Genomic DNA, 115,343 nt, shown 5'->3' with positions numbered 1-115,343 from the left:
TTTCTCGTCCTCGACCAGCCGCACCAGGCGCGGCGCCACCATCCGCTCCAGTCCGGTGACGATGGCACCGGCCACCGTGCCGGTCCAGGCATCAAGAATGGTGCGAAGGGAACTGAGCGAGCTCATCTCACAGAGGCTTTCCGGCGGAGCCGTCGAAGGCGTTGTGCCACGACAATACACGATAGGGCTCATCGCCGCTTTCGAGAAGCAGGATGACGATCTCAGCCGAGCTCTGCCGGTGCGACGGTGCTTCGACGGCGACCGTAAGCCGGTAGGCCTTCGAGCCCTCGATTGTTGCACCGGCGCTGCCGGCAAGCCCGACCAGGGATTGCGGATTGACGTTGGGATCGGCGCGATCGCGCAGCACCTGTTGCAGCGTCTCCGGCGTCATGCCGGGCAGCGCGGCCACCACCTGCGGCGCGGCGTCCACCAGGTTCACCGTCCGCATGTTGCTGAACACGGTGACGAAGGGCAGCACGCGCTCGACCACGGCAGGCGGAATGCCGCGCACGAGCCAGAGCTCGTCGCTGTGTGGAAACGGCGCATGGCGCGGCAGATAGGGCGCGCCGAGCGTGCGGTAGTAGGAATCCTCCGGATTGTCCTGGCCGGGCTCCGTCGACGATCGCCACGCCATGATCCGGTCGGCATAGACCGGCGCATCCATTGCGGAGACGCCGAGCGTCGTCATCAGGCCTGCGAGCATGGCCTTCGGCGCCATGTTGAGATCGATGCGCGCGGCCTCCGAGCGGAACGTCACGGCCACCCGGCCCGCGCCGACGCGGGCGTTGAAGGTGCCGCTGGTCGGGCGCGTTGCCTCGTCCTGCGCGGTGAGCCGGTAGGCCGCGAGCTCGAGGCCGGCATTCATCAGTGCGTCGGCCTGCAACCGGTCGGTGTTGACGGCGACCGTGACCGCGGTGTTGGTGACATAGCTCAGGTAGATCAGCGCGAGCGCAGCGAGCGCAGCCAGCATCCAGAGCACGACGACGACGATGAAGCCGCGGCCATCGCCAAGTTTTCCCTGGCCAAGTATTTCCCCAAGTGTTCGCTGGCGAAGCGCCGCATGGTCGTGCCGCCCGCGGCTCAAAGCTGCTGCTCCTCTTTCTGCGCCTGTTGCGGCCTAGTACCCGCCGTCACGCAGGTCGTCGGATTCTTGGCCCGCGCGCATTCGGCCGGCGCGGTGATATGAGGGATCGCCGCCGCCGACACCGCCAGCACCTGGCCCGTGCCGGCGTCACGCACCGTGATGCGAATGCGGTCCGGCAGTTGCGCCTGGCCGCGCCAGGTCGGCTGCCACTGCCTGTCCGGCCCGGCATAGGCGAAGCTTACGCGGAACGGCGCGCGGATCAGCACCACCTGATCGACGAAGCGGATCTGCCCGTCCGTCGGCATCGGCTGGAACGGCGCGCGCTCGCGCACCAGCGCCAGCCCTTGCGCGTCGGCCTTCTCGATCAAGCGGATGAATTCGAGCCCCGGGCGGGCGCTCGGACCGAGCGCCGAGCGCAGGAAGGTCACCGACAATTCGGCGCCGTCGAACAGCGGTGCCTTGGCGTCGCCGTTCAACGTCGTCTGCTCGGCGACCGACAGGTCGGCGACGATGCGGTCAAGACCGGTGGCGAGACGTTCGGCCCGCTGCACACGGGCGATGCCGCGATTCCAGTTCGGCAGCCACTGCGCCGTCACGGTCGCGAGCGCGGCCAGGATCACCGTCATCAACAGCGTGGCCAGCAACACTTCGAGCAGGGTGAAGCCCGCCTCTGAGGCGAGCGCACGGTGCAGGCGTTTCATTGCGCGGGTCATTGCGCGGGCCTTGATGCGAGGCTTGGCACCAGCTTCACCGTCGTGACCTGGATCGCGCTGCCGTCGGCACGCTGCAGGCGCAGATTGACCGCCAGCGGCACGAAGCGATCGGTGGCGGGATTGCCGCCGGCCACATTCATCGGCGCGACGTCGACGCGCCAGCGGCTGCCGGCCAGCTCGCCGCTCTGCCGACCAGGCTTCAGCACCGCCCGCGCCGGCAGGTCCGCAAGCAGCGTCTCGGCCGTGCCGGCCAGCGCCAGACGCTGGTCGATCGAACGCGTGCCCTTCGCGGTGGTGGCGATGACCGAGCCGATGGTTCCGAGCACGATGGCAATGATCGCAAGCGCGACCAGCGTCTCGATCAGGGTGAAGCCGGCGGCGCCGTTAGAGCAGCTTCTGCGGGACAATCTCGACGCCTCCGGTCAACCAGTTGACGCGCACCTCGTAGCCCATGCCGGGCCGCGCCAGCGCGATCACCCCGCCGCACGACATGCCCGACGGAAAGAAATCGATCGACCGTCCCGTGGCACGGTCGGCGCAGCGCGAGGCCAGCGTCGCCTGCACGACGACGTCGTTCGGCAGGCGGATGGTACGCCCGGTGACGCCGGAACGGATCGCGCGCGCCTCCGCATCCACCTGGGTTGCCACCCAAACCTGCCGGCGCAGCGCCGAATTGCGATCGGCTTTCAGCAGCGCGGCAGTCTCGACCGCGTAACTCTCCAGCTTCGCGCGCGTCGTCGTGCGCGGGATCGCCGGCAGGATGATCGCTGCGAGCAGGCCGATGATCGCGAGCACGCACAGGATCTCGATCAGCGCGAAGCCCTGCGCATCCAAGCCTCGCGCATCCAAGTCGTGCGCATCACAGCTTGCCTCAGCGCGTGCCGCTGGCAATGTCGGCTGCTGTTCCACTGCCGCCTTCCTGACCATCCGATCCGAGCGAGATGATCTCGTAGGGTGCACTCGCGCCCGGCGCGCGATAGACATAGACGTGGCCCCAGGGATCGTTGGGTACCAAGCCACCGCGCAGATAAGGTCCGTTCCAGCCGGCCTGATTGTTGCTGCGCGTCAGCCCGGTGAGGCCTTCATTCGACGTCGGATAGCGGCCGAGATCGAGATAATAGAGATCGAGCGCGCTGGAAAAGCTCTCGATCTGGATTTTTGCCGCCTTGGCCTTGGACTCGCTGAGATAGTTTAGCACCCGCGGGCCGACCAGCGCCATGATCATCCCGATGATGGTGATGACGACGAGCATCTCGACCAGGGTAAAGCCGGCCTCTCCTCGATCTGCGCGCCGCCGGCTGCGCCTTGACGATGGATGTTTGGTCACCTCAAGCCCCTCCAATTACCCTCGCCTAACCGACAATCTGGCTCACCGACATCAGCGCCGTCATCACCGACGTGATCAGGCCGCCGACCACCAGGGAGATTGCGATGATCGCCGCAGGCCCCGCAATGCCGACCGCGCGGTCGAGCGTGCGTTGCAGCTTGACCTCGTAAAACTCGGCGACCCGGCCGGACAGCATCGGCAACTGCCCGGTCTCGTCGCCCAGCCTTAGCATGCGCACCGCCATCGCCGGCAACGCCTCTGTTTCGGCGAGCGCGTCGGAGAGTTTCGAACCATGGCGGACGCGGTCTGCGGCATCGCTCCAGACCGCGGACGGCCCTGTCGTTGCCATCATGTCGATCAGGATGCGCAGCGTGGTGGTGAGATTGACGCCGCTGCCGAGCAGCAGGCCAAGATTGCGGCAGAACAGCGCGGTGCGGTACGAGCGCATCACGTTGCGGATGGCAGGCAGACGCGTGATCGCATTGGTGATGCCGCGGCGGACGCGCTCCTGGCGCAACAGCAACCAGGCGGCGGCGATGGCGGCGGCAAGCCCGGCCAGTACCGCATCGGAATTGCCGCGCAAAAAGGTCGAGATGTTCAGGAACACGCCGACGATCGGATCGACCTTGGCGCCGAAATCCTGCAACACGCTGGCAAACTGCGGCAGCACGAAAGTGAGGAAGAACAGCAGCACGCAGCCGGCTGCTCCGAGGACGAAAACGGGATAGCGGATCGCATCCGTCAGCCGGCGTTTCAGTGCCTCGCTGCGCGAGCGTTCACCGGCCAGCACCTCCAGCACCTGGTCCAGCGACCCCGACGCCTCACCGACCCGCACCAGCGCGATATACATCGCCGGAAACAGCCCCTCATGCCGTGTCAGCGCCTCGGCAAAGCTCTCGCCGGAGACGACGCGCGCGCGAATATCGGCGACGACCGGCCGCAGCTTCCCGAAATCGGGATCAACCGCGAGCAGCTCCAGTCCGTCATTGATGCGGGCGCCGGCACGCAACAGCAGCGCGAGGTCGCGAGTGAAGATGGTGACGTCTTCGGCCTTCGGCCTGTTGAAGAGGCTAAGCGCGCTACGCGCTGCGCCGCCCTCCTCCGGCGTGACGTTGTCGACCAGCACTAGGCCAAGCCGCTCGATCCGCTGCGCCACATCGCCCGGCGCCGGCGCGGCGATGGCCCCGGAGACCAGTTCGCCGTTGGCATTGAGCGCGCGGTAGCGATAGTTCGGCATGATTTCAGCGCACCGTCGTGACGCGGAAGACTTCAGGCACTGTCGTCAACCCGGACCGGCATTTTGCGACCGCATCCTCCAGCATCGTCGTCATGCCGCCCCGCATCGCGGCGGCATCGACAGTGTGGGAATCGGTCTGCGGCCCGATCAGCGTGCGCACCTCGTCGGACATTTCGAGGATCTCGAACACGCCGTTACGGCCGCGATAGCCGGTGCCGCCGCAGCGCTCGCAGCCGCCCGCCTCGTGGACGACCTCACCGGCCTTGAAGCCGATCACGGCAAAGCGCGGGTCCTTGGCAAGATCGGCCTCGGTCAGCGCGTGCGGCACCTTGCAACGGTCGCAAAGCATGCGCACCAGGCGCTGCGCCACAACCGCGCGCAGCGTCGACTTGAGCAGAAAGCCCTCGATGCCGAGATCGATCAGGCGCGGCACGGCCGCCGCCGCGGTTTCGGTGTGCAGAGTCGTCAGCACGAGATGGCCGGTGAGTGCGGCATGGATCGCGATATGCGCGGTCTCGGCGTCGCGGACTTCGCCGACCATGATCACGTCGGGGTCCTGGCGCACGAAGGAACGCATCGCGGAGGCGAAGGTCAGGCCGATCGACGGTTTGACCTGGGACTGGTTGATGCCGGGAATCTCGTATTCGACGGGATCCTCGATGGTGAGGATCTTGCGCGTCGGCTCGTTGAGGATCGACAGCATGGTCGCGAGCGTCGTGGTCTTGCCGCTGCCGGTCGGCCCCGTGATCACGATCATGCCGTGCGGCATCGCCAGCAGCCGCGTCATCACGCTCTCGTCGCGTGTCCGGAGGCCGAGCTTGCTCATCTCGAGCAGGCCGCGGTCGCGCGGCAACAGGCGGATGACGGCGCTCTCGCCGTGTTGCGTCGGCATGGTCGCGACGCGGACGTCGAGCTCGCTGCGCCCGACGCGGACGCGCGCCGCGCCGTCCTGCGGCAGGCGGCGCTCGGCGATGTTGAGACTGGCGAGAATCTTGATGCGCGAGATCAGCGCCTGCGGCGGAATGCCGTGCGGTGACGGCAGCGCACGCAGCAGGCCATCGACGCGCATGCGCACTACGAGCCCGGCACGGAACGGCTCGACGTGAATGTCGCTGGCGCGCAGATCGACCGCGCGCTCCAGCAGATCGTTGAGCGCACGCACCACCGGCGCACCGCTGGCGAGATCGCGCAGGCTCTCGATGTCGTCGTCGGACTGCGCCGCGCGGCCGGCGGTTTGGTCTGTGTTCGCATCGTCGGCATCGGCTCGCTGATCGAGGACTGTCGTAATGTCCTCATATGACGCCACTACGACATCGACCGGTGCCCCGAACACGATTTCGGCGGCACGAATGGCGGCCGTGTCGGAGGGGTCCGCGACGGCCAACCGAAAGCCACCATCCGGAGCACCAAAAGGAAAGATCGTGGATTCTCGCAGAAATCGACGCGAAAAACCTTCTAGGCGAGGTGTCGTCGTCAGCAGTTGGGGAAGGCTCAGCCGAGGCAGCGCAAAATATTCGGACACTTCGTCGGCAAATTCTGCAGCCGAGAGATCGGTGGCTTCCCAGAATTCGCGCAACGGACGCGTGATCGCGGGATTGGCTGCCTTGTCCGCACGAACATGCGCGCGCGACGGCAGTGAATATTTTTCCAGGAGGTGCTGCCGGAAGCTATCGGCGGAGCGCTCTCGCATCGCATTCACAGCGTTGACCTTGTTACTTGAATGCAACAGCTTCTACGGGCACGGGAGGTCCTTTACCCTTGACTTATTTCTTAGCAAAAACATAATCGTGGCGCAAATTATTGCGCGTCCGAACCAAGGGGGATCGGATGCCTTTTTCTCGCAGCGTTGGTGGGCGTATTTTGTTTAAAGTGGTCCAGCCGCTTTCGCGCCTGCGCTCAGCGTTGACTGGAACGCTTGTCCTTTGCTCGTCCGCCTTCCTGCTTGCCGCCTGCATCGTCACGGCTGATCAGTCGGTCGAAGCCGATCCGAAGGATCCGCGCGCGCAGGATATTGTCGACAAGATCCGCGGCCTCGACCTCCAACCGCGGCAACCTTCGGATGCCGGGGCAGGCGGCATCGGCCAGGCGAAATCGTCCAAGCCCGCGATCTATCTCAGCGATGGTGCAACGCCGCAAGGCGGCGCGCTTGCCGAGCGCGACGATGGCGGCGGCAGCGGCTACGACCTCAACTTCGAGAATGCGCCGGTGGCGACCGTCGCAAAGGTCATCCTTGGTGACGTACTAAACGTCGGCTACACGATCGATCCTCGCGTGCAGGGAACCGTGACCCTCGCCTCGGTGCGTCCAGTGCCCAAGGCGGACGCGATCTACGTGCTGGAGAATGCGCTGCGCATGTCTGGCGTGGCGCTGGTGCGCGACCGCACAGGCTATCGCCTGCTGCCGGCGCCGGAAGCAGGGCCCGGCAGCATCGACCGCTCGGCGAACGCCGCAGCCGGCCAGGGCATCACGGTGGTGCCGCTGCGCTATACCTCGGCCCAGAACATCTTCAAGCTGCTCGACGCCTTCGGCGTGAAGGCCTCGACCATGCGTCCCGACAGCGCGCGCAACACGCTGATCGTCAGCGGCAGCGGCAGCGACCGGGCAACCGCGGTCGACACCATCCTGTCCTTCGACGCCGACTGGATGCGTGGACAATCGGTCGGCATCTTTCCGGTGCGCAATTCCTCACCCGAGCCGGTTATCGCCGAGATCGAGAAGATCATGGATTCCGGCGAAGGGGGGATGGGGCAGAACGTGATCAAGCTCCAGCCGATCGCGCGGCTCAATTCGATCCTCGTGGTGAGCCAGAAGCCGGAATATCTGAAGCGCGCGCAGACCTGGATTGCGCGACTCGACCGTTCCGACACCGATGGCGTGAACCTGAAGTCCTATCCGCTGCGCTACGGCAATTCCAAGCTGGTCGTGGCGATGCTGAACGACATGCTGTTTAACCAGAGCGCGACAAGCAACACGTCGCTCGACAGCGCGTCAGGCCAGGTCGCGCCCGGTTCGGGGATCTCGACATCGACCTCCGGCAATCCGGTCGCCTCGCTGAGTGCAATGCCGACCGCCGCATCCGGCGCCACGACCCCGGTGACCGGAGCTCCGGGATCATCGTTCAGCGCCCGCCCCGCTCCGGCCGCGGCCGCAACACCTGCGCAGGACAACGGCAACGGACTATTGGGCAGCGGCAACGGCGCGAAGTCCGGCGTCAACGGCATCCTCCAGAACGTGCGGATCACCGCCGACGTCACCAACAATGCCGTTCTCGTCTATGCCAACCAGGAGGCGCAGCGCATTGTCGAGCAGACCGTCCGGCAGATCGACCGGCCGCAGCGCCAGATCGCGATCGAAGCGACGATCGCCGAGGTGACGCTGAACGACCAGTTGAACTACGGCGTGCAGTTCTTCCTGGCGAGCCAGAAGGGCTCTATCTCCAACACCATCTCGGGCGTCAGCAATGCCGCGACGGTTGGCAGCGGCTCCGTCGAAGCCGCGTCGAACGCCGTCAACGCCGCGTCCGGCGCGCTGCTCGGACGTGTCTTGCCAGGCTTCAACTTCCTGATCGGTTCCGAGAATTCGCCGCGCGTCATTCTCGACGCGCTGCACGGCGTCACCGACGTCAAGGTGCTGTCGAACCCGTCGCTGGTGGTGCTGGACAACCAGCCCGCGACCTTGCAGGTCGGTGACCAGGTGCCGTTCTCGACCGGTACCGCGACCGTGCTGACCGCCAACAACACAGTCGTCAACACCATCGACTACAAGAACACCGGCATCATCCTGCGCGTGCTGCCGCGCGCCAACGCCAACGGCAATGTCGTGCTCGACATCGAGCAGGAGATTTCGAGCGTGGCGGCCGGCACCGCCGCCGGATCGCTGACGCCGACGATCTCGCAGCGCCGGGTCAAGAGCTCGATTGCGGTGACCAGCGGCCAGACCGTGCTGCTCGCCGGCCTGATCAGCGAGACCGAGAACAAGCAGCGCCAGGGCCTGCCGATCCTGGATTCCATTCCCGGCGTGGGCGACGCCTTCTCGCACCAGACCACCGCGCGCGCACGTACCGAGCTGATCCTGTTCATCCGCCCGACCGTCATCAAGGACGGCGTCGATGCGCGTGCCGTCGCCGAGGAGATGCGCAGCAAGATGAACGGCCGCCTGGTCGGGACCAGCAATCCCGTGGTTACCGTCAGCCCGCCCAAGGTGGCGCGCTAGAGCGTTTTCGAGCGAAGTGGATACCGGTTCGCGTGAAGAGAACGCGTCAAAACAAGAATCCAGAGCCCCGTTCCGATTCCATCGCAACGGAAACGGTTCTAGGCGCGTGACGGACGAAGCTTCGTATGACGGACCACGCGCGCCCCTGGTCTTGAGCCTCGCGCTGCTCGTCGGCGTCTTCGCAAGCCTCGTCACGGCCCCCGGGGCGGAAGGCCTCTACGGCGCGTTCCTCGCCACCCTGATGCTCGCCATCGCCGCGAAGGACGCTCGCCACTATCTGATCCCGAACGAACTGACGGGCGCAGCTTTCGCGCTTGCCCTGCTCCGCGCCGCCGCGTTCGTGCCGGATGCAGGCCTCGAGGCGCTGCTCTGGCCGGTGGCGCGGGCTGCGGCCATAGCGCTTCCGCTGCTGCTCCTGATGGCTCTGTACCGGCGCTGGCGCGGCCGCGACGGGCTAGGACTCGGCGACGTCAAGCTCGCGGCCGTCTGCGGCGCCTGGCTCGATCTTGTGACGGTGGCCGCGGTGATCGAGCTCGCAGCACTGCTCGCAATCGGCGCCTATGTCGTCAATGCTGCATTGCAAAGAAAGCCGCTGCGCGGGACCGCCTTCCTGCCGTTCGGGCTGTTCCTGGCGCCCACGATCTGGATCGGCTGGCTGGGCGAGACCTGGTACGTGAACTGGCTCGGCGGCTGGCCCGGCTAACGCGCGACAAGATCAGGATGAATCGTCGTCGCGGCGCATGCGCGCGCCATCTCGCCGGCGGTCATCGTCTACTGTGCATGGGGTTGTTTTCGACTTTTTTGTCGGACCGGGCCTGGAACCTCGACGGTCGAGGAGTCAGTGCTCGCGGCTCGGCGCCCATTCCAGCGCCCGCAGGCGGGCCTGGGCGATCTCCCCGCGCGTCATCTTGGTGGTGACGACGTCGCGGATCCGAGCCCGCGCCTCGCGCACCCGGGGCGGGGCGGCCGCTGTCGACAGGTTCAGCCATTTGGAGGCTTCGACGATGTCCTGCGGCACGCCCTGGCCGCGGTCGTAGAGCAGCCCGAGCGAATATTGGGCCCGGCTGTCGCCCTGCTCCGCCGCCCGGCGGTACCACATCGCGGCTTCGGTGTAGTTCTGCGGCACGCCGCGGCCGGTCTCGAACAGGAAGCCGAGATGGGACTGCGCAGCCGCATTGCCGCGCTCGGCGAGCGGAATGAAGATGCGGGACGCCGTCACATAGTCCTGCCGCTGGAAGGCGGAGAGGCCCTGGCCGAGGGATTGGGCGCGGGCCGGGATCGCGAGCGAGAGCATCAGGAGAATGGCGGCGCAGCCCCCCGTTCGTTGCGAAAAGCCGCGCACCCATCCCTGCGGTACCGCACGGCAAAACCCCGGATCGTGGCTATCGAGGGTCTCCATCCCATTCGCTCTCCCTGCATGCACGACCAGGTTAGTGCGTGGACATCGCAAAATCCATAGTGGATGCCGGGCACAAAAAAGCTCCGGGCGCGCCGCGCCCGGAGCTCATCCATTAAACCAAACCTAGTGATAGCCGCCGGCAGTGCCCGGCGTCGTGTCCGGATTGTTGCCGTTGATCTGGTTGTCCAAATACGACAGCACGCTGCCGGTGGTGGCTGATCCCAGATTGTTGACGATCATCGACCGACCGATGCGCGCCGACGCGGAACCGCTTAGGGCGAAGCCCGTGCCGAGGTTCTCCGAGATATTGCTGTTGTTGACCTGCACGTTCGACGTTCCCAGCACGTTCAGACCGACGAAATTGTTGTGGATCGCGGTGTTGTTGATCGTGGCTCGGGCGCTGCCGCCATTGGTGTTGATCTGAACGCCGGCGCCGCCGCTCGCTGTACCGTTATGCGAGATGACGCTGTCGCGGATCAGGAGCATCGAATTGAAATTCGATGGGTTGGCGGAGATGCCGATGGCGGCTCCACCGTTGAAGTCCCTGATGTTGCAGTGCTCGATGATTACCGAGGCCGCCTGAATGATGTTGATGCCGATGAGCCCGGTCCCAAACCCCTCGATGTCCAAGCCCCTCAGAACGATGTGATCCGTCGCAGCCGCATTGATGTTGAAGCCGTTGGTGCCGGCCGCCAGCACACCACCGATGACGCCTTCGCAGTAGATCGAGATCGCCTTGGTGATGGTCAGAGTGCCGAAGCCACCGGGATCGAGACAGTTGATCTCGCCGCCGGCCGCGGTCTTAGAGATCGCACCGGCAAAGGTCTTGCACGGCGCGGTGCGACTGCACGGATTGACGTCGTCACCGACGCCGGAAACCCAGGTTCTCGTCGCCTGGGCGTGAGCCGGCTGCGACACAACGAACGGTAAGAGCAATCCCGCCATAAGAGCCCATAGAGCAATACGACGCATTTCAACCTCCAAATTGAACTAAAAAATTCACCCTGTTGTCATGCCGGAAGATTCTCGAGAAGCACAGGACCTAGTGGTAGCCTCCTGCTGTTCCCGGCGTGGTATCCGGATTGTTGCCGTTGATCTGGTTGTCCAGATACGACAGCACGCTGCCGGTGGTGGCCGAGCCGAGATTGTTGGCAATCACTGAACGTCCGATGCGCGCAGACGCAACACCGCTCAGGGCGAAGCCGGTGCCGAGGTTCTCCGAGATATTGCTGTTGTTGACCTGCACGTTCGACGTTCCCAGTACGTTCAGACCGACGAAATTGTTGTGGATCGCGGTGTTGTTGATCGTGACTCGAGCGCTGCCGCCGTTGGTGTTGATCTGAACGCCGGCGCCGCCACTCGCTGTACCGTTATGCGAGATGACGCAATCGCGGATCAGGAGCATCGAATTGAAGTTCGACGGGTTGGCGGAGATGCCGATGGCGGACCCACCGTTGAAGTCCCTGATGTTGCAGTGCTCGATGATCACCGAGGCCGCCTGAGTGATGTTGACACCGATAAGCCCCGTACCAAACCCCTCGATGTCCAGGCCTCTCAGAACGATGTGGTCGGTTGCCGCCGCGCTGATGTTGATTCCGTTGGTGCCGGCCGCCAGGATACCGCCGACGACGCCTTCGCAATAGATCGAGATCGCCTTGGTGATAGTCACGGTGCCGAAGCCGCCAGAATCGAGACAGTTGATCTCGCCGCCCGCCGCCGTCTTTGAGATCGCACCGGGAAAGGTCTTGCAGGGCGCAGTGCGGCTGCACGGGTTGGCGTCGTCGCCGACACCGGAAACCCAGGTTCTCGACGCCTGCGCGTGAGCCGGTCGCGATGCGATCAATGGTACGAACAATCCCGCGAGGGCCCAAAGTACAATTCGACGCATGTCTTCCTCCCAAGAGCTGAGATTCTCAGCTTGCTGCCACGCACAAGTGCTCGCTGCCGCAGGCGCATGGCCTTACGACATCACTTTCCACATTTCGCTGGAACTTCCCGCGCCGCTTTCGGCGCTCGCAAATAACGCTCTAGTTTTCAAAATTTGGGGAACGCAAGGCTACGGGAAATGGAAATAGGCTATTTTGGCGTTCACACCACGCAACTGTTGCGCGACGGAATGCGGACTTTCTAGTGGTCGCCCCGGATCGAGCAAGGTTCAATCTGACGTAATTTTTTGTTTCCGGAACTTGTCCTGGGCCTCGAAAAATATACTCCATCGAGGCTGTCGTTCTCGGTCAGGGCCAGCGAACCGTACACACGGCGGGCATGTCCCCACAATTCGGGACACTACACGTAAGCTGTGACAGAAATGATCATCTAGACTGCGTCGTTTCGACGCGACAGGGCGCACGCCTCAGCCGAGCATGAAACCAGTGCTGTGCAGATTGTGATGAATATCCGCTGGATCGTGTATCACGGCCGTGTCGTGGCTCGCCGCCGCCCCGGCGAACGCCGACTGCCCCGACGCGGTCTGCGCGTTAGCTGGCGCGGGCATGAAGTCTGGGGCGTCGGCCGAGTTGGACGGTGACGCTCCGTCCTGGCCGAAATTGAACACAAAGCCTTCGCCGGCGATCGTGGACCCTGTAGTGGCCAGCGGCGCTGCACCCGTGGCGCCGTCGCCGTTGAGATCTTGGTGAAACACCGTCTCGTACGCCTTCACGGTGGGGTTCGTCCCCGCCAGATCGGACGTGAGGTTCGATAAAAAATTGCCGTTGGAATCAGTGCTCCAAAACGAATAGAGCCCGCTCGACGAATTCTTCCACGCGATGTCATAGCCACCGCCGCTGACCTGCTCGGCGCCGATGGGCGCCCAGGCCCCGTATTGGCCAGCCGTGATCGCGTCCCCCGAAGATTTCAGCGTCGGCCCAGTGCCTGTACTGATATTGTTGAGATGGTAGGTGGCGCCAACCTCGACCAAGCTGGTCGAACCGGCTGACTCGATCGTAGAGCTGGGGGGGCCGATCGTGCCGTCGCCGTTGATATCCTGATGGAAGATCGTCTCCATCGACTGCACGGTGGCGCTGTTGCCAAGTACTTCAGGCGTGATAACGGCCAGATAGTTGCCGTTGGAGTCCGTGCTCCAGAACGAGAAGTGTCCGTTGGAGGAGTTCTTCCAGACGATGTCGTAACCGCCGCCCGTGACCTGCTCGGCACCGACTGGCGCCCAAACGCCGTAATTGCCGGCCTCCACGGCTGAACCACCGGACATCAGCACGGGTCCGGTCCCGCTGCTGATGCTGTTCAGGTGGTAGTTGGAACCGACCTGAACCAGGCTGGTCGACCCAGCCGCCTCGATGATGGTCGTGGGAATGCCGATCGTACCGTCACCGTTGAAATCCTGATGGAATGTCGTCTCGAGCGTTTCCACAGTCGTGCTGACGCCCTGGAGGTCCGAGGTGAGGTTCGACGTGTAGTTGCCGTTGGAGTCCGTGCTCCAGAACGAGAACAGCCCGGTCGTCGCATTCTTCCAGGCGATGTCGTAACCGCTCGTGACCTGCTCGGCACCGACGGGCGCCCAAACGCCGTAATTGCCGGCCTCTACGGGCGAACCGCCGGATTTCAGCACGGGTCCCGTCCCGGTGGTGTTGTCGTGCAGCTCATAGGTGGTTCCCACCTGCACCAAGCTGATCGAGCCCACCGTTTCGATCGTCGTCACAGGAATGCCGATGACGCCGTCGCCGTTGAGATCCTGATGGAAGATCGTCTCGTAGGACCCCACCGTCGGGCTGTTGCCCGGCAGATCGGTTGTAAGGTTGGACGTGAAGTCGGCGTTGGTGTCCGTGCTCCAGAACGAGTAGAGGCCGCTCGCTGAATTCTTCCAGGCGATATCGTAACCGCCAGTAACCGCCTCGGCGCCGATCGGCGCCCAGGCGCCATAGGCGCCGACCGCAACCGGCGCGCCTCCTGACATCAGGATGAGCCCGCCGACGCCGAGGAAATAGAAACTGGTGCCTTGAAGCAGTGAGGTCGCGCCCGCGGATTCGATCAAATAAGGACCGCTGTTGGCAAGTACCGCGAGGGCGACCGTCTGATCGGCGAATTGGAAGGACTCAACACCCGTGACGGTATCGGTTCCGTCAGGCGAGCCGCCGCGCTCATCCGTGAGGGTAAAGGTCTGGGTCGTCGCGTTGTAGGAGACCAGATAGCTGCTGCGGTTGCCCGAATACACCGCCGCATCCGTGCCGGCGCCACCGATGATGGTGTCGTTGCCGCCGCCGCCGGTGATCGTATCGTTGCCGGCGCCGCCGTTCAGCACGTTGGCGATGGCGTTGCCGAGGATCGTGTCGTTGCCTGAGCCGCCGGTGGCGTTGTCGATGTAGGAGCGCGCGTCACCGTTGTAGAGATAGGCGTTGTAGACATTGCCGGACGCGTAGTGGCCGTTGCCGAGATTGGCCAGTTGCACGGTGGAGAACACCGACGACGCACCGGGATTGAGATTGATGCTCAGATTCGTCGTGTAGTTCGACAAGTCGTAGGTATCGACGCCACCGCCGTCCCAGACCGTCTCGTAGATGCGGTTGGCCGAGCCGCCGGCTCCGCCGCCCGGAGCGAGCTGCGCGACGCCGTTGATGAACTCCTGCCCTGTCGTGGGGCTCCAGGTGTAGACGGTGGCACCGCTCTGGGTGTTGTAGTCCGCGCCGTAGAGCGTCTGGAGCGCGAGGATATCGTTGGCCATGTAGGTCTGCGGATATCCGTAGGCCTCATTGGTGTAGCCGCTCGTCGTCGAAGCACCGACATAGCTGCGGTAGCTCATGACGGTGTATTCGCTGTCGTCATGCGCGCTCGGCACCGCGACGTTGGCGACGCCGCCCGTCTCCTGGCTGTGCTTGAGGCCGAAAGCGTGGCCGAGCTCGTGCAGCGCGGTCGTGAAATAGTAGTTGCCTAGCTGCGCCTGCGTGTAGTCGTAGTGCGTGCCGAACCACACGTCGCCGCCGGACGCGTAGTTGCCGGGGTAATAGGCGTAGGAGGTCGGATTGGCCGCCGGCGACTGCGCGACCATGATGTCGGCGCTTCCCGAACCGTTATAGGTGATGCTGGCGTTGGTGTAGCTTTCGATCAGCCCGATCGCGTAGTTGATCGCCGCCTGCATCTGGGTCGGCGCGGCCGAAAAGCCCGACGTCGTCGGCTCGCTGCTGCCGCCGGAATAGGGATTGGCGTAGGTGCTGGCGGACGTGGGAAAGCTATAGCTGATCGTGCCGGTCCATTTGTAGCCCGACAGCAGGCCGTCGATATCGGCGTTGTTGGTGGCACTGACGGTGACGGCGGTGGCCAAAGGAATCTCCCAAGCAGCAAGCCCCATTCGACTCGGGCGCTGGCCGCGTGATTCTAGCCAGAGAACTGTACGTTTCGTTTAAATCTCGCGGCCAGCCTGACCATTTCGTTATCTCGTGCTAGCAATCAATCCCGCAATCATACGGGCAGAGACAACGATGCCGGTTCCCGCTGTTCATCATGATTCGCAAGGGAAATCATGAAGCTACGCCCGCTCTCGGCCGGCCTGTTCAGCGCCCTGCTGGCGTTTTCCGGACTGGACCACCTGCTACTTGGAGAAGCCCCTGTCATGATCGGGAAAGCCAATGCGGATGACAATGGCAAGGCGCTGCGCGCGCCATCGGTTCCACCCGCCCGGGATCCCTCGGTAGCGGTTGCCGAGGAATATGAGCTCGCCCGTCAGAAGGGGACGCCGGAGGCGTTCGAGCTCTTCATCGCGCGCCACGGGGACGATCCGCTGGCCGAGAAGGCGCGTGCCGAGTTGAGGCGCCTGACGCGCTGATCCATTCACCGCAGCGAAGGCCGCGCGAGGCATTGCATTTTGGCAGGCGGCACCGGCGCCGGGCCCGACTTGCCGCATGATCTTTCGGCACTATGGTAGGGCCCGCAATCTGTCCCCGGAGCCAATCAAGATGCCCTTTCCGCATGCCTCGGAAGCCCTGTCGCGCTTCACCGTGCTCGATCTGACCCGCGTCCGCTCCGGGCCCACCTGCGTGCGGCAGTTGGCGGACTGGGGCGCCACCGTGATCAAGATCGACGCGCTGACCGAGGATTCCGGCGGCGAGCAGCCGGGCGGGCCGCGACGGGGATCCGATTTCCAGAACTTGCACCGCAATAAGCGGGCGATGACGCTGAACCTGAAGGACGAGCGCGGGCTTGCCGTGTTCAAGCGCCTCGCCGCCAAGGCCGACGTCGTGGTCGAGAATTTCCGGCCCGACGTGAAGAAGAAGCTCGGCATCGACTATGAGAGCCTGCGCGAGATCAATCCGCGCATCGTCTATGGCAGCATCTCCGGCTTCGGCCAGGACGGCCCCTATCACAAGCGCCCGGGCTTCGATCAGATCGCGCAGGGCATGGGCGGGCTGATGTCAATCACCGGCGCACCGGGCGAAGGTCCGATGCGGGTCGGCATTCCCGTTGCCGACCTCACAGCGGGCCTGTTCTGCGCCATGGGCATCCTCACAGCTCTGCTCGAACGTGAGGTCTCGGGCAAAGGCCAGTGGGTGCAGACCTCGCTGTTGCAGGCGCAGATCTTCATGCTCGATTTCCAGGCCGCGCGCTGGCTGATGGAGAAGGAGGTCGCCAAGCAGGCCGGCAACAACCATCCGACCAGCATCCCGACCGGCGTGTTCAAGACCTCCGACGGCTACATCAACATCGCCACGACCGGCGGGCGGATCTGGGAACGCTGTGCGCAGGCGATTGGCGCCCCCGAACTCTACAGCCATCCCGATTATGCGACCGCGCCTGCGCGCTCCAAGAACCGCGACGCGCTCAACGCCAAGATCGAGGAACGCACCTTGACGAAGTCGACCGAGACCTGGGTCAGGGAGTTCAACGAGGCCGGCGTACCCTGCGGGCCGATCTATGCCATCGACCAGATGTTCGAGGACGCGCAGGTCAAGCATCTCGGCATCGCGCAGGACGTGCCGAACGACGAGGACCGCGACATCCGCCTGGTCGGCCAGCCCGTCACGCTGTCGCGCACGCCGAGCAAGATGGTGGCGCGCCCGCCGGAATTCGGCGAGCAGACCGACGAGGTGCTGAAGGAGTTCGGCTTCGGCGCCGACGAGATCGCGAAGCTGAGAGACGCGAAGGTCGTTTAAGCCGCCCACGGCACCGTGCGCAACAGGCGTCCAGAATGACAAAGCCCGGCGCGAGCCGGGCTTTGCCTCTTATTGACGCCTCTGTTGATTTTAGTACTTCGCGACCACAGGGCCAGCGAACTGATAGTTGATGCCGGCGCGCAGGATGTGGTCGGTGAAGCGCGACGACACGTTGGCGGCGATCGCCGAGGCCGGCGCCAGCGTGAACGGACCGGAGCCGAAGCGGCCGAGATCCATGTAGAGATATTCGAGCTTGGCGCTCCAGTTCTGGGTGATCTTGCCTTCGACGCCTGCGCCCACGGTCCAGCCGGCGCGCGTCGTCGAGTTCGAGCCGATCGAGGCGACCGCGACACCAGCGGGCGTGAAGCCGGTCATGGTGCCCGTGGTCTTGATCTCGCCGAAGGCCACGCCGCCGGTGCCGTAGAACAACACCTTCGGGGTCGCCAGGATGCCGACGCGGCCGCGGACGGTGCCGAACCACTGCAGCTTCTGGTCGACCGTCAGCGTAGTGCCGACGCCGGCGCCGGCCGGAAGGAAGGTCAGGCCGGGAAGACAGGGCCCGCCGGCAGGTGCGACGCCGCCGCAATTATAAACGGCGCGGCCCTTCTCGTCCGACCACTGAATGTCACCCTCGACGCCGAACACCCAGTTGGTGCTCTGCCAGTTGTAGCCGGCCTGTCCGCCGGCGATGCCGCCGTTCATGTCGAAAGAGGAGTTGGTGATGGAGCCGGCCGGCGGCGCGATCACGGCACCAGTCGCCGTGTTGTTGTAGGTGACGTCGGTGCGGGAACGGCCCCAGCTGTAGCCGCCATTGCCGCCGACATAGAAGCCCGTCCAGCTCCAGACCGGATCGACCATGACCGGTGCCTTGACGTAGGGTCTCGCCGCCAGGTCGGCAGCCAGTGCGCCCGTTGCGAACAGCGACATCGCCGCTGCCATTCCGATCACGATCCGCTTCATGGAATCCCCTCCGCACAATTTTGTGATCAAAATATACGCTGCTGCTTGCCCAACGGCTGTGCCGCAACAGCAACATTCAGAAACAATACCGCCGTCAGCAGCTCCAGGATCGGGGCACCGCCGGAAGATTACTCATTTGATCTCAATATGATAACCTAACAACCCTAGCGCGGCGCAGGCGTCGTCCGCTGCGTCCTTCCGACGCGGCCGAGCAGGCCATCGATCACCGGCCAGAAAAGCAGCAGGATCGCCAACGTCGTGATCGAGCCGACCAGACCGTTCGACCAAAACACCTTGAGGTCACCACCGGAGCCGATCATCGAGAGGCGGAAGGCATCCTCGGCGCGGTTGCCGAGCACGAGCGCCAGCGTGAACGGCGCAAGCGGAATGCCGATCTTCTTGAAGACATAGCCGACGACGCCAAAGCCCAGCATCAGCCAGATGTCGAACATCGCGTTCTGAATCGCATAGGCGCCGATCGCGCAGGACACCACGATCATCGGCGCCACCGCGGCAAACGGCACGCGCAGGATCGAGGCGAAGATTGGCACCGTCGTCAGCACCAGCACGAGACCGACGACATTGCCGAGATACATCGAGGCGATCAGGCCCCAGACGAAATCCTTGTGCTCGACGAACAGCAGCGGACCCGGATTGAGCCCCCACACCATCAAGCCGCCGAGCAGGATCGCCGCGGTACCGGAGCCGGGAATGCCGAGCGCCAGCATCGGCAGCAGCGCCGCAGTGCCGGAGGCATGCGCCGCCGTTTCCGGTGCGAACACGCCCTCGATGCGGCCCTTGCCAAAGCTCTCCGGATCCTTGGAGAAGCGCTTGGCGAGATTGTAACCCATGAAGGACGCCGCGATCGCGCCGCCCGGGGTGATGCCGAGCCAGCAGCCGATGAAGGAGGAACGCAGCAGCGTCACCCAGTATTTCGGCAGGTCCTTCCACACGCTGAGCACGACGCGGAGCGAAATGCTCGCCGCGTGGCCGCGCAGCGCCAGGCGCTCCTCCATCGTCAGCAGGATTTCGCTGATGCCGAACAGGCCGATGACGGCGACGAGGAAGTTGATGCCGCGCAGAAGCTCGGACGAGCCGAAGGTCATGCGCAACTGGCCCGACACCGTGTCCATGCCGACGCCGGCGAGCAGAAGCCCCAGCGACATCGAGATAACCGTCTTGTGCTTGGCCTCGCGCCCGAGACCAACAAAGGAGCAGAAGGTCAACAGATATACTGCGAAGAACTCGGGCGGCCCGAACTTCAGTGCAAAGGACGAGATCATCGGCGCGAGGAAGGTGATGAGCAGCACCGCGACCAGCGAGCCGATGAAGGAGGACGTGAACGCCGCGGTCAGCGCTTCCGCCGCCCTGCCCTGCTGCGCCATCGGATAGCCGTCGAACGTGGTGGCGACCGACCAGGCTTCGCCGGGGATATTAAACAGGATTGAGGTGATGGCGCCGCCGAACAGCGCGCCCCAATAGATGCAGGACAGCATCACGATCGCCGAGGTCGGATCCATCGTGAAGGTCAGCGGCAGCAGGATCGCCACGCCGTTGGGGCCGCCGAGGCCGGGCAGCACGCCGACGAAGATGCCGAGCACCAGCCCGACCATCATCAGCGCGAGCGTCTTCCACGTGAGCAGAACGGCGAAGCCGTGAAGCAATAGACCAAACGCTTCCATCGCAATCCGCCCTAGTAGCCGAAGGCCGCTTCGAGCGGCCCTTTCGGCATGATGACGTCGAAGGCGATATCGAAGGTGACGAACATGATCGCCGTGAACAGGAAGGCGGTGAGCAGCGACTTCCACGGCGCGATCTTGCCGATCAGGCGCATGAAGCCCGCGATCAGGAGGAAGCTTGCAACATAAAGGCCGAGGAACTGTGTCACCAGGCAGAACAACAGCGTCGGCACGAACACCGCCATCACGCGGCGCGCCTGCGCGCGCGTGACGAAGGTCTCGGATGTGGCGCGGCGCGCCAGCAGCACTGCGATCAGGCCATAGAGGCTCGCGCCGCCGAGGATGATGGAGAGATAGAACGGGAAATAGCCGGGCTCGGGCCCGGTCGAATCCCAGGAGGCGCCGGCGCGCCAATTGTCGTAGCCGAGGATTGCGGCCAGCGCGAGCAGCAGGAGGCAGACGATCATTTCGACGCTGCCGGAGTTCGCCACAGAGGGCGAGTCCTCTTCAGGCGCGGTCGGATCGTCGACGACGATTTCAGAATCGGTTTGGGACATGGGTGAACAACAAGGCTCTGGCCAATCCCCTCGCCCCGCTTGCGGGGAAAGGGTTAGGGTGAGGGGGAGTCTCCACGAGTACGGTGAAAGCTGGACTCGTGGAGAGTCCCCCTCACCGCATCGTATCTACGATGCAATGCGACCTCTCCCCGCAAGCGGGGCGAGGTGAAGACGGCTACTTCGCGACGAATCCGGCTTCGGTCATCAGCGACTTGTTCTGCGCATCGTCCTCCTCGAGGAATTGCACCATGTCCTTGCCGGTGAGGAAGATCGGCTTCAACGCCTGCTTTTCCATATAGTCCCTGTACTCCGTGGTCTGCGTCACCTTATGGAACAGCTCGACATAGAACGCCTGCTGTTCCGGCGTGACCTTGCCGGGCAGGAACATCGCACGCAGCATCAGATACTGCACGTCGACGCCCTCCTCCTTGCAAGTCGGGATATCGGCCCAGGATTGCGTGTCCGTCACCTTGCTGGTGTAGGAGATGCGCTCCTTGTCGAACACGCAGAGTGGACGCACCTGGCCGGCGCGCCAGACTTCGAGATTTTCGCTCGGATTGTTGACGTTCGATTCGGTGTGGTTGCCGACCAGCTGGGTTGCGGCCTCGCCGCCGGACTTGTAGGGCAGATAGGAGAATTTCGCGCCGGTCTTCTGCTCGAGGAAGACGGTCAGCACGTGATCCTCGCGCTTGGAGCCGGTGCCGCCCATCTTGAACGGGGCGCTCGCCGCCTTCGCGGCTCCGACGAATTCCTTCACCGTCTTGGGGCCGGCGCTGTTGTCCCACAGCACGAACTGGTCGAGCGCGATCACCGAGACTGGCGTCAGCTCGCGCCAATTGAACGGAATCTTGGCCGACAGCGGTAGCATGTAGATCAGCGAATAGGCGATCAGCACCTTGTTCGGATCGCCCTCGCTGGACTTCATATACATCAGCGCTTCCGCGCCCGAAGCGCCGCCCTTGAGCGAGACTACGATCGGCTGCTTCATCAGATCGTTCTTCTGGATCGCGGCCTGCATCATCCGCGCCATCTGGTCGGAGGCACCGCCCGCGCCGGCCGCGACCACGATCTCGACGGGTTTGGTCGGTTCCCAGCCGGCGACCGCCGGTGCAACCCAAAGCGCGGCCGTCAGCGCCATCGCGGCCTTCATTCCATGTCCCACGCGCATCGTCCCCAATTCTTGCCTATGTTCTTGTTCCGATTGGCAATTCGCGAAAACCAAAGGCGGATTGCATTGTGCGGTCGAACGCCGGCCAGTTTCAAGCTGCCCAACGTCGCACCGCTTATGACTTTGGATTGAGATTGATTGCAAGCGCGGCCAGGCCCGCAAAAAAGCGCGGGCCCCTTGCGGAGCCCGCGCGCAGCTCGCAAAACCAGCGCGCCGATCGGCTATACCAGCAGGATGTCGTGCGGGTTGATCACCACGCCGGCCTGGACGGCCACGATCGCATGCGCCGATGCCTGGGTGCCGTCCGCGCTGAAATAAAGTGTCTGGTTGCCTGTGTCGAAGTGGAATTCGGCCGCGCCGGAGAAGGTATTGTCGGCCGAAGTCTCGAAGGTGGGTGTCACATCCATACCGGGCGTCAGGCCACCGCCGAAGCTGTTCGCGGAGATCGCGATGCGATGGTGCTGGCTCGTGTTGTTGAAGTCGGTAATCTGACTGATAGCCGTCGGTATCTGTTGGAACGCAAAGGTGTCATTGCCCCCGCCGCCGGACATGACGTTGCCGCTCGCGGTGCCGATCAGAACATCGTTGCCGGCGCCGCCGACGAGCTGCTCGGTGCCTTGGGTGGCGACCAGGACGCTGTCGCCACTTCCCGCCGTCAGTGTGCTCGCGGACGTCGCGTTGTTCACCACCGTGTCGGTTGCGGTATTGCCTGATGTCGTCATCCCGTCGGATGCGGCGTAGTTGAACGAACCGCCGAGCGTAGTGTCATCCGTGAAGAGAGCGTAGCCGAAAGCCAAGCTGGCGCTGCCTCCGGAGCTTCCCGTGACCGCGCCGAGCGAGAGTTGGTCCGTCGCGTCGGGATCGGTGTCGTTCAGCGCCAGCGCCCAGCCTGGAATCGCGACCGAGCCGCCAGCACCGACATCCGTGACCACGGTCTCGCCGACCGCGGTCGGTGCATCGTTGGTGCCGTTGAGCGTGACGGTGACGTCCTGCGTGACATTGCCGCCGTGACCGTCGTCGACCGTGACGAAATAGTCCTGGGTCAGCGTCTGGCCCTGCGCCAGGAACTGGATGTCGGCATTGTTCACTGTGTAATGCCAACCGACCGACCCCGCGCCGCCAGCCTCGCTGAGCGGATCAAGCGAGAACGTACCGACATAGCCGCTGCCGTTCGGCACGAAGCTCGCGCCATGCGTATCGCCGATCTCGGCGTCGGAGAACGAGATCGAGCCCGCAGTGGATTCGGTCGCGGGTCCCGTCGCCGGGCTGACATTGACGGAGTCGAGGATCATGCCATCGGAATCGTCGGCATAGGTGAACGACAACAATGACGACGACAGCGAGGCATCGCCGGCCACCTCGAAAGCATAGTGGTTAACGCCGGCCGGTACCTGACCGAGCGACAGGATCGTATTGCCATCCCACGACACCGAGAGCGGTGAGCTCGTGCCCTCGGGGTCACCGATGATGTCGAAGCTGACGAAATAATGCTGGCCGGGCGTAGTCGCGATGTTCTGCGACAACGTCTCCGGACTGCTCGTGGGCAGGAGCTCCGCCGAGTAGTGGCCGAAGCTGCCGCCGAGCTCGAGCTGCGCGACCTGGATGTGGCTGCCGCTCACGCTCCAATTGGCGAGCGTACCGGTCTCGAAGTCGCCGTTGAGGATTGACGGCGGACCGGCATCCTCGGTGACCGATCCGCTGAGATTGGCTGCGGTGACCAGAGGATTATCGTTGGCTCCGTCAATGTTGAAGGTCAGCGTGGTCGTGGCCTGGTGGCCCTGGCCGTCGTCGACGGTGTAAGTAAACTGGTCAGAGACATGGTCGCCGGCAAGCAGCGCGTCCACCGCCGAATTGGCGACATAGCCGTAGGAGCCGTCCGCGTTGAGCACCAGCGATCCGTAGGTGCCTGCCACGGAGTGGCCGACATTGGCGGCGCTGCCGTCGACCGCGGTGATGGTCCGCGGCGTGCTCAGGTCGACCGGCTGGGTGACGTCGAAAATAGCGCCGGTCGCGATCGGCGTGCCGGCGTCAGGGCCCGCGGTGTCGGGCGCAGCGACAGACACCGGCGCCAGGACCAGCGGATCGGCCGCACCGTTGATGGTAACGGTGACGGTCTGTGTCGAGCTGGTGTAACCGTCGGCAACGTTGACATCATATTGGACTGTCAGCGTTTCGCCGGCGCTGAGAAAATCGAGATCGGCGTCGGCAATGCTGAAGGTCCAGTCGATGCCGCCGTGGCCTGTGCCGGTCGAGTCATGCAGCACGGTCGAGAGTGCGCTCTGGAGATCCACCAGCGTCTGCCCCGGGACGGCGAAGGAATTGGCCGACCACACCGCAGAATCCAGCACTACGTTGACCGAATGCATATCGGACAGGTCGACGTCGGTGAAAGCGAGCGTTCCCGTCGGGACCGGGCTCGTGGTGTCCGGCGACTGCGATCCCGTCACGCCGGGCTGCTCGGCCAGCGAGGCCGCCTCGGGCCCGCTGGTGATCGCGACCGCATCATTGGCGCCGGTGATGACGACGGAGACGGTCTGCGTCGAGCTGGTCGAGCCGTCGGCGACCTTGATGTTGTAGTTGACCGTCAGCGTCTCGTTGGCCGCGAGATAGTCGAGGTCCTTGTCGGGGATTGCGAAATTCCAGTCGATGCTCCCGGTGCCGGTGCCCGTGGAATCGTGCAGGGTCGTCGTCAACGCCGCGGCGAGATCCGCCTGCGTCGCCGCCGGCGGCGTCGGCCCCGAGGTCGAGTCAAGCGTCGTCGTCACCGTATGCGTGTCGTTGGTGTCCTGATCGGTGAAGGCGAGCGTGCCCGCCGGAATTGTCGGCGTCGTGTCGGGTGTCGGTGAACCCGTGACAGCATCCTGCTCGGTCACAGTCGAGGATTCCGCGCCGCTCGTGATCACGACGGGGTGGTTGGAGCCGAGGATCGTGATGGTGACGTCCTGGGTGGTGGAACCGCCGTGACCATCGTCGACCGCAACGTGGTAGACGAGCTTGAGCGTCTCGCCGCCGTTGAGGAAATTGGCCGAGGAGTTGGGAAACGCGAAATTCCAGTCGATATCGCCGATGACATGCCCGGTCGAGTCATGGAGCGAGGTTCCGAACGCCGCCAGCAGTTGCGCATTCGTCAGGGGTATCGAACCGCCGCCCGAGCGGGTCGCCGTGACCGTGGTCGAAACGCTATGCACATCCGCCAGATCAATATCCGAGAACAACAGGCTGTCATGCGCGGTCAGATTGCCGGTCGGACTGACATTCTGATCCTCGACGAGAGCCGCCGATTCCGGGCATGACAGGAACACAGGCTTGTCGTTGGTGCCGACCACAGTGACCATGACTGTTTGCGTCGAGACGCCGCCGGCATGATCGTCGAGCTGGACAGTGTAGGTGATGTCGAGATGCTGGCCCGCCGCGAGGTAGTCGAAGGCGAGATCGGGCGCGGAGAAGGTGGTGTTGATGGTGCCGGTGCTGGAGCCGGAAGTCTTGACGACGTTGTCGACATGATAGAACGCCATCAGCTCGGCGTTGCCGAGCGACCCCGGCAGCAGGCCTGCGGTGGCACCGGAGGCGGATACGCCGATCACGGTCGCGGTATGGCCGGTATTGGTGAGATCGTCGTCGGTGAAGTTGAGCGCGACGTGAACCGTGTCAGGCGACAGCGACAGCGTCTGGTTCGCCTGCTCGGTGACGGTCGTCGTCGTCGCCATGTTGATCACCGGCTTGTCGTCGGTGCCGGTGATGGTGACCTTGACGGTCTGGATCGCGGTGCCGCCGTGATTGTCGGAGACCTTGATGTCGTAGGTCAGAACCAGCGTCTGGTTCTTGGCGAGGAAATCGAAATCGTCGTCCGCGTCGCTAAAATTCCATTTGAGCTGACCCGAGCCATTGTGATCACTGAGGATCTGCGACTGCATCGCAGTCTGGAAATGCGCAAGCGAGGACGCCGGGATGATCGTTCCGCTGGAGAGCACGGCGGAGTGCAATGTCGCCGCAGTCGTATGCGTGTCGCTGTGGTCGCTGTCGGTAAAGGTCATCGTCCCGGACAACGTGTGCAACGTCGTCGAATCGGTGGTGTTGGCGAGTTCGGTGAAGCTGCCCGTCGCGGATGAGGAAGTGAAAGCCGGCGTATGATTGGTCATGGAAAAATCCCTGCCTGCGTTTGCCATGGAGACGCCGCCACATGAGGACGCGGCGACGCGACTAATCGGTCTGAGAACTCAGACGTGACTCAACGGTCTTGGCTTAAGAAGCTTGCTAGGAGTCTTGGCTTGTTCGCGAGGTCGTGCCTGGCGTCGGGATGGTCAGCGGCAATGAAATTCTGGCGCGTCTCGCGTCGTCGAACGTACTTCGCTACTTTTTCAGTACAATGACTTCTGGTTGCAGTGTGATCAGCCAAAAACAGCTCAAAAAATGGCTGACCTATCGGCTCTGAAAACGCGAGCGATAGCGTGCAACCTCGGCGATCTTATTCCCGAGGTTGTCACGGCGTCAATGTGGACGCAAAGGCGCGCTCATCGCCGCGGTTCCATTCACGTGGAACCAATTGAAAGATTTACGACAACCCGGCGCGAGATGAGCGGCTGACGATTGATCTCAACCATCGTCTGGGGCCTCGCTGTCGCATCGAGACGATGCGAACGGCGCGCGAGGCGTGGGCGCTACTTGCCCTTCCAATTCGGCGTGCGCTTGTTGAGGAAGGCGTCCATGCCCTCGCGAAAATCTTCGCTCATATAGGCCTTGAGGATCAGGTCCTCGCCCTGTTCGCGGGATAGCGTGGGGCGGATGCGGCGCACCGCTTCCTTCGTCGTTTCGAGCGTCAGCGGAGCATGGCTCGCGACGAGCTTTGCAGTCTCCTCGGCGCGGCGTTGAAGTGTCTCGACGTCCGGCACGATCTCGCTGAGCAGCCCGAGGGCCAGGGCTTCCGGGGCCTCGACCAACCGCGCCTTGAAGATCATGTCCTTGGTGCGGGCCGGTCCGACCAGCGAGACGATGCGGCTGATATTCGACATCGACAGGCAATTGCCAAGCGTGCGCGCGATCGGGAAACCCATCCGCGTCGTCTCGGTGCCGATGCGGATGTCGCAGCATGCGGCGATGCCGGCGCCGCCGCCGGTGCAGGCCCCCGCGATTGCCGCGATCACGGGCACGCGACACTGCTCGAGCGTGCCGAGCACGCGGTCGATCCGTGCCTCGTAGTCGAGCGCATCCTGCGCGGTCTTGAACGCGCGGAACTGGGAAATGTCGGTGCCCGACGCAAATGCCTTGTCGCCGGCGCCGGTCAGGATCAGCGCCTTGATCGAGCGGTCGCCGTTGATCTCGGTGCAGATCTCCGCCATGCGATCATACATGGCGAAGGTCATGGCGTTGCGCGCCTGCGGGCGGTTGAAGGTGATCCGCGCGATGCCGTCCGTGACGGAGTAGAGCAGGTCTTCGTTGGTCGTCGTCGGTGCATTCATCGCGCGCTCACTTTCCAAGTTACTTCAAGCCACTTGTGCCTTGGCCATCGGCACCACGTCGCGTCCCTTCAGGACGTCCATGGCTGCCAACACACCGCCGCTCCTGTGCGGAATCATTGCAAGATCCAGGCCCATCTCGACGCCGGCGAGCGTGCCCATCAGCATCAGGTCGTTGAAATGGCCGATATGGCCGATGCGGAACACCTTGCCCTTGACCTTGTTCAGGCCAGTGCCGAGTGACATGTCGAAGTTGTCCAGCACCACCTTGCGGAAGGCATCGGCGTCGTGGCCCTCGGGCACGCGCACGCCGGTCAGCGCCGGCGAATGCGCAGCAGGATCGGCGCACTGCGTCTCCAGGCCCCAGACCTTGACCGCGGCGCGAGTCGCAGCGCTGTGACGCTTGTGGCGGGTCCACACGTTGTCGAGACCTTCCTCCTCCAGCATCTTGACCGCCTCGCGCAGGCCCATCAGCAGATTTGTGGCGGGCGTATAGGGGAAGGTGCCGAGCTTGTTGAAGCTGATGACCTCCTGCCAGTCCCAATAGGAGCGCATGCCCGGATTGGCATTGGCCACGGCGAGCGCCTTCTCCGAGACGGCATTGAAGCCGAGGCCCGGCGGCAGCATCAGGCCCTTCTGGGAGCCCGCGACCGAGACGTCGATGCCCCAGGCATCGTGTTCATATTCCATCGAGCCCAGGCCGGAGATGGTATCGACCATCAGCAGCGCTGGATGCTTGACGCGGTCGAGCAGCTTGCGCACCTCGAGCGGCGGCGTCACGCAGCCGGTCGAAGTCTCGTTGTGCACGACGCAGACCGCCTTGATCTTGTGCTGCTTGTCGGAGGCCAAGCGCTTCTCGATCTCGGCGAGGTCGGCGCCATGGCGCCAGTCGCTCGGGACGAAGTCGACGTCGAGCTTGAACTTCTCGGCGATGCCGCGCCACAGCACGGCGAACTGGCCGGTCTCGCACATCAAAACCTTGTCGCCGGGCGCGAGCACGTTGACCATCGCCGCTTCCCAGGCGCCGGTGCCGGACGAGGGGAAGATGATCACGGGCTGCTTGGTGCGGAACACGCGCTGCATCGAGGCCAGGACGGCAAAGCCGAGCTCGGCGAACTCCGCACCGCGATGGTCCAGCGTCGGCATGTCCATCGCCCGCAGCACCCGGTCAGGCACGTTGGTCGGTCCTGGAATCTGTAGGAAATGCCTTCCAGTATGCACGGTCATCGGCGTCCTTCCCGGTCTTGCCTTGATTTTGATGGCCGCCGAATAGCACCATTTGACCGGCTTGTCCCCTCTCCTTAGGGCGCCTCCCATGCATAACCGACGGACCTCCGCCGCCCCCCTACTCCGCGGCCACCACCCGTCCGGACGGCACCTGCCCCTCGACCTCCTCAAACGGACGTTCCGGGTGCATCAGGAAGGCGGAGAAGCCGCCGAGCAGCAGCAGCCCCATCGACATCAGGAACGGCAGGTACCAATTGCCGGTCGCGTCGATCACGAAGCCCGCAACGAGCGGGGACACGATCGCGGCGAAGGCCGACCCCGTGTTCATGAGTCCGGACGCGGTGCCGGAATGTTTCGGGGCAATGTCCATCGGGATCGACCACATCGGGCCGATCACCAATTCGGCACAGAAAAAGCCCGCCGACAGACACAAGGCAACCACGGTGATGTCGTGGACGAACAGGATCGGCAGCAGCGAGAGCAGTGCCCCCGCAAATCCCGCGACGGTGACGCTCAGCCGCGCCAGGCGGACATTACCGGTGCGGTCGAGGATCTTGTCCGACAGCACGCCGCCGACACTGTCGCCGACTACGCCGGCGAAGAAGACGCCCGAGGCGAACAACGCCGAATTCTTGATGTCGAGATTGTAGTTGTTCTTGAAGAACAGCGGCAGCCAGTTGAGGTACAGCCACAGGCTCCAGCCGTAGCAGAAATAGGTCAGCGTCACCGGCCACATCCGGCCGAATAGCGGCCCCCACGGCACCCGCGGCCGCTCGCCGGTCGGGCGCGGCGGCAGCGTCGCAAGCTCGGCTTCCGTGATGGAGGCGTGTTCTTTCGGCTCGTTGCGGAAGTACCAGACCCAGATCACGCCCCACACGAGGCTCACGAAGCCGAGCACGACGAACGACCCGCGCCAGGTCAGCCAGACGATCAGGAGCGCAACCACCGGCGGCGTTATCGCATTGCCCAGCCGGGCGAACGAATGCGTCAGCCCTTGCGCAAAACCGCGACGGTTCGCCGGCGTCCAATATTGCATCGCGCGCGTCGCAGTGGGAAACGTCGCGCCCTCGCCGAAGCCGAGCGCGAAGCGTGCGATGAACAGCGCGGTCAGACCGTGCACGAAGCCGGTCATGATGGTGGCGGCCGCCCAGATCATGCCGCACCAGAACAGCGTCTTGCGCGGGCCGAAATGATCGCCGACCCAGCCGCCGATCACCTGGAACAGCAGGTACGGATAAGCGAAGGCGGAGAAGACGAGGCCAAGCTGGGTGTTCGAGAGACCGAGCTCCTTCTGTATCTCGCTGGCCGCAGTGCCGATGTTCACCCGGTCGACATAGGTGATGAAGTACATCGCGCAGAGCATCGCCAGCACGACATGCGTGGCCTTGAACCGAACTCCCATCTCCACCCCTCCCGAATTGCTGTTGTTATGATTGCCGCTCGCGTGTGCCCTGCGCGATTTAAGTGCCGACCACTTTCAGATGCGGCGACGCATTGCCCTGCGGCCGCTGCTCCAAAAGCTTCATCGCGACGTCGACGCCGCCGGAGCGGTGCGGCACGCCGGCAACCGACAGACCCATCTCCACGCCGGTGAGTGCGCCAAGCAGCGTCAGCGCATTGCATTCACCGAGATGGCCGATGCGGAAGACTTTTCCGGCGACTTTCGACAGGCCCGAGCCGAGCGACATGTTGTAATTCTCGAGCACAATCTGCCGGAACTGATCTGCATCATGTCCCGGCGGCATCAGCACCGCGGTAAGCACCGGTGAGAATTCGGCCGGCTCCTGGCAGAGTACCTCGAGGCCCCAATGGTTGACGGCGGCGCGCGTTGCGGCAGCTAACCGCTGATGGCGCGCGAACACGTTGTCGAGGCCCTCTTCGAGCAGCATCGCGATCGCCTCGCGCAGGCCGTAGAGCAAATTGGTCGCCGGCGTGTAGGGGAAGAAGCCCTTGGCGTTGGGCTTGAGCATCTCCTCCCAGTCGAAATAGGAGCGCGGCATCTTGTTGGACTTGGACGCGGCGCGCGCCTTCTCCGAGATCGCGTTGAAGCCGAGACCGGGCGGCAGCATGAAACCCTTTTGCGAGCAGCTGACGCTGACATCGACCTTCCACTCGTCGTGGCGGTAGTCGACCGAGCCGAGCGAGGAGATGGTGTCGACCATCAACAGCGCCGGATGACCCGTGCGGTCGATCGCAGCGCGGATCTCGGCGATACGGCTGGTTGCACCTGTCGAGGTCTCGTTGTGCACGACCATGACGGCCTTGATCGTATGAGCCTTGTCCTCGGTGAGCCTCGCCTCGATCAATGCGGGATCGGCACCACGGCGCCAGTCGCCGGGCACGAAGTCGACTTCGATGCCAAAGCGGCCGGCCATCTGGCGCCACAGGGTGGCGAAATGGCCGGTCTCGACCATCAGCACCTTATCGCCCGGCGACAGCGTGTTGACGATGGCGGCCTCCCAGGCGCCCGTCCCCGACGAGGGGAAGATGATGACCGGACCCTTGGTCTGGAAAATTGTCTGGCTGCCTTCGAGCACGGTCCGGCCGAGTTCGCCGAATTCGGCGCTCCGGTGGTCGATCACCGGCATGTCCATGGCGCGCAACACCCGCTCGGGGACCGGGCTCGGACCCGGAATCTGAAGGAAATGGCGTCCCTGATTCATGAAAACCTCCCTGGCGGCGGATTCTGGCCGGCTCATTTGGCTATTTTGCATTCATTTTTTGTCATTTCAATCGAAATTTGGTATTCGATTGTGGACGTCGACGCGACCAACCGAGCAAACTACTGTGCTGCAAATGAAATCCACGATTCCCGACACCGGGGTTCCGATCGCCCCGCCGGCCAGCAATGGTGGCGACCGCGAGGCAGCCTCGCTTCATGGCGAGATTCTGCTGCGGCTGCGCGACTATGTCGTGGAAGGCAACATTCCCGACGGCGCGCGCGTTCCCGAACGCCAGCTCTGCGAGATGCTCGGCATTTCCCGCACACCGCTGCGCGAAGCCCTGAAAGTGCTCGCCGCCGAGGGGCTGATCGAGCTCCTGCCCAACCGCGGCGCGCGGGTACGCCAGCTCAGCCAGCGCGACCTCGAAGAGCTGTTCGACGTAATGGCCGGACTGGAAAGCCTGGCCGGTCGACTGGCCTGCGAAGCCATTACCGACGACGAAATCGCGGCGATCGAGCAGCTGCATTACGAGATGTACGGCCACTATCTGCATCGCGACATGCACGGCTATTTCCAGACCAACCAGCGCATCCACGAGAGCATCGTCACGGCCGCGCGCAACGAAACGCTGAAGACGGCCTACGCCAACTTTGCCGGCCGGATCCGCCGTGTCCGCTACTCCGCCAATTTCGCCCGCAAGCGGCAGCGCTGGGCGGAAGCGATGCGCGAGCACGAAGCCATCCTTGATGCGCTGCGCCGCCGCGCCGGCAGCGAACTGAGCGACATCCTGTTCCAGCATCTGCGCAACAAGCGGACGGCCGCGATCGAGCACCTGACCGAGCCCCAAGAGGACGCGCCAGCGTCACCCTGAGGTGGCCGGCTTGCTCATTTTGAATTCATAATATAATCGGTCAGAAACAAGAATGAATAATCCAGAGAGCGCAGATGGCCTCGCTGGATCACTCCAGGACCAGGGATGACAAACGCCTCCTCGCTCGAACGGCGCCTGCGCGCGGAAATGACTGGCGACGTCCTGTTCGACGGTTTTAGCCGCGGCCGCTACGCCACCGACGCCTCGTTCTACCAGATCATGCCGGCCGGCGTGGTGGTGCCCAGGACCATGGACGAGGCGCTGCGGGCGCTGGCGATCGCCCGCGACGAGGGACGCAAGGTCACGCCGCGCGGCGGCGGCACGTCGCAATGCGGCCAGACCGTCAATGACGGTCTCGTCGTCGATCTCTCAAAACACCTGAGCCGCATCCTGTCGCTCGACGTCGCGAACCGCACTTGCGTGGTCGAGCCCGGCATTGTGCTCGACGACCTCAACCGCCAGCTCAAAAAGCACGGCCTGTGGTTTCCGGTCGACGTCTCCACGGCCTCGCGCGCCACCATCGGCGGCATGGCCGGCAACAATTCCTGCGGCGGCCGCTCGCTGCGCTATGGCACCATGCGCGACAACACGCTGTCGATGGAGGCAGCGCTGGCCGACGGCACACTGAGCCGTTTTGGTGAGGTGTCGCGCGATCTCTCCGATGTCGGAGCGAGCGACAACGCGCGCGGCCTGTTCCGTGACATGCTCGATCTCGGCGCGCGCGAGGCCGACGAGATCGCAGCGCGCTTTCCACAAGTGCAGCGCCGCGTCGGCGGCTACAATCTCGATGCGCTCATGCCGCGCAATGCGCGCAACAACATGGCGCACCTGCTGGTCGGCTCGGAAGGGACGCTGGCCTTCACCACCAAGGTCGAGCTGAAGCTGTGGCCGGTGATCCGCAACAAGGCGCTGGGCGTCTGCCATTTCGGCAGTTTCTACGAGGCGATGGATGCGGCCCAGCATCTGGTCAAGCTGAAGCCGATCGCGGTCGAGCTGGTCGACCGCACCATGCTCGCGCTCGGCCGCGACATCGCGATGTTCCGCCCCATTATCTCTGCCGCGATCAAGGGCGATCCGGATGCCGTACTGGTGGTCGAGTTCGCCGAAGAAGACCAGGCCGACAATCTTCTGCGTCTCAAGCAACTCGGCGAGCTGATGGGCGATCTCGGCTTCGGCTGGAATAACGACAAGCGCAAATGGGGCGGCGTGGTGGAGATCACCGAGCCGGCGCTTCAGGGCGGCATCGCCGATTTCCGCGCCGCCGGCCTCAATGTCATGATGTCGATGAAGCAGGAGGGCAAGCCGGTCTCCTTCGTCGAAGACTGCGCCGTGCCGCTGCCGCATCTCGCCGACTACACCGCCCGGCTGAGCGAGGTGTTTGCCAAACACGGCACCAGCGGCACGATGTATGCGCATGCCTCCGAAGGCTGCCTGCATGTACGACCGGTGCTGAACCTGAAGCTGGAGAAAGACGTCAAGGCGATGCGCGCCATCGCGGAGGAAGCCTTCGCGATGGTGCGCGAATACAAGGGCTCGCATTCCGGCGAGCATGGCGACGGCCTGGTGCGGTCGGAATTCCACGCCACGATGTTCGGCGAACGCCTCGTCGCCGACTTCAAGGAGGTGAAGACCCGCTTCGACCCCGATGGCGTCCTCAATCCCGGCAAGATCGTCGATGCCCCGAAGATGGACGACCGCTCGCTGTTCCGCTTCAAACCGGACTATCGCGTCGCTGACCTCAAGACAAAACTCGACTGGTCGGCTTATCCCGGCGCCGGCGGTGGTTTCCAGGGCGCGGTCGAGATGTGCAACAACAACGGCGCCTGCCGCAAGCTCGAGGGCGGCGTGATGTGCCCGTCCTACCGCGCGAGGCGCAACGAGAAGGACGTCACCCGAGGCCGCGCCAATACGCTGCGGCTCGCGATCTCCGGCCAGCTCGGGGCGGGTGCACTCTCCTCCGACGAGATGATGGAGACGCTCAAGCTCTGCGTCTCCTGCAAGGCCTGCCGCCATGAATGCCCGACCGGCGTCGACATGGCCAAGATGAAGATCGAGGTGCTGGCCGCGCGCGCCGCCTCCCACGGGCTAACACTACGTGATCGCTTGGTCGGCTACCTCCCGCGCTATGCCGGCCTCGCCGCGCGCTTCGCGCCGCTCGCCAATTTGCGCAACCGCAGCCCGCTGCTGCGAAAGCTGTTCGAGCGTTTTGCCGGCATCAGCGCGCGCCGCGCCCTGCCCGCTTTCCGCAGCGACGTGTTCGTGCCGCCGGCGGAAGCGGTCGGGCCGGAGACCGGCCGCGAGGTCGTACTGTTCGCCGACACTTTCAACCGCATCTATGAACGCGAGAACCTCGACGCCGCGTTGCGCGTGCTCGCGGCCGGCGGCTATCGCGTCCATCTGCCGAAGCCGGCGAGCGGCAGCCGGCCGCTCTGCTGCGGCCGCACGTTCCTGTCCGCCGGCCTCGTTGACGAAGCCAAGACTGAGCTTGATCGACTGGTCTCAGCTTTCGCGCCCTTCGCCGCGCGCGGCGTGCCGATCGTCGGCCTCGAGCCGAGCTGTCTGTTGACGCTGCGCGACGAGCTCGCCTCGCTGCGCAAGGACAATGACGCCAAGGCCGTCGGCGCCCACGCGCTGACCTTCGAGGAATTTCTGGTGCGCGAGGCCGAGGCCGGCCGTCTGCAACTGCCGCTCGGCGCCGTCGCCGACAAGGCCGTCGTCCACGGCCATTGCCATCAAAAATCCTTCGGCGCCTTCAAGCCGGTCGAGCAGGTGCTGCGGCTCGTCCCCGGCCTTGAGGTCGAGACCATCGAGTCGAGCTGCTGCGGCATGGCCGGCGCCTTCGGCTATGGCACTGACACCTACGACGCATCGATCGAGATGGCCGAGCTGTCTCTCCTGCCCGCCGTGCGGCGCGCAGACCCAACGACGCTGATCGTTGCCGACGGCACCTCCTGCCGGCACCAGATCCACGACGGCGCGCAGCGCGAGGCGCTTCACGTTGCGCGCGTGCTGGCGATGAGCCTTGATCGCGCGAAAACTCAATCCACGACCTCACCCGTTGCAAAGGAGCCCAGCCATGGTTGAACTGACCCTCGACACCTCCCGCAAGATCCTCGACGCCGCTTTCGCAAAGGCCACCGAACTGAAGCTGAAGCCCCTCGTCGTCACCATCCTGGACGCGCGCGGCGTGCTCAAGCTCGCCGCCGCCCAGGACGGCACCAGCCTGATGCGAGCCGAGATCGCCCACGGCAAGGCCTATGGTGCGCTCGCCATGGGCATGGGCTCGCGCGCGCTGTACCAGCGCGCCCAGGAGCAGGCCTATTTCATCGACGCCGTGAACACGATCGCCAAGGGCGCCTTGGTGCCGGTCCCCGGCGGCGTGCTGATCATGGACGGCGCGACGTTGCTCGGCGCCGTCGGCGTGTCCGGCGACACCTCGGACAATGATGAAGCCTGCGCGGTCGCCGGCATCGAAGCCGCAGGAGTTAAGGCAAACGCGGGCTAACGTCCGTATGGGCGCTAGCACCCTCGCGACATCGAGCGGAGGCCATTTTCAATGTCTTTGCAGCTGCAGAGCTATCGCTCGGATCGCACAGAACGTGGTCTTGGGCGCCTCGTAGTTTGAAGATACGAAAGAGCCTTGATCCTGAGCCTCATTCGAGTGCTTCGCTTCGGCAGGCAAATGCATTCGTCTCAGGCGCAAGAATGGTTGTTTCCAGCCGAGAGCGCCTCGGGACACTTGGCGGAAACAAAGGAAGACCGAGATATCTTGTCGAAATGGGGCAATGACCTCCGTCAGACATTTCGGACTAGTGCCGCCGCTGCTGGCGTTTCCGAATTCGACGCCAAGCTCCTCATGAACCATTCAATCCCTGGTGTGAATGCAGGCTATGTCACTCGACACAAGTTGGTTGAAGACCACCTGCGCAGCCAGCAGCAAGCTATAAGTACGGTTGCGTTTTCCGGTCTCGGTAAGTCGCACGTAGGACAAGGGCCGTTGTCAGATTGGCTCGGTCACGCGGCAAGCCGACGAGTCGTCAGCCTTTTCCAATTGAAGCCAGCGCCCCTCAGCGAGGAGAACGAAAGAATTTGGCAAGCAGCCTGATCCAAGCTGCGATCTGATCGAGGCGCCCACTGCGTCCCGAACGCAGTGAACATCTTTTAAGTTATTGATTTTTCTTGCCGTAGCAACTGATCACGTCCCGTTTTGTTCACGGTCGTTTCACCCAATTCGTTGCGATTTCGTTGCGGCGGCACCGAGGACGAACGGCGCTCGGCGCGGTACTGAGATCTTGGACTGCGGCGGAGCAGCCGACGCCTGCGAGGGCAGTGTATTGGGCTGTGCGCCACTAGCGCTGATCTATCGGGGGTTCGAGTCCCCAGACCGCTACCGCCTTTCTCCATACGACACAAATCTGCGCTATTTCCTCCGATCTTCCGCCTAAACTGAGCGTCTGCCTAACATATTAGCGCGCGAACCTGGGCTGACATGTCAATCGGCGACGAAGGCAGAAATTGCCGTCTCCAGCGCCTCATGCGCCCGTTCGGCCTGTTTTTCGAACCCGTCCAGCAGTCTGGCATCGATGACGAGTTTACCCCGCGCCGTCTCGACTTCACGACTGATCGCTTCGGGAGCCGGCCCGCCCAGGAGTTTGCGGCGGCGGACGAATGCTGCCGGATCCATGGCATCGGAAAAGACGTCGGACGGAAGACCCGGCGCAGCGATGCCAAGTTCGGCGGCCGCCTCGTCCAGCGAGGCTGATGTCGCCTTGTCCGGCCGGATACCGGCGGCGATGTTGCGGCGCACGAACACGCTGACGATCTGGTGGGAATTGCGCCAGTCGATCCCCTGCTCGCGAATGAGTGCCGCGGCAAGATCGGTGACCTGGGCCCAGTTGGCGCCAGCGAGCTCACGCATACGTTCGACCTTGACCTTGAGGTCGCGCATCAGCGGCGACAACGTCTCCAGGCGGATTGCGCGCGGCCAGGGGGATTCCGGCGAGCAAGTAGTGCACCGATGCCCTTTCATCGCTGCTGGCTTATCAACATTTTGACCTAAGGTTTCAAAGAGCACTGGTCATGGCATAGAGTGGCAGCGGCGCCATCAGCTTGGCGGCTCGCGCTTTGATGTCGGCTTCGCGTTCGGCGACTTCCGGTGATCGGGTTGCATGCCTGGCGAGGAGGTCGGCGATCCATCCCGCCACCTCGCGTGCATCGTCGGCCTTGAGGCCTCGCGTCGTGCAGGCTGACAATCCGAAGCGAAGACCCGACGTCAGTGCGGGGTCGGTGTCGTCGAACGGGATCTCGCAGCGGTTGCAGGTGATACCGGCGCGATCGAGGCTCTCGACCATCGGCTGTCCGTGAAGCCCGAGTGGCTTCAGGTCGGCCACCACCAGTGGCGTGTCCGTGCCGGAGGTGAGCACCGGGATCCCCCGCGCCATCAGCTCCGCAGCAAAGGCGCGGGCGTTGGCGAGCACCGCGTGGCTATAGGCCGTGAATTCTGGCCGCAGGGCCTCGCCGAGACAAACCGCCTTTGCGGCGACTGCATGCAGCAACGGGCTGCCCTGCACGCCGGGCGACGTAGCTTTCTCGAGCCGCTCCGCGAGAGAGCCATCGTTGGTCAAGATCAGGCCGCCCCGCGCGCCACGCAACGACTTGTAGGTGGTCGTGGTAACGATGTCTGCAAAGGGAAAAGGATGGGGATGCGCGCCCGCAACGACGAGCCCGGCGAAATGCGCGATATCGACCAGCAGCCTTGCCCCCACGCCGTCCGCGATCGCACGCAGTGCCGCGAAGTCGATGGCGCGTGGATAGGCGGCACCTCCCGCGACGATGAGCTTCGGGCGGTGCATCTCGGCGAGCCTGCGAAGCTCGTCGTAGTCGATCAGGTTGCCGGCGCGCGCGACGCCGTAGAAGACGGGCCGCACCATGGACCCGCTGAGGTTGGATGCGCCGCCATGACTGAAATGACCACCGGCCTGGCCGGACATCGACAGCACCACGTCTTCCGAGGAAAGCAGTGCGCGGAGCACCGCAAGGTTGGCCTGGATGCCGGAGTGTGGCTGCACATTGGCGAAGCCGCAGCCGAAAGCGGCGCAGGCGCGCTCGATGGCGAGACGCTCCAGCGCGTCGGCGCATTCCGCGCCGGCATGGAACCGGCGGCCGGGATAGCCGACAACCGTCTTGTTCGTGAAGACCGAGCCCTGCGCGGCGAGGACCGCACGGCTGACGAAATTCTCCGAAGCCACCAGTTCGACTGCTTCGCGCTGGCGCTTCTGCTCCAGCGCGATCAGGCCGGCGACATCCGGGTCGACCTGTTCAGGGCCGGTCGTGAAATAGCCCGTGTGAAGCCACGCGACGCCGGCTTCGTCGGCAGTTTTCGCGGCAGCATCAGAGGGAGTGGAAGCAAAATCGACCATCACAACCTCACCACGGCCTTGTCGGCCTGCTCGCCGAAGGGCAGCGACGCCATTTCCGCGACTGTAACGGGCTTGATCGGCGTCCTGAGGCGGTAATAACCGATCTCGGCAGGCGAGATCCCGCGCGCAGCCGCGAACATCTCGGTCACGGTCAATCCGCACAGGCGGCCCTGACAGGGGCCCATGCCACAGCGCACGAAGAACTTGAGCTGGTTCGGCCCGAGCACGCCCTGCGCAATCAATGCTTCGATCCGATCGGCCGGGACCTCCTCGCAGCGGCACACGATGGTGTCGCCGGTCGGCACTCGAAACCGCGATAGCGGCTCGTAGAGCACATCGAGGAAGCGTCGCGCAGCGAGATCTCGCTCCAGCGCTGCGAGATCGCGCGCGGCCAACCGCTCTCGCTGCGGCCGGTTGATCCGCCCGAGGCGGTGAGCGGCGTCCCATGCCGCAAGGCGACCACGCAGGGCCGCCGCCTGAGCTCCCCCGATGCCCGCGCCGTCTCCTGCCACGGCGACATGATCGACGCAGGTCGCGCCCCAGCAATCGGCTTCGGGCTGGAAGGCGCGCTGCTCCTCGTTCCAGACAATCCTGCACCCCAGCGTATCGGGTAGATGCAGGCTCGGCACGACACCCTGATGCAGCAACAGGGTGTCTGCCTGGATCGTGGTCTCCCCGCCGGAGGTCCGGTATGCGACGGCCCGCAGCTGCTCCTCGCCCACGGCCCGCAGATGCGAGACACCGAAAATCACCTTCACCGAGCGGCGCACGCGCGCAAGCAGCGACAGCCCCTTCACGGCATAGGGCGAAGCGAGGAAGCGCGGCAGATGGCGCAGCGCGGCGAGCCAATTGCGCTTGGGCGTTGTGTCCAGGATGAGCGCGATCGTTCCTCCCGCTCCAAGGATCTGTGCCGCGAGCAGCCAGAGCAGCGGCCCCGTGCCCGCCAGCACGATCTTGCCGGAGGGCACGAGATCGGCCTGCTTCAGCAGGATTTGCGCTGCACCGGCAGTCATCACACCTGGCAGCGTCCAGCCTTCAATCGGAAAGGGGCGCTCCTGCCCACCCGTCGCCGCGAGGATGCGGCGCGCCGGCAGCAGGCGCGGCTGGCCGTCCAGGAGAAAGGCGATCTCTCCCGCGGGCGAGACGTCAAAGACCGTGCTGCCAGGGCAGTAGGTTGCGCCACTCGCCGCCAGTGCATCGACCAATTCGCGGCCTCGCTCGTAATCGGCACCGAGCACGGTGCGTGTGGCTGCGGCTGCTTCTGTGATACCGCGATAGATCTGACCGCCCGGCGCCGGCTGCTCGTCGAGCACGACCGTGGACAAGCCGAGGCTCGCCGCGGTCGCGGCCGCAGCCATGCCGGCCGGGCCGGCACCGATCACGGCGAAATCGCAGATCTCGGGCAGGTACGGCTCCGTCATCGCCCGATCTCCCGCCTGCCCTTCTGGGATTCGACGACCATGCCATCGCGCACGCGCGTCATGCAGCCCTGTCGGCTCCCGATGCCGTCGACAATGACGAGGCAGTCGAAGCAGACGCCCATCATGCAGTACGGACCGCGCGCCCGGGCGTCGACGACAGTGGTCCGGCATGTCGTAATTCCGGCCGCGAACATCGCGGCAGCAACCGAATCCGTTGCTTTGGCCGAGATCTCGCGCCCGTCGACCGTAATGGTCACGCCCTGCTCGGGGCGATTAGTGAACCGTCGAAACATCGAACCTCCCGGTGCCGAAGGCTGGCAGTTCCGCCTTCACGCGCGAGGACGCGATCAAGGGCGCCAGCGTCTGCGCATGGCGCGGCGCCAGGGTGACGCCGCTGTGGCAATTGGCGACGAAAGCGCCGGGATGCTCCCGCGACTCGTCGTAGATGGGGCAACCATCCTTCGTCATGACCCGCTGGGCGGCCCATGTCCGCACGATGTTGACCTTCGAGAGGCCGGGGAACATGCGCCTTGCGCGATCCGCCATCTTGGCGAGCACGTCGGTGCCGACCACAAGACTCGGATTCTCCTCTTCGATGGCATCGCCAAGCATCACCGAGCCTTCATCGGCCTGCCGCACCGTGATGGTCGGATAATGGAGGAAGGGCTTCATGCGCTCGGTCACAAGCACCTGCCCGCGCTGGGGTCTGACCTGGGCGTCGATGCCAACCATGGCACCCAGCCTGCGGCTGTCATTGCCGGCGGCGATCACCACCTTGCCCGCGGCCACCGAGCCGACAGCCGTCGAAGCGACGAAACCTCCTTCGCTGGCGGTGAGGCTCTCGACGCGATGGTCGCTCCGATAATGTCCGCCCAACCGCGCAAAGGCCGTGTGCAATCCCCAGAACAGGCGCATCGAATTGCACTGGCCATCGAGCGGGCAATAGCTGGCCCCGACAACTTCGGGGCCGATGTCCGGCAACATCTCCCGCACGGCGTTGTGACCCAGGATCTCGTAGGGCAGTGGCGACATGCCGGCCTGCACGTTGATGCGGGCGAGTTGCGAGGCACGTGCGTCGACCTCGGCCTCCGACAGGCAAAGATGAAAACCACCCGGCTGCGAGAAGGCAAGGTCGATGCCGGTCAGTGCGGCGATCTCGTTTCGGAAGTCCGGCCAGAGATCGGCGGCGCCACGGGACCAGTCCGAATACTCCGGCATGCCGAGGCCCTTGGTCTGCACCCAGATGAGCGAGAAATTCGCGACCGAGGCGCGCCTGGCGCGGTCGTCCTCATCCAGCAGTGCGACACGCTGGCCGGTCTTCGCCAGGCCATAGGCGATGGCGGTGCCGACGAGGCCACCACCGATCACTGCAATATCATAGTCGTGCGTCACGAAAACAGCTCCCGGCGCGCCCGCTCGGCACGATTCATAGCAATGAACGGCGCCGGCTCGTTCAAGAACCGGCGCCAAACGGTGTGCGATGCTAGCGTTCGATCTCGCGGACCCAGCGCTTGTTCCAGTCGTCGCGCTGGCGGTTGATCTCGACCCAGTCGATCGTCTTGAGCTGTGCGACCTGCTCGGGACCGTAAGGCATTCCTGCGCGGCTCTCTGGCGGCAGCTCGGCCTTCTTGTTTGCGGGCGCAAGACCAGACGTCTTCGACATGGCGACCTGCATGTCGGGCGAGAGCAGATGGGCAATGAACTGCTGCGCGAGCGGGCTCTCCTTCCCGCCGGCGACCGGGCAAATGCCGACACCGATGACGACGCCACCTTCCTTCGGGTAGACGAAGTCTGAGGCAAATCCGCTGTCCGCAAGAGCCTTGGCACGGCTCGATCCCCAGACCGCGAGCGCCGCCTGTCCGCTCTGCAACAACTCCGTCATCTTGCCGGGCGACGGCTCGTAGGCCAGCACGTTCGCGCCAATCTTGTCCTTGAAGGCGATAAAGCCCGGCTCGATGTTCTTCTCGCTGCCGCCATTCACTTTGGCGACCTGCACGAGCGAGATCACCCCGTATGTATTGTTCAGCGGCGGGATCACGATCTTGCCCTTGAACTTCGGATCGGCGAGGTCGTTCCAAGAGGTCGGCACCGGCCAGTTATTCTTGGCAAAGGTCTCCTTGCTGTAGACGAAGCCGGCGCCGAGCAGAGCGAAGGCCAGCGACTTGCCGTCTGGAAAGCGAGCGATGCCGTAGAGGTCGTCGACCACCGGGCCCACATCGAGCGGTCGGCAAAAGCCCAGCGCCACCGCTTGCGCCATCGGGCCGTCGTCGATGATGGCGACGTCGATCTGCTGGCTTCCTTTCTGCGCCTGGAGCTTGGCCAGCACGTCGGTGGAGTTGCCGGCGATGTATTCGAGCTTGACGTTGTGTTTGCTTGCGAAGGACGGAAAAACCTCGCTGCGGATCGCCTTCTCCATCGTCCCGCCGGAACCCGCGACATAAAGTGTCGCGTCCTGAGCCGATGCAGGAATGGCATGGGTAACGCACACGGCAATAGCCGCGAGAAGCAACCTTCTCAGCATGAATTTATCCCCACTTTGTTGAATTTTCGAATAATTTTTATGATGGTCGCAGCCAGCCCATAGCTGGTCAAATACAATTCAGGCTTTGGCCTAGAATCTAATGTTATGGGTCGTTGATGATCAATCAGAGGCAGATCGAGGCCTTCCGAGCTGTGATGGTCGCCGGCGGCATCACCACAGCGGCCGCCGCCATGCGGATATCGCAGCCAGCGGTCAGCCGGCTCATCCGGGACCTCGAAGCGCGCATCGGCCTGACGCTATTCGAACGACGCACCGGAGGACGTCTGCGTCCGACCGCCGAGGCGGCCGCCCTGTTTCTGGACGTCGAGCGCTATTTCGTCGGCCTCGAGCAGATTGATCAATCTGCGGCCGGCCTCAGACGTCACAGCCGCGGAAGCCTTCGGGTCGCTTCCCTTCCCGCGCTCTACGTGGGTTGGCTGCCGCGCTTCATTGGCCGCTTCCTGGCTCAGCGACCCGATCTGAATATCGAGCTGATCGGAAATTCGTCAGAAGCCATCATCGAATTGATATCAAGTGGCCGCTGCGACATCGGTTTCGTCGACTCTCCGTTCGACCATCCCCGCATACGTCGGGAGGAACTGGCTGGTGTTGCAGCGGTCGCCGCGATACCAGCATCACACATGTTGGCCGCAAAGCCGGTGCTGGTCCCCGCCGACTTCAGCTCCGAGCCGTTCATTTCAATCGCCCGAGCAACATTACTGCGGACGAGAATCGATTCCTTCTTTCTCTCCCAGGGAATCCGTCGCCAGCTCGGCCCGGAAACCCCCTCGTCGCTGATCGCCTGCTCGCTGGTCGCCGCCGGCGGTGGGCTCGCCATCGTCGACCCGTTCAGCGCAGAGGCAGCCGTCGAGCCAGACATCTGCTTCAAGCGGCTTGAGCCGCGCATCGAGGTACGCTTCAGCCTGGTCGTACCGCTGAACAAGCAACCACCTAGTCCAGCCCAGGACTTCGTCACCGGAATCCAGCAGGAATTCGCGAGGTTTCACGACTAGATGTCAATCGGCTCTGCGCGCGATTTCCGCGCGATGAAAGTGGATCATCAGATTGATCCGCTCTGTGCTGTTGCGCGGAAAAATAGCGGCGGGGTCGAACGATGCGCAATAACCGAGGCCCTCGAAGTCGAGTGTCCTGGGGAGGATGTCCCCAGCCGAGGTTAGTACGCGCATTTTCACAAACTCCCCGCGAGTTCCGCCCGGAGCATCATTGCTGTCCAATGAAATAGATCGGGCTGGACCAGGCCTGGTGTCCGTCCGCAAAACTGGCGCGGAGCCACAGAGGGTTGTCGCCGGCAACAAGATCGATGTCGCGCCTCAGTTCGGTGGCCGTCACCGCATATTCGTCGGGCTGTCGCGAAATCCGAAGCTCGCGGGCGAGTTTTCCGAACTTGCGGATTGTCGGCTCGTGACCGACGTCCGCAAGACTGACCGCCAGCTCTCCCACCGCTGTTTCGATCTTGATCGCGGCATCGTCGCCGCTCAGGACCAGGTCTATTCCGGCGTAGTTGCCTGTCGTGATCGACGACCACGACAGTTCGGTCCTCGACACCTGCTTCAACGGACGATCCGGATTCAGGAAGTTGATCGGGTTCGCACCGACGATTTCCGCGCCCTCGACCTTGAGCGTGCCGTCCCAGACGGTTTGCCGTGCGCGTCCTCGGTATTCAGCCCCGCTCCACTCGATGCGATAACGGCCGCCCATCGGCAGCTTGCCATTGGGGCGGATCGTTTCCAGAATCTCTGAACCACGCCGCACTTCAACGCACAGGATGGCAGAGTCCGCCACGATCGTCGCATGAAGGGCGACACTGCTCGCCGAACACGAGACGATATCGCCCATCATGACGACATCTGACGTGTGCGAGCGCGCGCCGGCCACGCGTGGATCGTCAGTCCACACCGTTGCGGAATCATCCAGCCGAACATCAACCATCAGATGCACGCGCGATCCGGTCGTCGCGTAGTGGTGGCGTGACTGCAAGGCATCGAACAGGCAGTCGCGCGTCAACTCTTTCATCCAGTAGCAGGTCAGGCCACCCAGCGCACCGAATAACGAAGCCCCGGGTGGCTCCGATCCCGGCCGCCCCTTGTGACCGTCGCTGTTGCCGACGATACCAACGCGATAGCCATGCTGAAACGCGTCGGCCGCGAGCCATTCGAACGTTCCCCAGCTCGAATGAATTTCGACCGACCGCTCCAGGGCATGGTCGTGCGCGTAGGCAATATCAGCATATCGCCCGCCGCAGTGGGCCCAGACAACGGTCTGCGAAAAGTCGGGGCCCAGAGCAGAAAACAGCGCGCGCGCGTCCCAACAATCCGTCTCGACGTCCGAACGATCCGCGACAAGCGCGTGCGACGAGCGCCGGATGGGCAGGCTCTCGTCCTTGTAGAAGACATTGCGGTCGCCGCCCAGAGCCGTATTGCCCGACCATTCATAGCCCGGCAACGTGACGAACCGGCCGGGCGCGTTCCACTCGCGCATCAGGCTGTTAAGCCTTGACCAGAACTGGGGGGTGATCTGGAAGTCGTTGCCCTGATGCCCAATCATATCGAGAAAGGCATAGTCTCGTCCGAACACCATATAATCCAGCGCCGAACCCGAGCCGATGGTCTCACCGCTTTGCGCGTGCAGATCGCCCCAATAGGGCCGCAGCGAAAGTTCGTCCTTTGCCACCAGAGTATTCGAGCTGACGACCTTCTGTCCGCCGGGATCAAGGACATCGATGATGATCAAGCCCGGTGCATTGACCTTCAGGCCTTCAATCCGCAGCGCCTTGGCGCCAGGCTGAAAGCGGACCTCATCGGGCAGCGCAGCGACGGGACCGTTGCCCTTCAGACGGAACGGACCCGGGGGACAATCGGCCGTGGGATTGCCCCAGATATCATCGGCGCGAATACTCAACGCAAAGACGTCGCCGCGCGCCCGCGATGTCGGAATGACCGCGTTCCATTTATGGGCGGCTCCTGGCACGATCGGCAACAGGGGAACGCCAGGCACTTCGACGTAAGTGTAGGTGGCGATCGGATCGACGAGAACGTGGAAGCAGAATTCCGGATCGACGAATGTCTGCATCCGCATTCCGGCGCCGCGTTCATCGGTGCCGAATCTGACCGTGATCGTGTCGCCTTCCCGCATGTAGCCGGCGACCACCTTGATGTAGATGGTCCGGTCCCATGGACGGGTGTTTTGTTTCTGATCGAATCGAAAATCGAGAACGGCGCCGTTGGAGGCGACGACACCGACCCAATTCGCGGCCGTGGGGTCCGAAAACTGCGGCCGTCCCATGTCGGACGCGAAGCGATAGCAGATCTTCAATGAACCGGTATCGTCGATGCCATAGCGTCCCGCGGTGTAAGTCAGAGTGAAGCGTTGATAACTGCCCGCGACGAAGGGCCCACAGTTATCGATCCCGACCGTGCCGGCGTCCGATGCATCGACCGGCGCGACTTCGGGCATCCAGTTGGTGAACGACTGTTCTGAAGACATGGCGAGGACTTTCCAAATCAAGGGAGATTGGCGGATTGCCTACGAGAGCGTGGACGGCGAAGCCGCGGCTTCCGAAACAGGTCTCGTCAGACCATCGGGGACTGCGATGGCCTTGCGGCTCGCCACGTCGAAGAAGACGTGCGCTGTAGCCATCGTCGCAAGCTCGCGCCCAGTGACAGCATCCAGAAGGTGATGTTCGATGTGGACGATCTTCCCGGAGCTGTGCGTGAGCGCGCTCCGGATCTGCAGCATCGTTCCAGGCAAAATGGCCGCATGACGCTCGATGGCCAGATGCAGCGTCGCGGAGCCGACGGTCAGCCGGCCGTCCTCCCATTGACGGCCTTTTTCGAGGCCGACATGGCTCCCCGCGTGATTGGCGAGCCGGACCAGGACTTCGCGGGTGACATCGCCCGCCTGGCAGTCGTCCTCAGAAACGATACAGCGTCCGCATTCGATGCCGTTGCCTCCATCTCCGGCCGACGGTCGCAACGGCGGCTCTGCTTGACTGGCGGAGGCATCGATCGCCTGGACCAGCGCCTCCGGCCACGGATGGTGCGCACCACCGCTGTCAACGAGCGCGTATTCGCTGCGCGCGGTCATGCAGGTGTCGCCAGAGATGCCGTTGATCAGCTCATGCTGCAGCCGCAATTGATGATCTCCGCCGATCGCGACCGGCACGCTGTGGCCGACGATCGGGCAGCCCGCGCGAAGCTCCTTTGCAAACGCGATATGCTCCCGTGCTGCGACCACATGGAGTTGTCGCCCATGCAGCGCGCTGCTTGACAAGCCGAACTGCACCAGAAGATAGTGTTCGGCCATGCCGATCCGCCGCGCAAAATGCTGGATATTCATGTGCTGCATCTGGTCGCACTCCCATGCATCGACAGCTCCGCGATAGGTGACCCATCGTTCGTGAACGTCCATGAGTTTTGCTATCCGGACCATGTTGCCTGCGCAGGTTTTGCGTCAGACAGAGCGAACCATTCCCCATTTGCGAACGGTGTGCCGCTCCAGCAGGCGGAAAAAGACGCCTTCCATGAACAGACCGATTAGGACGATGACGAGGAGGCCGGCGAAGACGTCCGGAATCTTAAGATCGTTGCGTTTCTCGAAAATGAACCAGCCGACGCCGCCACCCGACGAGGACGCGCCGAACACCAGCTCCGCGGCGATCAGGGTTCGCCAGCCGAAGGCCCACGAAATCTTCAGGCCGGCGATGATGGACGGAAGTGCCGCCGGCATCAGCACCCGCATGACATATTGCAGCGGCGGCAGGCCGCAATTGCGGCCCGCGAGACGGAGCGTTTCGCTGACCGCCTGATAGCCAGCGTGTGTATTCAGCGCGAACGGCCACAGCACCGAATGCGCAAGCACGAACAGGACGCTGCCCGACCCCAGGCCAAACCACAGCAGCGCGAGCGGCAGCAGCGCGATCGCGGGAAGCGGATTGAACATCGCGGTCAGCGTGGCGAGAAGATCGCTCCCCAGACGGGTCGTGATGGCCGCCGTCGTGATCACCACGCCGAGCCCGATGCCGAGCGCATAACCCGTCAGCAGCGTCTGCAGCGAATTCCACGTGCGCGCCGGCAGCACGCCGCTGAGCGTAGTGCGCCACAACGCGACCAGCACGTCGGTCAGCTTCGGGAACACGAGGTCATTGTCGGCAAAGAGTGCGTAGGCCTGCCATACAGCCGCAAGCAGGATCAGAATCATCGCACGCCGGAAGCCATCGGAATCCAGCACCCTTTCCCAGATCGCCAGCGGCTTGACCACGAAGTCCTTGTTCGGCTTGGCGACGACATCAACGACAAAATCCGGCCGGATCGCATTTTCAAACGTGTTGCTCATGACGCCACGCCTATCTGAGGTTTTTCGGTGCCTTCCACCAGCATAGTCGTGATGCGCTGCTCCAGACCTTGCCGCTGGGCTGCGTCCCAATCGGACCGGCAGCTGAACTCGGCACGCACCTGGCCCGGATGCGGCGACAGAAGAAGGATGCGCGAGCCGATCCGTGTCGCCTCGTCGATTCCATGCGTCACGAACAGCATCGTGAAGCGAAGATCGTCCCACAGCCGCAGCAACTCATCCTGCAGCCGCCGGCGCGTCAAAGCATCCAGCGCCGCGAAGGGTTCATCCATCAGAAGCACGTCCGGCTCCATCGCCATAGCGCGTGCAATGGCGGTGCGCTGCTTCATGCCGCCCGACAACATGTGAGGATAGGCGTCGGCGAAGCTGCTCAGGCCCACCTTCTCGAGCGCCTCCCGTGCCCGCTCCCGGCAATCACGCTTCGACCACGGCCGGACCGTCATCGGGAACATCACGTTCTCGATCACCGTACGCCAGGGGAACAGCTGATCGAACTCCTGGAACACCATCATGCGGTCGGGGCCGGGCTTGGTGATCGGCTTCCCTTGCAGGGTGATGCTGCCCTCCACCGGCCGGATGAACCCGCCAATCGCCTTCAGAAGCGAGGATTTTCCGCAGCCTGAGGGGCCCAGCAGAATGAAGCGGTCGCCATATTGAACGTTGAAGCTGACGCGCCAGGTCGCCGTGACGAGGCTGGTCCGCGAGGCGTATTGCAGCGTGACGTCCTTGACGTCGAGCAGGACGGAATTCCGCGTTGCGGCAAACGCTTGTTGAAACTGCATCTGATTGTCGCGGACCAACATCAGTTGCCCCCAAGTGGATAGATGCCGGGGAAGAAGTAATCCTTCCAGGACACCGGCTTGTTGTCGAGGAAACCGGTCCGCGCCAGAAATTCCGAGAATTTCTCCGTGCTCTGCGGCACCAGCGTGTAGACGTTCTGGGGATCATTGACGATGGCGAGAAGGGATTCCCGCTCGCTCTCCTCGGTGTTCGTGACCTTGATGTAGTCGTCGACGACGCCGGGCTTGTCGCTCGCGATGCGTTTGACCGCATCGTCGAGCGCGAGAAGAAACGCCTTGTAAGCGACCGGCCGTTTCTCGACGAAGGAGGTCGCGGACCACACGGCGCTGAAGGTTGTGGGGCCTCCCAGCACATCGAACGAGGTGAGAACCTTCTGGATTCCCGGCCGCTTCATCACGGCTTCCTGGTAAGGTGAACTGCCGAAATAGGCTGCGATCGAACTGCGCGCCGACAGCAACGCTGCCACGGCATCCGAATGCTTCATGGACACCGTCTGCGCATCAAGCTTTCCGAACTGGCCTTTACCGAACTGCTCTTCGGCTGCCATCTGCAGCACCACGGCCTGATATGAGACCTTGGGAACAGACAGCGCGATTTTATCGTCCGGCTTGAAATCTTTCAGGCTCTTGATGTCGGGGCGATTGGTGACGAGCAGCAACGACGACGAATTCAACGCGGCGATGCCGCGCACCTTGACGTTGCCGCGCGTGCGATCCCAGAGCTTCATCATCGGCGCCAGGCCGCCGGCCGCCAGATCGGCGGATCCCGTCAGGATGGCATCGTTCAACGCGCCACCATTTCCCAGATTCTGCCATTCCACCTTGAGATCGAGGCCGAGCTCCTTGGCACGCTTTTCCCAGAGATTTTCCGCCTGCATCACCGACAGCGGCAGATAGGAGATGCCGAACTGCAGCACGACCTTGGCCGTTTCGGCGCTGGCGCTTCCGCCGGTCGCGGCCAGGACGAGCGTGACCGCCGTCGCCGCACCGACGACAGAACGCAAGCTCCTGATCGCGCGCCCCAACACATCGCCGGGCATTCCTCCTGAGCGAACCATGCTGGCAGTCCTTCTTTTGGGTTTCGGTGGGGCGGGCGGTTATGCCGCTAGCGATTTGGCCGTTTCGAACGGAGCTTCCGTCAGCTCCATTTCGTATTCGACCGGCGGGACATAGATTTTCTGGAACGTGATCGGCTCGCGGCGGCGGCTCGTCGCGATCACCTGGAGCCGCAGGCAGAGCGAGTCTTTGGCGACTGCGAGCTGCCTGCAGATGGTCTTGCCGGGATTCAGGATCGTCGCGGTCTGGTGCACAGCCAAGGTCGGAACGTTAAATTCCTCGTTCAGCAATTGCTTGAGGTTGACGCTTTCGACTTCAGAAATCGGCAGGGTCAGAATCCGGTCGAACCGGGTCGCGGAGAGAAACATTTCGCTCCAGCACGTGAAGCGATCGCCGACGTTGATAACGCGACTGATACGGATATATCCGCGTTCGTCCTCACCCAACGACGCCGTCAGGATCGGCTCCGGCTTGACAAGCACGCGCTCCACGACCTTGGCATAGACCGGCAGAAGTCCGGCACCTGCCGTATCGCGAAAGCGATAGTGCCACAGCTCTCGCATGGCGTGCCGGTTGGCCTTTGCGAACGTTCCGCGGCCATGGTCGCGGACCAGCTCCCCGTCGTGCATCAGGAGATTGAGCGCCTTCTGCACCGTTCCGAGGCTGATCTTGAGTGCCGCGGAAAGCTCGCGCTCGCCGGGAAGCTTGGCGCCTTCCTTGATCTTACCCGATGCGATGAGGTTCGAGATCGCATCGCAGATTTGCGCGACCTTCGGCAGGCCGGTTCGCTGCGCCCTGTCGAAAGCTACGACGATATCGGGCAGGATCCCATCCGGCTGTTCGTTCGCTTTGCTCGGCGCCATCAGTTCGTTTCCTTTCCGCGCGACCAGACCGGATCCCGCCCCTCGGAAAACGCCTTCGGCCCTTCGATAAAATCGGGGCTCGCTCTCAGACTCCGCAGGCTTTCGTAGTCTCCGTCCAAGGCGTCCTGCACATCCGGGGTGCGCCGGCTGCGCTCGACGATATCCAGGCAGGTGGCGATCGCTTGCGGTGATCCCCGCAGGACCCGCCCGGCCCACTTCTTCGCCGCATCCAGCGCGCCGTTCTCCGCCGAGATTTCATTAATAAGCCCGAGCGCGAGTGCTTCGGATGCCGTCAACCACTTGCCCGCGAGCAGGATCGCCATGGCCGCTTTCGATCCGACCTGGCGCGGCAGCAGATGTATGCCGGCCAGAGGAACCAGACCCCGCCTCACCTCGGGCAGCGCGAAGCGCGCATGCGGCGCGGCAACGGCGAGATCGCAGGCCAGCACGATTTCGAAGCCGCCGCCGAGCGCGACGCCGTTCACCGCGGCAATCACCGGCTTCGTCCGATTGCTGCGCTTGGTCAGGCCGGCGAACCCGGTCGGGGGCCGCTCCATGGGGCCACCCTCGGCCTGCACTTTTAGATCGTTGCCGGCGCTGAAGGAGGTCTCACCCGCGCCTGTAATGATGGCCACCAGCAAGGTCGGGTCCGCCTCGAATGCGTCGAAGATCCGCGACAGCTCGAAATGCGCCGCCGAGTGCAGCGCATTGGCGCGTTCCACGCGCGTGATGGTGACGATGAGGACCGGACCTTCGCGGGTCGTCGTGGTGCTTGTTGCGGTTGTCGTCATAGTGAGGTCACCAGTCTCGACGACAGCAGCACCGCCTGCTGCTCGATCGTGGGGTTGGCCATGATCTCGCGCGTCGATACGGCGAGGTGATGGGCGGACTTGAGAATCTCCGCGCAGCGCTCTGCCCTGAGCGGGTCCGCGCCAAGCAGGAAGACGTTATCGGTGACGCCGAAATCGCCGCGATCGATCACGCGATTCCAGACCTCGAGCAAGGTGGCTTCGACGGCGGATCGTGGCGCGACATTTTGCGGGCGGAAATGCTCCGCCAGACTGGCCGCCATCTCTCTGCGTAGAATCTTGCCTGTCTCGTTCTTCGGGATCGCCGCGATGACCAGCACGCGTGCTGGCACCTTGTAGGTGCTGAGCTGCCGGGCGATGTGAGCGCGGAGCTCGACGTCGGTCGGCGACGCATGGGCCCGCGCGACGACGGCGGCGACCAGTTCTTCGCCCAGCGTCGGATGCGGAATCGAGAAGGCGACAGCCTCGGCCACGCCGGGATGCGACGTCAGCGCGTTGTCGACTTCCGCGGGATAGATCGAGAGCCCGCCACGCTTGAACAGTTCCTTGGTGCGACCGACGATGAAGAGATAGCCGTGCTCGTCCATGTAGCCGACATCACCCGTGCGCAGCCAGTCGTTGAAGAACGTGTTCGGCACCGGCGTGTCGCTGACGCCGTAATGGGTGATGACGCTCGGGCCGCGCACCAGGATCTCGCCGTTCCCATGCGCCGGCAGCGTGTCGCCGCGTTCGTCCCCGATTCGAATGTCCGCGCCGAAGGCGATTCCGACCGAGCCGAGCTTGCGAATGCCCGGCGGCAACGGATTGGAACAGATCATCGATGCCGTTTCCGTCAACCCATAGGTCTCGACCAGCGGGGCGTCGAACAATCGCTCCAGTTCGCCGATTGCGGATGCCGGCAGTGGCGCCGACGACGACCTGAAGAAACGCAAGCATCCGCGCGGCGGCGCTCGGCCATTGTTTTTGTAATGCTCCAGCGTCGCCAGATGCATCGCCGGCGATGCGGTGAACCAGCTCGGCCGGCGCGACTGCAGGATTCGTTCAAACTCGGCGGTCGAGAAATTGTCGGTGCAGATCACCCGAGAACCCGACAGAAGCGAAGATATGCTGGCGCTTATCAACCCGTGGACGTGATGCAACGGCATCGGATTGAGGCAGCTATCCGCCTCATTCAGACTGAATGCGTCGCGGATGGCGCCGGCGGCGGAGAGGATATTCTTGTGCGTGAGCGCGACCAGCTTCGGTTTCGACGTCGTGCCGGAGGTCTGCATGATCAGCGCGACCTTGGGGGCATCAACAAGATCGGAGCTCAGGACCGAACGCGCCCGCAGCGCCGCACCATCGACCTCGAGTCCACTCGTCTGTGCCGCCAGATTGAGAGTGGGCAAGCCGCGCCCTTCGGCCACCTGCTGCGCTACGGCATTCGCGCCGACATCGACCAGCGCCGTGACCTGCATCGAATCGATGGTGGCCTCGAGCTCATCAGCCTTGAGCCGGGGATTGAGCGGGCAGCACATCGCCACCGAGGAGATGGCGAGAAATCCGATGACGCCGAGCGGGCCCCTCGGCGCCATGAACGCGACCCGGTCCGCGGACGTCAGCCCGAGCTTCCGGAGCAAGACGATCAACTTACCCACGGCCAGCAGGCTCTCCTGATATGAGACCGTCGTTCCATCAGCGGCTTCGAACGCCATCAGGCCGCTGCCGAGCTTGTCGGCCGAGAAGATCGCGGACGCGATCGTTTCCGGGGTCGTTTGCGCGCCCAGACTTTCCATTGTTCGTCCTCAGCTTTGCGATGATGCAGCGGCTCTGCTTGCGCCGAACAGCTGCCGGTGAGCCTGCTCGTCGAGCGGTGTTTCGATCGCGATGTCTTTCAGCAGGTCCATGCCGCGCCCGACGGCGGGACGTTCGGAGACTCTGGCGAGCCAGCCTTTGACCGCGGGAAAATCATCCAACGTCTGCCCCTGCCGGCGATGCCGGCAAATCCAGGGAAACGTCGCCATGTCGGCGATGCTGTAGGCGCCACCAGCGATCCAGTCGCGCCCTGCAAGCCGCCGCTCCAGCACACCATAGAGACGCGTTGCTTCCGTGGTATAGCGCTCGACCGCATAGGCGACGCTCTCCTTGGCATAACGCCGGAAATGGGTGGCCTGCCCCAGCATCGGCCCGAGACTGCTGCACTGAAAGAACAGCCATTCCAGCGTCTCGGTGCGGCCGATGTGATCGCCGGGAAGAAATTTTCCATATTTTTCGGCGAGATAGAGCAGAATTGCGCCAGTCTCGAAGACCGAAACCGGCCCTCCCTCGCGCAGCACTTCATCGTCGGTGATGGCGGGAATCTTGTTGTTGAGGCTGATCGCCAGGAAATCCGGCGCGAACTGCGAGCCTCGCAGGATATTGATCGGCGTGACGCCATAGGGCGCGCCGATCTCCTCGAGCATGATCTGCACCTTCTGGCCATTTGGCGTCGGCCACGTGAAGAGCTGGATCATCCTGATGTCTCCGGAGCGCGGCATCATTGCCGGTGCCGGAAAACCTAGGATAAAACGGAGAAACTGCACAAGAGCTCTATAGCTCTTTTTGTAGGCGCCGTAGCTGCTTCTTTAGTCAGCCGCCATGGCGAGGCCCATGCGATGGGGCATGCCATTCGGCGATCCCTGCGTGTTCAACTCCAAATCCGCACATCGACAAATCTGCCGGCGCTGTTCGCGACGCTCGGGGGGATCTGTAATTCGGTCAATCGCGCGTGGGATGCGCGGTCAGGCTGCGGAAGTCGCAACCCTCGTCTGCCAGAAGAATTTCACGGTGAAAGAGGCGCGCATAGCCTCGAGGTGGAACAGAGGCCGCAAGCTTTGTGGTTTGGCGTCGCTGTGCCAGCTCCGCTTCATCCACCAAAAGATCGATCCGGCGGTCCGCCACCGAGATACGAATGCGATCGCCTGTCCTGACGAAGGCGAGAGGTCCTCCGGACGCCGCGTCCGGTGTCACATGCAGCACGATGGTGCCGTACGCTGTTCCCGACATGCGCGCGTCCGAAATGCGGACCATGTCCTTGATGCCGGCGCGGGCTAGTTTCTGCGGGATCGGCAGATAACCTGCCTCAGGCATGGCGGTGGGGGAGAGCGGCCCGGCATTCTGCAAGACGAGAAAGTCGTCGGGCTCGACATCGAGATCGGGATCGTCGATCCGCGCCGCGAGGTCCTCCAAAGACGTGAAGACGATGGCGCGGGCCTCCTTTTCGAACAGCGCCGGATCGGCCGCCGCCCGTTTCAGAATGGCTCCTCGTGGTGCCAGCGAGCCGAACAGGGCCACAAGTCCGCCCACGGGTTGCAGCGGTGCGTCGAGGGTGCGGACGACGTTTCGGTCTACATATCGGGCTTCCGCCGCGAGGCGTTGCTCGAGCGTTTCACCAGTCACGGTCATGCAGTCGAGATGAAGAAGCGGCTTCAACTCGCGCAACACGGCACCGATTCCACCTGCCTCGTGCAGATCTTCCATGTAGAAGGGCCCCGTGGGCTTCAGATCCACCAGCACGGGTGTCGTGTCAGACAGCTCGTTCATCCGCTCGAGCGAGACCTTGATTCCCGCGCGTCCAGCGATGGCGGTCAGATGGATGATGGCATTGGTGGAGCCCCCAATGGCGAGCAGCACCCGTATCGCGTTCTCGATTGATTTCTCAGTGATGACGTCGCCGATGCGGATTCCGGTGCGCAGCAGGTTCATAGCCGCGGCGCCGGTCGCCTCAGCGGCGCGTAGACGGTCGGCATGGACGGCCGGGATGGTCGCGGTCCCGGGCAGCATCATACCGAGCGCCTCTGAGAGCGACGCCATCGTGGAAGCGGTTCCCATCACCGCGCAGGTGCCGGCGGTCGCGACGAGTTGGCCTTCAACCTCGTCGATCTCGTCTTGATTTAATTCGCCCGCCCGGAATCGCGCCCAGAAGCGACGGCAATCTGTGCACGCTCCGAGGCGTTCCCCGCGCCAGCGGTTGGTGGATTGCGGGCCCGTGACCAACTGTATCGCCGGGAGGCCGGCCGACAGCGCGCCCATGAGCTGAGCCGGTACGGTCTTGTCGCAGCCGCCGATGAGCACGACTGCATCCATCGGCTGGCCACGGACCATCTCCTCCGTGTCCATCGCCATGAGGTTTCGAAAGAACAGAGCAGTTGGGTTCAGATAAGGTTCACCGAGCGAAATCGTCGGAAACTCGAGCGGCAGCCCGCCGGCTGCCAGGACGCCACGCTTCACCGCTTGTACGAGATCAGGCACGCTGCGGTGGCAGTTGTTGAACTCGCTGTAGGTGGATGCGATGCCCACCACCGGCTTGCGCAGCATCGATGTCGAGTATCCCATCGAACGGGCATTGGCGAGGCGCAGATACCGCGCGAAATCGCTGTCGCCGTAATTTGTCAGGCCGCGTGAAAGACCCGGATGACGGCCATCTTCAGACATGTTTCTCTCCTTGTTCGCCGTATGCGAAAAAAGTTCGTTGCCTCGGCGCTCAAGCCTTGATCGTCTGGTCGGAGGCTGCTGCCAGCGGCTCGCGCATGGTCAGGACGACGAGGAGCGTCAGGAGCGAGGTCGACGCCAGGAAGAGGAACACCGCGTCCCAGCTCGCCCAGTCGAGAACGACCCCGACGACGAAAGGCGCGAACGCACCGCCGAGTGACCCGCCCGTGTTGACGATTGCCGCCGCGAGGGGTGTCTTCTCCTTGGTGGTGAGCCCCATTGGGTAGACCAGAAACGTCGAGTAGCCGAGATTGAGCAGAATCCCGGTGGCCGTGAACAGCAGCGCCAACAGCCAGGGATCGGCCGGCGAGTAGATCAGCCCATACATCGTGACAATGGTCGAGGCCGCCGTGAGCAGCATCATCGGCTTGCGACGGCCACCAAGCAGCCGGTCCGAGATGAGCCCACCGAGAACGTTGCCCAGCACTGCGCCGATCCACGGCGTGGAGGCGACGAACCCCATCGCGAAGAGCGGATATTTCTTTACGTTCACCAGATAGGTCGGCACCCAGGTCACAAGGGCAAGGGCGGCCAAACGCGGAGGGGGATCACCCGCCTGATAAGGGCGCGCTTGATAAGCGCGCGTCTGCACGCGCCCTGACGACCGTGGTCGTCATGAAGATCCATGGCGCGGAAGACCGGGGATACCGGTTCGGCCGGCACGCGCAGCGTGCTTCACCCTTGCCCGCGCGAGGGCGGAGCCCTTAGCGATTCACTCCCAAAAATCAATGCTCTTCCTGCTTCCCTGCAAGGCGGCAGCAGAAACGCAAAAAGCCCCGCCTCCTGAGAGGCGGGGCGGATGATCCGGATGGGATCAGTCGCCGTTGCGGCGGGACCAGATGAGGGTGAAGCCCTCGTCGCCCTCGACTTTCACCAGCGAGGCGTAGATCGGCGCCGGGAAGCTCGGATCGTCGAGCTTGACCGAGAGGTATTCGCGTTCGGTCTCGCGGGCGGTCTTCTTCCAGGCGGCACCGAATTCGGTGGTACCGGCGAAGATGCGAAAGTCGGGCGCCTTGTCGTTGTCCTTCTCAGATGCGACGAACCTGGCCTTGATGTTCAGCGTCAGCGTCTTGATGAAGCCGATGTAGCCGTTGTCCGAAGCGGTGAAGGTGCCGATGGTAGCCATGGTAAGTCTCCGTTTGTTGCTCGGGCCGCGCCCATCGCAGCCTCGATGGCGATCCTTGGTCCGGGGAGCGATCGGCCCGCAGCCGTCAGGCCCGCAGCGCAGCGGAGGACGGCGTCAGCCTGCTTTTTTGTTTCCGCGAGGAATGCCGCCCCTTTGCGGCAGGGGAAAAAAGCAGGCGTAGCCGTTGCGGGAAGGCGATCGAGGCTCTTGCCGTCCCTCGGGCCTGATCAGCCCATTCGAGGTTGCGTTGGACACTGCCCGTGAACGAACTGACGGAGACAACCATGGCTACCGGCATTCAAGTAGCACAAGGATGTGGCTTGATCGGTCGAACACATGCTGACATCGGCGCATCAACGGCGGTAAAGACGCGCAAGAGGGAGCGATGAGCGACCAATTTCGCATTCTGTCGTGGCGCATCGGAGTGCCACTGGAAGGAACTGCCGCCGAAAGACCATCCGAACGAGGCAGTCATTCGTTGATCAAGGACCGGCCAAAGTCACATCGTCGTTGATGAGGCGAGCTAGACGACAATTCCATGTTAGCGGTTCGCTGCGATCGGCACAGATCGGAAGGTCCCGTATTCCGTCGTCCAGGTGTGGGCTTGCGTCTGTAAGTCTCTGCCTTTGCATCAATTGAATCGGCCGCGCGCCGAGGCGCGCGGCCGAAATTTTTGTTAGTTGGTCGGGGGCCTGACCAAGAACTCACTCGGCAACCTCCGAATAAGCATCACCACCTTGGGTGTCGATGCGCTCCTGCGGCTTTGCCGACCTCAGTAGGGAAGGCAGCCAGTTGCAGCCAGCAACTGTTCGGCCGCTTCCGCCATATCGACCTTCTTCATATCCGCCATTCGCTCGGCAGCCTCGCCGCTCCCGGCTTCGCAGACTGCCTCCAGAATTCGTGACTTGGTGACGCGACCAAGATAGCTGCGCACGGTTGGCCGCCAGTGGCCGGTCATGTCGAGGGAAATGGATTCCGCCAGCCGGTCGGCTGTTGCCAAAGCGCGCGGTCTCCGCTCCCACGGCAGCTTAACCGCGTTGTCGGTCAGCGCGACACAATGGGCGAATAGGACCATGCGGCTGTCGTGATCAAGCTCAGTTACGAATGCCCATAGGGCCGTGACGTCGTGCGGTATCTGCCTTGCCCAATTGCCCGGCTTGTGAGTTGGTCGATTGCCAACCCCAAAGGGCGGGGAGGGAACCAGCGTCGGCGCCTTGAGTCGTTCTGAACGAGCTCTTTGCCAATGGCTTTGGAAGGTTCTTGATTATTTCGATTATTGTACCATACTGATAACCTAAATAACCAGAATGAAGCCATGACCGCAGAAAAAGCGCTTGAGCGCTCGGGTGTTGGAACCGTTACCGGAACCCCCGACGAAGTCCGAAAAAAACTTGCCCACCTGCGGGTGGATCAAGTTGTTGCTTTGACACTGATGCATAGCAACAAGGCGCATGCTCACGTGCTCTTAGACGCAGTTGTCGGCTTAGCCGCGCTGATCCCTGGCATCATTGAGCGTCGTCACGAGGCGAAATACCAGTCGATCATCGAGGCCATAGTTCCCGACGTCCCCCTACCCCAGCACAAACTGATTGAGGCCCGGATGACGGCCGAAGCCCGCAAGGGCGTGCTGGAGACAGGAGAATGGATGACGGCAGCGGAGGTCGCGGAGATGGCTGGGTTTAGTGCGAGCAATCCCAGCGCTCAACCGAACAAATGGAAGAAGGATGGGCAGATCTTCGCCCTGCGTCATCACGGAGTAGACTATTTTCCGGGCTACGCATTCGGTCCATCGACAGATTATCGGCCGGCGAAGGACCTAGCACGAGTGCTGGAGGTCTTCCGCGGAAAGAAGGACGATTGGGGCCTCGCCTATTGGTTTGCGTCGGCCAACAGCTTCCTTGGTGGTAAGCGGCCGCAGGACTTGCTGATTAGCAAGCCTGATCGCGTCGTTGCAGCGGCCGAGGACGAGGTGGCCGGCGTGCTCCATGGCTAAGAAGAAGTCCGGGGCACGCCGCTCAACTGCCCGACCGAAGGCAGCCAGGCCATCGCCAGCCCCGCCTTCGTCAGCCCCGCCGTCGGTCGCACCGACTCCGCCCGGCGATCTCGCCAATCTGGTGAACATGACGACCTGGCCGAAAGGCCAAGTCATTCATCGTATCCACCCGAACATCTATGGCAACAGCCAGTTCAATCCAGGCCCGTATGGCAACGCCCGGTTCAGTCCGATCAAAGCTTCAGACGGCTCGAATATCCCTACCCTCTATGGCGGCACGACCTTCGATTGCGCCGCCATGGAGACCGTCCTTCATGATGTGCCGTTTGTCGCGGGTCTAAAAACGTTCGACAAGCAAAAGCTGGCCGGTCACGTCTATTCGCAGGTGACGCCGAAACGCGATCTCAAGCTCGTCGATCTCAGCGTGACGGCACTCAGGAAGCTCGGAATTCAACGCGGTCAGTTGATCGATACTGAAAAGGATGAATATCCGAACACCCGGGGTTGGGCCAAAGCCATTCACACTGCTTGCCCACACGCCGAAGGACTTTGCTGGGTGTCGCGCCAGGACGACCGCACGTTGGCGATCGTGCTTTTCGGCGATCGCGTCGCTACAGCGAATCTCTCTGCCGGCGGTGCTCCGCAAGACCTCTTGTCGATCGATGTCGTGTACGCGAGCCTCGTCATTCTCGCAGACAGGATCGGCGTCAACCTTGTCGACGGCAAATAGCGGCGCAACCATTCCAGCCCCCAAGAGTAACCAACGTCACATTTCGATCTGCACAATCTGTGATATAACTAATTGGCGCACTCTTTGGGGGACGATTTGCAATGCCGTAGAATATTGTCATCTTCTTCAACGGCACTGGGCAGGCCGACGGCATCAACTTCGACGAAGCTCGAACCAATCTCTATGAAGATTGTACAATTATACGCAGACGCGTTCGGCCAAAGCGGAGAGTGACCGACGCTACATCAGACCAGATTCAGAACGCACGCCTTGCGAAGATATTTTCTATCAGTTCGACGTTTCGATCCGAGCGGCCCTCGATCTGGCACTAGCAAAGAAAGGCCCGCCTATGCGTCAAGGGAGACACCTCATGCAGCCGATACCGACCGCGACACGAATGGGCGGGATATATCGCGAGGGCAACAATCGGCCCAAAAATAGGCTGAGCCCCAACTTCGACAAATCAAAGAGCCAGCAAGGTGGTGGTCCCAGCTTAACATGATGTTCCACCGCGGATTTCGATCTATGGGTCCAAACGCAATGAAAGCGGGAGACAAAAATAATCTCCTATCAACTGCGCTTCGATGAGGGATTTGTGAGATCTCGCGTTGTTCGCGCGAGCACACTTTGGGCTAGAGTTGAGTAGGACGGCGCTCACGCGCCGTCCTTGCCAAATTTCCAAACCGGAATGCCGAGTTTCCTCGCCTTGTCGGCGAGGTTGTCTTGAATGCCGGTGCCCGGGAAGTGCATGACTCCGATTGGCATGACTGCCAGCATGGTGTCGTTGCGCTTGAATGGTGCAGCCTTCGCATGCTTCGTCCAGTCCGGTTTGAAGGTGACCTGCAGTACCCTACGATTGCTGGCCCACTTTGCGGCGATCAATTCAGCCCCTTTCGGGGAGCCGCCGTGGAGCAGAACCATGTCGGGATGCTTTGCCCGAACCTTATCGAGCCGGTCCCAGACAAGCGAAACGTCGTTGAAGTCGAGCCCGCCGGTGAGCGCGATCTTCGGTCCGGCCGGCACCATCACCTCGGTTTCGGCCCGACGCTTGGCAGCGAGGAAATCGCGACTGTCGATCATCGCGGCGGTGAGCGTACCGCGGTTGATGACTGATCCAGAGCGCGGCCGCCACAGCGAACCAGTATGGACTTCGAAGCATTCAGCAGCCTGGTCGCGAAAGAGTTCCATGGCGTTGCGGCGCTCGACGAGCGTGACGCCCTCGGCGGTGAGCCGTTCTAGCTCGACGGATCGCACCTCCGAGCCGTCTTGCCAGCGCTGGCTCTTCTGCTGCGCCTGCTCATTTACGTCGAGCTCGCGTTCGATACGATCCACCGCACGGTGGAAGAGATTGACGGCCGACCAGAGCAAGTCGTCAAGATCTGGTTCGAGACGCGTGTCATCCAGTGTCGAGACTAGCGCATCGAAGATGTCGACGACAGCACCGGCGATCGCCTTGCCTTCTGGAAGCGGCCGTGGATCGGGTTCATCCTGCAATGGTCGATGGCCATAGAGCTGAAGCTCGTTGAGGACATGATCGGTCGGAGACGGAACGTGCGGCGGTTTGAAATCCGCGTCGTCGTGGTCGGTTATCATGGGTGAGGCCCTTTTGCTGGATCGGCCGCGCCCATCGCGGCCTTCGTGGCGATTACTTGACGGCAGGCGGAAAGGACCAGAACCCGAAGCGAAAGCGAAGGGCCGAAGCGACAGCGGAGGATGGCAGGGATGCGGCTATTTTGTTTCGCGATGCAAAGGCGCGAGGCGCGCCGGCGGAAAATAGCCGCAACCTCTGCCATTGCAGGGCCGCACCCGCCTGCCGTCCGATCGCCTTTTAGAAGGCCTGGGGCGCGCTCTGTCCGGCGGCCACGCCCCCCAACAACCGATCGCGACGGCCTCTAAGCGACCCACGTTCAACCGGTCTCGGCAGCCGTCAACGACATGAACCGCACGACGTCCTGCGGAGCGAGTTGTTCACGCAAGACCGCTCGAAGCTTATCGATACCAAAAGTGAGCAGATCTTCGTTGAAGTCCCCAAGCCGGGGCAACAGTGGTATCGCCTCGATACCGGCGTCTAAGGCGCGTTTGGTCAAGGCGGCAACCGCGAAGTCGCCGGCCCCATCACGATCTTGCGCGATATAGAGTCGGCGCAGCTGCAGCGGAAGCAGCAGAGCAGCTACATGGTTTGCGGACAGCGCGGCAACCATTGGCAGCGTGGGAGCTACGCAGCGAAGCGACAGTATGGTCTCGATGCCCTCTCCTGCCACCAGCACGTCGTCGACCGTCCCGAATCGAACCGCGTTACCGAGAAGGTAACCCATGGACCGTCGCGGTGTATCGATCGGCGCCTTACCTAGGCGCACAATGTCGAAGCCATCGGGATCGAGCCAGGTGCGATGCGCGCCGGTGATCCGACCATCAAGACCTGTGACGCGTGCGATCAATGCCGGCCAGATCTCGGTGGGCGCACCCTCATCGGGTCGGTAATAGCAGCGCGGATGGAAGCGCAGCGCACCATCGTCGCGTGACGCAAAAATGCCCCGATTGCGCAAATAGACCTCCGCGAGAGTTCCGGCGACTGGCTGCGAGATGGCGAAGAGCCGCCGGGCCGCCTCGGCCGAACCGACTGGCGCTCTGCTGTGCGCGACGTTCGACGACGGCTCGGCATTGGAGCGAGGCAAATTGAGAAAGCGGCGAGCCTCATTCGCCACGTCGCGGAAGTCGAGGAGCCCACAGCATTCGCGAATGACGTCAAGCAAGTCACCATGCTCGCCCGTTGCAGCGTCAGTCCACTTCCCAGCCGGCCCCCTGGGCGTGTCCTGCAATCGGACGAACATCGAACGTCCCGGTGTATTACTAGCATTGCCAACCAACCAATAGCGGCCTTGACGCCGACCGTTCGACAGATAGTGGCGGCACACCGCCTCGGCATCGCGCGCGAGGCGGTACGCCAGTTCGGAAGCGTCGCGTGTCATCGCGCATCCTCCCGCTGGCAGATATGCTCGACCGCATAGCGCTCCGGCGCCACTTTATTGAACGCAAGCTCGCGGGATGAGGACAAAGTGATCTCTTGGACAGCTTCCTTCATTTCGATTCTCCACGCCGGGTGGCCGAGAGCCTCTCTCTCGGCTTCCAACCCGTCGCGAACATCCGCCCACCCCTCTCACTCTTCCTCCGAGCAGCGAAGAGGTACTTCAAGCCGCCTCGCACTCCGCACTCTCACCTGCTATGTCGGCAGCGAGACCTGACAGAAAGCCGACTATGTAATCCGCCGCTTTTTCCGGCTTGGCTTGCCGCGTGGACAACCGTCCGATTGTCCTCACGCAGCACCTCAAGTCATGGCACACGGCAGGCCTCTACTTCGGCGATGATCTTGTCAGTGATTTCGTCGCGGAGGCTCGCCGGCCCTCGCCGTCGCGCCCAAGCAGATATATCTGGACATCACGTCTGTCCGCGACGGGCGCGGCGAGCCTTTCTCGCAGCTTCCAATTCGACAGCGAGAAACAGCTCGCTCCTCTCGCTCCGTTGCTCCGCGGCGGGTACGAACCAAATCTGTTCGGGTCTTGATGGCAAGCTAGGAAAGCGCTGTGCGCACACCACTAGCTGCATCGCAGTCACTATGCCGGCCGAGCAAGCGAAGGCGCGTGACGGCGGGTCTAAAGGAGGCAGCCGCAGGAGCGTCAGCATAGCGCCGCCCTTGGGCGGGACGCGGGACCGACTGCAGTCTCGAGACCGGTTAACAAGGCACCCGCAGGAGGGTTAGCATAGCGCCGGCGCGAAACGCGACGGAACCCGGGACCGAGTGCCTCCGGCGAGAGACGCAATTTGGTGCGCGAGGGATCGAAGCCGTCGGCCGAGACGCAGCGCGGCTCGGTTCACGAGAGCCCGTTGCGGCAAATGCCGCACGCACAACCCAGATCAAAAGCGCGTCTCAACGGCACCGATGATACCCCGATCGCGCCCTCACAAACGTCGAAGAACTCCAGCCGAACCACCACAAGGAGTCCATCTATCCTGAAGTACGTGCGATGCTTATCATTCCGACAAAGAGAAGACTGCTGCGGCCTTCAATGCAAGTTGAGCAACAGGTCTGTCGGATTGAGCGCTGACAATCCATCAGAAGCAGCTGACTCTCAGCCAGTGGGCGAAGACAGCCGCTCGAGCGCCAACAGCTGACATTCGTCGTATTGCTTCACCACTGATAGATATGTCGGAGCCGAGGCGCATCGCCATTTTGCCGATCAGTCAGCTGAGCATTTGGCCAATTGCGCTGACATCGTCATATCGATCTTCGCATTTTCGCTAAACCTGTCGCTTATACCGGCGCTAGGCGCGCGGCGAGTTTGGTCCGGCAAGTGCGGCCGTTTTGGTAGCTCAGCTAGCGATCCGCAACGCCACGCGTCCCAGGTGACAGTGCTCGCGACGGCTCAGGCGTTCCTGGCACCACAAGACGGACGGGACGCGCATCTGCTATTTGCGTGATCTTGCGCCTGAGATTGTTTTGTTGAACCCGACAGTACCGACTATGCACGCGAGCGACGGCAATTGTCCCTGTTAGATTTACATCGCCCGTCCTATTTGCACGCCACGCCAGCCGATTCTCCCACGAGTTCTTTGCTCCCCTTTCTCTATGGCGCTGTCTTGCTTTCAATGTCGATGGTGTCGGCGACATGAAGGCGGGAAGCATTCGGGTGAGGGACAAGAGTTCCAGTGCAAACTGAACCAGATAGATCAGTCCCCTCTGAGCCTGTCACAGGGCGGGAGCCTCTCAACAGATCTCAGGCCTTGATGGCTTGGACTGTACATTTTGACCACTGACCAACGCTCATGGCACCTCGCCCTGCCCTTCCTGCCCGTTATCCACCTATCGGCACATGGCCTGCGCTCATGCGCGCCGACATGGCCGCTGCGTACCTCGATTATCGCGATACAGGTGAACTCGCACGCGCCGTTGGCCGCGGCGAGGCACCACCACCAGTTGGCTATCGCGGAATTGGGCGTGCGCGACACCCAATTTGGTCGAAGGCCGCTATCGATAACTTCGCGGCACCGGTGAGAACAATGGATCGAGATAGATCGGAAGATCTGATATCTCTCGTATGACGTTGTCCCAATCAAAACTTCCACGCTACTGCAGGCGAAAGCCATCAAAGAACGGTCGATGGGCATACTTCTTTGATCCGCCGAGTTGGGCCCGCAAGCAGGGCTGCCACGTCAAAGCTGAAGCGTTAGGGGAGGAGTATGCGGCCGCCGTCGAGCGAGCCGAGAATATCTTGTTACCCGCCTTCGATAGTTGGCGTTCGGGAGGTTTGACCGACATGGTTCCGCCTTCTCCTGTGCCCGGCACGTTCGACTGGCTGGCCAGTGTCTTCGAAACCCACCAAAAATGGAGGGAGATCGAGCGCAACACGCAGCGCTTATACAGGCAGGGCCTGGCACTCTTTGCCAACCAAATGCTGAAGGATGGTAGCCGCGTGGGCTCAAAGCAACTCTCTGATTTTACGAAAGGCTTCGTCGACGCAATCTACGCGAAACTGCTCGTCGTGGAACACAGGGACGCATGTGGGAATGTCATCAAGCGCGAGCGTCGTCGCTTTGCAAATGCGGCTATGGCCTCTTGCAGGCGCGCCTGGTTTGTTGGGCAGCGCGCCCAAGAAACAATAGTGCCGGCGATCAATCCATTTTCGCGGATGGGGCTCAAGACCCATGCGCCTGGCCAGCCTGCCCGGCAGACACCTACGGCGACTTGGGACGAACTCGTCGCGTTCAGAGCGGCAGCGAAGAAACTCGGGTACCGCTCGGTCGCAACTGCGGCGTTACTGACGTGGGAGTGGTTGCAACGCGAAGAGCATGTGTTCGGCGCCTTCGAAATCTCGCACTATCGGCCAACTGAGCGGCCAAACAGCGTAAGAATTGTGCATCCGAAGAATGGCGAGGAAGCTTGGTGGCCCCTATTTGACGAAATGGGCGAGCCTCTCTTCCCCGAATTGATGGCGGAGCTTGACGCCATCAAGGCAAAGACGGTTTGGGGATTGGTCTTTCGGCGCGACCATGAGCATCGTAGGTCACCTGCCCCGCTTCCATGGCCTACAGAGCGCAAAGATCTGCGATATCTTCGAAGTGTCGTAAAGAAGATCGTCGCAGCAGCTGGCCTACGCAGCGAACTCTCCTTTACCTCATTCCGCCACGGTGGTTTTACCGAAGGTGCGGACAGCGATCTCACGGATGCCGAATTGCGGGCCGCTGCCCGCCATCGATCGAGCCGCCAAATGCCTACCTATGCAAAGCGCACGCGTAAGCAGCTGATCGCAGGCTCCAAGAAGCGCCGTGAGGAGCGGGCAAAAGCAGCTCTTGCCGGTCTAGCCGCCACTCGCTCGTCGGAATGACGGCGCGGCCCGCGGCATAAGTCATTGATTTATTTGGTGGGGCGCTCCAAGCCTCGAACGGAGTACCTGCGCGGTAAGAGAGCTATTTCCCCGTCCAGGAGGGCTTGCGCTTCTCGCTGAATGCCTTCAGCCCCTCCTTGGCGTCCTCGGTCATCGCAAGCAGCGCGATCTGGCTTTCGGTGTATGCGATGCTCTCGTCGAACGACATCGACGCAATGGCGCGCATCGCATACTTGCCGCGCCGGATTGCGGTCGGCGATTTGTCGACGATGCGGCTGATCAGCCAATCGACCTTGGCGTCGAGCTCGGCGGTGGGCACGACGTAATTCAGAAGCCCCGCACCTTGCGCCGCCTTCGCATCGAACGGCTCGCCTGTGAGCGCCCATTCGTTGACGAGTCGTGGCGGCGCGATGGTCTGCAACAGGCTCAGCACCTGCATCGGAAACACGCCGACCTTCACCTCCGGCAGGCCGAAGATGACGTGATCTGCGGCAACCGCCATGTCGGTCATGCACAACAGGCCCATGCCGCCAGCCATGCAGACGCCGCCGACCCGCGCAATCGCCGGTTTCGTGGCGTTCTGTGACAAACGTAACAGATCGGCATAGTCGACATTTGGTTTGGAATGGTCCATCGCGAAAGCCGCGCCGGAATTCTGCAAGTCGGCGCCGGCGCAGAACGCCTTGTCGCCCGCGCCCGTCAGCACGATGACGCGGACGTCCTTGTCGTCATGCGCCTCGCGATATCCCTTTGTGATGCCGGCGATCACGTCGCCGTTCAGCGCGTTACGCTTCTCCGGCCGGTTGATGGTGATCCAGAACGTCTGCCCACGCTTCTCGGTAATGACGCTTGTGGTGTCGGTCATGGCGCGCTCGCTTCCTTGCTCCGTTTTGCAGCCATTTGCGGCAGGTCGGGCGGCAGGCGCAAGGGCAAATTGTCTCGCTATGTCACCATAGCGTGTGGGCGCAACTTCGCTTCGCAATTGAATTATGGGTAACGGTCGCTATCCTGACGGAGATTTTTATTACCGATGAGCCATTTCATGCGCGCCGCGGTCGTGTTGTTGCTGGCAGGCTTGATCGTCGTGAGCGGCGGCGCTGCTAGTCATGCTGCCGATGCCGCGAAGATCGCGCTCGTGATCGGCAACGCAAAATATCCCGACAATGAATTTGTGCTCAACGACGCCGCCAACGACGCGCAGGACGTCGCCAAGGAGCTGACGCGCGACGGCTTCGTCGTCGAACAGCAGATCAACCTCGCCGGCGATGTCATGCGACAAACGCTGGATCGCTTCTATGCCCGCATCGCGCCGGGCTCGGTGGCTCTGATCTTCTTCGACGGTTTTGCTATCCAGTCGAACCGTCAGACCTACCTCCTCCCGGTCGATGCGCAGATCTGGACCGAGCCGGACGTCTCGCGCGACGGCTTCAGTCTGGACGCCATTCTCGCTGAAATGAATACACGCGGCGCCGCGATCAAGATCGCGCTGATCGATGCCTCCCGCCGCAATCCGTTCGAGCGGCGCTTTCGCCGCTATTCGGCAGGCCTTGCGCCGACGATCACGCCGAGTAATTCGCTGGTGCTCTATTCCGCCGCGCTCGGCGCGGTGGTGGCGAGCGGCCAGAGCGATCACAGCCTGTTCGTCACCGAGCTGTTGCGGGAGATGCGCGCGCCCAATGTGAGCGCGGAGCAGGCGCTGACCAACACCAAGAACGGCGTGATCGGTGCGACCAACCGCGAGCAGGTGCCCTGGCTGTCGTCGTCGCTGACAACAGAGTTCTCGTTCGCCAGCATCATTACCCGGCCGCCGGACAACAAGGGAGGCGATCAGACGTCGTCGAAACCCGAGACGCAGAAGCCGGCCTGCGAGGTACCGCAGCCCGACGCGACGCCAAGCGCGGACGATCTCGCCAAGGATCCCGTGATCGCCGATCTCACCCGCAAGCTCGCGGCCAACGCCGCAGATACCGTCTCGCGCTACAAGCGCGGCCAAATCTACGCGATCAAGCGCGCCTATGCGCTGGCGATGCAGGATTTCGACGCGGTGATCCGCCTCGATCCGAAGGATGGAGAAGCGCTGAACAACCGCTGCTGGACGCGGGCCGCAACGGGCGATCTGCAAGGTGCGCTCGCCGACTGCAATCTGGCGCTTCAGGTCGATCCCGGATTGAGCGACGCGCTCGACAGCCGCGGGCTTGTCAATCTCAAGCTCGGCCGGACCGCGGACGCGATCAAGGATTATACCGATGCGATCCAGCGCAATCCACGCTCGTCATCCTCGCTGTTCGGCCGCGGCGTCGCCACCCGCAAGAGCGGCGGCGATGGCGCGACAGACATCGCGCTGGCGAAATCGATGGATCCGAACATCGCGAAGGAGTTCGCGGGCTACGGTGTCACAGAGTGCACACCTTAAGCCGCAGCGGCGGCTTTCCTGATCCAGACCTTGTTGTCGTGAAACGCGGCTCCGCCGATCGGCGCGACGGCTTCGCCGCCAGTCAGCATGTTGATGCCGCGGCCACCGATATGATTCTTGTTCGGATGAACGGACTCCGCGATCAGCACCCCGCGCCGTACGCCCTCGAAGAATACTGCGATCAGCGTCGTCTCGCCGCGCGTGTTGCCAAGCGTCACGGCATCGCCGTCGGCGATGTCGAGCGCAGCCGCGTCCATCGGATGGATCATCACACTCGCCTTGCCTTCGCGCGCTTGCGAGGACGGCGTCTCGTTGAACGAGGTATTGAGGAAGCTGCGCGAGGGGCTGGTGGCAAGCCGGAACGGATGGGCCTGGTCGGCGTGCTCGATCACGGCCCAATGGTCCGGCAGCGACGGCATCTTGTCGAACTCGCCCATCATCAAGCCGAACGGCGGATTCGCCCAGTCAGCCTTGAAGTGGAATTTCTTGTCGGCGTGGGCAAAGCCGTCGAGATAATGCGCGGTGCGGAAGTCCGGTTGCAAGTCGCGCCAGACATCGGCCTCGAGGCTAGCAATATCGCCGTGGTCACTCAGCTTCAGCGTCGCGTCGATCAATTCGCGCGGCGTCATCTCAAAACCCTGATGCTTGGCGCCAAGCCGCGGCGCCAGCGCCTGCAAGACCTGATGATTGGAGCGGCATTCGCCGGGCGGGTCGATCAGCTTGGGCCCGACCGAGATGTGCTGGTGACCGCCGCCGTAATAGAGATCGTCGTGCTCCATGAACATCGTCGCCGGCAGCACGATGTCGGCCATCTGCGCCGTCTCGGTCATGAACTGCTCGTGCACCGCGACGAACAGATCCTCGCGCGCAAAACCTTGCCGCACCAGCGCCTGCTCCGGCGCCACCGTCATGGGGTTGGTGTTCTGGATCAGCATCGCCTTGATCGGCCCCTTGCCGTGCAACGCTTCGGCGTCACCGGTGAGGATGCGGCCGATCTGCGACTGGTCGAGCGCACGGGTGGTCTTGTCGATCGCGTCGTGGCCTTCGATGATGGATTCGTTGAAGTGCCACAGCGCGTAATTGTTGAAGAAGGCGCCGCCACCTTCATACTGCCAGGCGCCGGTCACGGCGGGAATGCACAGCGCCGCATGCATCTGCGTCGCACCGTTGCGGGAGCGGGTGAAGCCGTAACCGAGGCGGAAGAAGGCCCGCTTGGTTTCACCAACGACCTTGGCAAAGGCCTCGATCTCGGACACCGGCACGCCGCAGATCGCAGACGCCCATTCGGGCGTGCGCGTCTTCAGATGCGCCTCGAGCTCGGCCGGGCAGTCCGTGTATTTGTCCATATAGGCGCGGTCGGCATAGCCGTCGCGAAACAGCACATGCATGACGCCGCAGGCGAACGCGCCGTCAGTGCCGGGCCGCAGGAGAATCTTGATGTCAGCCTGCTTCATGGTCTCGTTGTCGTAGACGTCGACCGCCGCGATCTTGGCGCCGCGCTCCTTGCGGGCACGGGCGGCGTGCGTCATCACGTTGACTTGGGTGTTGACGGGGTTGGTGCCCCAGATCACGACCAGGTCGGAGAGCGCCATCTCGCGTGGATCGACGCCAGCGATCTTGCCGGTGCCGATGGCATAACCGACGCGCGCGATGTTGGCGCAGATCGTCGAATAGAAGCGCGAATATTTCTTCACATGCGTGAGACGGTTGAGGCCATCACGCATCACCAGCCCCATCGTGCCGGCGTAGTAATAGGGCCAGATCGATTCCGCGCCGAACTCACGCTCGGCCTGGTTGAAGCGATGCCCGATCTCGTCCAGCGCCTCGTCCCACGAGATGCGCGCGAACTGGCCGGAGCCCTTCGGCCCGGTGCGGCGCATCGGATACATCAGCCGCTCCGGGTGATGGATGCGCTCGGCATAACGGGCGACCTTGGCGCAGACCACGCCGGCCGTATAGGTCTGCTTTTTCGAACCTCGGACGCGGCCGATGCTGCGGCCTTCGAGCACCTCGATATCGAGGGCGCAGGCCGAGGGGCAATCATGCGGACAGGTGGAGTGGCGGATCTCGATCTTGGCGTGCTGGTTCATGGCCAAATTCGTAACACCAAAGTACCGGCCAGCCGAGCGCATTTATCCGGCAATACCCATGCGATTTGCTCAGGCCGCGCGCGCCGCCGGCTCCTGCCGCGGCCGCGAAAAGCCGCGCAACCGTACCGAAAGCGGCCCGATGTTCCCGCCCGGATCGACGATGTGAGGCGTCGACAGCCCGCGCGTCCTGCCGCTACAGTGCCGGCCAACAAGAACGACATCAGGGAGACCGCATCGTGGACACGATGAACATCCTCAGCGGAGGCGCGGCCCAAGGCCTCGTTCGCGGTCTCGCCGAGGCCTTTCGGGCCCAGACCGGGTTTGCGATCGATGGCGAGTTCAGCGCGGTCGGCGCAATGGCGGACAAGTTGCGCGCGGGGGCGCCGGCCGATCTCGTGATCCTGACGCAGGCGCTGGTCGCAAAGCTCGCCGAGGAGAAGCTCGTCATCCTCCCCTCGATCGCCGATGTCGGCCGGGTCGAAACCGCGCTGGCGGTTCGCAGTCGCGACCCGAGGGTGACGGTCAAAACCGAGGCCGATCTGCGCGAAGTGCTGCGAGCCGCAGATGCGATCTTCGTTCCCGACATCACGGCCTCGACGGCCGGCAGGCACGTTGCAAAAGTCCTGGATCAGCTCGGCATTGCCTATGAAGTGACTTCGCGTCTCAAGATCTTTCCGGACGGCGCGACCGCGATGCGGGAACTCGCGGCGTCTCCCGCGCAAAGGCCGATCGGGTGCACGCAAGCAACCGAGATCATCGCAACCGACGGCATCGCCCTGTCGGGATCGCTGCCGCCGGGATGCGAGCTCGTGACCATGTACACAACCGGCGTCACCATGCGGGCTGCACATCCGAAAGAGGCTGCCGCATTGGTCACATTGCTGGCCGGCGCGGATCAGAGGGAGCTACGCCGGCGCGTGGGCTTCGCCAGCTAGATGCGGCTGGCTCTACTTGTTCAACTGCGTGAGACCGGTCGGCGGACCATCGACGGCGGTCCAGCCACCGTCGACGAACAGCGTGCTTCCGCTGACATAGCTCGCGGCATCCGAGGCGAGATAGGCGACGGCGGTCGCGACCTCATCGGCGCTGCTCCAGCGGTTGAACACGGTGTGGCCGGCGTAGAGATTGTAGATGTCGGGGCGCTGCTTGAACGGACCGGTCAGCGCGGTCTCGGCGATGCTCGGCGCGATCGCGTTGACGCGAACGCCGGAGCGACCAACCTCGGAGGCAAAACCCTTTACCAAAAGGCCGATCGCGGCCTTGGTCGAGCCATACACGGCAAGACCGGGTTCAATAGTGACGGCGCGCACCGAGGAGCAGGCAATGATGCTGCCAACCTTCTGCTCGATCATGATGCGGCCGAACGCCTGGAAGAACCACACGGTGCCCTTGACGTTGAGCGTGATGACGCGATCGAGATCCTCATCGGTGTAATCCAGGATGGTCTTGCGGATGTTGAGCCCGGGCGTTGTCACGGCGATGTCGAGCCGCGAAAATTTCTGCATCACGATTTTCGCCAGCGCATTGACGTCGGCGGCACTCGCGGCGTCGCACGCAGCGGCTTCGGCCCAGCCCCCCTTCTCGCGAATGCCGGCAGCGGTCGCCTCGGCCGCGTCGAGCGCACGATCGGCGCAGACCACGCGAGCACCGAGCCCGGCCAGCGCCTCCGCCGACGATTTGCCGATACCCGATGCGGCACCGAGCACGACCGCAGTCTTGCCGGTGAGATCGAAGAGCTTGCGATAGTCGGTCACGGACGCGTCCTCCTTATGTTGCAGCGCACAGTAGCCTACTTGCTCAGTTGACTTTTGCTGCAGATTGCCTCGTATACTAATATATCAATTTCAACCATAACCATAAGCATGCCCGCGCGCACAACGAGGAAAGCCCAGGCCGCGCCCACGCCGGCCGCCATCAGCCCACGCCGCGGCAAGCCACCGCAGCGGGCGACGGCGTCGTCGCGCATCTATACCGAGCTGCGCGGCGAGCTGGTGTCGATGCGGCGCCGGCCAGGCGAGGTCATCTCGGAGGCCGACATCGCCCTCACCTACGGCGTCAGCCGCACGCCGGTGCGCGAGGCGATCCTCAAGCTCTCCGACGAGGGGCTGCTCGACGTATTCCCGCAATCCGGCATCTTCGTCTCCCGCATCCCGCTCGCCGCGCTGCCCGAAGCCATCATCATCCGCAAGGCGCTGGAGGAGACCACCGCGCGGCTCGCGGCCGAACGCGCGACCACAAGCCAGATCCTGCAATTGCGGTCGATCGTGGAGCGTCAGCGCGAGGCCGATGAGGCCGGCGACCGTGTTGCGTTTCACCAGGCTGACGAGCTGTTTCACGCCACCGTCGCCGATGTCGCCAGGCATCCTGGAATCTGGACGCTCATCCAGCATGTGAAGGTACATGTCGACCGCTATCGCCAGCTGACCCTGCCGGTGGCCGGGCGCATGACGCAGGTGATCGCCGAGCACGAGCCGATCCTCGCGGCGATCGAGGCGCACGATCCACAACGAGCTGGGATTGCGATGGAGCGGCACCTCGACCGGCTACTCCGCGACATCTCGGAGACCCAACACACCAATCCGGAGTTTTTCGCCAACACGGAATGACCGGACCACGGTCATCAACGACACACACCAAACAAGAACTGAGGGAGGACTACAATGAGACGCCGTGATTTCATCAAATTGAGCGCCGGATTTGGAGCTGCCACGCTGGCTCCGATTTCGTCCGGCCGTGCCCAAACCAAGGCCGTGTTCAAAGCCGCCGACGTGCAGCCGGTCGGCTATCCGACGGTCGCTGCCGTCGAGAGCATGGGCAAAAAGCTGGCCGACGCAACGCAAGGCCGCCTCTCGATCCAGACCTATCCCTCCGCGCAGCTTGGCGCCGAGAAGGAGACGATCGAGCAGACCCAGATCGGCGCGATCCAGATGCTGCGGGTCAGCGCCGGCGCCGTCGGCCCGATCGTCGACGACATCAACGTCGTCAACATGCCGTTCCTGTTCAAGAACGTGGCGCAGTCCTGGAAGATGATGGACGGCGACATCGGCCAGGAGCTGCTCGACAAGATCACCGCGAGCCCGAACGCGAATCTGGTCGGACTGTGCTGGATGGATTCAGGCGCGCGCAGCTTCTACAACACCAAGCATCCGATCAAGTCGATCGCCGACGTCAAGGGCCTGAAGCTTCGCGTCATCGGCAACCCGATCTTCATCGACATGGTCAATTCGCTCGGCGGCAACGGCATCGCCATGGGCTATGATCAGGTGTTTTCTTCGCTTCAGACCGGCGTGATCGACGGCGCGGAGAACAACCCGCCGAGCTACGTGTTCAGCAACCACTACACTGCGGCGAAATACTACTCGCTGACCGAGCACCTGATCATTCCTGAAATCCTCTGCTTCTCCAAGCGGTCCTGGACGGCGCTGTCCGCCGACGACCAGGCGCTGGTCAAGAAGTTCGCACGCGAAGCCCAGCTCGAGGAGCGTGAGCTCTGGAAGAAGTACGAAACGACCGCGATGGAGAAGGCCAAGGCCGCCGGCTGCGAGATCGTGGAGATCGCCGACAAGAAGCCATTCCAGGATGCGGTCAAGCCGGTCTGGGACAAGTACGGCCCGAAATACCAGGCCATGATCCAGCGTATCCAGGCGCTCTGAGTCTTCTCAAACAAAAGCCAAAGCGCGACGATCATTCATCGCGCTTTGGCCTCGACAATTTGAACCAGTGACAGAGCAGGAAACGCGGATGGCCGCATTGTTTCGCCGAGCGATGGACTTTCTCTATCTGTTATGCGTGATCGTCGGCTGCACCGCGCTGGTCGCGATCTCCGCGGTGATCCCGTGGGCGGTGTTCACGCGCTATGTGCTCAACAGTGCGGCTTCCTGGCCGGAGCCAACGGCGGTGCTGCTGACGATTGTGCTGACGTTCATCGGCGCCGCCGCCGGCTATCGACTCAACCTGCACATGAATGTCGCCTATTTCGCCAAAAAGCTTCCCCTGCCCCTGCAACGGGCGCTCGACATCTTCGTTCAGTTGCTCATGGCGATGATCGCGTTGTTCATGGTCATCTGGGGCGAGAGCCTGGTCGAGATCACTTGGCACAACAGCATCGCCGACTTCCCATCGCTGTCGGTCGGCGTCACCTATTTGCCGATTCCGATCGGCGGCGTCTGTCTGCTCCTGTTCGTGATCGAGCGGATCTTCCTCGGCGCGCCGCCCGACCCAATCGGCAAGCATTCCGAGCCTGCGGCCTTCGAGTGAGCCAGGAGCTATCATAATGGACATCTTTATCCTGCTCGGCACGATGATCGTCTGCTTCCTGATCGGCATGCCGATCGCCTATTCGCTGGCGATGGCGGCGATCGCGGGCGCACTGTCGGTCGGCATTCCCCTCGAAGCGCTGATGCTGAAGATCTCGGACGGCGTCAGCAAGGTTGCGATGCTGACGATCCCGTTCTTCGTGCTCGCTGGCGCCATCATGGCGGAAGGCGGCATGGCGCGGCGCCTCGTCGCCTTCGCCGACGTGCTGGTCGGCTTGACCCGGCTGCGCGGCGGTCTCTCCATCGTCAACGTGCTGGCGACGACGTTCCTCAGCGGCATCTCCGGTTCTGCGGTCGCCGACACCTCAGCGATCGGCTCGGTGATGATCCCGCAGATGGAGAAGAACGGCTATCCGCGCGTGTTCGCGACCAACCTCACAATCTCGTCCTCGGTGCAGGCGCTCTTGGTACCGCCGAGCCACAACGCGGTGCTGTATTCGCTCGCGACCGGCGGCACCATCTCGATCAGCGCGCTGTTCATGGCGGGCGTCTTTCCGGGCCTGCTGCTCGGCTTCTCGCTGATCGTACTGTGTGTCGCGATCGCCTATCGCGAAGGTCACCCGCAGGGGCGCACTGTTCCGGCCAAGGACGCGATCAAGATCACGATCGACGCGGCCTGGGGCCTGATCACGCTCGTCATCATCCTCGGCGGCATTTTGGGCGGCATCTTCACCGCGATCGAAGCCGGCGCTGTCGCCTGCATCTGGGCATTCTTCGTCACCATGTTCGTCTACCGCGATTACAAATGGCGCGACCTGCCAGTGCTGCTGCACCGGACCTTGCGCACCGTCGCGATGGTGATGACCCTGATCGCCTGCGCGTCCGCCGTCGGCTACATCATGGCGCTGACCCAGATGCCGGCAAAGATGACGGCATTCTTCCTGTCGATATCCAGCAACAAATACGTCATCCTGCTCCTGCTCAATGTCTTGCTGCTGCTGCTCGGCACCCTGCTCGACATGGCGCCATCGATCCTGATCGCGACGCCGATCCTGCTGCCGGTGATGCAGAATTTCGGCGTCGATCCCGTGCACTTCGGCATGATCATGCTGCTCAATCTCGGCATCGGCCTGTGCCATCCGCCGGTCGGCGCGATCCTGTTCGTCGGCTGCGCCGTGGGCAAGGTCTCGCTCGAGGAGGTCATGCGCAAGATCTGGCCGTTCTACGGCGTCATGCTGTTCGTGCTGATGCTCGTCACCTACCTGCCGGAGATCTCGCTCTGGCTGCCACGTCACATTTTACGGTGAGGAAACGCCGATGCCGCGGAAGCTGATCGACATCTCCGTGCCGTTGCAGAACGACGTGCCGGCCGACCCGCCGGGCAACCACCCGACGATCCAGTATATCGACCACCAGCAGGGATTGCCGCGCATGCTGCAATTCTTCGATGGTCTCAAGGCGGAGGATCTGCCGGATGGCCAGGGCTGGGCCGTCGAGCAGGTTTCGTTGTCGACGCATAACGGCACGCATCTCGACGCCCCCTGGCACTTTCATCCGACCATGAATCGCGGCAAGCGATCGTGGACCATCGACGAGGTGCCGCTGGAATGGTGCTTTCAGCCCGGCGTGAAGCTCGACTTCCGGCATCTGCCGGATGGTTACGTCGCCACCGCCGACGACGTCGAAAAGGAACTCAAACGCATCGGCCACACGCTCTCACCGCTGGAGATCGTCGTCGTCAACACCAGCGCCGGCGCAAAGTTCGGCCAGGCGGACTACGTCAACTCCGGCTGCGGCATGGGTTATGAAGCCACCATGTACCTGCTCGACCGCGGCGTACGGTTGACCGGAACCGACGGCTGGAGCTGGGACGCGCCGTTCGTCTTCACCGCCAGAAAATATGCTGAAACGAAAGATGCCGGCCTGATCTGGGAAGGGCATAAGGCGGGACGGCACATCGGCTATTGCCACCTCGAGAAGCTGCATGATCTCGACAAGCTGCCCTCGACCGGTTTCACGGTCTCGTGCTTCCCGGTCAAGATCGAGCGCGCATCCGCGGGCTGGACCCGCGCGGTCGCGATCATCGACAGCTAGGTGCGCACCGTCAGCTGCCGTCGAGGCCGCTTTCGACCAGTTCACGCAATGCGTCGGTGTCGAGCACGACGATGGCGCCATGCTCGAGACGAACCCAGTTGCGTCCGGACCAGGCGCGCAATTGCTTGTTGATGCTCTCGCGCGTCATTCCCACCATCTCGCTGATCTCCTGCTGCGTGATGGTGAGCGTTCCGCTGCCGGAGTCGAACTTGCGCTCCTCGGTCAGGCCAAGGAGAGCGCTTGCAAGCCGGCCCGGCAGATTCTGCAAAATCACTTGCTCGACCTGTTGACTGGTCCAGCGCAGGCGCGCGCAGAGCAATTCGATGAATTTCATCGCCAGCGCAGGCTGGCTCTTCACGAAAGGCAGGAAGTCGCGGCGGTCGATGATGTAGAGCTCGCAATTGGTGTTGGCGGTCGCATCCGCCGACCGCGGTGCGCCATCGAGGACCGCGATCTCGCCGAAAATCTCTCCGGGCCCGATCAGATTGAGAATGGCATTCCGTCCATCTGGCGACGAGGAGGAGATTTTCACTGTTCCCGTGATCACCGCGAACAGATTGTTGCCCGGATCGCCCTTGGCGGCGATCGTCGCGCCACGCTTGACCGTGGTGTGCTTGGCGTAGCGGCAGAGCTGATCGAGCGCGTCAGGTTCCAGATCTGCGAAGATCGGGTGCTTGCGCAGGACCGATAGTTTATTGCCCGACGGCTGTCGGGGGTCGCCGGTCTTGTCCTGAGGCACGCCGGGACTCCTAAGACTGCGAGGCACTGGGGTTCCTGCGTAGTCAACGTTGCCCGGCATTTCAACCGGAAAGCACGCAAACAGTTTTAGGCAAGTGCCGCTAAAATGCCGAAGACGCGCCGAGACGGCGCACCCGCAGGATGAGCCAATGCATCCCGGTCGATGCAGAGTTGCAGGCACCGCAAGTCGCAATTTGCGTTGAGGCGCTGCCATACGACCAAGAGGCAACAGGGCCAGTAGCGGCGGTTAGCGCGTCAAAATGCGACTGTGCTCTCAGGAACTTCGGCGCGAGGCATCCGAATCAGGCCCGCCTGCACTGGTCTGTCGGTCCGCCCAAGCCAGGAGCCGCAGCGAACGAGACAAAGACGGTCACAACGGCAATCATCACGAGCAGCGCGTCGGTTGGCATCCTGCCCCTCCCAACCCTCGTTTTGGGCATTATCCGCGGCGCACGACCGACGTCATTGATCGGGATCAAAAATCCGAGAGCGCTGTGGAAAGATCGTCAGGCCGCCGTCAACGCTTCGACCCTGGCGGAGTCGAGCAGGCTGATGCCACCGTGGATGATCTCGATCGCGCCATGGCGTTCCAGCTTGGTGAAAATGCCCGTTCGGCTCAATCGTCACCACAGAAGCCTTCATCCACCGCTCCAAGCGTCGGCCTCCGTTTGGGACCGTGTCCACCACACGGACTGCATTTTACTGCATCCTGGCAGTGGCAATTGACGCAGATCAAATTTGACGAAGATGGCCGCCCTGCAGGATGCGGGAAGAACGGGAAGTGCTAGACCGCCTGCACCGTCCAGCCAATCAGCTCCTTGGCAACGCGGGCAAAGGCTGCGTCGAACGCCTCGATCGCGGCAGCGGGCTCGACCTTGTCGAGTTTCTCGCTGGTTTCGACGAGGCGCGAGGCGATCACCTTGCCGTTCTTGTCGACGATCCTGGCCGACAGTCCGATCTCGACCCGTGTCTCGCCGTCCGTGGCAATGCGGAAGCGCCTGATGTCGATCAGGAGCTGGTAGTCCGCCTGCCCGAGGTCTGTCGTGCGCAAGGGCGCGTGAGCGATGTCGTAGTTCTCAAAGCTGTCGATCAGCCGGGCCTGCAACAGCTTTGGAATGCTGTCGGCCCACAGGAACTCCGCAAACCCCGGATTGTCCCCCACCGGCGAGAACAGCATGCGTTGCGTCTGGAGCATCGCGACTGCGGTCGGCTCCGGAATGGCCAGCGACGCGGACAGGGTCTTGCCGGCTGGCCCGAGATTTTGAGGCGTGCGCAAATCATAGGTGATCTTCTGCGCAGGCGCCCCGCCACCGGTCATCTTCTCGAGGCCCGCCAAAATGCCGTCGATTTTGCCGGTGTTGCGCGCGAGCCCGTCGGAAAATGTCTTGAGATTCGCGATGGTATCCTTCAGCGGGCCGGAATTATCCTCCAGCACGGTGTCGACGCGCCGTAGCGCATCGCGCGCCGCCTGCATCATGCTCTGGCCGGCGCCGGCCTCGGCGATCAAGGTCAGGGGCTCGCCGGATTTGGCGGCGATCATGCCGCCTTCCAGAGTCACCACCGGCACGCCCGTCAGGCCCTGGAAATCGAGCCCGACTTTGGTATCGGCGCGCACCGGCGTCGTGGCGGCAACCGAAATCGTCGCATTGACGAAGCGCGAATTGTCCGGCGCGAGGCCAAGCTGCGTGACCTCGCCCACGCGGATGCCGTTGAACAGCACGCCGGCACCGACCAGAAGGCCCGGCACCGGTCCCTGGAACTGAACGTGGTAGTTCGCACGCGGCCCGATGCCGCCGGTGTTGTTCAGCCAATAGACGAAGCCGAACACCGCGAGGATCGCAGCCAGCACGAAAGTGCCGATCAGCACGTAGGGAGCGCGGGTTTCCATGTCTCATCTCATCTGGGGTTGCAGCATCTGCGAGCGCTTGCCGTGGAAATAGGCGCGCACCCAGGGATGCTCGGATTGCAGCAGTTCGCGCATCGGGCCGATCGCGACGATCTTGCCGTCTGCGAGCGCCGCGACGCGGTCGCAGACCGTGGTGAGGCTCGCGAGATCATGGGTGACCATGAACACGGTGAGGCCCAGGGTCTTTTGCAGCGTCCCGATCAGCGTGTCGAAATCACCGGCGGCGATCGGATCGAGGCCGGAGGTCGGTTCATCGAGGAACAGGATCGGCGGATCGAGCGCGAGCGCGCGCGCAAGCGCCACGCGCTTGGTCATGCCGCCGGACAGCTCTGACGGATATTTATCGCCGTCCTGCGGCCGCAGCCCGACCATCTCGAGCTTGGCGATCGCGATCTCGTCCATCAGCTCCTGCGACAGCACCAGATTTTCGCGCAGCGGAAACTGGACGTTCTGCCGGACCGTCAGCGAGGAGAACAGCGCGCCCTGCTGGAACAGGATGCCCCACGTCGTGGCCGCGCCTTGCGTGCGGCCGCCGATCGGCTGTCCCATGACTTCGATGGTCCCGCCTTGTCGAGGAATGAGGCCGATGATGGTGCGCATCAACACCGACTTGCCGCCACCAGACGCGCCCACAAGCCCGAGGATCTCACCCCGACGGACGTCGAGCGACAGATGGTCGAGCACGGTCTGGCGGCCGAAGCCGACCACAAGGTCGCGGACGCGGATCGCGAACTCTTCTTGCGCTTCGCCCATCGTCACATTCCGATCGAGGCGAAGAAGATCGCGAACAGGCCGTCCAGCACGATCACCAGGAAGATCGACTTCACCACCGACGTCGTCGTCTGCCGTCCGAGCGACTCCGCACTGCCTTTCACGCGCAGTCCCTCACTACAGGCGACGATCCCGATCACCAACGCCATGAAGGGAGCCTTCAGGATGCCCACCTCGAAATGCGTAACGGAAATAGCTTCGTGCAGCCGCGCGATGTAGATTGCGGGCGCCATGCCGCCGTAGAATTGCGCGACCAGCCCTCCGCCATAAAGCGCGGCAATCGATCCGATGAAGGCCAGGATCGGCAGCGCGATGACAAGAGCCAAAACGCGCGGCAGGATCAGGACGTGGACCGGATCGAGGCCCATGGTCGAGAGCGCATCAATCTCCTCCCGCATCTTCATGGAGCCGAGCTCGGCGGTGTAGGCGCTTCCGGAACGGCCCGCGACCATGATGGCAACGATCAGTACACCCAGTTCGCGCAGCACGAGGATGCCGACCATGTCGACAGTGTAGGACTCCGCGCCGAACCTGCGGAAATGGAAGAATCCCTGCTGGGCAATGATCGCGCCGATCAGGAAGGTGATCAGCACGACGATAGGAATGGCCTGCCAGCCGATCCGGTCAAGCTGATAGACCAGCGATGTCAGCCGCAACGTGCGTGGCCGGCGCGCGACGCCGATCATGGCCATAAACAATGCACCGAGCATTTGCAGAAAGAGTGTGACGTCTTCGCGGGCACCGATCGTAGCCTTGCCGAGATTGCTCAACCTGACCAGAACCGGATTGGGCGCGGCCGTCGCCGCCGGCGTATGGCGGTTGACCTGACGCACCTCGTCCATGAGTCCGCTGAAATGATCGGCCACGCCCACGATCCCGGCCGATCTTCCTGATGATGCAGCCTTGCGCGACAGTTTCTCCAGCATCCATGCGCCGAGCGTGTCGAGCGCGCTGATGCCCGACATATCCAGTGTCACGGCCCTGGATCGATCAACATCCGCCCCGACCGATCGGGACAGCATCTCGAGCGTCGACACGTTGGCTGCGATCCACGGCCCTTGAGGGCGCAATTCCAGCGCATCGCCAGACGGTGTTGCCAGAAGCAGGGGTTCCGAATTCACGCTGATATCCTCATGGGACTACCGGTCCTCGATAGCTTGTATTCTAGGCCGGCATAAGGCCGCTCGATTGACCTGCCTCAAAGCGGAAGGCCGCAAAGGAGCCAGCCGCGGAAACGTAGTTGGCACGCTCAGAGCTTCAGCCGGACGTCGCAGATATCAGGCTCGGTCGGATCCGACTTCACCTCGAAGCCGAGCTGACGGCACATCTCCAGCATCGTGCTGTTCTCCTTGAGCACGTCGCCCGAGATTGTCTTCAGCCCTTCAGACTTCGCGTAGTCGATGATCGACTGCATCAGGGCCCAGCCGAGCCCCCTGCCCTTGAGGTCGGACCGCAGCAGGATCGCATATTCGCCGCTCTCGTAGATCGAGTCCGAGTGGAGCCGCACCACACCGACCATCTCATTCGTGGCCTCATCGAACGCGATGAAGGCCATCGCGCGCGCGTAGTCAAGCTGGGTCAGGCGCGCGATGAACGCGTGAGTAAACTCCTTCATCGGCGCAAAGAACCGCAAGCGGAGGTCGTGAGGCGTGACGTGGCGCAGAAATTCGTGGATGGTCGGCTCGTCCTCCGGGCGCAACGGCCGCACGAAAATCCGCCAGCCATCCTTGAGCACGAGGCGGCGCTCCCATTGCGACGGATAGGCCCGAACGGCGAAATTGGTGGGGCCCGAGCCTGCGAATTTCCGCTGCGGCGGCCCCACCGCGACGCGGGCATCAACCGCCGTCACGCCGGTTTCGTCTGCCAGCAGCGGATTGATGTCGAGCTCGCGGATTTCGGGGATGTCCGCCGCCATTTGCGCCAGCTTGACCAGCACCAGGGCGACGGCGTCCTGCTTGACGGCCGGCACGTCCCGGTAGGCACGCAACAATCGCGAGACGCGGGTACGGTCGATCAGGTCGCGGGCGAGCTGCAAATCGAGCGGCGGCAGCGCCAGGGCCTTGTCGTTGATGATCTCGACCGCCGTTCCGCCGCGACCGAACACGACGACGGTGCCGAAAGTCGGATCGTCGGCGAGGCCCAGGATCAGCTCGCGCGCCTTCGCCTTGACGACCATTGCCTGGACGATGAGGCCGGAGATGCGGGCTTCGGGCTGCAGCTTCTTCGCCCGCGCGAGAATATCGGCGGCAGCCGCACGTACCGCACCCGGCGTGGTCAGATTGAGTACGACGCCGCCGACGTCGGACTTGTGCACGATGTCGCGCGACATGATCTTGAGCACGACGGTGGCGCCTTGCGCAAATATCTCGTCCGCATAGGCCACGGCCTTCTCGACATCTGCTGCCGCGTAGGTCGGCACCATTGCGAGGTCATAGCACCCAAGCAAATGCTTGATCTCGACGGGCTCGAGCCATTTGCGGCCGTCAGCGATGGCCGTCGTGACGATCTGCCTTGCAGCCGCGACATCCGGCACGAACGTGTCCGGCATGGCCGGCGGGACCTGGCTCAATTCCTCCGCCACCTCGCGATGCCGGACCAGATGCATAAAGCCGCGCACCGCGTCGTCTTCGGTCGGGTAGTTGGGAATACCGGCGCCGGACAGCGTTTCGATGATGTGCTGGTCGGCTCCAATCCAGGAGGCGAGCACGGGCTTGGCCCAACTGCGGTGCTTCTGTCGATACGCCTTGACGCGTTCGGTCACCGTCGTGGCAATTTCGGCGGCCGAGGCGATCGCGGTCTGCACATTAAGGACCAGAACAGCGTCATTGTCCGGATCGGCGAGCAGCACCTCGAGCGCCGCTGCATAACGAGATGCATCGGCATCACCGACGATGTCGACGGGATTTGCACCGGACCAGGTCGGCGGTAGCACCGCATCAAGACTTTTGCGCGCGTCCGCCGAGATGGACGCGGGAATGCCGCCAAGCTCGACCAGCCGGTCGACGGCGAGGACGCCGATGCCGCCGCCATTGGTCAGGATAGCGAGACGCTTTCCGGTCGGCGATTCGACGCGACCGAGCGTCTCGGCGCAGTCGAACAGCTCGCGCAGATCGGACACCCTGAGGACACCGGCGCGGCGGAACGCCGCGTCATAGACGGCATCTGCGCCGGCCAAAGCGCCGGTATGCGTGGCGGCCGCCTTCGCGCCCTGCGCCATGCGGCCGGACTTCACGACGACGACGGGCTTCACGCGCGCCGCGGCACGCGCCGCCGACATGAACTTCCGCGCATCCTTGATGGCCTCGATATAGAGCAGGATCGCGCGGGTCTTTTGATCCATCGCGAAATAGTCGAGCAGGTCGGCAATATCGACGTCGATCTGATCGCCGATCGACACGATGCCGGAGAAGCCGACGCCGCGCTGCGCCGCCCAATCCACCATGCCGGCCGCGATCGCACCCGATTGCGAGATTAGCGCGAGGTTTCCAGCCCCCGGCATATGCGCGGCGAAGCTTGCGTTGAGGCTCACGCCGGGCATCATGATGCCGAGACAATTGGGACCGATCAGCCGCATTCCGTATTTCCGGGATGCCGCGATCGCGGCCTCGTGCAGGGATCCCGGTCCGTGACCGAGTCCGGCCGAAACGATCAGGGCGCCCGCCGCGCCGAGACGCCCGGCCTGGTCGATGATGGCGGGGACCTCAGCCGCCGGCGCAGTGATGACGACCAGCTCGGGGACGAATGGCAGTTGGTCCAGGCTGCTCACGGCGGCAAGGCCGCCGATCTCGGCATGGCGTGAATTCACCAAACCGAATGGCCCCCTGAATTCCGCCTTGCGGATGTTTTCAAGGACGGCGCGTCCAACGGAGACCTGACGGGGACTCGCGCCGACGAGCGCAATCGACCGGGGCGACAGCAGGTTCTTCAGGCGGTAAGTCGACATGACTGCAATCGTCCAATCGGACGACGGGTCCGATAGTTGGAAACCTGGTAACTGAAGGCCTGGTAATTGAAGGCCTGGTAATTGAAGGCCTGGCTCGGATGTATGGCAACCGCGCCTAGTGCGACATCATCACCCAGCACGGCGGTTGACCGATGACGGTCTTGGTCACGCCGCCCCAGACGATCTCGTTCAGGCGCGAATGGTGGTAGGCGCCCATGACGATGGCATCGATAGCATGGGACTGCGCCCAGCTGCCGAGCACCTTGCCGATCGAGCTGCCACTGCCCTTCACGGTTTCGAAGGACGCGTAGACCCCGTGTTCCCTGAGATGATCGACGAGACTGGTGCCGGATTGCGCGATCGGCTCGGCTTTGCCGTCCGCTACCGTGATCACGCGGACCGCGGCGGCCGCCTGGAGGATCGGCAACGCGTCGCCGACCGCGCGCGCAGCACGGGCCGAGTTGTCCCAGGCGATCATGACATTCTCGAATTCCGGACGCAGCACCTCCACGTGCTGCTCCGGACAGAGCAGCAACGGCCGGCCGGATTCGAACAGGAACGTCTCGACAATATTTTCTGTTCGGCTGTCATGCGGCTTCACAGGGACCAGCGTGAGGTCGCTGAAACGAGCATGTTCGGCGAAGGTCAACGCGATCTGGCCCGCCGGCACCCTACCCGATCGGCTTTGGGCACGGATGCCGGTGCGGGAGGCCGCATTGGTGAACGCATTCAGGAGATGCTGCATGTCGCCCACCTCCCGCTCTCCTCTGGTCTCGGCGGAATCCGGGCCATCAGGAAAGACCACCTTCGGCCGCACAAAACCGTCGTCCTCGAGCGCAAGCGCGGTGATCCTGGCGCCGAGGTCGGCGGCGACCGCCACGCACTTCTCGATCGCGGCAAGTGCAGGTCCGCGCGGCTGGCCGATGAGCGGCAGAAAGACGTCCTTGATGGGCATCGGGATTCTCCTTGCCGGCCAAAATAGGCCGCCTCTGGTCGGGACGCTTGATCCTCGTCAAGCTGGGGAACTCCGTCCGGTCAACCGACGACAGGCATTGACGGAAGTCAAGGACCGGTCGTGATGGCGCGTTTACGAGGCGTTGCCGCATGCGTCTGCCTCGCGAAGCGGTCCACACGAATCGGAAGCCGTCGAGGAGATGCATCAGACGCCACGCAAGAGGTTGCCGCGCTGCAAGAGCACTATAATATCGGCCATGTCGGTTGGGCGACCATCGCTGCCTCCGGGACGCAGGAGCAGACGCTCCAGAGCTGCCGGGACGCGATCGCTGAGGGCAAATAAGGCAATCTGATTGGCGCGGGCTAGGATGGCGCGACCCACCACGAGTTCGACAGCGACCGCTCGCGCCAAACCTGCGGCCGGGCGCAATGCCCTGCCCGGCCGTCTCAGTCCCGGCATGGCCTGTGATACGGCCTTTCGGATCATCGCGCGCCGCCATCTCGACGCCGTCCTCGCCCAGCATGACGGCACTTGCCGCGGCGATCCGGACGCGCTGCATCAGATCCGAATCGCGCTGACCCATCTACGGACCGCCATCCGCTTCTTTTCGCCCATGGTCGATGACGCGCTGCGATCCAAAGTCTGGGCCGAGCTGAAGTGGCTGAACAGCCAGCTCGGCATGGTGCGGGACCTCGACGTTGCGATTGAACGTATCGTGGCCGAGAGCCGCGACGAGCTCGCCGTGATTGCCGAGCTCCAGCACTGGGACGAAAAGCGCGCCGAGAGCCACCGCCTGCTGGCCCGCGCGCTGCAATCGGCGCGATATCGGCGCCTGGTCGAGGAGACCTCTGCCTGGATCGAGAGTGGCCCCTGGTCGACCAGGCGCAGCAAGGAGGCCATCGGGCTGCGCCGTTGCTCGCTCTCCAATCACGCGACGACGCAACTGATGGAATGGGAAAGGACGCTGCTTCGGAAAGCCCGGAAGCTCAGCAAGCTCGACGTCGAGAAACGGCACAAACTGCGGATTCTCAACAAACGACTGACCTATTCGATCGAGTCGCTGGAGGATCTGTTCTCCGACACGTCGCTGACGAAGCAGAAGTCGATCCTCAAGCAATTGCGCAAGGCGCAACGGTCGCTCGGACAACTGAATGACGATGCACGAGGCCGAACTCTGGCGGCGTCATTGAACGGAGCCGGCCCCGAGGCAGGCATCCGCTTCCTCAACCGCAAGCGCGAGAAGAAGTTGCTGCAGACGGCATCGACGGCCTACCGGAAACTGGACAAGGCCAAGCCGTTCCGCTCCTCCGATCTCGCGCCAAATGCAGAGCCCGAGGACTAGGCGCGGACCAGCCCTCCTTGACTTGGGTCAAATCAAGTATCTCCCGGTGATCTAAGCTTCGCATCTCGATATTTGTGTGAACTTGCGGAGCTCGAAAATGCGCGCCCACCAGATCATGACCCGCTCGGTCATCTCGGTTACCCCCGACACCAGCATTGTCGAGGCGGCAAACATCATGCTGAAGCGGCACGTCAGCGGCCTCACGGTCGTCGACGACGCCGGCAAGCTGGTCGGCGTCGTCTCGGAGGGCGACTTCATTCGCCGCAGCGAAATTGGCACCGGACGCAAGCGCGGCCGCTGGCTGCGCTTCATTCTCGGTCCCGGCAAGTCGGCCAGCGACTTCGTCCACGAGCACGGCCGCAAGGTCGCAGAAGTGATGACCGCCTCGCCCGTGACCATCACCGAGGATACGGCACTCGCGGAGATCGTCGATCTCATGGAACGGAACAATGTGAAGCGGCTGCCGGTGGTACGCGGCGACAAGGTCGTCGGCATCGTGTCACGCGCCAATTTGTTGCAGGCGGTGGCCGGTCTCGCCCGTGACGTGCCGGATCCGACGGCCGACGACGATCACATTCGCGGCCGTATCATCGACGCCATGGAGAAGAGCGATTGGTGTCCGTTCGGGCTGAACGTCATCGTCCGCAACGGCATCGTTCACCTCAGCGGGGTCATTACGGAAGAGCACGCACGGCAGGCTGCGGTCGTTGCCGCCGAGAACGTGGAAGGCGTGAAGATGGTGCACGACCATCTCTGCTGGGTCGACACCATGTCCGGCGTCTATCTCAACTCGCCTGAGGACGACGATCTCGCCAAGGCGAGCTGAAGCCAAACGCAACTCAGCGCGGAATGACGGCGGTTGCCTCGATCTCGACGCGCGCCGCCTTCTCGACGAGGCGGACGACCTGGAGCAGCGCCATCGCGGGATAGTGCGCACCGAAAACCGTCCGGTAGATCTTGCCGAGCTCCTTCAGGTTGGCCAGGTATTCGTCCATGTCGACGACGTACCAGGTCAGGCGCACGAGATGCTCGGGCCGGGCACCGGCTTCGGCTAGAATCGCCGCAACATTGCTCAGCGCTTGGCGCACCTGAGCAATAAAGCCGTCCGCAAGACGTTCCTCGGCATCCCAGCCGATCACCCCGCCGGTGACGACGATGCGCCCCTCCGCGGCGATGCCGTTGGCATAGCCCTTCGGCATCGGCCAGCCCGAAGGCTGGAGCACCTGCGCCACCGAACGGGTGTCATCCTCGGCGGCGGTCGGCAGCACCGCAAGCTGTGGACCTTTCGGCGTCGTCACGGACAATTGTCTATCCTTTTCTCATTTTGCCGCGACGCCCGATGACGTCACTGCGGCCTGCGCCAATTGCCGCAAGGCAAAGCGCTTCAACTTCCCGGTCTCGGTCTTCGGCAGTTGTGCCACAAACTCAATCGCGCGCGGATATTTGTAAGGCGCAATCTCGCGTTTGACGTGCTCCTGCAATTCGGCCGCGAGCTGGGCGTCCGGCATCACTCCGGGTGCAGCGATGACATAGGCCTTCACGATCATCCCGCGCGCCTCGTCCGGCGCACCGACGACGCCGCACTCGGCGACAGCGGGATGCGTGAGCAGCGCGACCTCGACATCGGTGCCTGCGATGTTGTACCCGGCCGACACGATCATGTCGTCGGAGCGTGACTGGTACCAGAAATAGCCATCGCTATCCATCAGGTAAGTGTCGCCAGTGACGTTCCAGCCATTCTGGACGTATTTGCGCTGACGCTCGTCGGCGAGATAACGGCAGCCGGTCGGCCCGCGCACCGCGAGATAGCCCATCGTGCCCGGCGGCACGTCGTTGCCGGAATCATCGACAATCTTTGCCTCATAGCCTGGAACAGGCTTGCCGGTCGCCCCAGGCCGAATCTCGTCTTCAGTCGCGCTGATGAAGATGTGCAGCAACTCGGTCGACCCGATGCCGTCCATCAGCTTGATGCCGGTCGCCTTGAGCCAAGCATCGAATGTCGGCTTGGGCAGCGTCTCGCCCGCGGAGACGCACTTCCGGAGCGAGGAAATATCGCGGCCAGGAAGCTTGCCGATCATGGCCCGATATGCCGTCGGCGCGGTGAAGCAGACTGTGGTCTTGTATTGTTCGATTGCGTTCAGAATTTCGTCGGGCGTCGTCTTCTCCAGAACGACGAAGGACGCGCCGATATGCATCGGGAACAGCACGCCACCGAAGCCGAAGGTGAAGGCGAGCGGCGCGGAGCCGACGAAGCGATCCTTCTGCTCGGCGCGCAGGATGTTGCGTGCATAGCCGTCACACACCGCCAGCATGTCGCGGTGGAAATGCATGGTGCCCTTGGGATCGCCGGTCGTGCCAGACGTGAAGGCGATCAGGCAGATGTCGTCGGAGGCGGCATCAACTGCCGTGAACTCAGGACTTGCGTCAGCGATGAGCGCCTCAAGTGAGTCGGCCGCGCCATTGCCCCAATAGACGACATGCTTGAGACCGGGTGCTGCCGCCTTCGCCTTCTCCATCTCGTCGGAGAGTTTTCCGTCGCAGAGCGCGAGCGTGATCTCCGCCTTCTGGATCGGATAGGACAGCTCCTTGGCGCGCAGCAATGGCATCGTCGCCACGCAAATACCACCGGCCTTGATCACCGCGAGATAGGTCGCAACCATCATCGGGCTGTTGGCGGAGCGCAGCAGCACGCGCCCGCCAGTCACGAGACCCAGCTGGCCGACCAGCACATTGGCGATGCGATTCACCAGCGCTTGCAGCTCGCGATAAGTGTAGCTGACGGCGGGACTGATGACACAAGGGGCATCGCCATGGCCCTGTTCGACCCAGCGATCGACGAAATAGCTGACGCAGTTCAGTCGTGGCGGATAGTGCAACTCCGGCCGTGTGAAGATGAACTCTGGCCAAAGCTCAGGTGGCGGCAGATGCTGCCGCGCGAATGTATCGACATGGGCCGTCGCAGCATTGCCGTCATACGAACCCGACACTTCAGCCTTCGCGGCGTTGGCCATCGCACGCTCCTTTGCGCATGGAAAGCACCCGGCAGCACTATCTGGAAATCATTTTAGGCTTAAAGCAATTTTGCGCAATAGCGGATTTTGGGCATCCCATGCTTTTTCCTGGGGCAAGGGGGATTGGCGGGCGTCCCGCTTGCGGCCTTAAGGCCGGCGGCGCGCAGCTGATTTCTGCGCCGACGCCTTGGTCTTGGCCAGGAGCCGCATCAGCTCGCGCACATCCTTCGGCGTCAGGTCGGCGAAGAGAGCGGCGATCCAGGTCTCGTGTTCCGCGGCCATCCTGCGAAACTCGGCACGCCCGAGTTTTGTGAGCCGGATCACCTGGACCCGGCGGTCCGTCTCCGATGTGCGACGATCGAGATGGCCGGATTCCACCAGCCGCTCGACGAGGCCAGTGACGTTGCCGTTCGACACCATCATGCGCTTGGAGACGTCGGACAGCGTCATCCCGTCGGGCGCCTTGTCGAGCTGCGCCATCAGATCGAAACGGGGCAGCGTGACATCGAAGCGTTGCCGCAGCCGGCCGCGGACTTCGCCCTCGATCAGGGTCGTGCAGGTCAACAGGCGCAGCCACAGCCGAAGCTCTTCGGCATGGTCCTCGGGCGTCTCGACGGCCTTGGTCTCGGAATCGAGCATCTTGATGCAGTCACTGGCGGCCGGCATTGGCGCCGGCCGGATTCCCTAACATTTTGAGCTTCAAATAAATTCGCGCGGGCTGCAAGCCTAAAGCTGCAACAATCGACAGCACGCCAATTTCTTTAAGCTTCAAGCAATTGGCGCGCCGCTTGCATGAACGTCGCCGGCGATGACGCGATGCGCACGGCCTTGCTTGCCGCGGCAGCCATCATCGGCATAAGCTTGAATTGGAGTACGCGGCTTGCGGCGCAAGCCCGGTAGTCACGGGGGACAGACCATGAGAACGCAATTGACCTTGGCCGCGGCGGCCTTGCTGCTCGGCACCACGGTGAACCCGGCCCTCGCCCAGGAGAAGATCAAGCTGGGTGTGATCGTGACCCTGTCGGGGCCCGCCGCCGCGCTTGGCCAGCAGGTCCGCGACGGCTTTGCGCTCGCCGTGAAGGATCTCGGCGGCAAGATGGGCGGCCGCGACGTCGAGGTCGTTGTGGTCGACGACGAACTGAAGCCGGATGCGGCGGTAACCAAGGTCAAGGGCCTCCTGGAGCGCGACAAGGTCGACTTCGTGGTCGGCCCGATCTTCTCCAACATCCTCCAGGCCATCCATCGGCCGGTCACGGAATCGAAGACCTTTCTGATCAGCCCCAATGCCGGCCCGTCGACCTTCGCCGGCAAGGACTGCAACCCGTTCTTCTATGTGACGTCGTATCAGAACGATCAGGTCCACGAGATCCTCGGCAAGGTGGCGCAGGATCGGGGCTACAAGCGCATGTACCTGATGGTGCCGAACTATCAAGCCGGCAAGGATTCGGTCGCCGGCTTCAAGCTCGACTATAAGGGCGAGATCGTCGAAGAATCCTACATGCCCCTGAACACGCTGGACTTCCAACCGGAGCTCTCCAAGATTTCATCGCAGAAGCCCGATGCGCTCTTCACCTTTATGCCGGGCGGGCTCGGCGTCAATCTCGTCAAGCAGTACAAGCAGGCCGGCCTCGCCGACAGCATTCCGGTGCTCTCGGCTTTCACCGTCGATGAATCAACACTGCCCGCGCAGCAGGACGCCGCGGTCGGCATGTTCGGAGGCGCCAACTGGGCGCCCAATCTCGACAATCCCCAGAACAAGAAGTTCGTCGCCGCCTATGAGGCCGCCTATAACGGCGTGCCCGGCACCTATGCCTTCCAGGCCTATGATGCAGCGATGCTGATCGACAGCGCGGTCAAGACCGTGAAGGGCGAGCTCTCCAACAAGGACGCCGTTGCAGCCGCTCTGAAGAAGGCCGATTTCACCTCGCTGCGCGGCGCCTTCAAGTTCAACACCAATGGCTATCCGATCCAGGACTTTTACCTGACCAAGGTCGCCAAACGTCCGGACGGAAAATTCCAGACCGAGATCGTGCAAAAGGTGTTTGAGAACTACGGCGATCGCTATGCCAAGGACTGCAAGGCGGCGAACTAAAGCCGCGCGTCGCGTTAAGGGAGGACTGCAATGAAGAGCGAAATCACCGGCATCACGCGGGCGAATGAGGGGATCCAGGGCATTTCCTGGAACATCCTCGGCCAGACCTATGTGCCGAAGAGCAACACCGAGCACAGCTTCTCCTGGCACGCGACGCTGCCGCCGGGCACCTTCGTGCCGCCGCACATTCATCCCGACCAGGATGAGTATCTCTACATGCTGGAGGGCAAACTCGATTTCATGCTCGGCAATTCCGAGTCACAGGCGACCGCTGGCGATCTGATCCGTCTCGGCATGGGCGTACCGCACGGCATCTTCAACAAGTCGGAGCAGACCGCGAAGGTGCTGTTCTGGGTCTCCCCGACCCGCAAGCTGTTCGACTTGTTCTGGGGCCTTCACAACATGAAGGAGCAGAAGCCGGAGGACGTGGTGGCGATGGCCGCCGAGTACAACATCCACTTCCTGCCACCACCGCCCGGCTAAGCATCAGGCTCGCACTGCGGCGAGCCCAGGCACTGCGGCAAAACCGGCCTTGGTGGCATAGCCGCGTACGATGGCCTCGCGCTGCGAATAGCTCAGCACGTTGTCGACATTGTCGAAGCCGTCGGGCGCAAGCTGCTCGACGGCATCAATGACGCCCTCGGGGCCGCCACGCCGGTTGGAGCGGACGATGTCCGCGGTCATCGGCAGCCGCTTCTTCTCATATTCGACCAGCGCCTGACGCGGATGCTCGGCGCGCACCAGCGCATCCGCAAGGCAGCGCGCATCGAGGATCGCCTGCGAGGCGCCGTTCGAGCCGACCGGATACATCGGATGCGCGGCATCGCCGAGCAGCGTGACACGCCCCGACGACCAATAGGGCAACGGATCGCGGTCACAGGTCGGATATTCGTAGAATTCCGGTGTGGCCGAGATCAGACTCTTCACGTCGATATAGGGCACGGAGAAGCGCGCGACATGCGGCATCAACTCTTCGCGCCGGCCCGGTCGCGACCAATCCTCCTTGCGCGGCGGCGAGGCATTGCCCTCGCCCACTTTCACCAGCACGGCCCAATTGGTCAGACGGCTCGCGGGGCTAGATCCCTCCGCAATCGGATAGACAACGACTTTGGCATTGAGGCCGCCCGCCACGATCATCGACTTGCCAGTGAGGAACAGCGGCCAGTCGCGCGCACCACGCCACAACATCAGGCCGTTCCAACACGGCGGGCCCTCGTTCGGGAACAGCGTGTCGCGGACCCGAGAATGGATGCCGTCAGCGCCAATCAGGATATCGCCACGCGCGGTATGGATGTGTACGCCGGCACGATCGAAGAAATAGGCCGTGACACCGCCTTCATCCTGGGTGAACGCACCGAGCCGGCAACCCGTGTGGATCGACTCAAGCCCGAGCCGCTCTTCGACAGCGCGGTGAATGACGCCCTGAAGGCGACCTCGGTGAATCGAGAATTGCGGCACGTCGTGGCCCGCGTCGACGCCGCGGGCTTCGCGCCAGACCTCCTGGCCATGGCGGTTGAGATAATAGAGCTGGTCGGTGCGGATTGCGACGTCGTCAAGCTTCTGCAACAGGCCAAGACCCGCGAGTTCGCGCATAGCATGCGGCAGCGTGTTAATGCCGACGCCGAGTTCGCGAATGGTATCGGCCTGCTCGAAAATCTCGCAACCGATGCCGCGGGCCCGCAGCATCAACGCCGTGGTGAGACCACCGATGCCGCCACCGACGATAATCGCTTTCATCGCCCTAACTCCACTCGATACACACCAGGCAATGGGGTTAACGTCGCACGGCCGGTTACTCGGCCGCAAGCGGCTTTGTCGCCTCCGCCTTGAGCTAGGCCCGCGTCTTGGGCTTAGCCTTAATTCTCGGCTCCGTGGCGGCGAAAATTGTCGGTTCAGTCGCCCCTAAAGACCGGCTTGACCTTGTTGGCGAAGGCTTCGAAAGCGCGCGCGAAATCCGCCGTCGTCATGCACAGCGCCTGAGCAATGGCTTCCGCCTCGATCGCCTCTTCGATCGACATCGCCCATTCCATGGCCAGCATCCGCTTGGTCATGGTGTTGCCGAAGGTCGGTCCTTCCGCGATCTGCTTGGCCAGCAGCTGTGCCTGGGGCAGCACCTGCTCCGGCGTCACGATGCGGCTGAAGAAGCCCCAGCGCTCGCCCTCCTCCTCGGTCATGAACCGGCCGGTATAGAGCAGCTCGGAGGCGCGGGACTGTCCAATGATCCGCGGCAGGATCGCACAGGCACCCATATCGCAGCCGGCAAGGCCTACCTTGTTGAACAGGAAGGCGACCTTGGCCCCGCTCGCGGCGAGCCGCATGTCCGACGCCATGGCAACGATCGCACCCGCTCCGGCGCAGATGCCCTCGACGGCGGCCACGATCGGCTGCGGGCAGGCACGCATCGCCTTGACGAGGTCACCGGTCATCCGCGTGAAGGCGGTCAGCCCCTTGGTGTCCATCTTCACGAGCGGCCCAATGATCTCGAACACATCGCCGCCGGATGAGAAATTGCCGCCTGCGCCGGTGACGACGATGCACTTGACCGCGTCGTCGAACGCGCAGGCGCGGAAGAAGTCGGTCAGCTCCCGATAGCTCTCGAAGGTCAGCGGATTTTTCCGTTCGGGGCGATTGAGCGTTACGGTGGCAACACCGTCGACCACGGCCAGCAGGAAATGTTGCGGCGAATAGTCCGCGAGCGGCACGGTCACGGGATTGGCTGGTCTGCTCATGCGATGTCCTTTTCTTTGTTCCGAGCCGCTAGATTTCGCCGCCGGCAACGGCGATCGCCTGGCCGGTGATCGCGCCCGCGCCTTCGCCGCACAACCAAAGGACGGCGTCTGCCACTTCCTGCGGCGTGATCAGCCGTCCCTGCGGATTGTGCTTTGCGAGCTCAGCGATTGCCTGCTCGCGGCTCCGGTCGGTCTTCTTCATGATATTCTCGATGCTGCCGGCGACCAGATCGGTATCGGTGAAGCCGGGACACACGGCATTGACGGTTACATTGCTACGGGCCATTTCGATAGCAAGCGAACGCACGAGACCGACCACCGCGTGCTTTGCGGCCGTATACGCGCTCACATAGGCATAGCCCTTCAGCCCGGCCGTCGACGCAATCGCGACGATGCGCCCATAAGGACGCCCCTTCATCCCAGGCAGCACACCGTGGATGGCGTGGACCACGCCCATGAAATTGACGTCCATCATGCGCGCAAACAGTGCGCTGTCGGACTTCGAGAATGGCGCAGACTCGGCGCTGCCGGCATTGGCAATCAAGATATCGATCGGCTTTCGCGCATGTGCTTCAGTGATCGCGACTTTCAACGCAGCTTCGTCCGAAACGTCGGCAACGGCCGCGAAATGCGCAGCTCCCGCGCTCACCGCCTCTTCAAGAGTTGCGGCATTCCGTCCAAGCACCGTAACAGTGGCACCAGCGCCAACGAGAGCCGCAGCAATCGCGCGGCCGATGCCGCGGCCGCCACCAGTTACCAGCGCGTGCGGCGAATGCGGCAATCCGGTCATGCTGTGGCTCCCTGACATAGCTGCTGGCCTAGGCTCCGATATATTTTAAACTTCAAGCTTTTGCAACGAAGCGTCCTCAAAGCCGCGAACGGCTACGCACCCGGGGGCGGCCCGAAAATTGCTTTAAGTATAAAATTATCTCTTCCCATCGCCCGCAGGCCTGTTAGCATCCCGGGGGCCGAGCAAAAGGATGTCGCGTGTCGCAACCCGCGCCGATGATAACAAAGGATGGGCGCTTCGCCTACGAAGCGGCGGGCCTCCCGGACGCGACACCTCTGATATTCCTGCATGGCATCGGCGGCGCGGCGCGGGCCTGGCGGCAACAGCTCGCCACGTTCGGCGATCGCTTCCACGCGATCGCGTGGGATATGCCGGGCTATGGCGGATCGGCACCGCTTGCCACCGTCAGCATCCCTGCCCTAGCGGATGCGCTCCAGCAATTCATCGCACAGATCGGTGCGGCGAATCCCATTCTGGTGGGCCATTCGATCGGCGGCATGATCGTCCAGAAATTACTGGTTCAGTCTCCCAAATTGGCGCGCGCCGTGGTGTTGGCTCAGACCAGCCCCGCCTTCGGCAAGGCCGACGGCGACTGGCAGAAATCGTTCATCGCAGCGCGGCTTGGGCCGCTTGACCGCGGGGAGACGATGAAGTCGCTGGCGCCGTCCCTGGTGAAGGAGCTCGTCGGCGAGGATCCCGATCCAAAAGGGATGGAGCTTGCGCGCGAGTGCATGGCCAGCGTGCCAGAGGCAAGCTATCGCGCCATGATGCTGGCGTTGATCGGGTTCGATCAGCGCAGCACACTGAAGGACATCTCCGTACCGACACTGCTGCTGTCCGGCTCCAAGGACAACAATGCGCCTGCCCCCATGATGGCGAAGACCGCGACGTACATTCCTTCCGCAGAGTATGTCGAGCTCGCCGGCGTCGGCCATCTCGCAAACCTGGAACGTCCGCATGCCTTCGATGACGCTCTCGGCGGGTTCCTCGACTCCGTCACTGCAAAATCCGGGTGACTGCGCAATGACCATGCAAGTCAGCAAAACCATTGGCGCCGGCGACAAGGTCGCACTCGATGCCCCGATCTTCGATCCCGCCGCATTCCGCCTGAGCGACGAGCAGGCGGCCATTATCGCGCGGGCGCGCGAGATCGGGCAGAGCGTGTTCGCCGGCCGCGCCGCGACCTACGATCGCGAAGCGATTTTCCCGACTGAGAACTATCGCGACCTGCACCGCGTCGGCCTGCTCGGCATTGCAGTGCCCAAGAAACACGGTGGTCTCGGCGCGAACTATCAGACCTACGCTTTGGCGGCGGCCGAGATCGGCCGCTATTGCGGCGCGACTGCGCTGACCTGGAACATGCACGTCTGCTCGACGCTGTGGTCGGGCCCCCTTGCCGATGATCTCGATATGGACGCCGAGACTCGGGCGGAGCACGAGCAGCGGCGCGCAGTCCACTACAAGCGCATCGTCGAGGACGGCGCGATCTATTCGCAGCCCTTCTCCGAAGGCGGTGCGGCAGCGGCGGGTGGCGTCGCCTTTGGCACGGAAGCAAAGCCCGTGGAAGGCGGCTGGATCGTCAACGGCAAGAAGATCTTTGCGTCGCTCTCCGGCCATGCCGATTATTACGGCGTGCTCTGCACCGAGATCGAAGAAGGGGGGAAGGCCTCGCGCCGCAACACGCTCTACCTGGCGATTCCCGCCAAATCGCAGGGCGTCTCCGTCGTCGGCGACTGGGATCCGCTCGGCATGCGCGGGACGGTCTCGCGGACGCTGCTGTTCAAGGACGTATTCGTACCGGACGATTCTGCCTTGATGCCGCGCGGCGTCTATTTTCAGGCCGCGATGCGCTGGCCGCATATGTTCCTGACGCTGTCGCCGACCTATATGGGCCTGGCGCAGGCGGCCTATGATTTCACGGTGCGCTATCTGCGCGGCGAGGCGCCAGGCATGCCGCCGGTCAAGCGCAGAATGTATCCGACCAAGCAGATTGCGGTCGCGCAGATGCAGATCAAGCTCGAGCAGGTCAAGGCAATCTGGTTTCAGGCCGTCACCGAGGCGCGCGCCAATCCGAGCAAGGAGCAGGTGCTGCGCGCTTACGCCGCGCAATATTCGGTGATGGAAGGCGCCAACGAGCTCGCGGCGCTCGCGATCCGCACTTGCGGCGGCCAGGCCATGCTCCGATCGCTGCCGCTGGAGCGAATCTATCGCGACAGCCGCTGCGGCTCGCTGATGCTGCCGTGGACGGCCGAGCTCTGCCTCGATCGGATCGGCCGCGAGGCGCTGTACGAGGCCGGCGAAACGGACGACTGACGGTGGACCTCTGTAGTCTGATCGATCGCAACGCGGCGTTTTCGCCAGACAAGACGGCCATCGCCTTCGAAGGGGAGCGGCTGAGCTACGCGGCGTTCGCGGCACGCATCGAGCGGACGGCAACGGCCTTGAAGCACGAGCTTGGCGTCGGCCGAGGCGACCGCGTCGCGATCCTCAGCCTGAACCGGCCGGACTATCTCGTTCTGCTCTACGCATGCGCGCGGCTCGGCGCGATGCTTGTGCCCTTGAATTGGCGGCTTGCCGTCGCCGAACAGCTCTTTATTCTCTCGGATGCTGGCGCCAAGGTTTTGGTGCTCGAACAAGCATTTGAGGCAGTTCTTCCCGAACTGGCGCGAAGTGCGCCGGGGCCATCCGTTGTCGGCCTCGACTTCACACCGCCTCGCGGCACGACCTTCGAAAGCCTGCTAACGCAGGGCGACGGCAACGGCCGCAACCCGCACACCGACCTCTCCTGCCCGCTCCTCATCGTCTACACGTCTGGAACGACCGGACGACCAAAAGGCGCGGTGTTGCGCCAGGAAGCGCTGTTCTGGAACGGCGTCATGAGCCAGCACATGCACAACATGACGTCCGACGATCATGTGCTGACGGTGCTGCCGTTCTTTCATGTCGGCGGCCTCAACATCCAGACCACCCCGGCGCTCCAGCTGGGCGCGACCGTCACGATCCACGCCCGTTTCGCGCCGGACATGGCGCTCGCAGCCATTGAGCAAGAGCGGCCGACACTGACGGTGATGGTGCCCGCGATCATCCAGGCCGTGAGCGAGCATCCCGCCTGGGCGAAGACCGATCTTTCGTCGCTGAAGGCCGTCGCCACCGGCTCGACTATCGTGCCGCTGCATCTGATCGATCGCTTTGTCGCACGCGATGTTCCCGTTCTCCAAGTGTACGGTTCGACCGAAACTTGCCCCATCGCGGTGTACACGCGGCTCGGCGGCGATCTTTCGCGTGTTGGATCGACCGGTCTTGCTGGCCTGTGCTGCGAAGCCAAGGTGATCGATCAGGCAGGCGCCGAGGTGCCGCCGGGCACGCCCGGCGAGATAGCCCTGCGCGGCCCCAACATATTCTTCGAATATTGGGGCAATGAAGAGGCCACGCGCGACGCGCTGTGCGACGACTGGTATCGCACCGGCGATATCGGCCTGCGCGACACCGAAGGCTATTTCTGGGTCCGCGACCGCAAGAAGAACTTGATCATTTCCGGTGGCGAGAACATCTATCCGGCCGAAGTCGAACGTGTCTTGCTCGAACATCCCGACGTCAGCGAGTGCGCCGTGATCGGCAGGCCGGACCCGCGCTGGGACGAGGTCCCGGTCGCCTATGTCATCCGGCGATCCGGCTGCCGGCTTGAGGCGGACGAACTGAGGGCACACCTTCAGGCTCAGCTTGCCCGCTACAAGGTTCCGCGCGACATGGTTTTCGTCACCGACCTGCCGCGCACAGCGCTCGGCAAGGTCCAGCATTTCGTGCTGAAGCAACTTGATGCGCAGTCGCGCGGCTATGGAGAAGCATCTTGAAGATTGCGGTACTGGGTGGGGGAAACGGCTCTTTCGCGGCCGCAGGCGATTTTGCGCAGTCAGGGCATGAGGTCCGGATCTGGCGCCGCGACGCGGATCAAGCGGCCGCGCATCGCGCTGCCGGCTCGCGGATCCTGGTCAAGGACCATAATGGCCAGCACGACATCAAGCTCGCGCTGGTCACGACCGACATTGCTGAAGCTGTCAGCGACGTCGAACTCATCCTGTGCCCTGCGCCCGCCTTTGCGCAGCCGGACATCGCCCGCCTTCTTGCCCCGCATCTGCGGGACGGCCAGGTCGTGTTTCTGCCGCCGGCTACATTTGGCTCCATGATCTTCGCGCAGGCGGCACGGGATGCCGGCAATCACGCCAAAGCAAGCTTTGCCGAAACCGGCACACTGCCCTGGCTGGCCCGCAAGCACGGACCGTTCGAGGTCGCGATCACCATCCGCGCCAAGCGGTTGCCCGTCGGCGTGTTCCCGCTCGACCAGGCACCGCACGCACTCGAAGTCATCGGACGCGCTTTTCCGGACGTGATCGAGCCGTGCGGAGATGCCCTCTCCGGCGCGCTGATGAATGCTGGGCCCGTTATCCATCCGCCGCTGATCGTGATGAACGCCGGCCCGATCGAGCATTTCGAGCGGTGGGACATTCACAAGGAAGGCACGCAAGCCGCGATCCGCCGGGTCACCGATGCGCTCGACGCCGAGCGGATCGCGGTGCGCGAGGCGCTCGGATACGATGCGCCACATTTTCCGCTCGCCCATCACTACGCCAGGGAAGGCGAGATATGGATGTATGGCCGCGGCTCGCATGACCGGCTGACTGACTCGGGCGACTGGCGCGAACGCATCGCACTGACCGAGCATCGGTACATGCGGGAGGATCTGCGGCTTGGGCTGTCGCTGCTGGTCTCTGTCGCTGCGATGGCCAGTGTGGCGACGCCGCTGGCGAGGGGATTTCTGGCAATCGGCGGCGCGATCTGCGGCGAGGATTTTGCGCAGGGCGGCCGAACACTCGAAACACTAGGCCTTGGCAACCTCGGCAAGGCCGAATTGCAGACGCTCCTTCGCAAGGGATTTTGACCGATGACGACCCGCGCCAAAATCGCCTGCCTCGGTGCCGGCCGCATGGGGCGCGGCATCGCCGTTGCGTTCGCCTATGCGGGGCACAGTGTGGCCATGATCGACATCAAGGCTCGTTCCGCAGAAGACTTCGCCAGACTGGAGGCCGACGCTCTCGGCGAGGTCAGGAAGACGTTTGCCAGCCTGTCGAACCTAGGGCTGCTGACCGAAGCCGATGTCGACCCGCTTATCGCGCGCGTTTCGGTGGTGCCCGCCGGCCACAGCGGGGCAGCGCTTTCCGATGCCGGAATAGTCTTTGAGGGCGTTCCTGAGGTCGTCGAACTCAAGCGCGAGGTGCTGGGGTCTGCCTCAAGGCAAGTGAAGCCGGACACGATCATCGCATCGACGACATCAACAATTCTCGTCGACGATCTGTCCGGCGCGATCGTGAACCCCCGCCGTTTCCTCAACGTGCACTGGCTCAATCCGGCCTATCTGATCCCATTAGTGGAAGTCTCGCCCGGCAAGGCCACAGATCCCGCCATCATCGACGAGGTCAAGGCGCTGCTCGAAGGGATCGGCAAGGTGCCGGTGGTCTGCGCTGCGACGCCAGGTTTCATCGTCCCGCGCATCCAGGCACTGGCGATGAACGAAGCCGCGCGCATGGTCGAGGAAGGCGTCGCCAGTGCAGAGGAGATTGACAAGGCGATCCGCTACGGCTTCGGCTTCCGCTACGCTGTGCTCGGGCTGCTCGAATTCATCGACTGGGGCGGCGGCGACATTTTGTATTACGCCAGCCGGTATCTCGAAGGCGCCCTGGGTAGCGACCGCTATCGCGCGCCGGAGGTAATCTCGCGGAACATGCACGAAGGGCGGATCGGCTTGCGAACCGGTGCCGGCTTCCTTGATTATTCGGGCCTCGACGTCGATGCCTATCGCGCCAAGCGGCTACAGGCCATGGTCGACCTGCTCCGGCACTTCGACCTCGCCCGCCCGCCCGTGCTCGACCGCAATTAACCGAAGACGTCCTGGAGCACGCCTTCCCGGACCACTGCAATACCATCGAGCTCGATGGTCGTTCCCATCATCGGCAGGTCGAAATGACCCGCTGTGTAGCGACCCGCGAATTCGTTCGCGCCGGTCGAGAACAGGAAGTTGCCAGAGACGGCACGAATCTCAGTGCCGTTGGTATCGCGCTGGTCGTACATCGAGAGCGCCTCATAGCGCGCGCCCGGATTCATACCGAAGCCGACATGCGACACCGCATAGGCTTCACGGTCACCCCAGGCGGCGAGATAGGCTCGCATCATCGCGGCATCCGTGCCCTCGCCGTCGAGCTCGACGACATAATCGTCCTTCAGCGTCATCTTCACTGGCGACGTCAGGTAGCGCTTAAAGGTCAAGTTGATGTCGCCGGGCGCCATCACCAGTGTCCCGTTGATCGTGCCGCTCTTGGGAAAGCTGACGACGATGCCGCCGGGCCAGTGCGCGAGCGTTCCGGGCTTGTCGGTCCAGCCCCAGACGCCAACCGTCGAAGCTCCGACCATGTCGACGTCGAGCGCGGTCCCCGCTTTTGAGGTGACCCGCATCCGCTTGGTCCCGCGCAGCATCTTCGCCGCTGCCCGAACCCGCTTCTCAAGCGCCGGATCCGGCACCATGCGCTCCAGCGCCTCGGGATGCTCGTTGGAAATCACCAGGATCCGCGCGCCGGCCTTCAAAATCTCAGGCGTCTCCACCGCGTGCATCAGGCCCTCGATTGTGCAATCCACCACAAAGCCGGCCTGCTGGAGCGCGCTGATGACTGGGCCGAGCCGCTGGATCGCCTCGCTCGCCCCTGTCGAGCGAACCGGCACGACGTTGCGGTTACGCGGCGTCGGCATCACCACATGAAACGGCCGCGCCCCCATGCGCAGCAGGGCAAGCTCCGCCAGATGCACATTCAACGCGCGCGATTGGGTCTCCGAGAGGATCGCCGCGGTATCACCAGCTTTGACCGCGCATCGCTCAAAAATCTCGCAGAATGCGTCGATCCATTTTGCTTCGATGCGATCAGCCAGCATGGTTCACTCCCGGTACCGTGGTTTCTTGTTCGGTCAGATCACGCTTCGGGAAAGCCCCGCAAAAGGTATGATCGCAAAGCCCCCAACAGGCCGTTCAGGATCAAACCGAGCAGCGAGATCGTAATCAGCGGTACGAACATGTCGACAGCCTGAAAGGTTCGGGCCGCGGTAACGAGGACATGGCCCAGCCCGTCCGTCGACGTGATCATCTCTGCCAGAAACACCACGATGCAGGAAATGACAAGGCCGATCCTGCAACCGGTCAGGATCGACGGCATCGCCGCCGGCAACACGACCTTGAATAGAATTTCATACCGCGGCGTTCCCGCCGCCATGGCCGACCAGATCAGCTTCTGCTCGACGCTCGACGCGCCATAATAGGTGGACAGTAGAATTGGAAACAGAGCATCGGCAGCCACCAAGGTGATCTTCGATCCATGACCGAAACCGAGCAGCAATAATAACGCCGGATAAAGCGCGACCTTGGGCAATGGCGCCAGCACACGCACGATCGGCCGAACCACAGCATTGATCGCGGGATTGGCCGCGGCGGCAATGCCGATACCCACGCCGAGCACCACCGCAATCGCAAAGCCGGCGAACAGCCGGAACAGGGTTGACGCGATCTCCTGCTGGTACGTCCACGTCACGAGTTGCTGGAGCAACCGGCCGAAGACGATTCCTGGTGGCGGCAGCAAGGACGCGGGTGCAAGACCGGATGACACAAGACCTTGCCACACCGCGATCACCAGCGCGATGGGTGCGAGCCCGAGAACGACATTCATTGGAACAAGGCGCGATGTCATGAGAAGCTCAGCGGCAAGTCAAACTGGGGCTCGGACCAACGAACAAGCCTTGCGCGAACCCGCTCAAACATCGCATCAAGGCAAATACCCATCGCCCCCACGATGATGATCATCGCATACACGGTGTCGTACTGCCCCATATCGAGTGCGTTGAACAGGATATTCCCGGCGCCGGACTGACGGGCGATCATCTCGCTCGTAATCATCGTGATCAGCGCCAGCACCAGCCCCGTGCGGCAGCCGGTCAAGATTTCCGGTAGCGCCGCCGGCAATACAATCCGGACCAGGCGTTGCATGGCGGAGAGTCCCATCGCCGCGCCAGACCAGAGCATCTTCTCTTCGACGGCCTTGGCGCCCTCAAAGCTGTGATAGATCACCGGGAGACTGACACCGAGGAAGATCACCAGCGTCTTCGTGATGTCGCCGACCCCCAGCCACAGCATGATGATCGGCATCAGCGCTGCCTTGGGAACAGGGTAGATCACCATCAGGAGCGGATTGAACAAAGCCGCGACCGCGCGGCTGCGCCCCATCAACAAGCCCAAGGGAATCGAAACAAGCACCGCCACGCCGAATCCCATCGCCATGCGGCGCAGTGAGGCCAGAATATTGATCAAGGCCTCCTTGTCGCCAAGGATGTCCGGGATCGCGCGGATGGCCTCGATCGCGGTTGGAAAGCTGTCGTTCCTCAGCACAAGCGACGCAATCTGCCATACCGCGAGCAGCCCGATGCAGGCGAACACCGGGGCAGCACGCTTGGCCACGGCCGCTGGCGATATCATAACGGAGATCCGGTCTCGTCGACCTCGTCGAACATACGCTCGATGTCGACGACGTATTTCTGGTAGCGTGGGTCGAGCAACAGCTCGTTGCGACGACGCGGCCGCGGCAGATCGATGTCAATGACCTGCCGAATGCGGCCTGGAGATTTCGACATCATCACGACCTTGTCGGACAGGAAGACAGCTTCATCGACCGAATGGGTGACGAATAACACCGTCTTGCGGTCACGTTCCCAGATGTTCAGGAGGTCATTCTGCAAGCGTGTCCGGGTGTGAGCATCGAGCGCACCGAACGGCTCGTCCATCAACAAGACTTCGGGATGGTACGCAAGCGTTCGAGCCAACGCGACGCGCTGCTTCATGCCGCCCGACAGTTCCTTGGGATAGAAGTTCTCGTAGCCCTTGAGCCCGACCATTTCGATCAGAGCGCGGCTCTGCCCTTCCGCCTCGGCGGCCTGCACTCCCTGTTGCCGTGGCCCATACATCACATTGCCCAGTACTGTCTTCCAGGGAAACAGCGCGAATTCCTGGAACACAGGCCCGCGATCAGGCCCGGGCCCGGAAATGGTTTTCCCTTTCATCTTCGCCGCGCCGCTGGTTGGGCTAACAAACCCACCGACGATGTAAAGCAATGTCGACTTGCCGCAGCCGGATGGGCCGAGGATGGAGACGAACGCCCCCTCTTCGATCGTCAGCGAGATGTCCGACAACGCCAAATGATCCTTGCGCGCCGAGGTTTGAAAAACCTGCGAGACGCGGTCGATTTCGATGATCGCAGAAGCCGGCCTTTGTGACGTCACCGGTCTCACCCATTCGCTCGATCTCGAAGGCACTACCTTCATCCCGTCTCTCGCTTCACCCGTGCGCGAATATCTCGCAACCGACCCGCTGAATGTCCTCCATCAGCAGCACGAGCTTAGCAAGAAACTTGCCAAGCGAGTGATCGTTTTCGCAGGGATGCGCGCGTCAATCGAACCAGGGCCATTCTGCCGGGCCTTCATGCGTAACTGCTCCACCCGGCGCCTGCCCGACCAGTCGAGCATATTTCGCAAGCGCACCTGCACGGTGACGTGGCGCTCTAGGCTTCCAATCGCGCCGGCGCGCTGCGAGTTCCTGCTCGTCGACCAGCAGATCCATGCGGCGGCCGGCCGCATCAATCCGGATCCTGTCGCCGTCGCGAACAAGCGCCAGCGGGCCGCCAACAAAGGCTTCCGGAGATACATAGCCGATGCACATGCCGCGGGTCGCACCGGAGAACCGTCCATCGGTGATCAGGGCTACCTTCTCGCCCATGCCTTGCCCGTAGATCAACGCAGTGACGCCGAGCATCTCGCGCATGCCGGGCCCGCCGACCGGCCCTTCGTTGCGGATCACCAGCACCTCGCCTGCCTTGTAGCTGCGGTCGCGCACTGCTGCGACACAAGCCTCCTCGTCTTCGAACACCCGCGCCACGCCTTCGAAGAACTGGTTCTTCAAACCTGCAACCTTGATCACCGCGCCGTCCGGACAGAGATTTCCCTTCAACACGGCCACGCCGCCATCGGGCATGATCGGCGCGCGGGCCGCGTAGACGACCTCACCATCAGGCGCGTTGGCAGCGCCATATTCTTCTGCAAGTGTGCGGCCCGTGATGGTCAGGCAGCTACCATCAATGTGTCCGCTTTGAATCAGCTCGCGGATCACGACGGCGGCACCGCCGATATCGTAGACGTCCTTCGCTGTGTATTTGCCGCCGGGCCGCAGATTTCCGATCAGCGGCGTCCGGGCAAAAACCTCCCCGACATCGTCAATCGTAAATGTTATGCCGGCTTCGTTTGCGATGGCCGGCAGATGCAGGGCGGCGTTGGTCGAACCGCCCGTCGCAGCAACGATCGCGGCGCCGTTCTCTAACGATTTCCGCGTCACGATGTCGCGCGGCAGCGGCCCGCCGCGTTCCAGCATTTCCATCACCAGCCGCCCGGCTCGTCGGGAAATCTGCGCGCGTTCGGCATACACACCGGGCACCATCGAGACATTGGGAATGGTCAACCCCATCGCCTCGGACACCATCCCCATCGTGTTCGCGGTGAACTGGCCGGCACAGGCGCCGATGGTCGGCAGGCAGGCACGTTCGATCCGCTCGAGCGTGGCGCCGTCGATCTCACCGGTCATGAAGCTGCCGACAGCTTCGTAGGAGTCGAGTACCGTCAGGGTCCGCCCGTCCACGCGGCCCGGCAGCGAACTGCCGCCATAGATGAAGATGGACGGCACGTTGCAACGAACCATTCCCATCATCACGCCTGGAAGCGTCTTGTCACATCCGCCGTATCCGATCAGCGCATCATAGGCGAGGCCATGAACGACCGCTTCGATCGAGTCGGCGATCAGCTCCCGTGAAAACAGGGAGAACTTCATCCCCTCGTGGTTCATGCTGATGCCGTCGGAGACCGAGATGGTCGAGAATTCGCGCGGCGTGCCGCCGGCTTCCTCGATCCCGGTCTTGGCTGCAGCGACCTGGAAGTCATGGGTCATGTTGCAGGGCGTCTGCTCGCCCTTCATGCTGACGACGCCTACCATCGGTTTGGCGATTGCCTCGTCGTCCAGGCCCATCGCGCGCATGAATGCGCGATGCGGGGCCCGGTCGAGACCGTCGGTCGTTATCCGTGATCGCAGCTTCTTCATATGTGCATCATCTTCATGCAATGTCCCGCACATGGCGGGACATTGCGACCTCGTTAATTCAACAAGCGGTCGATCGCCTACTGTAGTGGCGCAACGATGGTCGGATGCTTGAACTGGGCGACATCCAGCTTCGGAAGCATTCCCGTCTCAGCATAGATATCCAGCATCTTCTGGATCGCCGGGAAGTTCGGCGCCGCACCCGGATCACGGCCGAAATCATTGTCCTTGAGCAGATAGGTCTCGAGCACCGGAACGGGCGCCTTCAGCACTTCGGACACCACCTTCAGCGTCTCTTCGCGGTTCGCCAGCGCCTTCTTCATGCCTGAGGTGATGTCGCGGACATAGGCCTTGACCAGGTCAGGGTTCTTGTCGACGAAATCGGCGCGGCACGCTTCCAGGATGTGCACGATGTTCGGCATAGCCTGCGACAGCGAGAATAGTTTGCGGGTGCCTCCCTTGGCTTCCGCCCGCGCTGCAAACGGCTGGTTCATGTTGACCGCATCGACCCGACCCTGCCGCAACGCATCTTCCGAGACGGCAAAGCCGACCTCGACCAGCTTGATATCCTTGGCCGGATCGATGCCGTTCTGCTTCAAGAGCAGATTGAACGGCCCTTGCGTCCCGCCGCCGATGACGGAAATGCCGACCGTCTTGCCCTTGAGGTCGGCAATCGTCTTGATCGGGGAATCGTCCATGACCGCCCAGTAGACCGAGAACCCGCCGGGCTTCTCGAAGACATGCTGCGCCACGATGTAGGCCTTGAGATTGCCGCCAACCACGCCGTTGGCGAGCGACAGCGGCGCCTGCGTAGCGCAGTCGAGCGCACCGGCTGCGAGCGCCTGCGTCATCGGCGCGGTGCCCTGGAATTGGGTCCATTCGATATTATAGGTCTTGCCGATACCGGGAAATTCGGCCGGCCTGCGCATCATCCAGTATTTGGATTCCTCGGCCGGGATCGTCCAGCCGACGCGGATCGTCTGCTGCGCTCGTGAGGGGCTTGCGCCCGCAATCATGGCCGCCACAGCTCCTATTGCCAGCATCCACCTCGAAACCGTCCGCATCGCGCCCACTCCGTTGCTCCGGCGCCGACCGACGCCACCCAACCCGACCGGTCTAAATGTTTCATGGTTCAAACAATCAGGCAAGCCATGCATGCCGGCCCGGTTTCGCTGCGGCGCGCGTTATGTATGGTGCGGCAGCGGTTGCGAGCAGTTGCGCCGCGACAGAAGGAAGCAACCTATGGCTGATGCGAGCAAGGCAAACCCGCAAGGCGTCGAGAGGCTCGGCTATCTCGGCCTCGGACTGATGGGGACGCCGATGACCCGGCGCCTGCTCAAGGCAGGCTATCAGGTGACCGTCTGGAACCGTTCGGAAGGCAAGGTAGCTCCGCTCGTCGAGGCCGGCGCCAAGCGTGCAGCCACGCCCCGCGACGCCTTGGCCAATTCGGACATCGTCTTCATGTGTGTGACGGATGCAGATGCCGTGGAGGAGGTGATCTTCGGGCACGAAGGCATTTCAGGCGCTTCCGGCGCAGGCAAGCTCGTCGTCGACTTCTCGTCGATTCACCCCGATGCCGCGCGCAATCTCGCCACTCGGCTGAAAGCCGCAAACGGTGCGGGCTGGATCGATGCGCCGGTATCCGGCGGCACCAAGGGCGCCGAAGAAGGCACGCTTGCCATCATGGCCGGCGGAGAAGCCACTGCCATCGAGAGGGTGCGGCCCTACATATTGGCCATGGCACGCAGGTTCACCCACATGGGTGCGATCGGCGCCGGCCAGACAACAAAACTCTGCAACCAAGTGATTGTCGGATGCGCGATGGCTGTCCTCGCGGAAGCAACACGCCTTGCCGTAAACGCCGGAATTGATGCCAACCGCTTGCCCGAGGCGCTCGCCGGCGGCTTTGCAGATTCCATTCCACTCCAGCTCTTCGTACCGCGCATGGTCCAGGGCATTCACTCCCCGCCGCTCGGCCACATCGCCACGATGCTCAAGGACCTCGACACGATTGCCGATGTAGCCCAGGCGACCTCGACTCCTGTACCGATGGCCACGCTTGCGGGACAACTCTTCAGGCTGGCCAAGACTGCGCGTGGCGCGGATGCCGATGCGCTGGAGATCTACAAGCTCTCCGCGGAAGAGCGGTAGGCCGCAACTCCCCACTTACGGCGACTTCTTGCCCTCATCGTCGGGAAGGAATCGGCCAAACGCGCCGCGCGCAAAGAGCAGTGGCTCTTTCGCGTTGTAAGTATAGGCCTCGACCGCGCCGAGAAAGATCACGTGGTCACCGCCATAATAGCGATTAACGGAGCGGCACTGAAAGTTGGCGACGCTATCGGCAAGCACCGGAGCGTTCCCGAGCCCTGGCGTCCAATCGACCCCGGTGAATTTGTCATCGGATGATTTGGCGAATTTGTTCGCAAGCGACTGTTGCGAAGCTCCAAGTACATTGACTGTAAAATGGCTGGCGTTCTGAAATGCGGTCAAGCTTGAGGAATAGGCAACAAGACTCCAAAGAACCAATGGCGGATTCAGGGAGACCGAAGCAAACGAGTTACAGGTTAAACCGTAAGGCTTTCCGTCCGGACCTGCGGCCGTAATGATGGTCACGCCCGTTGCATAGGTACCGAGCGCATTGCGAAAGTCGCGGGGGTCGATCGGCGAGCTGTCGCTCGCGAATTCGTTGGCTGGATCAGGGACGGCCGGCTGCTTTGGCGGATCATTCATCGGCCGGCCTCACAAGGTGAGATTCTCGGACGGCAGGCCAAGTGCCACGCGTCCATAATTGGTTCCGGCCGCATCAAAATTAAATGCAAGGTGCGAGTTGATCGCGTGCGCATCGCGGAACTGTCGCTGCAACACGCCCGTCGTGAACAAGCCGCGCGCCCCGCTCGCCGCGAACAACATCGAGACCGCATCGGTGCACAGATTCACCGAAAAAGCCCCGTCGCGCCGATATCTCGTCTTGGCCGTCATGTCCGGCACATGATGACGTCGCGCGTCCTCCATGGCATCGATGCAGGCGGAGCGCATAATCAAACGCGCAGCATCGATCTTGGCCGAGGTCTCCGCGATCTTGATTTGAGTGCTTTGAAAGTCGCTCAGCTTGGCGCGGTTGTAGGTCGATATGCGATGACGCGCGACCTCCGCATAGTCGTCCAGGCATGCCTGCGCATTGCCGAGCGCGACGCCGGACAATACATAGGGAAACAACGAGAACACAGGCAGAGCATACAGCGGGTTGGGATTGACGTTGCTTCCCGGCGCGGAACCGCCGGCGAGATCACCCACGGCGACCGTCATATGGTCGGCCACGAAAGCGTCCCTGACTTCCACGTCCGACGACCCGGTGCCGCGTAGCCCGGTGACGTTCCAGGTGTCGAGAATCTTGTAGTCGGCCTTAGGCAGCAGAAAGATACGATACTCGATGCCGTCAGCCTCATCGTCAGAAGAAACGACGCTTGCGAGCATATTCCACTCGCAGGAGGCGACCCCCGATGAGAATGGCCAGCTTCCGTGTAGCCGGTATCCGCCCTCGACCTTCCTGGCGCGGCCGGCGGGGAAGATGAACGATGACGCGATCAGCACGTCCGGGTCCCCGCCCCAAACCAGATCCTGTGCTCTCTGCTCGAACATGCCGAGCATCCAGTGATGACTTGCCAGATTGGCGAGATTCCAGGCCACGGATGCGTCCGCCTGTCCGAGCAGGTCGGCGCAATCGATCAGGGCGACGTAATCGAGCTCGGCGCCGCCGATGCGCTTCGGCTGGAGCATGCGGAACAGGCCGGTGTCGTGCAGGTCCCGCTCGGTCTCCGGCGGCAGGTGCCGCAACTCTTCGGTCCGGGCTGCCCGCTCCCGCAATTGCGGCAGGAGCGACCGGGCCCTCGCGATCATTGACGCATAGGCGCGATCGCCGGAGTCCGTCCCCGCCGACTGACCCGTGCTCGGCTCTCGACCAGGCGCCATTCGTGTCCCTCGCTTTCACACAGTTATGCGGCGGGAACCTCGCCAAATCAAGCTGGCGCAACGTTAACGAGGTGCAGTCGCCCTGTAACCGGGCTGTTCGAAGGGGTGCGACGTCGCGAAGGCCGGCATTGCAAAGCAGTGCCCCGCAAGTCGCGCCACGGCCGGATATGACGCCACGTCGAGCTTCAAAAAGTGAGCTCCGACGACTTGGCCGGCAATGCAGATATCCGCGACCCCCACCTGCTTACCGAGTGTAAACGGCTCCGCTGGCCGCCGCTCCAACAGTCTCTCGTAGGTTGCTAGTCCTTCGATTGTCCAATGCTTCGCCCAACTCTCGATCGCATTGGCGTCTGCACCGAACATCTTCACGAGATGATTGCGGACACGCGGAGTCACCAGCGGATGCGCATCCGCGATCGTCACCAAGGCCAGAGATCGAGCATAGGCACGGTCGCCAGGGTCCGACGGCAGCAGCCTCGGCTCCGGCATGAGATCATCGAGATACTCGATGATCGCCAGTGACTGAAACACCCGGTGTTCGCCATGCACCAGCGTCGGAACGACACGCTCGGTGTTGACCGCGTCATAGACCGGGTTGAACTGCTCTCCGGACAGGACGTCGACCGGAATTTCCTCGAATGGTAGTCCCTTTAGCTTGAGGGCCACACGCACGCGAAACGAGGCAAGTGACCGCCAGAAGCCATAGAGCTGTATGTTCATCGTCAATCCTGTTGGCAAATGATGGCCGCATTGCTCGGTTAGTCAGCTCAAGCGAAGTGGTAGCTCACCGTTCTGCTTCAAGATGGCTTGCTCGATCCAAAGACGCCCTTTTGAGCGAAGTCCACGATACGACGATCATCGTAGCCAAGAGTATCACGCAAAACATGCTCCGTATGCTCGCCCAGCAGGGGCGCAGCTACAGGATCGACCGCCGCCGTCAAACTCATGTTGATAGGAGGCTCGATGTTGGGGACCCATCCCGCCGTGGGGTGCGGAATCTGGCTCAGGCGGTGACGCTCCCGCGCCTCGGGCGCGTTGAATCCCTCCTCAACGGTGCGGAGATAGCCGACCGGGATATTGGCCAGCTTCATCTTCGCCATCCAGTTCTCGAGGCTGTCGCTTGCGAAAACCTCCGCGATAGCCGTCCGCAGGAGCTCTTTGTTCTCCGACCGCGCCTTCCGTGTCGCGAACCGGAGATCGGTGATGAGATCGGGGCGATTCAACACCTCGACCACCAGCCGCCGGTACAACCGGTCATTGGCGCAAGCCATGTAGAACGGCCCGTCGGATGCCTCGTAGACGCCGACGGTGGGAGAGCCACTCGGCGAGTTACCGAACCGGCCGGGATTCTCACCATTGATTAAATAGGCCATGCCGTAAAAACCAGTCATGCCCATGGCCACATCGAACAGGGCGACTTCAGCATGCTGCCCGCGACCAAGCCGATCCCGCGCCAGAAGCGCCAACAGGATGGCATTACAGGCCGACATCCCCGTCGCCATGTCAACGATGGGCGGCCCGGTACGAACGGCCGGGCCGTCAGCGAACCCGTTGAGCGACATGAAGCCGCTTTCCGCCTGCGTGATGGGATCGAAACCGGGACGCGAGGCGAAAGGCCCGGTGCGTCCATAGGCCGAGATTGAGCAATAGACCAGCCGCGGATTAAGCGGCGCGACCGCCTCATAGTTGAGGCCGAACTTCTTCATGACCCCGCTCGAAAAATTCTCGACGACGACATCCGCCTTGCGGATCAGATCCAGCGCGATCTCGCGCGCTTCCGGTATGGCAAGGTCGAGCGCGATGCCGAGCTTGTTGCGGTTCAGGCTGAGATAGGCTGCGCTTTCACCACCGATCTCGGCATGCTCATAGGCGCGCGTGTCGTCGCCACCATCTGGATTTTCGATCTTGATGACGCGCGCACCGAAATCGGCGAGCGTCTGTGTGCAGGCTGGTCCCGCTACCACGCGCGTGAAATCGACCACCAACAGACCTTCAAGTGCGGTTGGCCCTCCCATCGCCCGCGACGGACGTTCCGGCAATTGAGGCTTCGTGGACATCATTGGCGCTCCCTTACATCGGCTTGTAGTCGCCGAATTTCCTGCATCGCAAACTTAAAGCCCGGCGACGCCAGCTGCGCAAGTACCTGATCCAACTCTCTCTCAAAACGCAAAAAGGGCCCGGCAGCTATCAAGCCGCCGGGCCAATCCGATCGAGCAAACTATTCACTGCAGAAGTGGCGTTCCGCGTCCCGGGAAACCGGACAATTATGCGCCCGTCACAGCCACTTTCTCCAATAGAGCGTGTTCGACCAGGCCCAGGGCACATCGGGTTCATAGAGCCGATAGCCGGCCTTGATGAAATTATTGCCCGACACCGGATTGTCCGTCGTATCTGAAACAATGCTGCGCCATCTTTCCGGTCTTCATCCTCAATGCCAAAGGATGCCAGCACCGATGCCACCGCCTTCAATACGATGGTATCGATACTCTCCTGCTGGAGCCTGTGCTGCTCGGCCAGCGTCTCGGCGACGATCGCCCGGATCTCGTCGTCCTGAATCTTCACCGCTTGATGATCCTTGCAACGTTCTCAAAGCCGCGTTTGGCGAAATAGAAGGAGATCACGAGATTGGCCGTGGTCGCAGCAAATCCCGCCAGGGCATCCGTGGAGCCAAAGCCAAGGACCTTGTCCCAGACCAAGAGCTTGCCCGAGCCGCGGCCACCGTAGACGCCCTTGTAGCGCGCAGGCTTGAGCAACGGCGCGAAGATCTTGGCCGTCGGAATTTTCAGGATGGACATCGCGAGCGCCTCTCCTCAAGCGATGGCGCCGGCGTCCTCGCCATCAAAATGTTCGGGATGCACGATGATCCGCTCGATCCGGTGGATCAGTTGCAGGACTCCGTCCTCGCCGTTCTCCAACGGCTGCGCCGCCTTGCCCCAGCCGCGATCGAGGATCGCATTGGCGGCCGAGACGCGAGCGGCCGGTGTTGAATCGTCGCTGCGCATGATCCCGACGAGAACGCTGACGGCTGTCTTGGTGTGGCTACGCGCGAGCGATCGGATTTCGGTCAGCGTTCGCGCCTTTGACGCTTTCCTGGCGACAGGCCGGCGGACCGGAACGCTCTCATGATCGCATTCGAGATCGTCACTCAAGCAAAAGTCTCCCACAAGGCAATCGCGATCAAGCCCGCAGTCGCGAGCGATATCAGGTACGCCGTCATCGTCTCTCCATGAAAGCAAGTGTGCGGCAGATCGCGCGACGAGGCGTGATCGTTTCGGGCGCGAACCCTATCCCCGTGTCCGGGGACCGCGGCGGCGGAGCGAGGGACTCGCGCCGCGGGCCGGCACGTTCGCGCGTGCTCGGCCAATAAGCTGGTTCGGACGGCGGCGCGCCATTCGGCGCTCCATGAAGTCTATCTGTGAGTGCGTTGCCATAATGCGTGGCCGCCGTCCGATTCCGAAAATCGAGACGAAAAAACCCGCGGCGGAATTGCGTCCCGCGCGGGTGAACCAAACTCGTCTCGATGATGTCATTCTGCCGGTGTTTTGCCCGACGAGTCAAACCTTGTTATGCACGATCTGAGTTCGACATGAAAAAGCCCGCCGCGGATTATGCCGCGCGGGCTGAAGCAAACTCATCTCGATGATGCCACTCTGCCAGTGTTTTGCCCGACGAGTCAAACGGCGTCGGCGTGGCTGAAGGATGGACGTCAGCGGCGCGGCTTAGAATTCGAATGTTGGCGAGATCGACACGAGTTGGCTCGCCAACTCTGGTGACCGTCTGCGCCTTCTTCGTCTCAGGTTCATATGCAAGTGCCTCGCGCATCCATTGAGGCCAGCCGGTCGACTGAGGCTCTGGTCTGCCGGCGATGTGGTCGCAGACACAGCGACGGTTGCTCGCGCTCTAACACTCATCGCAATTCCCCTTCTTGCGATGAGACCGATTGTGAGACCTGCGAGAGATCGGATCTCTCAATGTGATTGACGGCCGGCGATGGATTATCCGGGTGCACGATCACTCGCTCGATCCGATGCAGCAATTCCATTGGGCCATGATCGGTAGCCAACGGCTGCACCGGCCTGCCCCAACCCCGGTCGAGAATGGCGTTTGCGGCGGCCACCCGCGCAAACGCATTCGCGGTCTCTCTCAACATGATTGCGGAAAGCACGTTGATTGCGCTCTCGGTCCTACTCCTCGCCAAGTCCTGAACGGCCACGAGCGTTGGAGCCCTGAAACGTTCACTATTGGGTTCCTCAGCGACTGGCTGATAAAACTGCATCTCCCTCTTCAACCTGGCCATTTCCAAATCCCTTCCAGATACGCAATTGCGTCTTCGGAAACAAAAAGCCCGCGGCGGATTGCTCCGTGCGGGCTGAACCAAACTCTTTCGATGATGGCATTCTGCCAGTGTTTTGCCCGACGAGTCAAACTTTGGCCCACCGCACACCCTTCAAGACATCCGGTCTGCACTCACAAGCGGACGCTGGGTCAGTTTACCCGCTCGTCCGCTAAGGGCCAAAAACGGACTTCGCGGTACCAAGCTTAACAATGGCTCAAGCGACGCATGTCTGCAGTCCTGAACTTACGCTGTGGATGGACTGACATAACCTGCTACATTAGCCCTGTTACGAAGAGGGGGCGAGGTAAAATGGGCACACGAGCCGGAGCATGTCTTGGTTTAGCAGTATTGGTTACGTGCGTTTGCACGAACGCCGTCACGATGGCACAAGAGCTGGTCAGGTTCGACAGTGCTCCAGTCCGCCTTGGCCAGCTCCAACAGCGCTTGGCGCGCGAGCGTGGCGAAGCCCCGAAGGCGGCGGATACGATCGAGGGCTACCTCGCAAAACCAGAGGGCGACGGCCCATTCGCAGCCATTGTGTCTCTCCATGGATGCGATGGACTTTCGAAAGATGACCGAAAGTCCATCGCTCAATCCGTGACCGGTTTGGGGTATGTGTCACTTGCAGTCGATAGCTTTGCGACCCGTGGCATCAAGGACGCCTGCACCAAACCGATGCCTGCCCTGATGCTTGCCCGCCAAGGTGATGCCTTAGGCGCTCTATCCTATCTTTCCAAACTTCCTTTTGTCGATCCTCAACGTATCGCTGTCCTTGGAGGATCGATGGGTGCAACGGTTGCGCTGGAATTAGCGTCGACCCACCACGTGGAAACATTCGACGCTCCTCGGGATCTGAAGTTCAAGGCCGCGGTGGCCTATTTTCCGGGGTGCGGCGTTGCTTCCGGGGAACTCATCGTTCCCACATTAATCCTGATCGGCGAACTCGACGACTGGTTGCCTGCGAAGGACTGCGAACTTTGGATGAAGAGGCGAGCCGACATGGGCGCACCTGTTAAGCTGGTCGTCTATCCCGGTGCCTATCA

At 62.9% G+C, this 115,343-nt stretch carries 99 protein-coding genes and 4 pseudogenes (1 of these 103 running past the window's edge); 31 read left to right on the top strand and 72 right to left on the bottom strand.

All coding sequences use genetic code 11. The features are described from left to right. The 8 genes in view from UP06_RS06260 to UP06_RS06225 are tightly spaced (at most 25 nt apart) and all read right to left on the bottom strand, a layout consistent with a single transcriptional unit that may run on beyond the window. A protein-coding gene (locus tag UP06_RS06260; protein ID WP_045001406.1) for a PilN domain-containing protein crosses the window boundary here: on the bottom strand, positions 1-126 show its 5' portion. 912 nt of this gene lie to the left of the window's left edge; the window shows 126 of its 1,038 coding nt (coding positions 1-126); it begins with the start codon at positions 124-126; its stop codon lies off the left edge, out of view. A 1-nt stretch (position 127) separates the two neighbouring features. Beyond that, entirely contained in the window at positions 128-1,084 is a 957-nt protein-coding gene (locus UP06_RS06255; RefSeq protein ID WP_245305417.1) for a type II secretion system minor pseudopilin, read from the bottom strand. Further along, on the bottom strand, positions 1,081-1,785 hold the full coding sequence (locus UP06_RS06250) for a hypothetical protein (RefSeq protein ID WP_050031565.1): 705 nt from the start codon (positions 1,783-1,785) through the stop codon (positions 1,081-1,083). The genes UP06_RS06255 and UP06_RS06250 overlap by 4 nt, the downstream gene beginning before the upstream one ends. A gap of 8 nt (positions 1,786-1,793) precedes the next feature. Further along, on the bottom strand, positions 1,794-2,204 hold the full coding sequence (locus UP06_RS06245) for a type IV pilus modification PilV family protein (RefSeq protein WP_045001404.1): 411 nt from the start codon (positions 2,202-2,204) through the stop codon (positions 1,794-1,796). Continuing rightward, positions 2,182-2,706 (bottom strand): prepilin-type N-terminal cleavage/methylation domain-containing protein, encoded by a 525-nt coding sequence (locus tag UP06_RS06240; RefSeq protein WP_045001403.1) that lies wholly within the window; start codon positions 2,704-2,706, stop codon positions 2,182-2,184. Before UP06_RS06240 ends, UP06_RS06245 begins: the two co-directional genes overlap by 23 nt. Then, a complete protein-coding gene (gene gspG / locus UP06_RS06235) occupies positions 2,669-3,124 on the bottom strand; it encodes a type II secretion system major pseudopilin GspG (RefSeq protein WP_045001562.1) in 456 nt (151 codons plus the stop codon). Before gspG ends, UP06_RS06240 begins: the two co-directional genes overlap by 38 nt. A gap of 25 nt (positions 3,125-3,149) precedes the next feature. After that, a complete protein-coding gene (locus tag UP06_RS06230) occupies positions 3,150-4,361 on the bottom strand; it encodes a type II secretion system F family protein (RefSeq protein ID WP_045001402.1) in 1,212 nt (403 codons plus the stop codon). 4 nt (positions 4,362-4,365) lie between these two features. After that, on the bottom strand, positions 4,366-6,051 hold the full coding sequence (locus tag UP06_RS06225; protein ID WP_502691526.1) for a GspE/PulE family protein: 1,686 nt from the start codon (positions 6,049-6,051) through the stop codon (positions 4,366-4,368). A gap of 137 nt (positions 6,052-6,188) precedes the next feature. On the opposite strand from UP06_RS06225, the gene gspD reads away from it, so the two are divergent. Further along, a complete protein-coding gene (gspD, locus tag UP06_RS06220) occupies positions 6,189-8,573 on the top strand; it encodes a type II secretion system secretin GspD (protein ID WP_082081272.1) in 2,385 nt (794 codons plus the stop codon). Positions 8,574-8,679: 106 nt separating this feature from the next. Then, complete coding sequence (locus UP06_RS06215) at positions 8,680-9,276, top strand: prepilin peptidase (RefSeq protein ID WP_045001399.1); 597 nt, start codon at positions 8,680-8,682, stop codon at positions 9,274-9,276. Between the two features lie 135 nt (positions 9,277-9,411). Here UP06_RS06215 and UP06_RS06210 read toward each other — a convergent pair whose 3' ends face one another. The 4 genes from UP06_RS06210 to UP06_RS39655 form a co-directional block, all read right to left on the bottom strand. Then, positions 9,412-9,972: a tetratricopeptide repeat protein gene (locus UP06_RS06210; protein ID WP_082081270.1), complete on the bottom strand. Its 561-nt coding sequence runs from the start codon at positions 9,970-9,972 to the stop codon at positions 9,412-9,414. A 123-nt stretch (positions 9,973-10,095) separates the two neighbouring features. Further along, complete coding sequence (locus tag UP06_RS06205; RefSeq protein ID WP_045001397.1) at positions 10,096-10,944, bottom strand: right-handed parallel beta-helix repeat-containing protein; 849 nt, start codon at positions 10,942-10,944, stop codon at positions 10,096-10,098. Positions 10,945-11,014: 70 nt separating this feature from the next. Next, positions 11,015-11,860 (bottom strand): right-handed parallel beta-helix repeat-containing protein, encoded by an 846-nt coding sequence (locus UP06_RS06200; protein WP_045001396.1) that lies wholly within the window; start codon positions 11,858-11,860, stop codon positions 11,015-11,017. A gap of 465 nt (positions 11,861-12,325) precedes the next feature. Beyond that, a complete protein-coding gene (locus tag UP06_RS39655; RefSeq protein ID WP_245305415.1) occupies positions 12,326-15,244 on the bottom strand; it encodes a M10 family metallopeptidase C-terminal domain-containing protein in 2,919 nt (972 codons plus the stop codon). Positions 15,245-15,442: 198 nt separating this feature from the next. Here UP06_RS39655 and UP06_RS06190 point away from each other — a divergent pair, with 198 nt between their 5' ends. After that, a complete protein-coding gene (locus UP06_RS06190) occupies positions 15,443-15,745 on the top strand; it encodes a hypothetical protein (protein WP_045001395.1) in 303 nt (100 codons plus the stop codon). 130 nt (positions 15,746-15,875) lie between these two features. Further along, positions 15,876-17,069 (top strand): CaiB/BaiF CoA transferase family protein, encoded by a 1,194-nt coding sequence (locus UP06_RS06185; RefSeq protein ID WP_045001394.1) that lies wholly within the window; start codon positions 15,876-15,878, stop codon positions 17,067-17,069. 90 nt (positions 17,070-17,159) lie between these two features. On the opposite strand, the gene UP06_RS06180 is transcribed toward UP06_RS06185, so the two are convergent. The 9 genes from UP06_RS06180 to UP06_RS06140 all read right to left on the bottom strand — a co-directional run bounded on the left by UP06_RS06180 (position 17,160) and on the right by UP06_RS06140 (position 30,776). Continuing rightward, positions 17,160-18,029 (bottom strand): outer membrane protein, encoded by an 870-nt coding sequence (locus UP06_RS06180; protein ID WP_045001392.1) that lies wholly within the window; start codon positions 18,027-18,029, stop codon positions 17,160-17,162. 164 nt (positions 18,030-18,193) lie between these two features. After that, entirely contained in the window at positions 18,194-19,711 is a 1,518-nt protein-coding gene (locus tag UP06_RS06175) for a tripartite tricarboxylate transporter permease (protein ID WP_045001391.1), read from the bottom strand. A gap of 11 nt (positions 19,712-19,722) precedes the next feature. Next, positions 19,723-20,265 (bottom strand): tripartite tricarboxylate transporter TctB family protein, encoded by a 543-nt coding sequence (locus tag UP06_RS06170; RefSeq protein WP_045001389.1) that lies wholly within the window; start codon positions 20,263-20,265, stop codon positions 19,723-19,725. A 175-nt stretch (positions 20,266-20,440) separates the two neighbouring features. Further along, entirely contained in the window at positions 20,441-21,415 is a 975-nt protein-coding gene (locus UP06_RS06165; RefSeq protein WP_045001388.1) for a Bug family tripartite tricarboxylate transporter substrate binding protein, read from the bottom strand. Between the two features lie 239 nt (positions 21,416-21,654). After that, entirely contained in the window at positions 21,655-25,572 is a 3,918-nt protein-coding gene (locus tag UP06_RS06160; protein WP_045001387.1) for a beta strand repeat-containing protein, read from the bottom strand. Between the two features lie 519 nt (positions 25,573-26,091). Continuing rightward, positions 26,092-26,889 (bottom strand): enoyl-CoA hydratase/isomerase family protein, encoded by a 798-nt coding sequence (locus tag UP06_RS06155; RefSeq protein ID WP_045001386.1) that lies wholly within the window; start codon positions 26,887-26,889, stop codon positions 26,092-26,094. 24 nt (positions 26,890-26,913) lie between these two features. After that, a complete protein-coding gene (locus UP06_RS06150; protein WP_045001385.1) occupies positions 26,914-28,113 on the bottom strand; it encodes a pyridoxal-phosphate-dependent aminotransferase family protein in 1,200 nt (399 codons plus the stop codon). A 118-nt stretch (positions 28,114-28,231) separates the two neighbouring features. After that, positions 28,232-29,515, bottom strand: coding sequence for an MFS transporter (locus UP06_RS06145; RefSeq protein ID WP_045001384.1), 1,284 nt, complete (start codon positions 29,513-29,515; stop codon positions 28,232-28,234). 58 nt (positions 29,516-29,573) lie between these two features. Then, the gene (locus UP06_RS06140) at positions 29,574-30,776 is read right to left on the bottom strand and encodes a pyridoxal-phosphate-dependent aminotransferase family protein (RefSeq protein ID WP_045001383.1); all 1,203 of its coding nucleotides are present in this window, start codon (positions 30,774-30,776) and stop codon (positions 29,574-29,576) included. A gap of 133 nt (positions 30,777-30,909) precedes the next feature. Between UP06_RS06140 and UP06_RS06135 the strand changes: the two genes are divergently transcribed. From UP06_RS06135 to UP06_RS06120, 4 genes are all read left to right on the top strand, one after another. Next, positions 30,910-31,647 carry a GntR family transcriptional regulator gene (locus UP06_RS06135; RefSeq protein ID WP_045001382.1) on the top strand — a complete coding sequence of 246 codons (738 nt, stop codon included), beginning with the start codon at positions 30,910-30,912 and terminating at the stop codon, positions 31,645-31,647. Between the two features lie 105 nt (positions 31,648-31,752). Continuing rightward, positions 31,753-34,731, top strand: a complete 2,979-nt coding sequence (locus UP06_RS06130; RefSeq protein ID WP_045001381.1) for an FAD-binding and (Fe-S)-binding domain-containing protein — start codon at positions 31,753-31,755, stop codon at positions 34,729-34,731. Further along, positions 34,724-35,152, top strand: a complete 429-nt coding sequence (locus UP06_RS06125; protein WP_045001380.1) for a GlcG/HbpS family heme-binding protein — start codon at positions 34,724-34,726, stop codon at positions 35,150-35,152. Before UP06_RS06130 ends, UP06_RS06125 begins: the two co-directional genes overlap by 8 nt. A gap of 135 nt (positions 35,153-35,287) precedes the next feature. Beyond that, positions 35,288-35,752, top strand: a complete 465-nt coding sequence (locus tag UP06_RS06120) for a site-specific integrase (RefSeq protein WP_502691325.1) — start codon at positions 35,288-35,290, stop codon at positions 35,750-35,752. Positions 35,753-36,139: 387 nt separating this feature from the next. Here UP06_RS06120 and UP06_RS06115 read toward each other — a convergent pair. The 6 genes and pseudogenes from UP06_RS06115 to UP06_RS06090 all read right to left on the bottom strand — a co-directional run. Continuing rightward, positions 36,140-36,622: pseudogene (locus tag UP06_RS06115) on the bottom strand (argininosuccinate lyase); the annotation flags it as partial. 88 nt (positions 36,623-36,710) lie between these two features. After that, complete coding sequence (gene glyA / locus UP06_RS06110) at positions 36,711-38,066, bottom strand: serine hydroxymethyltransferase (protein ID WP_045001378.1); 1,356 nt, start codon at positions 38,064-38,066, stop codon at positions 36,711-36,713. Next, complete coding sequence (locus tag UP06_RS06105; protein WP_045001377.1) at positions 38,066-39,487, bottom strand: FAD/NAD(P)-dependent oxidoreductase; 1,422 nt, start codon at positions 39,485-39,487, stop codon at positions 38,066-38,068. Before UP06_RS06105 ends, glyA begins: the two co-directional genes overlap by 1 nt. Beyond that, positions 39,484-39,780 (bottom strand): (2Fe-2S)-binding protein, encoded by a 297-nt coding sequence (locus tag UP06_RS41400; RefSeq protein WP_045001376.1) that lies wholly within the window; start codon positions 39,778-39,780, stop codon positions 39,484-39,486. The genes UP06_RS06105 and UP06_RS41400 overlap by 4 nt, the downstream gene beginning before the upstream one ends. Next, positions 39,761-40,879, bottom strand: coding sequence for an NAD(P)/FAD-dependent oxidoreductase (locus UP06_RS06095; protein ID WP_045001375.1), 1,119 nt, complete (start codon positions 40,877-40,879; stop codon positions 39,761-39,763). Before UP06_RS06095 ends, UP06_RS41400 begins: the two co-directional genes overlap by 20 nt. Before the next feature lie 91 nt (positions 40,880-40,970). After that, on the bottom strand, positions 40,971-42,008 hold the full coding sequence (locus UP06_RS06090; RefSeq protein WP_045001374.1) for an ABC transporter substrate-binding protein: 1,038 nt from the start codon (positions 42,006-42,008) through the stop codon (positions 40,971-40,973). 116 nt (positions 42,009-42,124) lie between these two features. Between UP06_RS06090 and UP06_RS06085 the strand changes: the two genes are divergently transcribed. Beyond that, positions 42,125-43,021 carry a LysR substrate-binding domain-containing protein gene (locus UP06_RS06085; protein ID WP_045001372.1) on the top strand — a complete coding sequence of 299 codons (897 nt, stop codon included), beginning with the start codon at positions 42,125-42,127 and terminating at the stop codon, positions 43,019-43,021. 208 nt (positions 43,022-43,229) lie between these two features. Here UP06_RS06085 and UP06_RS06080 read toward each other — a convergent pair whose 3' ends face one another. The 13 genes from UP06_RS06080 to UP06_RS06020 form a co-directional block, all read right to left on the bottom strand. Beyond that, a complete protein-coding gene (locus tag UP06_RS06080) occupies positions 43,230-45,512 on the bottom strand; it encodes a DUF3604 domain-containing protein (protein WP_082081268.1) in 2,283 nt (760 codons plus the stop codon). 39 nt (positions 45,513-45,551) lie between these two features. Then, entirely contained in the window at positions 45,552-46,436 is an 885-nt protein-coding gene (locus tag UP06_RS06075) for an acyl-CoA thioesterase (protein WP_045001370.1), read from the bottom strand. Positions 46,437-46,478: 42 nt separating this feature from the next. Next, positions 46,479-47,360, bottom strand: a complete 882-nt coding sequence (locus tag UP06_RS06070; RefSeq protein ID WP_045001369.1) for an ABC transporter permease — start codon at positions 47,358-47,360, stop codon at positions 46,479-46,481. Beyond that, positions 47,357-48,181 carry an ABC transporter ATP-binding protein gene (locus UP06_RS06065; protein ID WP_082081267.1) on the bottom strand — a complete coding sequence of 275 codons (825 nt, stop codon included), beginning with the start codon at positions 48,179-48,181 and terminating at the stop codon, positions 47,357-47,359. Before UP06_RS06065 ends, UP06_RS06070 begins: the two co-directional genes overlap by 4 nt. Further along, on the bottom strand, positions 48,181-49,236 hold the full coding sequence (locus UP06_RS06060) for an ABC transporter substrate-binding protein (RefSeq protein ID WP_082081266.1): 1,056 nt from the start codon (positions 49,234-49,236) through the stop codon (positions 48,181-48,183). Before UP06_RS06060 ends, UP06_RS06065 begins: the two co-directional genes overlap by 1 nt. A 39-nt stretch (positions 49,237-49,275) precedes the next feature. Further along, positions 49,276-50,097 (bottom strand): GntR family transcriptional regulator, encoded by an 822-nt coding sequence (locus UP06_RS06055; RefSeq protein WP_045001365.1) that lies wholly within the window; start codon positions 50,095-50,097, stop codon positions 49,276-49,278. After that, the gene (locus UP06_RS06050; protein WP_045001364.1) at positions 50,097-50,888 is read right to left on the bottom strand and encodes an enoyl-CoA hydratase-related protein; all 792 of its coding nucleotides are present in this window, start codon (positions 50,886-50,888) and stop codon (positions 50,097-50,099) included. Before UP06_RS06050 ends, UP06_RS06055 begins: the two co-directional genes overlap by 1 nt. Continuing rightward, positions 50,885-52,681 (bottom strand): non-ribosomal peptide synthetase, encoded by a 1,797-nt coding sequence (locus UP06_RS06045; protein WP_050031561.1) that lies wholly within the window; start codon positions 52,679-52,681, stop codon positions 50,885-50,887. The genes UP06_RS06050 and UP06_RS06045 overlap by 4 nt, the downstream gene beginning before the upstream one ends. Positions 52,682-52,690: 9 nt before the next feature. Further along, positions 52,691-53,398, bottom strand: a complete 708-nt coding sequence (locus UP06_RS06040) for a glutathione S-transferase family protein (protein WP_045001550.1) — start codon at positions 53,396-53,398, stop codon at positions 52,691-52,693. A 244-nt stretch (positions 53,399-53,642) separates the two neighbouring features. Then, positions 53,643-55,358 carry a dihydroxy-acid dehydratase gene (locus UP06_RS06035; RefSeq protein ID WP_045001362.1) on the bottom strand — a complete coding sequence of 572 codons (1,716 nt, stop codon included), beginning with the start codon at positions 55,356-55,358 and terminating at the stop codon, positions 53,643-53,645. 49 nt (positions 55,359-55,407) lie between these two features. Continuing rightward, positions 55,408-55,950 carry an MFS transporter gene (locus UP06_RS06030; protein ID WP_245305414.1) on the bottom strand — a complete coding sequence of 181 codons (543 nt, stop codon included), beginning with the start codon at positions 55,948-55,950 and terminating at the stop codon, positions 55,408-55,410. A 279-nt stretch (positions 55,951-56,229) separates the two neighbouring features. After that, on the bottom strand, positions 56,230-56,541 hold the full coding sequence (locus UP06_RS06025; RefSeq protein ID WP_045001361.1) for a DUF736 domain-containing protein: 312 nt from the start codon (positions 56,539-56,541) through the stop codon (positions 56,230-56,232). A 772-nt stretch (positions 56,542-57,313) separates the two neighbouring features. Continuing rightward, the gene (locus UP06_RS06020; protein WP_045001360.1) at positions 57,314-57,616 is read right to left on the bottom strand and encodes a hypothetical protein; all 303 of its coding nucleotides are present in this window, start codon (positions 57,614-57,616) and stop codon (positions 57,314-57,316) included. Between the two features lie 240 nt (positions 57,617-57,856). Between UP06_RS06020 and UP06_RS06015 the strand changes: the two genes are divergently transcribed. Together UP06_RS06015 and UP06_RS06010 are read left to right on the top strand one after the other, a co-directional pair. Continuing rightward, positions 57,857-58,534, top strand: coding sequence for a hypothetical protein (locus tag UP06_RS06015; RefSeq protein ID WP_045001359.1), 678 nt, complete (start codon positions 57,857-57,859; stop codon positions 58,532-58,534). Next, entirely contained in the window at positions 58,527-59,264 is a 738-nt protein-coding gene (locus UP06_RS06010; protein ID WP_045001358.1) for an RES family NAD+ phosphorylase, read from the top strand. The genes UP06_RS06015 and UP06_RS06010 overlap by 8 nt, the downstream gene beginning before the upstream one ends. A 654-nt stretch (positions 59,265-59,918) precedes the next feature. On the opposite strand, the gene UP06_RS06005 is transcribed toward UP06_RS06010, so the two are convergent. Beyond that, entirely contained in the window at positions 59,919-60,854 is a 936-nt protein-coding gene (locus tag UP06_RS06005; RefSeq protein ID WP_045001546.1) for a DUF2493 domain-containing protein, read from the bottom strand. 317 nt (positions 60,855-61,171) lie between these two features. Beyond that, positions 61,172-62,233 carry a DUF7146 domain-containing protein gene (locus UP06_RS06000; protein ID WP_045001356.1) on the bottom strand — a complete coding sequence of 354 codons (1,062 nt, stop codon included), beginning with the start codon at positions 62,231-62,233 and terminating at the stop codon, positions 61,172-61,174. 2,124 nt (positions 62,234-64,357) lie between these two features. Here UP06_RS06000 and UP06_RS05995 point away from each other — a divergent pair. Continuing rightward, the gene (locus UP06_RS05995) at positions 64,358-65,644 is read left to right on the top strand and encodes a site-specific integrase (protein ID WP_050031560.1); all 1,287 of its coding nucleotides are present in this window, start codon (positions 64,358-64,360) and stop codon (positions 65,642-65,644) included. Positions 65,645-65,726: 82 nt separating this feature from the next. On the opposite strand, the gene UP06_RS05990 is transcribed toward UP06_RS05995, so the two are convergent. Continuing rightward, positions 65,727-66,509 carry an enoyl-CoA hydratase/isomerase family protein gene (locus tag UP06_RS05990; RefSeq protein ID WP_045001355.1) on the bottom strand — a complete coding sequence of 261 codons (783 nt, stop codon included), beginning with the start codon at positions 66,507-66,509 and terminating at the stop codon, positions 65,727-65,729. Positions 66,510-66,674: 165 nt separating this feature from the next. Here UP06_RS05990 and UP06_RS05985 point away from each other — a divergent pair, with 165 nt between their 5' ends. Next, the gene (locus tag UP06_RS05985) at positions 66,675-68,057 is read left to right on the top strand and encodes a caspase family protein (RefSeq protein WP_197087128.1); all 1,383 of its coding nucleotides are present in this window, start codon (positions 66,675-66,677) and stop codon (positions 68,055-68,057) included. On the opposite strand, the gene UP06_RS05980 is transcribed toward UP06_RS05985, so the two are convergent. Beyond that, positions 68,054-70,147: a molybdopterin-dependent oxidoreductase gene (locus UP06_RS05980; RefSeq protein WP_045001353.1), complete on the bottom strand. Its 2,094-nt coding sequence runs from the start codon at positions 70,145-70,147 to the stop codon at positions 68,054-68,056. The two genes, UP06_RS05985 and UP06_RS05980, sit on opposite strands and share 4 nt — an antisense overlap. A gap of 236 nt (positions 70,148-70,383) precedes the next feature. On the opposite strand from UP06_RS05980, the gene UP06_RS05975 reads away from it, so the two are divergent. After that, a complete protein-coding gene (locus tag UP06_RS05975) occupies positions 70,384-71,082 on the top strand; it encodes a molybdate ABC transporter substrate-binding protein (RefSeq protein ID WP_045001352.1) in 699 nt (232 codons plus the stop codon). Between the two features lie 12 nt (positions 71,083-71,094). On the opposite strand, the gene UP06_RS05970 is transcribed toward UP06_RS05975, so the two are convergent. Next, positions 71,095-71,901 (bottom strand): SDR family NAD(P)-dependent oxidoreductase, encoded by an 807-nt coding sequence (locus tag UP06_RS05970; RefSeq protein ID WP_045001351.1) that lies wholly within the window; start codon positions 71,899-71,901, stop codon positions 71,095-71,097. A gap of 108 nt (positions 71,902-72,009) precedes the next feature. On the opposite strand from UP06_RS05970, the gene UP06_RS05965 reads away from it, so the two are divergent. From UP06_RS05965 to UP06_RS05945, 5 genes are all read left to right on the top strand, one after another. Continuing rightward, positions 72,010-72,753, top strand: coding sequence for a GntR family transcriptional regulator (locus UP06_RS05965; RefSeq protein WP_045001350.1), 744 nt, complete (start codon positions 72,010-72,012; stop codon positions 72,751-72,753). 54 nt (positions 72,754-72,807) lie between these two features. After that, positions 72,808-73,800 carry a TRAP transporter substrate-binding protein gene (locus UP06_RS05960; protein ID WP_045001349.1) on the top strand — a complete coding sequence of 331 codons (993 nt, stop codon included), beginning with the start codon at positions 72,808-72,810 and terminating at the stop codon, positions 73,798-73,800. Between the two features lie 88 nt (positions 73,801-73,888). Next, on the top strand, positions 73,889-74,404 hold the full coding sequence (locus tag UP06_RS05955) for a TRAP transporter small permease (protein WP_045001348.1): 516 nt from the start codon (positions 73,889-73,891) through the stop codon (positions 74,402-74,404). A gap of 16 nt (positions 74,405-74,420) precedes the next feature. Beyond that, entirely contained in the window at positions 74,421-75,710 is a 1,290-nt protein-coding gene (locus UP06_RS05950) for a TRAP transporter large permease (RefSeq protein ID WP_045001347.1), read from the top strand. A gap of 10 nt (positions 75,711-75,720) precedes the next feature. Beyond that, positions 75,721-76,497: a cyclase family protein gene (locus UP06_RS05945; RefSeq protein WP_045001346.1), complete on the top strand. Its 777-nt coding sequence runs from the start codon at positions 75,721-75,723 to the stop codon at positions 76,495-76,497. Positions 76,498-76,507: 10 nt separating this feature from the next. Here UP06_RS05945 and UP06_RS05940 read toward each other — a convergent pair whose 3' ends face one another. From UP06_RS05940 to UP06_RS05915, 7 genes and pseudogenes are all read right to left on the bottom strand, one after another. Then, the gene (locus UP06_RS05940; RefSeq protein ID WP_045001345.1) at positions 76,508-77,236 is read right to left on the bottom strand and encodes a Crp/Fnr family transcriptional regulator; all 729 of its coding nucleotides are present in this window, start codon (positions 77,234-77,236) and stop codon (positions 76,508-76,510) included. A 505-nt stretch (positions 77,237-77,741) separates the two neighbouring features. Continuing rightward, a pseudogene (locus UP06_RS42510) lies at positions 77,742-77,855 on the bottom strand (Crp/Fnr family transcriptional regulator); the annotation flags it as partial. Between the two features lie 164 nt (positions 77,856-78,019). Then, the gene (locus UP06_RS05935) at positions 78,020-79,123 is read right to left on the bottom strand and encodes an ABC-type transport auxiliary lipoprotein family protein (RefSeq protein ID WP_045001344.1); all 1,104 of its coding nucleotides are present in this window, start codon (positions 79,121-79,123) and stop codon (positions 78,020-78,022) included. Positions 79,124-79,126: 3 nt separating this feature from the next. Further along, positions 79,127-79,894 (bottom strand): ABC transporter ATP-binding protein, encoded by a 768-nt coding sequence (locus UP06_RS05930; protein WP_045001343.1) that lies wholly within the window; start codon positions 79,892-79,894, stop codon positions 79,127-79,129. A 2-nt stretch (positions 79,895-79,896) separates the two neighbouring features. Further along, on the bottom strand, positions 79,897-81,033 hold the full coding sequence (locus UP06_RS05925; protein WP_045001342.1) for an ABC transporter permease: 1,137 nt from the start codon (positions 81,031-81,033) through the stop codon (positions 79,897-79,899). Between the two features lie 128 nt (positions 81,034-81,161). After that, the gene (locus UP06_RS05920) at positions 81,162-83,855 is read right to left on the bottom strand and encodes a bifunctional acetate--CoA ligase family protein/GNAT family N-acetyltransferase (protein WP_045001341.1); all 2,694 of its coding nucleotides are present in this window, start codon (positions 83,853-83,855) and stop codon (positions 81,162-81,164) included. A gap of 115 nt (positions 83,856-83,970) precedes the next feature. Further along, entirely contained in the window at positions 83,971-84,810 is an 840-nt protein-coding gene (locus UP06_RS05915) for a universal stress protein (RefSeq protein WP_045001340.1), read from the bottom strand. A 159-nt stretch (positions 84,811-84,969) separates the two neighbouring features. Between UP06_RS05915 and UP06_RS42505 the strand changes: the two are divergent. From UP06_RS42505 to UP06_RS05900, 3 genes and pseudogenes are all read left to right on the top strand, one after another. Continuing rightward, positions 84,970-85,152, top strand: a pseudogene (locus UP06_RS42505) (bifunctional aminoglycoside phosphotransferase/ATP-binding protein); the annotation flags it as partial. A gap of 25 nt (positions 85,153-85,177) precedes the next feature. Then, a complete protein-coding gene (locus UP06_RS05905) occupies positions 85,178-86,152 on the top strand; it encodes a CHAD domain-containing protein (protein WP_045001337.1) in 975 nt (324 codons plus the stop codon). A 97-nt stretch (positions 86,153-86,249) separates the two neighbouring features. Beyond that, on the top strand, positions 86,250-86,978 hold the full coding sequence (locus UP06_RS05900) for a CBS domain-containing protein (RefSeq protein WP_045001335.1): 729 nt from the start codon (positions 86,250-86,252) through the stop codon (positions 86,976-86,978). Positions 86,979-86,991: 13 nt separating this feature from the next. Here UP06_RS05900 and UP06_RS05895 read toward each other — a convergent pair whose 3' ends face one another. The 3 genes from UP06_RS05895 to UP06_RS05885 all read right to left on the bottom strand — a co-directional run bounded on the left by UP06_RS05895 (position 86,992) and on the right by UP06_RS05885 (position 89,829). Beyond that, a complete protein-coding gene (locus UP06_RS05895) occupies positions 86,992-87,450 on the bottom strand; it encodes a RidA family protein (protein WP_045001542.1) in 459 nt (152 codons plus the stop codon). A gap of 21 nt (positions 87,451-87,471) precedes the next feature. Continuing rightward, positions 87,472-89,163 (bottom strand): benzoate-CoA ligase family protein, encoded by a 1,692-nt coding sequence (locus UP06_RS05890; RefSeq protein WP_045001334.1) that lies wholly within the window; start codon positions 89,161-89,163, stop codon positions 87,472-87,474. Between the two features lie 147 nt (positions 89,164-89,310). Beyond that, complete coding sequence (locus UP06_RS05885) at positions 89,311-89,829, bottom strand: MarR family winged helix-turn-helix transcriptional regulator (protein WP_045001333.1); 519 nt, start codon at positions 89,827-89,829, stop codon at positions 89,311-89,313. Positions 89,830-90,079: 250 nt separating this feature from the next. Between UP06_RS05885 and UP06_RS05880 the strand changes: the two genes are divergently transcribed. Together UP06_RS05880 and UP06_RS05875 are read left to right on the top strand one after the other, a co-directional pair. Continuing rightward, on the top strand, positions 90,080-91,255 hold the full coding sequence (locus UP06_RS05880) for an ABC transporter substrate-binding protein (RefSeq protein ID WP_045001332.1): 1,176 nt from the start codon (positions 90,080-90,082) through the stop codon (positions 91,253-91,255). A 30-nt stretch (positions 91,256-91,285) separates the two neighbouring features. Further along, positions 91,286-91,738, top strand: a complete 453-nt coding sequence (locus UP06_RS05875; protein WP_045001331.1) for a cupin domain-containing protein — start codon at positions 91,286-91,288, stop codon at positions 91,736-91,738. Positions 91,739-91,741: 3 nt separating this feature from the next. On the opposite strand, the gene UP06_RS05870 is transcribed toward UP06_RS05875, so the two are convergent. The 3 genes from UP06_RS05870 to UP06_RS05860 form a co-directional block, all read right to left on the bottom strand. Beyond that, positions 91,742-92,992 (bottom strand): flavin-dependent oxidoreductase, encoded by a 1,251-nt coding sequence (locus UP06_RS05870; protein ID WP_045001327.1) that lies wholly within the window; start codon positions 92,990-92,992, stop codon positions 91,742-91,744. 155 nt (positions 92,993-93,147) lie between these two features. Continuing rightward, on the bottom strand, positions 93,148-93,984 hold the full coding sequence (locus UP06_RS05865) for an enoyl-CoA hydratase family protein (protein WP_045001325.1): 837 nt from the start codon (positions 93,982-93,984) through the stop codon (positions 93,148-93,150). A 28-nt stretch (positions 93,985-94,012) separates the two neighbouring features. Next, positions 94,013-94,774: an SDR family NAD(P)-dependent oxidoreductase gene (locus UP06_RS05860; protein WP_045001323.1), complete on the bottom strand. Its 762-nt coding sequence runs from the start codon at positions 94,772-94,774 to the stop codon at positions 94,013-94,015. A 197-nt stretch (positions 94,775-94,971) separates the two neighbouring features. On the opposite strand from UP06_RS05860, the gene UP06_RS05855 reads away from it, so the two are divergent. The 5 genes from UP06_RS05855 to UP06_RS05835 are packed head-to-tail and all read left to right on the top strand — an operon-like array spanning position 94,972 to position 100,706. After that, on the top strand, positions 94,972-95,790 hold the full coding sequence (locus tag UP06_RS05855; RefSeq protein ID WP_045001321.1) for an alpha/beta fold hydrolase: 819 nt from the start codon (positions 94,972-94,974) through the stop codon (positions 95,788-95,790). Between the two features lie 7 nt (positions 95,791-95,797). Then, positions 95,798-97,087, top strand: coding sequence for an acyl-CoA dehydrogenase family protein (locus UP06_RS05850; RefSeq protein WP_045001320.1), 1,290 nt, complete (start codon positions 95,798-95,800; stop codon positions 97,085-97,087). Positions 97,088-97,089: 2 nt separating this feature from the next. Further along, positions 97,090-98,625 (top strand): class I adenylate-forming enzyme family protein, encoded by a 1,536-nt coding sequence (locus tag UP06_RS05845; protein WP_045001318.1) that lies wholly within the window; start codon positions 97,090-97,092, stop codon positions 98,623-98,625. Beyond that, positions 98,622-99,710, top strand: coding sequence for an NAD/NADP octopine/nopaline dehydrogenase family protein (locus UP06_RS05840; RefSeq protein ID WP_045001317.1), 1,089 nt, complete (start codon positions 98,622-98,624; stop codon positions 99,708-99,710). The genes UP06_RS05845 and UP06_RS05840 overlap by 4 nt, the downstream gene beginning before the upstream one ends. 3 nt (positions 99,711-99,713) lie before the next feature. Further along, positions 99,714-100,706 carry a 3-hydroxybutyryl-CoA dehydrogenase gene (locus UP06_RS05835; protein ID WP_045001315.1) on the top strand — a complete coding sequence of 331 codons (993 nt, stop codon included), beginning with the start codon at positions 99,714-99,716 and terminating at the stop codon, positions 100,704-100,706. On the opposite strand, the gene UP06_RS05830 is transcribed toward UP06_RS05835, so the two are convergent. The 6 genes from UP06_RS05830 to UP06_RS05805 form a co-directional block, all read right to left on the bottom strand. Beyond that, complete coding sequence (locus UP06_RS05830; RefSeq protein WP_045001314.1) at positions 100,703-101,749, bottom strand: 2,5-dihydroxypyridine 5,6-dioxygenase NicX family protein; 1,047 nt, start codon at positions 101,747-101,749, stop codon at positions 100,703-100,705. The two genes, UP06_RS05835 and UP06_RS05830, sit on opposite strands and share 4 nt — an antisense overlap. 38 nt (positions 101,750-101,787) lie before the next feature. Next, positions 101,788-102,555 (bottom strand): ABC transporter permease, encoded by a 768-nt coding sequence (locus UP06_RS05825; RefSeq protein ID WP_045001312.1) that lies wholly within the window; start codon positions 102,553-102,555, stop codon positions 101,788-101,790. Next, on the bottom strand, positions 102,552-103,337 hold the full coding sequence (locus UP06_RS05820; RefSeq protein WP_045001311.1) for an ABC transporter permease: 786 nt from the start codon (positions 103,335-103,337) through the stop codon (positions 102,552-102,554). The genes UP06_RS05825 and UP06_RS05820 overlap by 4 nt, the downstream gene beginning before the upstream one ends. Next, positions 103,334-104,179 carry an ABC transporter ATP-binding protein gene (locus tag UP06_RS05815; RefSeq protein WP_045001310.1) on the bottom strand — a complete coding sequence of 282 codons (846 nt, stop codon included), beginning with the start codon at positions 104,177-104,179 and terminating at the stop codon, positions 103,334-103,336. Before UP06_RS05815 ends, UP06_RS05820 begins: the two co-directional genes overlap by 4 nt. 124 nt (positions 104,180-104,303) lie before the next feature. Beyond that, entirely contained in the window at positions 104,304-105,998 is a 1,695-nt protein-coding gene (gene ilvD / locus UP06_RS05810) for a dihydroxy-acid dehydratase (RefSeq protein WP_045001309.1), read from the bottom strand. 77 nt (positions 105,999-106,075) lie between these two features. Beyond that, positions 106,076-107,059, bottom strand: a complete 984-nt coding sequence (locus UP06_RS05805) for an ABC transporter substrate-binding protein (RefSeq protein WP_045001540.1) — start codon at positions 107,057-107,059, stop codon at positions 106,076-106,078. A 178-nt stretch (positions 107,060-107,237) separates the two neighbouring features. Here UP06_RS05805 and UP06_RS05800 point away from each other — a divergent pair, with 178 nt between their 5' ends. Further along, positions 107,238-108,146: an NAD(P)-dependent oxidoreductase gene (locus UP06_RS05800; RefSeq protein ID WP_045001308.1), complete on the top strand. Its 909-nt coding sequence runs from the start codon at positions 107,238-107,240 to the stop codon at positions 108,144-108,146. A gap of 15 nt (positions 108,147-108,161) precedes the next feature. Here UP06_RS05800 and UP06_RS05795 read toward each other — a convergent pair whose 3' ends face one another. From UP06_RS05795 to UP06_RS05765, 8 genes and pseudogenes are all read right to left on the bottom strand, one after another. Beyond that, complete coding sequence (locus tag UP06_RS05795) at positions 108,162-108,725, bottom strand: flavin reductase family protein (protein ID WP_045001307.1); 564 nt, start codon at positions 108,723-108,725, stop codon at positions 108,162-108,164. A gap of 9 nt (positions 108,726-108,734) precedes the next feature. Next, positions 108,735-109,964, bottom strand: a complete 1,230-nt coding sequence (locus UP06_RS05790; RefSeq protein WP_045001306.1) for an acyl-CoA dehydrogenase family protein — start codon at positions 109,962-109,964, stop codon at positions 108,735-108,737. 63 nt (positions 109,965-110,027) lie between these two features. Then, positions 110,028-110,684: a maleylacetoacetate isomerase gene (maiA, locus tag UP06_RS05785; protein ID WP_050031559.1), complete on the bottom strand. Its 657-nt coding sequence runs from the start codon at positions 110,682-110,684 to the stop codon at positions 110,028-110,030. 77 nt (positions 110,685-110,761) lie between these two features. Then, positions 110,762-112,021: a CaiB/BaiF CoA transferase family protein gene (locus UP06_RS05780; protein ID WP_045001536.1), complete on the bottom strand. Its 1,260-nt coding sequence runs from the start codon at positions 112,019-112,021 to the stop codon at positions 110,762-110,764. 218 nt (positions 112,022-112,239) lie between these two features. After that, positions 112,240-112,374, bottom strand: a pseudogene (locus tag UP06_RS39645) (GNAT family N-acetyltransferase); the annotation flags it as partial. 148 nt (positions 112,375-112,522) lie between these two features. After that, positions 112,523-112,759: a hypothetical protein gene (locus UP06_RS05775; protein WP_045001305.1), complete on the bottom strand. Its 237-nt coding sequence runs from the start codon at positions 112,757-112,759 to the stop codon at positions 112,523-112,525. 15 nt (positions 112,760-112,774) lie between these two features. Continuing rightward, complete coding sequence (locus UP06_RS05770) at positions 112,775-113,113, bottom strand: hypothetical protein (RefSeq protein ID WP_045001304.1); 339 nt, start codon at positions 113,111-113,113, stop codon at positions 112,775-112,777. 758 nt (positions 113,114-113,871) lie between these two features. Further along, a complete protein-coding gene (locus tag UP06_RS05765) occupies positions 113,872-114,261 on the bottom strand; it encodes a hypothetical protein (RefSeq protein ID WP_050031558.1) in 390 nt (129 codons plus the stop codon). A 420-nt stretch (positions 114,262-114,681) separates the two neighbouring features. On the opposite strand from UP06_RS05765, the gene UP06_RS05760 reads away from it, so the two are divergent. Then, positions 114,682-115,343: dienelactone hydrolase family protein (locus UP06_RS05760; protein WP_050031557.1), on the top strand; the 662-nt coding region annotated here is incomplete at its 3' end.

The sequence above is a fragment of the Bradyrhizobium sp. LTSP857 genome (assembly GCF_000938285.1).
Taxonomy (GTDB): Bacteria; Pseudomonadota; Alphaproteobacteria; order Rhizobiales; family Xanthobacteraceae; genus Bradyrhizobium.
Note: the sequence above shows the minus strand (reverse complement) of the source record. Positions and strands in the feature narration are given on the sequence as shown.

Excerpts from the sequence above, each read along its gene's own strand:
- UP06_RS06250 (WP_050031565.1), bottom strand. The coding sequence starts at position 1,785 with ATGAAACGCCTGCACCGTGCGCTCGCCTCAGAGGCGGGCTTCACCCTG.
- UP06_RS06230 (WP_045001402.1), bottom strand. The coding sequence starts at position 4,361 with ATGCCGAACTATCGCTACCGCGCGCTCAATGCCAACGGCGAACTGGTC.
- UP06_RS06225 (WP_502691526.1), bottom strand. The coding sequence starts at position 6,051 with ATGCGAGAGCGCTCCGCCGATAGCTTCCGGCAGCACCTCCTGGAAAAA.
- gspD (WP_082081272.1), top strand. The coding sequence starts at position 6,189 with ATGCCTTTTTCTCGCAGCGTTGGTGGGCGTATTTTGTTTAAAGTGGTC.
- UP06_RS06210 (WP_082081270.1), bottom strand. The coding sequence starts at position 9,972 with ATGGAGACCCTCGATAGCCACGATCCGGGGTTTTGCCGTGCGGTACCG.
- UP06_RS06205 (WP_045001397.1), bottom strand. The coding sequence starts at position 10,944 with ATGCGTCGTATTGCTCTATGGGCTCTTATGGCGGGATTGCTCTTACCG.
- UP06_RS06200 (WP_045001396.1), bottom strand. The coding sequence starts at position 11,860 with ATGCGTCGAATTGTACTTTGGGCCCTCGCGGGATTGTTCGTACCATTG.
- UP06_RS06190 (WP_045001395.1), top strand. The coding sequence starts at position 15,443 with ATGAAGCTACGCCCGCTCTCGGCCGGCCTGTTCAGCGCCCTGCTGGCG.
- UP06_RS06185 (WP_045001394.1), top strand. The coding sequence starts at position 15,876 with ATGCCCTTTCCGCATGCCTCGGAAGCCCTGTCGCGCTTCACCGTGCTC.
- UP06_RS06180 (WP_045001392.1), bottom strand. The coding sequence starts at position 18,029 with ATGAAGCGGATCGTGATCGGAATGGCAGCGGCGATGTCGCTGTTCGCA.
- UP06_RS06175 (WP_045001391.1), bottom strand. The coding sequence starts at position 19,711 with ATGGAAGCGTTTGGTCTATTGCTTCACGGCTTCGCCGTTCTGCTCACG.
- UP06_RS06170 (WP_045001389.1), bottom strand. The coding sequence starts at position 20,265 with ATGTCCCAAACCGATTCTGAAATCGTCGTCGACGATCCGACCGCGCCT.
- UP06_RS06165 (WP_045001388.1), bottom strand. The coding sequence starts at position 21,415 with ATGAAGGCCGCGATGGCGCTGACGGCCGCGCTTTGGGTTGCACCGGCG.
- UP06_RS06160 (WP_045001387.1), bottom strand. The coding sequence starts at position 25,572 with ATGACCAATCATACGCCGGCTTTCACTTCCTCATCCGCGACGGGCAGC.
- UP06_RS06155 (WP_045001386.1), bottom strand. The coding sequence starts at position 26,889 with ATGAATGCACCGACGACGACCAACGAAGACCTGCTCTACTCCGTCACG.
- UP06_RS06150 (WP_045001385.1), bottom strand. The coding sequence starts at position 28,113 with ATGACCGTGCATACTGGAAGGCATTTCCTACAGATTCCAGGACCGACC.
- UP06_RS06145 (WP_045001384.1), bottom strand. The coding sequence starts at position 29,515 with ATGGGAGTTCGGTTCAAGGCCACGCATGTCGTGCTGGCGATGCTCTGC.
- UP06_RS06140 (WP_045001383.1), bottom strand. The coding sequence starts at position 30,776 with ATGAATCAGGGACGCCATTTCCTTCAGATTCCGGGTCCGAGCCCGGTC.
- UP06_RS06135 (WP_045001382.1), top strand. The coding sequence starts at position 30,910 with ATGAAATCCACGATTCCCGACACCGGGGTTCCGATCGCCCCGCCGGCC.
- UP06_RS06130 (WP_045001381.1), top strand. The coding sequence starts at position 31,753 with ATGACAAACGCCTCCTCGCTCGAACGGCGCCTGCGCGCGGAAATGACT.
- UP06_RS06125 (WP_045001380.1), top strand. The coding sequence starts at position 34,724 with ATGGTTGAACTGACCCTCGACACCTCCCGCAAGATCCTCGACGCCGCT.
- glyA (WP_045001378.1), bottom strand. The coding sequence starts at position 38,066 with ATGGTCGATTTTGCTTCCACTCCCTCTGATGCTGCCGCGAAAACTGCC.
- UP06_RS06105 (WP_045001377.1), bottom strand. The coding sequence starts at position 39,487 with ATGACGGAGCCGTACCTGCCCGAGATCTGCGATTTCGCCGTGATCGGT.
- UP06_RS41400 (WP_045001376.1), bottom strand. The coding sequence starts at position 39,780 with ATGTTTCGACGGTTCACTAATCGCCCCGAGCAGGGCGTGACCATTACG.
- UP06_RS06090 (WP_045001374.1), bottom strand. The coding sequence starts at position 42,008 with ATGCTGAGAAGGTTGCTTCTCGCGGCTATTGCCGTGTGCGTTACCCAT.
- UP06_RS06085 (WP_045001372.1), top strand. The coding sequence starts at position 42,125 with ATGATCAATCAGAGGCAGATCGAGGCCTTCCGAGCTGTGATGGTCGCC.
- UP06_RS06080 (WP_082081268.1), bottom strand. The coding sequence starts at position 45,512 with ATGTCTTCAGAACAGTCGTTCACCAACTGGATGCCCGAAGTCGCGCCG.
- UP06_RS06075 (WP_045001370.1), bottom strand. The coding sequence starts at position 46,436 with ATGGACGTTCACGAACGATGGGTCACCTATCGCGGAGCTGTCGATGCA.
- UP06_RS06070 (WP_045001369.1), bottom strand. The coding sequence starts at position 47,360 with ATGAGCAACACGTTTGAAAATGCGATCCGGCCGGATTTTGTCGTTGAT.
- UP06_RS06065 (WP_082081267.1), bottom strand. The coding sequence starts at position 48,181 with ATGTTGGTCCGCGACAATCAGATGCAGTTTCAACAAGCGTTTGCCGCA.
- UP06_RS06060 (WP_082081266.1), bottom strand. The coding sequence starts at position 49,236 with ATGGTTCGCTCAGGAGGAATGCCCGGCGATGTGTTGGGGCGCGCGATC.
- UP06_RS06055 (WP_045001365.1), bottom strand. The coding sequence starts at position 50,097 with ATGGCGCCGAGCAAAGCGAACGAACAGCCGGATGGGATCCTGCCCGAT.
- UP06_RS06050 (WP_045001364.1), bottom strand. The coding sequence starts at position 50,888 with ATGACGACAACCGCAACAAGCACCACGACGACCCGCGAAGGTCCGGTC.
- UP06_RS06045 (WP_050031561.1), bottom strand. The coding sequence starts at position 52,681 with ATGGAAAGTCTGGGCGCGCAAACGACCCCGGAAACGATCGCGTCCGCG.
- UP06_RS06040 (WP_045001550.1), bottom strand. The coding sequence starts at position 53,398 with ATGATCCAGCTCTTCACGTGGCCGACGCCAAATGGCCAGAAGGTGCAG.
- UP06_RS06035 (WP_045001362.1), bottom strand. The coding sequence starts at position 55,358 with ATGTCTGAAGATGGCCGTCATCCGGGTCTTTCACGCGGCCTGACAAAT.
- UP06_RS06025 (WP_045001361.1), bottom strand. The coding sequence starts at position 56,541 with ATGGCTACCATCGGCACCTTCACCGCTTCGGACAACGGCTACATCGGC.
- UP06_RS06020 (WP_045001360.1), bottom strand. The coding sequence starts at position 57,616 with ATGGTCCTATTCGCCCATTGTGTCGCGCTGACCGACAACGCGGTTAAG.
- UP06_RS06015 (WP_045001359.1), top strand. The coding sequence starts at position 57,857 with ATGACCGCAGAAAAAGCGCTTGAGCGCTCGGGTGTTGGAACCGTTACC.
- UP06_RS06010 (WP_045001358.1), top strand. The coding sequence starts at position 58,527 with ATGGCTAAGAAGAAGTCCGGGGCACGCCGCTCAACTGCCCGACCGAAG.
- UP06_RS06000 (WP_045001356.1), bottom strand. The coding sequence starts at position 62,233 with ATGACACGCGACGCTTCCGAACTGGCGTACCGCCTCGCGCGCGATGCC.
- UP06_RS05995 (WP_050031560.1), top strand. The coding sequence starts at position 64,358 with ATGACGTTGTCCCAATCAAAACTTCCACGCTACTGCAGGCGAAAGCCA.
- UP06_RS05990 (WP_045001355.1), bottom strand. The coding sequence starts at position 66,509 with ATGACCGACACCACAAGCGTCATTACCGAGAAGCGTGGGCAGACGTTC.
- UP06_RS05985 (WP_197087128.1), top strand. The coding sequence starts at position 66,675 with ATGAGCCATTTCATGCGCGCCGCGGTCGTGTTGTTGCTGGCAGGCTTG.
- UP06_RS05980 (WP_045001353.1), bottom strand. The coding sequence starts at position 70,147 with ATGAACCAGCACGCCAAGATCGAGATCCGCCACTCCACCTGTCCGCAT.
- UP06_RS05965 (WP_045001350.1), top strand. The coding sequence starts at position 72,010 with ATGCCCGCGCGCACAACGAGGAAAGCCCAGGCCGCGCCCACGCCGGCC.
- UP06_RS05960 (WP_045001349.1), top strand. The coding sequence starts at position 72,808 with ATGAGACGCCGTGATTTCATCAAATTGAGCGCCGGATTTGGAGCTGCC.
- UP06_RS05955 (WP_045001348.1), top strand. The coding sequence starts at position 73,889 with ATGGCCGCATTGTTTCGCCGAGCGATGGACTTTCTCTATCTGTTATGC.
- UP06_RS05950 (WP_045001347.1), top strand. The coding sequence starts at position 74,421 with ATGGACATCTTTATCCTGCTCGGCACGATGATCGTCTGCTTCCTGATC.
- UP06_RS05945 (WP_045001346.1), top strand. The coding sequence starts at position 75,721 with ATGCCGCGGAAGCTGATCGACATCTCCGTGCCGTTGCAGAACGACGTG.
- UP06_RS05935 (WP_045001344.1), bottom strand. The coding sequence starts at position 79,123 with ATGGAAACCCGCGCTCCCTACGTGCTGATCGGCACTTTCGTGCTGGCT.
- UP06_RS05930 (WP_045001343.1), bottom strand. The coding sequence starts at position 79,894 with ATGGGCGAAGCGCAAGAAGAGTTCGCGATCCGCGTCCGCGACCTTGTG.
- UP06_RS05920 (WP_045001341.1), bottom strand. The coding sequence starts at position 83,855 with ATGTCGACTTACCGCCTGAAGAACCTGCTGTCGCCCCGGTCGATTGCG.
- UP06_RS05915 (WP_045001340.1), bottom strand. The coding sequence starts at position 84,810 with ATGCCCATCAAGGACGTCTTTCTGCCGCTCATCGGCCAGCCGCGCGGA.
- UP06_RS05905 (WP_045001337.1), top strand. The coding sequence starts at position 85,178 with ATGGCGCGACCCACCACGAGTTCGACAGCGACCGCTCGCGCCAAACCT.
- UP06_RS05900 (WP_045001335.1), top strand. The coding sequence starts at position 86,250 with ATGCGCGCCCACCAGATCATGACCCGCTCGGTCATCTCGGTTACCCCC.
- UP06_RS05890 (WP_045001334.1), bottom strand. The coding sequence starts at position 89,163 with ATGGCCAACGCCGCGAAGGCTGAAGTGTCGGGTTCGTATGACGGCAAT.
- UP06_RS05885 (WP_045001333.1), bottom strand. The coding sequence starts at position 89,829 with ATGCCGGCCGCCAGTGACTGCATCAAGATGCTCGATTCCGAGACCAAG.
- UP06_RS05880 (WP_045001332.1), top strand. The coding sequence starts at position 90,080 with ATGAGAACGCAATTGACCTTGGCCGCGGCGGCCTTGCTGCTCGGCACC.
- UP06_RS05875 (WP_045001331.1), top strand. The coding sequence starts at position 91,286 with ATGAAGAGCGAAATCACCGGCATCACGCGGGCGAATGAGGGGATCCAG.
- UP06_RS05870 (WP_045001327.1), bottom strand. The coding sequence starts at position 92,992 with ATGAAAGCGATTATCGTCGGTGGCGGCATCGGTGGTCTCACCACGGCG.
- UP06_RS05865 (WP_045001325.1), bottom strand. The coding sequence starts at position 93,984 with ATGAGCAGACCAGCCAATCCCGTGACCGTGCCGCTCGCGGACTATTCG.
- UP06_RS05860 (WP_045001323.1), bottom strand. The coding sequence starts at position 94,774 with ATGACCGGATTGCCGCATTCGCCGCACGCGCTGGTAACTGGTGGCGGC.
- UP06_RS05850 (WP_045001320.1), top strand. The coding sequence starts at position 95,798 with ATGACCATGCAAGTCAGCAAAACCATTGGCGCCGGCGACAAGGTCGCA.
- UP06_RS05835 (WP_045001315.1), top strand. The coding sequence starts at position 99,714 with ATGACGACCCGCGCCAAAATCGCCTGCCTCGGTGCCGGCCGCATGGGG.
- UP06_RS05830 (WP_045001314.1), bottom strand. The coding sequence starts at position 101,749 with ATGCTGGCTGATCGCATCGAAGCAAAATGGATCGACGCATTCTGCGAG.
- UP06_RS05825 (WP_045001312.1), bottom strand. The coding sequence starts at position 102,555 with ATGACATCGCGCCTTGTTCCAATGAATGTCGTTCTCGGGCTCGCACCC.
- UP06_RS05820 (WP_045001311.1), bottom strand. The coding sequence starts at position 103,337 with ATGATATCGCCAGCGGCCGTGGCCAAGCGTGCTGCCCCGGTGTTCGCC.
- UP06_RS05815 (WP_045001310.1), bottom strand. The coding sequence starts at position 104,179 with ATGAAGGTAGTGCCTTCGAGATCGAGCGAATGGGTGAGACCGGTGACG.
- ilvD (WP_045001309.1), bottom strand. The coding sequence starts at position 105,998 with ATGAAGAAGCTGCGATCACGGATAACGACCGACGGTCTCGACCGGGCC.
- UP06_RS05805 (WP_045001540.1), bottom strand. The coding sequence starts at position 107,059 with ATGCGGACGGTTTCGAGGTGGATGCTGGCAATAGGAGCTGTGGCGGCC.
- UP06_RS05800 (WP_045001308.1), top strand. The coding sequence starts at position 107,238 with ATGGCTGATGCGAGCAAGGCAAACCCGCAAGGCGTCGAGAGGCTCGGC.
- UP06_RS05795 (WP_045001307.1), bottom strand. The coding sequence starts at position 108,725 with ATGAATGATCCGCCAAAGCAGCCGGCCGTCCCTGATCCAGCCAACGAA.
- UP06_RS05790 (WP_045001306.1), bottom strand. The coding sequence starts at position 109,964 with ATGGCGCCTGGTCGAGAGCCGAGCACGGGTCAGTCGGCGGGGACGGAC.
- maiA (WP_050031559.1), bottom strand. The coding sequence starts at position 110,684 with ATGAACATACAGCTCTATGGCTTCTGGCGGTCACTTGCCTCGTTTCGC.
- UP06_RS05780 (WP_045001536.1), bottom strand. The coding sequence starts at position 112,021 with ATGTCCACGAAGCCTCAATTGCCGGAACGTCCGTCGCGGGCGATGGGA.
- UP06_RS05775 (WP_045001305.1), bottom strand. The coding sequence starts at position 112,759 with ATGTCCATCCTGAAAATTCCGACGGCCAAGATCTTCGCGCCGTTGCTC.
- UP06_RS05765 (WP_050031558.1), bottom strand. The coding sequence starts at position 114,261 with ATGGCCAGGTTGAAGAGGGAGATGCAGTTTTATCAGCCAGTCGCTGAG.